This is a genomic window from Mitsuokella sp. oral taxon 131 str. W9106 (genome assembly GCF_000469545.1).
Lineage (GTDB): Bacteria > Bacillota > Negativicutes > Selenomonadales > Selenomonadaceae > AWVT01.
Genome location: NZ_KI273050.1, coordinates 1 through 115,343, shown reverse-complemented (window position 1 = coordinate 115,343; position 115,343 = coordinate 1). Strand labels below are relative to the sequence as shown.

The following is a 115,343-nucleotide window of genomic DNA, read 5'->3' as shown; positions in this document are numbered from 1 at the left end:
CATGCAGGACGGGAACTTGTCCGGCCACTCAATGATCACCAGGCCTTCCGAATCCTGCGCATTCTCCGTATACTCGTAAAACCCGATCTCGTCAAGCTCCTCCTCCCGTTTCAAACGGTAGAGATCAAAGTGATATATCGGGCAAATTCCGTCATATACATGCATCAGATTGAACGTCGGGCTCGTTACCGAACCTTCGACGCCAAGCGTACGGGCAAGGCTCTTCACAAAAAGCGTCTTGCCCGCGCCAAGATCACCGACGAGGCAGAGCACCGTCCCTTCTCGAATCCGTTTTCCGACAAGCTCGGCAAGCCCTTCTGTTTCCTCAGGGGAATGCGTCGTACAGGTAAACATATTGTTAGCTTTCTCTCCTATAAACGAAATGGCCACAAAGCAAAATCAGCCCTTTATTTTCATTTATTATAGCACGAACATAAATCACGGTAAACAAGCGACAAACAGTAATTATTATTTATAGATATTTTTTATAAAATAATGCGATAATACGAGATATATGGTGATTTATTGAGAGATATAAATATATTCTCCTTCAATCGCTATATTCCATCATTTTTATTTTTCTGTTCCTCACGTATAATAAAGCCATACCGAGCGAGCAGATGAGCAAGCCCGTGAGGCCAAATCGAATGAATCGGATATGTATTGTGTTTTAGGAGGTTTTATCATGAAGAAGTTTGTTTGCAGCGTTTGCGGTTATGTTTTTGAAGGCGAAGAAGCACCGAACGAGTGCCCGATCTGCAAGGCACCGAAGTCCAAGTTCGTCGAGCAGACGGGCGACCTTGTCTTCGCGGACGAACATCGCATCGGCGTCGCAAAGGACGTTGACCCGCGCATTCTCGAAGGCCTGCGCCAGAACTTCACAGGCGAATGCTCCGAAGTCGGCATGTACCTCGCAATGAGCCGTCAGGCAGACCGCGAAGGCTACCCCGAGATCGCAGAGGCGTTCAAACGCTATGCGTTCGAGGAAGCAGAGCACGCATCGAAGTTCGCAGAGCTTCTCGGTGAAGTCGTCACGAACAGCACGAAGAAGAACCTGCAGATGCGCATCGACGCAGAGCACGGCGCTTGCGCAGGCAAGAAAGAGCTCGCAACGCTCGCAAAGCAGCTCAACCTCGACGCCATCCACGACACCGTCCACGAGATGGCAAAGGACGAAGCGCGCCACGGCTGCGGCTTTAAAGGTCTCTTTGACCGCTACTTCGGCAAAGAATAAGGTCGTCTCTTCCCCCCGCCTCAAGGTCATTGCGCCTTGGGGCATTTTTTGTTTGCATCCTATCCAGCGGAATGCCAGCAGCAAATGACGCGATAAAAGGACTTGTCCGCTGAATCGTCCAACTGGCAGCCATATTCTATACGCCTATACGCCGCCGCTGCCCGAGATGCTTGCTTTCCATTGCTTCGCCCCCACTGTGACATGGGCATGCTTCATATTGCATATTTGACCTTTCAAACGTAATGCTGTAAACTAAATCCTATCCCGTAATCCATACGGGAAGCATTGTGGTACCATAAAATTAGGAGAGCTTGTTATGAGAAGTGATATTGTAAAGAAAGGCGCAACGCGCTGTGCGCATCGTTCCTTATTCCATGCGAACGGCTATGGCCCAGAAGATCTCAAGAAGCCGCTCATCGGCATCTGCAACTCGTTCAACGAGATCATCCCCGGCCATATCCATTTGCGCGAAATTGCCGATATGGCGAAGCTGGGCGTCGCAGCGGCCGGCGGGACGCCGATTGAGTTCCCTGCGATCGGTGTCTGCGACGGCATCGCGATGGGGCACACAGGCATGAAATACTCCCTCGCAAGCCGCGAGCTCATTGCAGACTCGATTGAAGCAGTCACGATGGCATCCGGCTTTGACGGACTCGTGCTCATCCCAAACTGTGACAAAGTTGTCCCCGGCATGCTCATGGCAGCGGCACGGCTCAATATTCCCTGCATCGTCGTATCGGGCGGTCCGATGCTCCCCGGCCGGCATCATGGTCATGACGTCAGCGTCAGCCAAGCATTTGAAGCAGCGGGCAAGTTTGCTGCCGGCGAGATGGACGCCGCAGAGATGGCACAGCTCGAAACGGAATGCTGTCCGGGCTGCGGCTCCTGTGCAGGTCTATTCACAGCAAATACGATGAATTCCCTGACAGAAGTCCTCGGCATGGGGCTTCCCGGAAACGGCACCATTCCTGCCGCCTATACGGGCGACCGTCGGCTCCTCGCGAAGCGTGCGGGCGAAGTCATCCTCGACCTCGTCAATCGCGATATCAAGCCGCGTGATATCATGACGCGCAAGGCATTCGAGAATGCGATTACGGTCGATATGGGCATTGGCGGCTCGTCCAATACGGTGCTCCACCTCACGGCGATTGCACACGAGGCAGGAATCACACTGCCCACGCCGCTCTTTGACGAGATTTCACGCCGCACGCCGTACATCACGAAGCTCAGCCCGGCAGGCAAGCATCACATGACGGATCTCAACGAGGCAGGCGGCATTTCCGCCGTCATGAATGAGCTCGCAAAGAAGGATCTCATCCATCTCGATGCGCTGACGGTCACGGGCACACTAGAGAGCCGCATCAAGAATGCGCGCGTACTCGACCGCACGGTCATTCACAGCGTCGAGGAACCGTACCGCAAGGAAGGCGGCATCGCAATCCTCTCGGGCAATCTCGCGCCCGACTATGCCGTCGTCAAGGCATCTGCTGTCGCAGAGGACATGCTCACGTACACGGGCAAGGCGAAGTGCTACAACTCCGAAACAGAGGCGTGCGACGCGATCATGGCAGGCAAGATCCACGACGGCGATGTCGTCGTCATTCGCTACGAAGGGCCGAAGGGCGGTCCTGGCATGCAGGAAATGCTAAACCCGACGGCAGTCATCACGGGACGCGGTCTCAAAGTCGGTCTGATCACAGATGGTCGTTTCAGTGGGGCAAGCCAAGGTGCTTGCGTCGGTCACGTCTCACCTGAGGCAATGGAAGGCGGCCCGATTGCCTTCCTGGAGGACGGCGATACGATCACGATCGACATCCCGAACCGCAAGCTCAAGCTTGCGGTCTCCGACGAGGAACTCGCAGCGCGCAAGGCAAACTGGAAGAAACCTGAGCCAAAGATCAAGACGGGCTATCTCGCCCGCTACGCAAAGCTTACGACGTCGGCTTCCACGGGTGCAATCCTGAAGTAACCGCATCGTATTTCGGGGCGTGTCGCAAGGTACGACACGCCCCCTTTTCATATCTTATCTTACTCGTCTTCTTTTAGCAGGTCGTAGAGTGCAACCATATCATGAATCCGTCGGCGCTCCTCCGCGCTCAATTCGTGGCAGCGCTCCTTTCCGCCTAGTTTGTAATAGCGAATGGATGCCGCAGCGGCATTTCCCACATTCCGTAATGCCTGCACGACTTCCGCATCCGCATTCAGAACGTAATGCTCGGATAAATACTCGACGTTCTGTGCCAATTTTTTATGCAGCTTTTTCGTATCGAGAAGCTCTGTCATTGTCACGCCATCGGCAGTGATATCGAGATGGTCGCCGAATATCCAGTCTGTCCGCGCGGGATCATCCAGTGTATAGTAGTAGTATATATCATGCTTGATCACGGCGTTTCCATAGCCGTCGACGGCGACGAATGGGCGCAGGTAGACGCCGGGCGTCGGCGCGTCGTCGTAGTCGTGCGTATAGTACGTCACGCCGTCGATGACCTTCTCATGCATGGTCGCCTTGAGCGCATCGATTTGTTTTTCGTGCTCCGCTTCTTTCCGCTCCGACTCATGCCGTGAAGAATCCTCCTGTGCTTTTGATGCCTTCTTCATTTCCTCCTGCTGTCCGGGCGGCGCTGCATACGACGGCATTGCCTCTCGTTCCGCCTCTTGATGCGTATGCAAAACGTAGCAAACCGTTCCACCAATGACAAGGAAAAAGAGATACACGGCGAAGGCAATCCCAACAATATGACTCCTTTTCATGGCGTTCGCCTGCCCCTATTCCCTTTTCTCCGATTTCTTGTCGATCCGATAGACATGCGCCATGATTTCCGCCACGGCACGATAAAGATCCGGCGGGATCTCACGGTCAATTTCAAGTGCGATGAGCATGTTGACCAATGTTTTGTTTTGATAAACGGGTACGCCGCTATTCTGTGCGAGCTCCAAGATGCGCTCGGCAACGTGTCCACGTCCTTTCGCCACGACTTTTGGCGCGACGTTCTCGGCACTGTCGTAGTGAAGCGCTACCGCTTTATGCTCTGTGCCTTGTGCGGCGTTCTGACCTTCGGATGGCTCGCGTTCGCTGTCTTGTATCATTTCCTCACCTGGCAAATCGGGTTATCTTTCTTCTGTCTCAAATAAAACGACGCTCTCCCGCTGAACCGATTCGGATGTCGCCGAGCTTTAGTTTGAGTCCACGCATCTTCTTTCGGATATCCTGCAAGGAGTCGCGGAAGTCATCCGCAGAATCGGTATCCGAGAAGAAGAGGCGCACATCGAGCTGGTTATCCTGATAGACGCGGCACGTGAGTTCGACCGCGCCGATGTTGTCCGTCAGCACGCAGATGCGAAGCCACGTCTCTTTTTTCATCTTTCCCGTCATCTTGTCGGGTGTTTTTTCGTAGTAGACGTGGATATAGGCAGGATAGCTCTTTTCGTTCTCGCCCATGTAGATCGGCATCATGAAGTTCAGGGCACGCTGTCCACGCACCTCGGAGAGATCGCCGCCCATCGACCCCTTCATGGACTGGACGAACGCCGCGAGATCCTTGCCCGCCTTCTTGTACTGCCGTTCCGTCATCTTCCGCGCATTCGTCATATCGCAAAGCTGCATAAACGCCCAAAGGCGCGGCAGATCCGGCATATTCTGCTGAACCGCCGCCTGCTGTACCGTTGCAGGAACGTTCTGCTGGCAAATGCGAATGAGAAGCTGAAGCTGGTTGGCTTCTTTTTGGCTCATGAGTGCCGTTTTTCCGTTGACGAAGCTCTGCAAAAGAAGCATATCCTTTTGCGTGAGCGTCGCATCCTTTAGGAGGAGCTGTGCCAAATCCTTCATGACCGTCGCCGTATGCGGCGTGTTCTCCATCTCTTGGCTCATGAGTTCTGATTTCGCCTGCTGCATAGCCGACTGAACTGGATTCTTCTCGTGTGCCGCCCCTGTCGTCTGCACCCCCTGCGAAGCGATTCTGCCCGCATCCTGCATTGGCTGCTGTGGATGGGGAGAAGCCGTCGTCCCTCGTGGCTGTCCAGCAGGTGCTTCCCCATGTCGTTGTGCGGATAGAGGCATTTGCTGGGCAGCCACACCTTGATTTTTCATATTCGTCTGCTGTGCCGCAGCAGGTATCGGATTGGACTCTTCTGGCATCGGTCGTGCCTGTCCTTGCAGAGAAGCGTTCTGTTGTCCTTGCTGCGTTGCGCTTGCGGTCTGCCCTTGTGCCGGTACATTCGATTGTGCCTGTCCAGCAGTCGTGCTTCCTGCCTGCTGCGCTGCGGCATTCGCACGTTGTCCCTGCGCCGGTCCATTTTCCGCCTGCTGCGTCGCGCTGCCCGCTTGCCCCTGCGTCGCTGCATTGGCACCCTGTTCCTGTGCAGGCGCACTGGCGGGTGTCTGGCCGACAGGCGTATTTCCTGCCTGCTGCGATGCGCCGTTCGCTTGTTGCCCCTGCACCAGCGCACCCGTGCGCTGTCCTTGTGCCGACACATTCGATCGTGCCTGCCCGGCAGGCACGCTTCCAGCCTGCTGCGGTACGCCACTTGCCTGTTCCTGCGGCGTCATGCCAGACAGACTTTGCGCCACGCCCTCCTGCCCTGCCGTCCCCGTCTGCACGGCAATTCCTGCCGCCGGCCGTGGCATGAGCAGCTCCACCATCTGCTTGAGGAAGCCAAGCGGACCCGATTCACCTGCGGGAAGCCCCGTCGTCGCCTGTCCCTCAGGCTGAAGTGCCTGCAAGAGTTTCTGCAGGTCTTGCGGCAGATCCGCCATTGTCTTTTCATCCAAGAGCTCGAATGCTGCCTTGCTCAAGAGGACCGGCTCCAATGTCTGCCCGCCTGCATCGACAAGGCTCGCTTTCAAATTCGTCAAGAGTGCCTGCATCGTCTCGCTCGCATCCGCTGAGACGTTCTTCTCCGCAAGTGTGCCGAGCTGAAACATCATGCGTGCAAGCGTGCCAAGCTGATCCATCGAAAAGCGTTGGCTTTCCATGGCGCTGCCAAGCCCCTTGGCAATCGTCTCATCAAAGGAAAATGCCTGCTTCATGACATTCTCAATGACCTTTTGAAGATCTTGTGGCATTTTGTCCACCGCGTCGACTTCCGTCTGCGATATCTTCGATAAAATGCCTGCCATATCATCGACGGCATTCTGAATGGAAACATCCGTCCGCTGGCTGAATGCCGCCGATGAACCTCCATCGCCCTTTCTGCTTACGCCTTCCGTCTGTCCCGTCTGCTGTGGGCTACTGACAGGTCTTATTCCGACTGGATTCGTTTCCAATGGCATCTTAGTCACGTTCCTTCGTGTAATGTAGATTCTCGCACCATTGAGCGCACAGGCTCAAATGATACGCGGTGAATGGGACAAGGCCCATACTTTTTCAGTGCTGCAATATGCTCTGCCGTTCCATATCCCTTATGCTTGGCAAAGCCGTATTCCGGATAAAGCTTATCGTATTCATCCATCAAGCGGTCACGCGTGACCTTCGCGATGATGGATGCCGCCGCAATCGAAGCGGATTTCGCATCCCCCTTTATGATCGACTGGGAATCCATTGGCAGATTTTCAAGCCTTACCGCATCGATCAGGACTTCCTGCGGCTCCTCGTCCAAGGAAAAAACCGCCTCGTACATGCCGTTTATCGTCGCTTGATATATATTGATACGATCGATCGTCTTCGCATCAACGAGGACAGACGAAACGGCAATCGCCTTTTCTTGAATCTCTGCAAAAAGCGCTTCACGCACCTTGGGCGAAAGCTTTTTGGAATCATTGAGCTTTGGCAGGAAAAGATCATGCGGCAGGATCACGGCCGCGACGGATACAGGGCCAGCGAGCGGGCCGCGGCCCGCTTCGTCCACGCCCGCCACGCATGCATGCCCGCGTTCCCATGCCGTATGCTCGTAAGCGTAGAGTGCAAGCACGCGCTTCTTTTCCACCTGCGCACGATCATGGCGACGCACGAGCCGTGCAACGGCTTTGCGCGAGTCCGCACGGCATTGAGCCAAAAGAGCAGGATCCACTGCATCCAATAAAAAAAGTTGTTCGAGTTCCGCTGCCGTATACTGTTTGCACATAATACACATAAAAACGTTCCGATGATAAATCCATTTTTGGAGAAATATTATATTGTATTATTATACTTCATATTCCTATTCCCTTCAATGCATTTTATTTCGAGATTTTTTGAGTAAATTTCCAAAGCAAATCCCACATAATAAACTCCTGATAGGATTTGCTCTGAGAATGATTTATGGCTACAGCTTACAGAAACGCACGATTTTTCTCATATGCATACATTCGTTCTGAATTTCTCGTAATCATCAATCGCCGCAAAAGCTGCCTCTTTGCCCAACGCGCGGAAGTGGGCTTTGCCGCAATGGATTTTCTCCTTTTCTACAGGCCGCAGATGCTCTGCATCCACATTGCCCTTCGTCTCCACAACGAAATACAGTTTCTTCTCACCGTCAATATCAAAGAGAATTGCCCAGTCGGGATTATAGGCGCCGAGCGGCGTCGAAATCTTGAACCATGCGGGGAGCTTCGCGAAGCATTTCACATCGCGATCGTCTTCAAAATGCTTGGCAAAATTCCGCTCATTCTTGCTGTCGTAGATGATGTAGTTGTAGGGCGATCTCGTGCTCTTCATCATATTGCTTTCCAAATAGCCCTGCAGCTCCTCCGAGGCGAAAAGCTCCTGTCGATAAAACTCTGTATCGCCGAGGCGCTCATAGCGGATGCCGGCAACGAGCAACCCCTTCATGACCTTGCGCACGATCTTCGCCGTCTTCTCCATGAAAAGCTGCGGATTGCGGCGGAAAGCTTCGAGGCGATCGCCGTACTTGTCGAAGGGCTTCCATGTGCCGTCCGCCATGCGCCGCCTGCCCGTCAGGAGTTCCACGATGGTACGGCGCGTGAGGTTTGTCTCGTTCTGCAGATAGGCGACGACATCGGGCAAGGCGCCCTCGTGCTCATGCGCATCCCTCGCCCTGCCCGCAAGGATCGTCCTCGTCTGCACGCCCGCCTCCTCGATCGTCACTTCCGCCCTCGTCTGAACGATTTTCGCAGCAGCAACCTTGAGCTCCGCCGCCATCTCCTTGCGGCATTCCTCCATCAGTTTATCCGTGGAGAAAACCACGCGGTATCGCGTCTTCCACTTGATTTTGTCCCAGAGTTCTTTGAAATCTTCCGACAGATACACTTCCTTATTCAGCTCGACCTTCTCGCGCTTCCGCGCGTCCTGAATCGGCAGCCTGCCGCAGGCGCGGCGGCAGAGGTCTTCGATCTCCTTGCGGCAAGGCTCCAATTCCTCGGGAAGATGCAGCTCCCCCTGCTTCAAATCGCGGCGCAGGTTGTCCTGTACCTTGCCCATGGCATCAATATATTCGCGCTCACGGAAAAAAGCGATGATCTTCTTCGCCTTTTCCAGCCCCAGCGCATTTTCCTCGCCCTTTTCATCGGGCACGACGAGTTCCGTAAAATCGGCAAGATCCAAAACGCCGAAAAGAATGCCCTCCTCCTGATACTCCCTCTGCAGGGCGGCGGCAAATTCATCATAGCTCTCGTTCGCGATGACCGTGAGGATGTTCACGCTCCGATCGTATTGGCGTTCTCCCTTCTGATTGACGCAAAGCCTTAGACCGCGCCCGATCTCCTGCCGCTTCTTTATCACGCTCGCCGTCTCATTCAATGTGCAGATCTGAAAGACATTGGGATTGTCCCAGCCTTCCTTGAGCGCCGAATGGGAAAAGATGAAGCGCACCTTGCAGTCGAAGGACAGGAGCTTTTCCTTCTCTTTCATGATGAGGTTGTAGGTACTTTCATCTCCCGTCGCATTTCCCTTAGTGTCCTTCCACTTCCCAGGCTTCTCCTTGCTGCCCTTGTCTGCGGAAAAATAGCCGTCATGCACCAGGTCGGCTTCCACCTCTGCGCCATGAAACGCCTTGCGCAATTCCTTATACTTCGGCTTTCCAATCAGATCGCGGTATATCTCTTCAAACCAAAGCGCATATTTCCCCTTATGCGCCACCTCGTCATCATACTCACGGTAATTCGCCACCTTGTCGATGAAGAACAGGCTCAGAACCTTGATTCCCTTCGGCTGCAGAAGCAATTCCTTCTCAAGATGCTCCTCGATAGTCGCACGCATCTGCTGGCGCTTGATCGCATCGGCATGAATCTCTCCGACAACTTCATGAAGATGCAGCACCTCGGGGCGCGAGGTGAAGTCGACGTACTCCTCGCCTGCACCGCAATAGATATCGTTGACGATATAGCCTGCATAGACGCCGCGCCCGCCCGATTTCTCGTAGATGTCGTCGCCTTGACGCACCATGACCGTCTTGCGCTGGACAGCGCCGCTCTTCATCTTCTTGTCGAGCTCGATCTTCGCCGTGATCGGCGCCTTTCGGTTGTCCACTGACTTCAGGCAGAAATAGGCGTCGTTATGCGCGTCCTGGACGGCGAAGCTGTCGACCTCGATGCCCTTGACGAGCTTCTTGTTGAAGCTGTCGACGGCGTCGAGCTTGTAGAGCTTGTTCTCCACGCGCACGGGCGTCGCTGAATAGCGCAGGGTGCAAAGCGGATTGAGGCTTCGCACGGCTTCCAACTGTTTGTCCGTGCTGATCGTCGACTGCGGCTCGTCGATGACGACGATGGGATTCGTCTCGCGCAGCAGCTCGATGGGACGCGCCCCGCCGAACTTCTTGTCGTTGTCGCGATTGATGAGGTTCATTTTCTTCTGAAAAGCGTCGATGATGATGACCATGATCTGGATGTCCGTGTTCACGGCGAAGTCGCGAATCTTCTCGATATGGTCGCTGTCATAGACGAAATAATCGTACGTCACATTGTTGTAAAGCTCACGAAAATGCTCCTTCGTGATGTCGAGCGTCTTCTTCACGCCCTCTTTGATGGCGTTGCTCGGCACGACGATGGCGAACTTCGTGAAGCCGTATCGCTTGTTCAGTTCCAACAAGGTGCGCAGATAGACGTACGTCTTGCCCGTGCCCGTCTCCATCTCGATATCGAAATGCAATTCCTGCCCGAGACGTTCCGACTGCGGCAGGCCGTGCCGCGCTTGAACGGCACGCACATTTTTCAGCAGATCTTCCTGGTCAAGACGCAGAAGATTCCCAACGCCCTGCTGCGTGCTGTAGAGGTTCTGTCCTGCGGCGAATTGCTCTTCCAGATTATCGGCTACCGTAAAAAGCGCCGGCTTCGCCGTCTGTCCCTCAAACACATCGCAGACGGCGGCAACGGCCTCCTGCTGATACGTGAGGGAAGGATCGAATTGCAGCTTCATCCTACGTCCCCCCCTAGATCGAAATGAAAGCGTCTTCATCAAGCCCCGCACTCTTGAGCGTTTCCTTGATGTTCGTCTTCTCCTGATCGGAGAGGAATCCCGTATCGCGGAAAACGACCTGCCACGTCTCAGGCTTGTACTCCTCATGAAGCTTGAGCAGAGCCTCTGCCGTCTCCGCGGAAATCTGCGAATCAAGACAAATCATCAGCGCGCCCGCACCGATGACGTAGATGGTCTGACCGTCTGCCTCGCGTTCCTCAACCTCGTATGAGAGGTCGAGTCCGAGCTTCAGCGCGATCTCATAGACGACATCCAGATTCGTGCGGTCGGGCAGGAAGTTGTCCATGCTCTCTTGCAAGGATGCGAGCAAATCCTCGGGCTGCGGCTGCCACTTCTGCAAATTCGAGCTGTCGAGCTTGAACACCTTGAAGCCAATATCGAGCGATGCCGCCCGCTCTGCATCCTCGCACTCCGCCTTGATCTTCTCCCCCGCACGACGAATGCGCTCCTTGCCGATTTCGCAGATATTTTCATAGCCTGCCTTACGAGCTTCAGAATCCACAGGTGTAGTTTCAGGAAGCTGAACAAGAATAAAGCGACGATTGCCGCCATCTTCGGCATTGAGGTTCATTACAGCATGAGCGGTGGTAGCAGAGCCGGAAAAAAAGTCGAGTACTATATCTTGATTATCCATTGCATGATACATAAGACGCTCTATGATCGCAACGGGTTTTACTGTATCAAATCCATTGTGAGAAACAAGCACATTTAATTCCTTTTTAGCGCTTTCTGCGGTTCCCATTTCTTTACTGAAAAATCCCCAAAAAGGTTCAGTGGTTTCAGTTCGTTCATATTCAGGTCGCATTTTAATAATAGCTTTTCCTCTTTTTATATATAAATCTCCTGCATCTTTATAAGTGGCAACTTGATCTTGACCAAGTTTCCACTGTTTGCCCGCAGGCGGGCAAACAGTGGAAACTCCATCGCTAATTTCAAAAATCATACTTTCTCGTCCACGAACTCCTGTCGCATTCATTACCTCAATGGGATAGCATCGGAAAGCTCCGCGTTCATCTCGTTCTGGGTATTCCTTTATAGAACGCTCCAATAGATGGAATCTTCGTTTCTCTTGCCTCGAATATACAAGTATCATTTCTTCTTTAGGTTGCAATTTATTATAAGATGTTTGTGTATTCTGAGACTTGGTTTTTGACTCCCAATAAATTTCTCCAATAAAATGGTTTTCACCAAAAACAGAATTAGCAACTAAACGCATATTAAAATTTTCATTGTAATCAATAGAAATAAACAATACGCCATCCTCGCAAAGCAAATTACGAGCTAAACGTAATCGAGGATAAATCATATTCAGCCAGTTTGTATGAAATTTTCCATCACTTTCCTTTTGTGTTCCTATAGGCTTTCCCTCGTCATCGACCTGCCCTGTAATCCGCTTATAGTTTGCAACATTATCGCGAAAATCGTCCTTGTAAACAAAATCTTTTCCCGTGTTGTAGGGTGGATCGATATATATCATTTTCACCTTGCCATGATAGCTTTTTTGCAGGAGCTTCAAGACTTCGAGGTTGTCGCCCTCGATATAGAGGTTCTCGGTCGTGTTCCAGTCCTTGCTCTCCTCCTTGCACGGACGCAAAGTGCCGGTCGAGGGTGTCTGCGAAAGGCGGAGCGCCTTGCCCTTGCCGTTCCAGCGGAAGCTGTAGCGTTCTTCCTCATCGTCCACATAGTCGCCCAGCAGTTGGCGCAGGACGTCAAAATCGATCTTGCCTTCCTCGAAGGCTTCGGGAAAAAGCTGCTGCATCGCCGCCAGATTTTCTTCCATGATATTTAGGGATTCTCCCGCTAATTTTTTCATGTCTCTCCGCTCCCTTGCTCCATGATATTTGCTTTTTCGCGCTTGAGTTTCTGCAGTTTCGTATTGATTTCCAGCTTGCGGTTGAATTGACTTTCCTTCTTCATCTGACCGCGAAGACTCGTTATTTCCTGCTCGATCTTTTGAAGTTGGTTCATCGTTTCCCGTGCCGCCTCGCCGGATATTCCTTGCGCAGAAATCCCAACTTCCGTCAAATGACGGCGGCTGACCGCATCGAACCACGCCTCATACAGGGCGCAAAAATTCGTCGAGGGCATTCTCTTAAGGGACAAGCCTTCCCAAAAACCATCGTCTTCCGCAAGCCATTCTGTCTGCTCCATCGCCGTCAAGGTCATACGGCTGCTGTCCGCTTGATTTTTTCGCAGCTTCCCCAGCCAAAGCTGTATCTTGTCGCCTAGGACGAAGAAAAGCAGCATGGGGTAAGGAATTGACCGAAAGATGATTTCAGCAAGCCGCTTCAGTTGCTTTTCCTCGCGAAGAACGACTTCCATCACTTCGATTTCGGGATAGTCCCGTTCCTCATCGGCAAATGGTTGAATAAAGGCGTTTTCCGTTTTGAGCGCATACCGCCAATACATTTTCTCCGCATGGTCAAAGATTTTCTTATCGGCAGAGGATAGTCCCCCGCTCTCATAAAACTGCTTTTTTGCCACGACCCGATCCATGCGGGCATGATCGCTCAAGTTCAATTTTTCATAAATCGTCATTTCAGCACCACAAAATCTACCAGCTCAAAATCCGCCATGCCGTCATCGAAACTTTGGGGCATCGCTGTGCCGCCCTTGCTGAAGAGACTGGCGACCCTCACTTCCTGCTTTTTGCCGATCAGATCCTCGATGGACTTGGTCAGCAGCGCGGAATATTTCTCCATGCGCCGCCCGTGCTTAGTCTCGGCATTGAACACATCTGCCAAATCCTTGGCAACCGTCTTTTGCCCCGAACAGAATTTCTTCAGATAGTCCAGCACCTGTTTCGCTTGCAGAAAATTCGCCTCCACCTTGCCATCCTCGGTGATATAGGCGAGATAATAGGGAAAGAGGGGATTTTGCTCTTTCGTCTGCCGTGCGCCCTTGATTTGACGCAGCACGAAAATCACACCGGGCTGCACCGTATCGCGGAGATTGTCGGAAATCCTCGCTATGGCGTAGAGTCCGCTCGGTGCATGGGATAGTTCTTCCTCGTGTTCTTTCATGTACTCCATGAGATCGATCTTGAAGTCATTGAAAGTCAAGTCCGTGATGGAAATGCCGCCGGAAATATCTTCCAAGTCAACCACTTCATTTTGGAGTTTTTGGAGTTGTTTCTTGCGATACGCAAGGTCATTCATTTCCTTGTTTTTTTGCTCGTCGATGATATTTTCTTCTCCCGTGGCAGAGACATCTAAAAGCACCATGCGTCCCTTTACCCGCTCGGCAAGATCGATATAGGCGTCCAAATCTTCCGTCGGCCAGAAGTTTACGAGCTGTATCACTTCATTTTTCGAGCCGATGCGGTCGATACGCCCGAAACGCTGAATGATGCGCACAGGATTCCAGTGGATGTCGTAGTTGATCAGATAGTCACAATCCTGCAGGTTCTGACCTTCCGAGATGCAGTCCGTCGCAATCAGGATGTCGATCTCTTCCTGCATATCGGGGAAGATGTTTTTTCCTTCCTTTGAAGCAGGAGAAAACAGCGTCAGCACCGTATTGAGGTCGGAAAGTCTGACGCTCCGCCGCAAAGCGGCAGGAATGGGAAGAGTGGATTTATTGCTCTCCGAGCCACCCGTTACCAAAGCGGCGTATATCCCGGAGCTTTCCATAGCGGGAGCAATGTTTTGGTACAGATACTCTGCCGTATCGGCAAAGGCGGTGAAAATGATGAGCTTGCCGTTGCCGGGGTTGATGGGATTCTCGACTTTACGGGCAATGCGGTTCTTGAGTGTCTGAAGCTTGTTGTCGCGCTGAGGTGTAATGACTTTGGCACTCTTGAGGATTTCGGCAAGTTCCTCCGCATCCTGCTCCAAGTCTTGACGCCATTTGATGAGATCCATATCTTGAAGCAGCACCTTGATCTTGCTGCCAAAAACGAGATCCTGCGTGTCCAATCCTTCCTCGTCAAAATCCAATTCCTCGATATTCAGCTCGGCATGGTATTCCCCCTCGTGGCATTCGATGACCGCCAGCGTGTCGGCAATGCGCCGCGCGATTTTCTCCACGGTCAACGCGAAGGAATGAATGGAGCTTTCCATGCGCTTTAGGAGATTCACGCGCATGAGCTGTACCAACTGGTTTTCGCGGTCAGACTGTCTGAATACGCTCTTCCCCCCCGCTACGCTCCTATCGTAGCGGTTTTCATAGGCGCGGCGCTTCTCCGGGCGTATATAGCGCAGCGGCGCATAAAGTCCCAGGGTCAGGCGGCGAATCATTTTGTTGACCACGCCAATGGGCGGGAATTCGCCCATTGTATCGATTTCCGCACATTCATTGATGGGCTTGAGGCGGGTGGGAAATCTGCCGATTTCTGCGATGTTGTAATACTTTTCGATGTGTTTGCGGGAGCGAGCGATGGTAAGGGTGTCCAGCAGTTTGAAATAGTCCAAATCCATCATTTCCACAAATCGCTTGGTCGTGCGTTCCTGCTCCGGCAGTTCCGACCATTTATTAAACACCAGCTGCGCCTTGCGCAAGGTAAATTCTATGCTGGGGATGCCTGCCTTCTTCAAGGCATCGTTTCTTCCCTCGGTGATGAAGGCAATCTGATTCTTGATGTCGTTCATTCGATTGTTCACGGGGGTAGCGGAGAGCATCAGCACCTTTGTCCGCACTCCTGCTTTGATAATATCCTCCATGAGTCTCTCATATCGAGTCTTGCGGTCGTTGTGCGGGATGTTGTTGCGGAAATTGTGACTCTCATCGATAACGATGAAATCATAATTTTCCCAGTTGAGCGTGGAAAGATTGATCGCCCCGGACATTCCCTTGTAGCGGCTAAGGTCGGTGTGATTCAATACATCGTAGTTAAAGCGATCGGCGACGAAGATATTGCGCTTGTCGTTTTGGGTATAAATCGTCCAGTTTTCCCGGAGCTTCTTTGGTGCAAGGACGAGTACCCGGTCATTCCTCAACTCATAGTATTTGATGATGGCGAGCGCCGTGAAGGTCTTGCCGAGGCCAACGCTGTCAGCGATAATGCAGCCGCCGTACTTTTCAATTTTGTCAATGGCGCCCATGACGCCATCCCGCTGGAACTTGTAGAGCTTGTTCCAGACAAGGGACTCCTTGATGCCCGTCCTGGTCTTGATGATCGTCTCCTCGGTCAGCTCTCCGAGATATGCCTCAAAGATGTGGTAAAGGGTAATGAAGTAGACGGCCTCCGGCGTATTTTCCTTGTAGAGAACCTCCATCTCCGAGAGAACCTTTTCCGTCACATCTTCAACAGCGGCAGGATTGTCCCAGATTCCGTCAAAAAGCTGCAGGAAGCCTTGTGTTGCGCTACGTCCGTACATACAGGTGTTGGCATCATTGCGCAGCGAAGGCGTCAGCCCCAGCCCGTCACTGGAAAAGTCCACCGTGCCCTGAATGGCGATATCCTGCTCGGGGTCTTCATTCTCCACATAGGCGAGGCGCATCTGAGCAGGGTTCGTTTCCCGGTAGGATTTGATGCGCACCTTCTTCCGAAGCCATTCAGCGCATTCCTTGGCAATGGCAGATTGGGTCAGCTTGTTGCGGAGCTTCAGCTCGAAATCGTTGCCGGAGAGACGATTTCCCATACTGCGGGAAGCGATGTAGAACTCTCGTTGAAAATCACTCTTCTGCTTGATGTAGGAAGGCGTAGTGAAGATGAACCGCATTTCCTTGATACCGGCAAGTTCTTTTTTGAGCGCTTCGTAGGCGTAAATCGTAAAGTAAGCAGAGATGACGGCGAGTTTCGCCCCCGGGCGCAGCCCTGGGCGAAGCTCGTCAATCACGCGCCCCTGTTGCTTATTGTCCAGTATCTTCGGCGGCTGCACTTTTATATTCCCCCTTGCTCAGCTGATGGCGGCAGATATACCATCGGTTTTCTGCCAAGTGGAATTTTAAGATTTTAGCAGGAATCAAGAGGTTTTTTAGCGAATGACTACAATACTATTGTGACCACTAGACACGGGTTCTGGCTTTGGCAGAAAACCGATGAATTGTCTGCCGCCTACGCTTCATCGCGGATGTGATGCTCTAAACACTAAAGCATCACATCCACCTACTCATGCGCCCACTTATGAAATGTCGGGCGTGATACGCCCAAGCGCCGCGCGGCCTCGCGCTCTGATATTTCGCCGTTCCTCCACTTCCGACGTATTTCCTCATAGCCTTCCGGCTTTTCGAGAGGCCGCCTGCCGAACCGTACTCCCCTTGCCCGTGCGGCCGCCAATCCCTCCATCGTGCGCTGATGGTTCATACTGCGCTCCATGTGCGCGACGTAGGAGAAAATCTGGATGACGAGATTCGAGATAAATTTCCCCGTGAGATCGTCGCCCTGCTTCCGGCGCGTATCGATGAGCGGCATATCCAAGATAATGATGGCGGCATCCTTCTCGCGAGTAATGATGTCGAGCTGGCGGTTCATCTCCTCGTAGTCGCGCCCAAGCCGATCCAAACTTTTCACCACCACCGTATCACCGCTTGTCAGACGAGCCATCATCGCGTTGTAGGCAGGACGGTCAAAGTCTTTGCCGCTCTGCTTGTCGGCGAAGAGGCAGTCCGCCGAGATTCCGAACTCTTCCATAGCCATGCGCTGCCGATCATCATGCTGAGGGGCAGTCGATACACGGATGTAGCCGTAGGCAATGCCTCCGCCCTCGACCTCGATGCCGGCTGTTTTTTTTGTGCCGTGAATATTGTTGACGTTCATCGAAATTCCTCCGATCCTATGACCACTGTGCTGTCCGATGAAATCGGAATGAAAAACCGCCTGCAACCGATTATGTCATGCGGTTGCTGGCGGTTTTGACCAAGCGGATAAGCCAACCTGTTTTATTCGTATCGCAGTGCCTCAATCGGGTCGAGCTTGGCGGCCTTTCGTGCGGGATAGATTCCGAAGAAGAGACCGATGCCGACGGCGAAGAGGAACGAAATGATGATGGGAAGCATCGTGATCGTCGTCTTCACCGTGCCGAAGCTCCCGATTGCGAACGATGCGGCGATACCGAAAGCGATGCCGATGAGACCGCCGGCGATGCCGATGACCATCGACTCGATCATGAACTGCATCATGATATTTTGAAACGTCGCGCCGAGAGCCTTGCGTATGCCGATCTCACGCGTGCGCTCGGTGACGGAGACCATCATGATATTCATGATTCCGATGCCGCCGACGAGTAGCGAGATGCTCGCAATCGCCCCTAGGAGCAAGGTCAGCATGGAGGTCGACTGGTTGACCGATTCGATGATGCTCGCCGTACTCTGAATGTTGAAGTCGTCTTCCTTCGTTCCCGTCAGGCGATGGCGTTGGCGCAGAAGCGTCGTGACCTCGTCCTCGACTTGGTCGATCTTATCCGTCGACGATACCTGTATGTTGATGGAGTGGACGAAATCAATGCCCATCATGCGTTCCTGCGCTGTCGTGATCGGAATGTAGATCATGTCGTCCTGATCCTGCCCAAATCCCGAACTCCCTTTTGAAGCGAGAAGCCCGATCACGCGGAACGGCTGATTATTGATTCGGATATTGTGCCCGACGGGATTGTCCGCACCGAATAGGTTCTCTGCGACTGTCGCGCCGATGACGGCGACGCGCGTGCGCTTTTTCATGTCGTCCTGCGTGATGAACGAGCCGTTCTCCACGGTGAGGGAACGGATGGAAAGGAGCTCAGGCGTAACGCCCGTGACGCTCGTGTTCCAATTCTGATGGCCGTTGACGACTTGGAATGCATGCGTGACGGTCGGAGATACATAATCGATGTTCTTGATCTTCTGCTCGATTGCTTTCGCATCATCATACTTGAGCGTCCGATTCGAGCCCTTTGCACCGCGCGGGCCGCCTCGATTCGCTGCGCCCGGCATGACGATGAGGGTATTGGCGCCTAGGCTTTCAAAGTTCTCCGTGATGCCGCTTCGCACGCCCATGCCGACGGAGACGAGCGCAATGACTGCGCCGACGCCGATGATGACGCCGAGCATCGTGAGAAGTGAGCGCAATTTGTTCGCCCAGAGCGCCGTGATCGCCATGGAAAAACATTCCTTAAACAACATCCATGACCACGCCCTTCCCTGCGTCCTTCGTTATCTTGCCATCGCGCACGAGGAGCTGTCGGCTCGCGCAGGTCGCAATCTCCGGCTCATGCGTGACGAGAATAATCGTGCGCCCTTTCGCGTGAAGCGTTTTGAAAATTTCCATGATTTCCTTTGTAGACTTCGTATCGAGATTGCCCGTCGGCTCATCCGCCATGATGATGTGTGGATCATTGATGAGCGCACGCGCTATCGCGACGCGCTGGCGCTGTCCGCCCGACAGCTCATTGGGTTGGTGGTCAGCGCGGTCGCCGAGACCGACCGCCTGCAAGACACGGCGTGCGCGCTCCGTGCGCTCCGTGCGTCCGATGCCCGCATAGACGAGCGGAAGCGCGACGTTTTCGAGTGCCGAAATGCGCGACAACAGATTGAAGTTCTGAAAGACGAAGCCGATCTTCTTGTTGCGCGTGACGGCAAGCTTGTCATCCGACAGACCGGCGACCTCCTCGCCATCAAGCTTGTACGAGCCTTCCGTCGGACGGTCGAGGCAACCGAGAATATTCATGAGCGTCGACTTTCCAGAGCCGGATGGTCCCATGAGCGCAGCGAACTCGCCTTGGTAGATGTTCGTCGTGATGCCGTCGAGCGCAGCGACCGTCTCGCCGCCTATCGTGTAGAGCTTTCGTATGCCCGTCAGCCGGATTGTCGCATGGCGGCGTTCCGCTTTTGTTTGCTGTTCCATCGCTTTGCCTTTTCTCGCCTTACATCGGCGGTCCGCCGCGTTGCTGCTGTTTATTCGACGCCGTATTCTTCTTCGTGTACGTGCTGACGATATCCTCGCCTTCTTCGAGTCCCGATAGGATCTCGACGTACTCGTCGCTGTAGATGCCTGTCTCGACGTAGCGGTTCTCCTGCGTGCCGTCCTCATTCTTTACGATGACATAGGAGCCATTGGGATCGGTTTTGAGCGTCGAGATCGGTACGGCGAGCGCACCTGGACGGTTCGCTGTATGGATTTCGACGCGCGCCGTCATGGCAGGCTTCAAAAGGCTTTCGGGATCGTCGACGTCGAGTGTCACGTAGTAGTAGATGACGCTTGCCGACGTGCTCGATGAGCTGCTCGTCTTCGTATCCCACGAGTTCGCTGTATCCGTCTGCGAAATCTTCGTCACGCGCGCCGTGAATGTACGGTCGCTGTAGGTGTCAACGGTGAACGTTGCCTCCTGTCCGATCTGTATATCGCCGATATCCGTCTCATCGACTTTCGCAAGAATCTGCTTCGAGGAAAGATTTGCAATGCGCATGATGACAGTCGGGTTGTCGCTGCCCGCAACGGCCATCGTGCCGACCGTCTTCGGCTCGCCGACTACGGTACCGTCGATCGGTGCGACGATGCTCGTCTCACCCGCGTCCGACTCCGCCTGCGTGAGCGTCGATACCGCCGTATCATAGTCGAGTTTTGCATCCTCAAGCTGCTGCTGCGTGTCCGCGCCGATTTCGTAGAGATAACGCACACGGTCGTACTTCGCCTTCGCGTTCTCGACTTTGTAGCTCGCTTGGTCACGCTTCGAGTTGTAGTCCTTCGCATCAAGCGTTGCGATCGTCTGTCCTGCCGTCACCGTATCATTCTCTTTGACGAGCACGCTCTTCAGGCGTGCCGTGATTTTGGAACTGACCTCGACGCTGTCGACGGGGCGGATCGTCCCCGTCGCGGAGACGGTGGATTTCAGATCCATGCGTACGACTTTTGTCGTCTCGACATCTGCCGCTTTCTTTGCTTCCTGTTTTCCCTGGACGTAATGCCATCCGCCAAAAGCGACGGCGACGAGGACGACGGCGGCAATCGCTGCCTTTGCCTTCCCATTTAGCCGAATTAGCCGAACTTTCACTTTGAACCGTCCTCCCCTGCGAGCTCGCGTGCGACCGTTTCAGAAGATGGGCTGCCTGCCTGTGCATCAAGCTGCTGTTGCGCCGCATCCTTCCCTTGCTCATGACGTGCTAGGTCTTTTCGATCCTTCGCCGCCTTCCCTGCTGCCGGCTCCAAAGGCTCCTGTCTCGCCCATCCTCCTATGCCTGCCGCAGCTTGCTCCTTCTGCCAGCGCATCTTGGCATGCGCAATCTTCTTTTCCTGCGCCTCACACGTCTCATGCGTCATGCGCACGGCAGCCTCGCGCTCGGATGGCGTCAGCTCCATGCCCATCGCATTTTCGAGCGCCGCCTTGTAGCGCGCATAGTCGTACTGTGCGCTGATCGCATTCATGCGCGCCCTCGCGAGCGATTCCTGCGCGTCGGTGATGTCGAGCATGAGCCCCTCGCCCGCACGATACTTCTCGCGCGCAATGTAGTAATTTTCCTCCGCCTGCTTCACCGCCTCCTCCGTCGAGTTGAATCGCTTTTCCGCCTCGCGCATATTGTAGTATGCCTCGCGGACGGCGTAATCGATGTTTTCGCGGTCGCGTTCGAGCGTGAGCTGCGCCACGTCGAGGTCGTTATCCGCCGATTGTACCTTTGCCCGCGTCACGCCGCTGTCAAAGATATTCCACTGCAGCGAAACACTCGCGCGGATGTCTTGGCTCGAATGCCCGCGCGGTTCAAATGAATTGCTCTGCCCCGCGCCGACTCCAAGGCTTACCGTCGGCGCATATCCCGCCTTCGCTTCTTTCAGCGCTTCGCTCTTCTGCTCGTATTTGTACCGATCGGCAATCAGATCGACGCGATGCCCATAGGCGTAGCTGACCGCACGGTCGAGCGACTGCGGAAATGCCGCATACGAAAAGTCCGTCGTCAGAACAATCGGCTCGCTGCGGTCAAGGTTGAGGTAATTGCGCAGCTTGGCAAGATCGACCTCGTAAGCGTTCTCGCTCTTGATGAGATCCTGCCTTGCATTGCTGAGCTGCACGCTCGTGTCGATGACATCGATGCGCGCCTTTGCCCCTGCCGCATAGAGCTGCTGCACGTTTTCCAAATGCTCTTGGTACTTGTCGACGGTTTCCTGCCGAACGCCAATGGTCTTTTTGGCTTCGAGCGCCGTGTAATAGGCTTGGATGACGCTGAGCTTCAGATTCTCGCGCTCGCGCTCCGTCGAAAGGCGCGCGGCATCGAGCCCGATCTCGCCGCTCCGTATTGCTGCCTCATTCGCACCGCCCGTGTAAAGCGGAAGCGATCCATCGATGCTGATGGAGTTGCCCGTACTGCGCTCGCTGTCGCTGTTTTTGCTCGTGCTCAGGCTGTCGGACGCTGAGACATTGACGCCATTTCTGCCACGCGCCTCGCGCAGCGATTCCTCCGCCGTGGCTTCCGCTTTTTGGGTAATCCTAAGCGCGGTATTCTGCGCAAGCGCCATGTCGATTGCCGCCTGCAGGCTGAGGTCGGCTGCGTATGCCGATGAACTGCCGAAGAACATCGCTCCCGCGAGCAGCACAACTTCTTTCCTTCCGTACTTCATGTTTCTCCCCCATGATAGTCCAAGGAAGTGCCGATAGATTCAGCACCTCTGTCTTGACGCATCTTTTTGCCCGCACCTCAGTGGAAAAGCCTCCACAGAGCACCAAACTCCTGCTTTATTATAAGGCAAGCTGTCGTCTGTATCAATCCATGAAAGTATGATAGAATAAACGTATTGCGTTCCCATTACGGACAAATTATTTTATGGTTAAATTCTTTTCCGAATGCAAAAAAGAGGTTCCGTCCATGTCCAATCCATATTTCGATCATGCCCTTTCCCTGCTCAATGAACATTTCGGCTACAAAGATTTTCGCCCTGCGCAAAAACCCGTTGTCAGGAGTCTTCTTGAAGGGCATGATACGGTTGCCATCATGCCGACAGGCGCTGGAAAATCAATCTGCTTTCAGATTCCGGCACTCGTCCTTCCTGGGCTCACCCTTGTCATCTCACCGCTCATCTCGCTCATGAAGGACCAAGTCGACGCACTCCTTTCACAGGGCATCGCCGCGACTTGCATCAACAGCAGCCTCGCGGCAAGCGAAGCCGACGCGCGGCTCGCGGCGATTGCATCCGGAAAAATCAAGCTCGTCTACGTCGCGCCCGAGCGTCTCGACACGAGCTATTTCCAGCACATATTGGAGCGTCAGCCCATCGCGATGGTCGCCGTCGATGAGGCGCACTGCCTTTCGCAGTGGGGCCATGACTTCCGTCCGAGCTATCGCCGAATTGCGCCTTTCATCGCGTCGCTTCCGCACCGTCCGCGCATCGCCGCCTTCACCGCGACGGCGACGCCTGAGGTCAAGGACGATATCATTCGCCTGCTGGACCTGAATACGCCTTCCGTACATATCACGGGATTTGACCGTCCCAATCTTTACTTCGAGGTGCGGCGCGGCGAGGACAAAAAGAAATTCGTGGCCGCCTACGTCCGCCATCATCCGAGCGAGCCGGGCATCATCTACGCCGCGACGCGCAAGGAAGTCGACTCCGTATACGCGCTGCTCAAGCGCCGCAAGCTTGCCGTCGCCCGCTATCACGCAGGACTCTCAGACACGGAGCGCGCCGCATCACAGGATGATTTTCTCTACGACAACGTACCGGTCATCGTCGCGACGAATGCCTTCGGCATGGGCATCGACAAGAGCAACGTGCGCTACGTCATTCACTACAATATGCCGAAAAACATCGAAGCGTACTATCAGGAGGCAGGCCGCGCCGGACGTGATGGCGAGCCGGGGACTTGCATCCTGCTCTACGCGCCGCAGGACACGATGACGCAAAAGTTCCTCATCAGCCAGTCGACGGAAGAGCCGGAACGCAAGGCGCAGAGCCTCGGCCGCCTGCAGAAGATGGTCGACTACTGCCATACACCCGAGTGCCTGCGCCACTTCATCATCCACTACTTCGGCGATACAAGCGCACCCGAACGCTGCGAAAATTGCGGCAACTGCCGGGCGGGCTTTGCACGCATCGACGTCACGGTCGACGCACAGAAAGTATTCTCGTGCATCTATCGCATGCACGAGCGCTTCGGCCTCACGCTCGTCGCGCAGGTCCTAAAAGGCTCATCCGACAAGCGCGTGCAAGCCCTTCATTTGGACAGGCTCTCGACGTATGGGCTTATGAAAGAGCGAAGCATTGCCGCTATCAAGCTTCTCATCCAACGTTTTGTCGCGACCGATTACCTCGCGCTGACGGAGAGCCAGTTCCCCGTCCTGCGGCTCAAGGAAAGCGCCTACGACGTCCTGCGCGGCAAGGAAAAAGTCTATCAGGCCGTTGCCAAGGAAATCCAAAAGGAAGCCGAGGAGTCCGAGCTATTTGACCAGCTCCGTGCGCTGCGCCGCACGATTGCGACGCACGAGCACATCCCGCCTTACGTCGTATTCTCCGACGCGACGCTGCGCGATATGTGCGCGGTCATGCCCAAAACACTCGACGCCATGCAGGCCGTCAAGGGCGTCGGCGAGAAGAAGCTTGAAAAATACGGTGAACGCTTCCTCGCCTGCATACGGAAATTTCGCTAAAAGTCCAGTCCCTGCAACCGATTTAGGGGGACTGGATTTTTACTTTGCTGCCCGAATGCCGCTTTTATTTTTTCAATCCGTTTCAGCCAACGCCATGGAGCGCATCCATCAGAGCGAGGAGCGCGCCGAGCACGAGGCAGGAGAATGCGTAGAGCGCAGCGACGAACAGGATGCTGCCTCGCAGCTGCCTGCGGTGATACGCAAGGGTCTGATCCCACTCGCTTTGGGAAAGCTCCCCCGTTCCAAACGCGAGGTTCTCTACGGCGCGTTCCTGCAGGATCAAGAGCCCGATGACCAGGCCGGCATACACGCTCACAGAGCTAAAGAGCAGCAAGGGGCCAGGGATCCATTCCAGATTGCAGAGAAGCACGATGGGAAAGAAGATGGGGGAAAAGACGAGCGCAAAGCGCAGCAGCATGACGGCAAGGCTCGGCTCCATCTGCAGCCTGCCAAAGCAGACACGGCGCCGGCAAAAGAGGCCGATACAGGCGAGAAACGCCAAGGGCAGGAAGATTCTCTCCGCGTTGTCCACGGCAGCTTGAAGCGGAAGCGTAGCATCCGACACCGAAAGAAGCACCTGCAAGGCATCGCATAGCCCGCTGAAAAAGAACATGCCGCCGACGAGGCGAATCAGCCCCTCGCTGATGCCGACCTTTTCCACGGCTCCCTGCAAGCTCTTTGCGGCGAGAAAGAGTCCCGCGCCAATCAGGACAGGGGCAAAGTCCGCGACCTCACCATGCCCTGCCGCCTCCATGGCAAGAGGCATGCCATAAGGCTCCAAAAGAAGCGGCAACTGGAACGGAAGGACAGCGCATAAGCCGCCGACGAACAGGAGTCCCATACCGATCTTCGTTCTGTCCAACTGCTATCCCCCTTTACTGCGCGAGCTTCTCTTCCATCACTTCTTCTGCTTTTTCAAGCTGTACATCCTGCGTATCGCCGGGCGAGAAGCCCACCTCGACATCGGGCGTGATGCCCGTGCCGTCGATGCTGCGCCCGTTCGGCGTGTAATACTTTGCAATCGTGAGCTTGATGCCGTCGTCGTGCAGGAGCGGCAGCACCATCTGCACCGACCCCTTTCCGTACGACGTCGTGCCGACGAGCGTCGCCGCCCCCGTATCCTGCAGGGCACCGGATAGGATCTCGGACGCGCTCGCACTGTTGCCGTCGATGAGAACGACAATCGGGTACTTCGGTGCTTCAAGCGAGGATGTGTACTCCTCTTTCGAGCCGTCACGCTCGACCACGGAGACGATCGTCCCCTTCGGCACGACTTCATTTGCCACCTTGACGCAGCTCGTGATAAGACCGCCCGGATTCTGCCGAAGGTCGAGGATGAGCCCTTTCATGTCCTGTGCTTCGAGCGCGGAAAGCTCCTGCTTGAACTCCTCGCCCGTGTGCTCGGCAAACGACGCGATGCGGAGATAGCCGATCTGCGTTCCGTCGATCATCTTTCCCTTGACGGAGTGAATCTTGATCGTCGTACGCGTAAGCGTGTAGTCGTGATCGTCCTCTCCCGCGCGGCGAATGGTCAGCACAACGTTCGTATCGATCTCGCCGCGGATGTGGAGTGCAACCTCTTCCGGCTGCCACTCGGTCACAGACGTGCCGTCAACGGCAATGATCTCATCGCCTGCCATGAGGCCTGCCGCCTCGCCCGGCGTTCCCTCCAGGACGGATATGATCGTGACTTTCGAATCCTTGAAGCCCATCGTCACGCCGATACCGCCGAACTCGCCTTCTGTCTGCTCGCGCAGTTCCTTGAACATAGAGGCCTTCATGTAAATCGAATGCGGGTCGTCGAGCGACTGCACCATGCCTGAAATCGCACCGTCGATGAGCGTCTCATCGTCCACCGGCGTGACGTAGCGCATCTCGATGAGCCGCATGACGCCAAAGAAGCGTGCCATATTGGCTGCCCGCGCTGCGTCGAGTCCCAACGCAGCGCATATCGCGCCTATCGTGAGACCTGCTGACATGATCGCCGTCAGCACCATGATCAAAACGATTTTTTTCTTTGTCATACCCTATCCTTATGGAAATGAGGATCATCCGATTTCCTTACAAGTAGTTGTAGGGATTCACGGGCTCCCCGTTCTGGCGCACTTCAAAGTGGCAGTGCGGTCCCGTCGAGTTGCCCGTCGAGCCGACGTATGCAATCGTCTCACCTTGGCTTACGCTCTGTCCGACGCTGACGGCAACGGACTGGCAATGCCCATAGAGCGAGGAGATGCCGCCTCCGTGGTTGATGATGACGGCGTTTCCGTAGCCCGAGATCCATCCTGCAAACTCAACCGTGCCGCTCTGCGCTGCGTGGATTTCCTGCCCGTAGTCGCCGCCGATGTCGACGCCGCTGTGGAACCTTTGTGTGCCCGTGATCGGATGGACGCGCCAACCGAACCCGCTCGTCACTGAGCCGTTGACCGGCCAGATCATCGCGCCGCTGCCCGAAATGGGTGCATTTGCAATGCGGCTCGCTTGGAGCATCTGCGTGATCTGCTTCGACGCCGCTACGAGCTCGTCGTATTGACGGTCAATCGTTGCCTTGTCCGTCTTGAGCTTGTCGATGATCGCCTGCCGCTTGCGCACCTTCGCTTCCATGTCCTCGCGTGCAAGGCGCGCCTTCTTTTCCTGCGCCGCCTGCTTGTCGCGGTCGTTCGCGAGTGCCTTCTGCTTGTCCTCGATCTCGTCCTTTTCCGCGATGACGACCTGCACGAGGTCGTAGTCCTGCTTGATGATGCGCTTCAGAAGATCCATGCGCGTCATGAGATCCTGAAAGTCCTTTGCCCCAAAGAGCACGTCGAGGTACGATATCTGGCCGTTGATGTAGATATCGCGTACGCGCTCGCCGAGCCTTGTGCTCTGCTTGTCGTAGTCCTTTTGCAGCGTCTTGATGCGCGCCTCATTCTCCTCCATGCGGCTCTGCGTCTCAAGGAGCTCCGCGCGCCGCGCCTTGTGCTCGGCGATCGCGGCGTCCGCTTCCTCGTCGATCTGACGCTTTTCTTCCGAGATGGAATCGAGCTTTCCCTGTATGGCATTGCTCTCCTTGAGCTTTTCCGCCGCCTGCTCCTCATAGCTTGCCCTATCGTCCTCCGGTGACGCGAGCGAGAACTGCGGTGCGAGGAGAAGCGCTGCAAGCACAAGCGCCGCACCCTTTTCTATCGTTCGATTCAACTTCATCGCCTCTCATACCTTTAGGAATCGCTTCAGCGAAATCGTCGAGCCGATGGCACCGACTGCCATGCCCGAAAAGATGATCGCTGCGCTGACGTAGTTCATGAACGGGTACTGCGGCATCAGCGGAAAGAACGCCAATGTGCTGTAGATCTTCGACGCCATCGCCGCATAGAAGCTGCGCAGCACGATCGCTGACAAAACGCCGCCGACAAACCCCATGACGATGCCTTCAAGCAGGAACGGCCAGCGGATAAACCAATCCGTTGCGCCGACGTACTTCATGATGGCGATTTCCTTGCGCCGCGCAAAGACCGTCAGGCGTATCGTATTCGAGATGATGAAAATCGTCGCGCCTGCGAGAAGCGCCATAAGCGCAACGCCAAAAAGACGCATGAGGCGCGTGATATCGAAGAGATGCGCGACGACGTCCTGCCCGTATTTTGCCGATTCGACGCCCGGCATTTGCTCGATCGCCGTCGCCGCCGTCTCAACGAGGTCGGGCTGCTTGACTGTGACCGCGAAGGCGTCTGGCAGCGGATTCTTGTCTCCGAGCGCATCGAGCAGGTATTTTTGATCGCCGAGGCGCTCTGCGAGGCGCTCTTTCGCTGTATCGCGATCGACAAAGACAACACGCTCGATGCCCTGCATGTGCTCGATATCCTTTTCCATGTCCTCACGGTCGCTCTTGTTGATTCCGTCCTGCAAGTAGACGCTGATCTGCACCTGGGATTCAAGTGTATTGGCCATGCGATTCATATTGAGGACGAGTATGAGGAATACGCCGAGCACGAAAAGCGATACGGCGACCGTACTGATCGAGGCGAACGTCATCCAGTTGTTGCGCCGCAGCGAGCGAAATACCTCCTGAATGAAGTATTCGCTTGTCCTAATCTTCATAGCCGTATGCCCCCCGTGCCTCGTCGCGGGCGATACGCCCATCCTCGATCGCAATGACGCGCTTCTTCATCGTGTCGACGATGCGCTTGTCGTGCGTCGCCATGACGATCGTCGTCCCCGCTGCATTGATGCGCTTGAAAATGTCCATGATATCCCAGCTCGTCTCGGGGTCAAGGTTTCCCGTCGGCTCGTCAGCGATGAGGATGTCGGGCGCGTTGACGAGTGCGCGTGCAATCGCGACACGCTGCTGCTCGCCGCCCGAAAGCTGCGAAGGGAAGCAGCGGTACTTCTCGCGAAGCCCGACGACGTCCAAGACCGAGTTGACGCTGCGCTGCATGATGCGGCGCGGCGCCTCGATGACCTGCATCGCGAATGCGACGTTCTCGAAGACCGTCTTGTCGGGCAGCAAGCGGTAGTCCTGAAAGATGACACCGAGCCCACGCCTGAGGAACGGCACGTCCGCGCGCGCCATGCGCACGACGTCGTGCCCGTTTACGAGGAGCTCCCCCTCGCTTGGAAGCTCCTCGCGGAACAGCATTTTGATGAAGGTGGACTTCCCCGCACCGGACGCGCCGACGATGAACACGAACTCGCCCTTTTCTATTGTTACGTTGATCTGATCGAGTGCCACGGCACCGTTCTCATAGACCTTTGATACATTTCGCATTTGGATCATGCAAGCGATTCCTCCGTCATGTAACATAACCTTTTTAATTGTATCATAGTTTTATGAAAAAAAGAAAAAGAACGGGAGAAAATCCCTCGTTCTCTTAATCGTAAATGAGTTCGAGCGCCATATGCGCGTTCTCTGCAGCGAGTTCGCGAAGCTTCATCGGCAGCGTATGTTCCCGCCCCCTCCGCTGATCCCACGCCGTATGCACCGCTTTCATGAGAGCCTCCACCGTGATCGTGCGAAGATTGCCGACGGGGCGCTCGCCGATCGAAGCGAGGAACCGATCAACTTTTGGGTCGTAGGATATGCCGATGCGCGGCACGTTCATGACGCCCGCAAAGATGAGTGCGTGAAGGCGAATGCCGAGCATGAGATCCATGTTGCCGACGAGCGAGAGAAATTCCGCCGTCGTATACTCGCCCGCGAGCACCGCACAGGACTCGTGCGTGCGCTCAGCGATGCTCTTCGCCGCCCGCACGTCCTCTGGAAACTGCATGGGCAGGAATACGACCTGCGCGCCTAGCTCGCGCACGATGCGATCCGATACCTCGGCAAAGACCTGTTTGAACGCCTGTTCGTGCTGCCAGTCGCGCACGGATATGCCGACGACAGGCAGGTCTTCCCGCACGTGATACGCATCAAATATCGTGCGCCCCGCTTCGCGCGTCACAGGGTGAATCGCGAGCACGGGATCGGCCGTGCATCGAGTCTTTGGCCTTTGGATACCAAGTCGCATAAGCTCTTCGAGCGAGCCTTTGTCACGCACCGTGATGCAGTCGACGCCGCGCAGCACGAAGCGCATAGCCGTCTCTGCGACATGACCGATAATCGGTCCGATCCCCTGCGCATAAAGCATGACACGCTTGCCGAGCATACGTGCAAGAAATATAATGGCGAGATAGTAGTAGAGGCTTCTCCTGCTCGTGACATTTTGCAGAAGGCTTCCGCCACCGCTCAGAAGGATATCAGCATGCGCGAGTGCATCGAAAATGGCGGGCAAGGATATCCATGAGACCGCCTCTACGCCATGGCGCTCTGCCGTATCCTTCGGGCTTGCCGAAATCACCGTAATATGAAGTTTTGGGTCGAGGTCACGGAGCACTTCGAGCATGGCCGCGAGCATGGCTTCATCGCCTGCGTTCTTTGCCCCGTAGTAGCCAGATACGACAATCCGTTTCTCCATCAGTTCGCCTGACTCTCCTTCTCTTTCGCCTTCGCCATGATTGCCTGCCAGATCTCGACACAGACCATCGCGGCCGCACCGACAGCGGCGCCGAGCACGAGGCCGCCGATGCCACGCATAAAGGACATGTAGATCGGCGTCCGCATGTGTGCAAACGTCTCGACCATCGAACCCTGTCCGATCGTCGCGATGAGCACAAACACGAAGAAGACCATCGTCGGCCACTTGCGGAGGAGCGCCATCGCCGCGAGCATGAAAGCGGGATGCCCGATGAGCAGTTCCTTTGTGCGCGGACGCGCGTAGAACGTCTGCTCCAAGAATGCACGAAACTGCAGCTCCCAATGGGAGACGGGCATGCCGGACGTATGACCGCTTCGCGCGACAAGCACGATGCCCGCTACGAGGACAAAGAAGAGACCGATAAGCGTGCCGACCTTGACGGGCGTATCGAGGATGTGCCTGACCTGCGCGATGACGCCTTTTGTCGCATCCATCCTGCCGTCGAAAATATCGAAGCGCTGCAAAAATGCAATCGCAACGAAGAGGAGCGGCAGGACAAACGTGAGCTTGATGCCGCGGAAGATGTTAAATTCAAGGAAATACTGGGTATCCGCGAGCGAACCCGAAAGGTATGCCGCACCGACATACGACATCGCCCCCGCCAAAAAGAGCGCGAGTGCCGCTGTCACGATGAGATGCAAAAGCGCGATGCGCGCTTTTGCACGAAAATGACGCACGCGGTCGAGCTGCCAAATGACGGCGAGCGCAGGGAAGAGGTTTGCGCTCGCGAGTGCCGCGATAACGCGAATCTTCGATCCGTTTCCCATCATGATGGGGATCGCCGCGAGTGCGCCAAAGATGCCAAATAGGATGTACTGGTGTTTCGGACTCGCATTGAGCCGGGGGATGACGAGCGAGAGGTAGAGCACGCCTGCTGCCGCGACGCCGAGTGCGATGAGTGCGCGAAGGCTGCGCAGCGGCTCGTACCTAGCAAACGTGCCGGCCGGGCCGATCGTGAATCCATTCGCAGTGATCTTGTCCCTTGTGTCGTGGAAATACTTCATATTCGTCTCAAAGAGACTCATGTTCGGCGACGGCTTGTCGTAGATGCGCAGGAGGTCGATGCGGATATTGCGCTCCTCGTCCGTATTCGCCCAACGCTCGACGGCATCCGCGATCTTCATCTTCGGCTGCTCGTCCTTCGGGATCGCGTAGAGGCGTGCGACCTTATCGTAGCCGAGCCCTTTTGCGATCTCTTCCATGCCGTCCTGTTTGTAGAACTGAAGCTGTGTCGTCGCCTCGATCAGCCCGAACGTGAGATCACGCGCCTTCATCGCGTCGATCGTCGCCTGCAGGGATTTCGGTGCGCCAAGCGTCTGCGCGCCTGAGAATACGATCTCCGATATGTCGATGCCATCCATGCGCGAAAAGACGGCCGAAACATCCTCTGCCGAGCAGTTTTCGTAGTTGCTCGGACGCGCGAGGACTTGGAACCCTGCTGCGTTGACGGCGCGCATTTCGTCCGTCGGCATGCCAAGATTCATCTTGAGCAGCGATTCGTAATGCGCTTTGACGGCGAGCACTTCCTCATCGCCGACGGAAAGCACCGTGACGCGGCTCCTTCCAAGACGGCGGAAAAGGTCTTCCTTCACCTCGCGATAAGTCTGCGCGTCGTTTCCGACGACATAGGCTTCCGTGCCGACGATCCTGCCTGCGGCGACGAGCGCACGCCAGCGTTCGTCGCTGAGCGCACCCGCATGGTAGCGTGCGAGGATGTCGCTTCCCGCGATTGCCGTCACTTTGCCGTTTGCATTGAGCTTCTTGAATGTCGTCTCGTAGACGGCGAGCGAGTGGATGCCCGCGTCCCTCGCCGCGCGAAGCACATCCGCTTCTTCCATGCCCTCGCGCTGCGCGAGTTCCTGAAGCCCCTCGTAGTCGATCGCGAGATCGACCTGCTGGCTCGCACGCTCGACGTGATGACGTTCGATGCCGATCAAAAGCGCCGCAATAAGCCCGAAGGCAATGACCAAAATGAGGAAGCGATTGTATCGAAAATCCTTCATGGTAATGAATCCACCTTAATTTATGTCAATCTTTGTCTTTCCTGCGCTCCGCTACGAGGACAATCCTGCCGTCCTTCTGCGTGACGCTTTGAAGTTTCAGCCCAAACGGCAATTTGTTCGCAGGCGCGAGTTCGAAGCTGCCGAACATATCCGAGAGTTTTGCCGTGCCAATAAGCGCATTCCTGACGTTTAGCCGGCTCATGCGGAAATAGAGTGCGCCGCCGTCTTCGACGACGTCTCCTTCAAGTTCGACATCCGCCTTCCGTCCGAAGAGTTTCACGCGCGCCGTCGCGAGCACGCCGTCCGGCGAAATCTTCACGGCGACGTCTTCGAGGCGGTCGATCTTCGCTGCGATGGCCTCGCGCAGATTGTCCTCCGAAATGATCCCACGGATCTGGAGCGCATCGGCGCGACGCACGCGGATCCCCTCGCCGTGCACGAGTGCCGGCACGTCAAGACGTACGCCCTTTCCGTCTAGCGTGAGTTCCTGTACGGTGACGTCGCCGACCTTTGCCTGATGTGCGACAATGTGCAGTGCCTGTGCCTCGCCGAGCGCGAGGAGTGCAGCGGGCGCAGAGTCCACTGTGACCGTCACATCCGACGTCGCGAGCCGCCCCTCCGCCTTCGTCCGGAGCGTCCCGCGCACGATTCCCGGCAGGACGAACTCCGCAATTACGACTAATATTATGAAGAACAAGCCTAGAATAGTCAAGGCTTTTCGCATTTTCTCCCCTCCCTGGCACCCGCCGCCATAAATCATAAATAGAATAAATAGAAAAGATGAGGTCTGGCCGGATTTTGAACAAACCTCATCTCATTCTGCCTGCTGCGTCAGATCTCGTGATTCGCCTTCGCCGCGAGGAACGCGCGGATGAACATGTCGAGATCGCCGTCCATGACAGCCTGTACGTTGCCCGTCTCGGCATTCGTGCGATGATCCTTGACCATCGTGTAAGGCTGGAATACATAGGAGCGAATCTGGCTGCCCCATTCGATCTTCTGCTGGTCTCCTTCGAGCTTCGCAAGCTCCGCCTCTTTCTTCTCCAATTCGAGCTCAAAAAGCTTTGCGCGGAGCATTTTGAGGCACTGTTCGCGATTTTGGAGCTGGGAGCGCTCGTTCTGGCACTGGACGACGATGCCCGTCGGTTCATGCGTCATGCGGACGGCGGACGACGTCTTGTTGATGTGCTGGCCGCCTGCGCCCGATGCGCGGTACGTATCGACGCGCACGTCCGACATATTGATGTCGACTTCGACGGCATCGTCGATCTCCGGCATGATGTCGCATGCCGAAAACGACGTATGGCGACGTGCATTGGCATCAAACGGCGAAATGCGCACGAGGCGGTGGATGCCCTTTTCCGACTTCAAGAAGCCGTAGGCATTGTGCCCTTTGATGAAGATCGTCGCGCTCTTGACCCCCGCCTCATCACCTGGCAGGAGATCCGCCGTCTCGACGGCAAAACCGTGGCGTTCCGCCCATCGGCCATACATACGCAGAAGCATCTGCGTCCAGTCCTGCGCCTCCGTTCCGCCCGCCCCCGCGTGGAGCGTCAGAATCGCGTTGTTCGCATCGTACGGCCCTGAGAGCAGCACTTCAAGCTGCAGGGACTCGAGCCCGCCAGCGACCGCATCGAGGTCGGCTTTTACATCCTCCTCCATGCTTTCGTCGCCTTCCTCCATGCCCATCTCCCAAAGCGTCTGCGCGTCCTCAAACTTCGCGCGAAGCCCTTTGTATTTATCGACGCTGATCTTGACGTCGTTTAGTTCCTGATTGATCTTCTGCGCCGCTTCCGCATCGTCCCAAAAGGTGGGTTCGCCCATCTTGTACTCAAGTTCGGCGATCTTCTCCTCCTTCGCGGGGACTTCGAGCGAGATCTCCATCTGACCGAGCTTTTCGTTTAGCTCGCTGAGGCGGGGCTTTAGTTCTTCTAGCATCTTATTCCTTTCCGTAGGGGGTGTGCATGCCGCATCTCATGCGTTTTTTCCACAGCAATTCTTGTACTTCTTGCCGCTGCCGCAGGGGCAAGGATCGTTCCGTCCGACTTTCTTGCTCACAGCCTGCTTCGGCTTCTTCGCCTCAGCCGCACTGACTGTATCGCCATGCGAAGCCTGTGCCGTCTTGAGGTGATCTTCGATCTGCGATTTCTGCTTGCGGATCGCTTCCTCGGCACGCGCGCGTTCCGCTGCCGCATTCTCTGCCGCCTGCTCCGGCGTCACGATGCTCACATGATAGATGAGCGACGCAATCTGATCCTGGATCGCCGCCTCCATCTCCTCGAACATATCGAGCGCCTCGATCTTGTACTCGACAAGCGGATTGCGCTGGCCATAGGCACGCAGGTTGATGCCGTCGCGCAGCATATCCATACGATCCAAATGTTCCATCCACTTGCTGTCGACGACGCGAAGCATGACGACCTTCTCCAGCTCGCGCATATTCTCTTCGCCGAAGAGCGCCTCGCGCTGCCGATAGCCCTCTTCCGCGATCCCTTCGAGTGTTTCCTTGAGGTCATCGCGGCTCATCGCGGCAAGCTCTTCCTTCTTGAGCTTGCCTTCAGGTGCGTATATCTTCTCCGCGTCCTCGATGAGTCCGTCGAGCTGCCATTCCTCTGGGTATAGATCGGCGCTCGCGTACTGGTTCATCTCCGTCTTGATGATGTGGTTGACCATGCCGATGATGTTCTCGCGCAGGTTGTCGCCGAGGAGGATCTTGCGCCGTTCGCCGTATATGACTTCGCGCTGCTGGTTCATGACATCATCGTATTCGAGGACGTGCTTGCGGATGTCGAAGTTCCGCGCCTCGACCTTCTTCTGCGCGTGCTCGATGGAGTTCGTGATGATCTTGTGCTCGATCGGCTCATCCTCTTCCATGCCGAGGTGATCCATGATTTTCGCGATGCGCTCCGAGGCGAAGAGACGCAGGAGGTCGTCTTCGAGCGAAAGGTAAAAGCGCGATTCGCCGGGATCGCCTTGGCGTCCCGAACGACCGCGGAGCTGATTATCGATACGCCGCGACTCGTGGCGCTCCGTACCGATGATGAAGAGCCCGCCGAGCTCCGCGACGCCTTCGCCGAGCTTGATATCCGTGCCGCGTCCTGCCATGTTTGTCGCGATCGTGACGGCCCCCATCTGACCGGCATTCGCAATGATCTCCGCTTCTTTCTCGTGGAACTTCGCGTTGAGCACACTATGCGGTATTCCGTGGCGCTTCAAAATCGCGCTGAGCTCTTCCGACTGCGTGATCGACGTCGTGCCGATGAGCACGGGCTGCCCTTTCGCATAAAGCTCTTCGACGGCAAAGCCGACAGCCTTGTACTTCGCGCGCTTCGTCTTAAAGATAAGATCAGGGTGATCGATGCGCTTCACAGGCTTGTTCGTCGGCACCACGATGACGGGCAGGTTATATATCTTGATGAACTCGTCCTCTTCCGTCTTTGCCGTGCCCGTCATGCCCGCGAGCTTGTCGTACATGCGGAAGTAGTTTTGGAACGTGATCGTCGCGAGCGTCTGCGATTCACGCTGAATCTTGACGCCCTCCTTCGCCTCAATCGCCTGATGTAGGCCGTCCGAGTACCGACGGCCTTCCATGAGACGCCCCGTGAACTCATCAACAATGACGATCTCATCGCCCCTGACGACATAGTCGCGGTCGCGCTTCATGAGTGCCTTTGCGCGGAGCGCTGCCGTGAAGCAATGCGAGAGTTCGATGTTCTCGGGTGCGTAGAGGTTCGTGATGCCGAGAAGTTTCTCGATCTTCGGCACGACCTCGTCGACCGGCGCGACCGTCTTCTGCTTCTCGTCGACCTTGTAGTCGATATTCTCCTTCAGCCCCGCGACGGCACGCGCCATGACGGCGTACATATCCGTTGACTTCGCGCCGGGTCCTGAGATGATGAGCGGCGTACGCGCCTCGTCGATGAGGATCGAATCGACCTCATCGACGATCGCATAGTGAAGGTGACGCTGCACCATCTGATCCGCGGAAATGACCATGTTGTCACGCAGGTAGTCAAAGCCGAACTCGTTATTCGTACCGAACGTGACATCGCGGCTGTATGCGAACTTGCGCTCAGGAAAGTCCATATCGTGCACGACAAGGCCGACCGTAAGCCCGAGGTACGTGTAGAGCTTCCCCATCTCCTCGCTGTCGCGCCTTGCGAGGTAGTCATTGACCGTGATGATGTGGACGCCCTTGCCCATCAGTGCATTGAGGTAGACGGGAAGCGTCGCGACGAGCGTCTTGCCTTCGCCTGTCCGCATTTCGGCGATCTTCCCCTCGTGCAGGCACATGCCGCCGATCAGCTGTACATCGAAATGGCGCATGCCGAGCACGCGGCGCGATCCCTCGCGCACGACGGCGAATGCCTCCGGCAGAATATCTTCAAGCGTCTCGCCGTTTTCCAAGCGTTCGCGAAAGAGCTGCGTCTGCCCCGTGAGCTTGTCGTCTGTCATGCCTTCGTACTTCGGCTCAAGCGCGTTGATCGTCTCGACGACTTTACGGTAGCGCGCAATTTCCTTATCGTTATTGTCACCCAAGAATCGCTTGATGAATCCCAGCAAACAAATCAACTCCTACTTTTATCTATAATATATGGATCCGTCCGTTTATTCATCGTTACCATATTAGCAGACCACCCTATGGAAGTCAATGCAGCGGCAAAGCGAGGGCACGTCACTTCGCCCCCGTCACTTTGATGTTCGCAATGCCGAAATACTTACAGAGGCCGTCCTTCGTCACGCCATTATCAAAATCGACGAAAAAAACATGGCGAAGCGCGCGGTTCTTGCGCCTGATCGGCTCCATGCAGGCGATAGGGTTCCCCGAAGCTGCCGCCCGCTCGACGATCGCGAGACGCGCGGCGTTTGCTTCGTCCATCTCGTGCGTGATGACGAGCGCTGCGGCCATCGTAAAGGTGCCGAGCGCGCCTCCCGCCGTGACGAGCAGCTTCCGTCCGCGTGCAGCGATCGGCGCCGCGACGACAGGGTCGCGCAGGACAGCGAGCACCGCGATGAGAATCATGACCGTCGAGCTGAATGTCGCGCGTGCGGGGAATGTCGGCGCAGCAATCATGACGAAATTGTTGAAAAGCGCGAGCGCAATGAGCCTGGAAGCGTATTTCGCCACAGGGAACCGCGCAAGCACGGCACACCTTGGCACAGGGGCAAGCGCACGGATGCGCGCCTTCTGGAGCCCGAGCCTTTCCTTCCCCCACGAATAGAAAAGGAAAATCGCGAGCCAGTAGATCGCCATCTCCTCAAAGCCATGCATTATATTATTGAAGTGATCGATCGTCTTCGGCTTGTCCAGTCCAAGTGGCACGAGAACATGCCCAACGAGAAAATCGCGGAGCGCCCACGCGACGAAGCCGCCGTTGAAGTACGAAACGACGAGAAACGCGACGAATGCCGCGAGAAGGAAGCGTCCGATCCCGTGCTTTCTTTCCGACGGTGTCCCCACTTCCTCCCCTGCCATACGCAGGCGATAAAGGCGCCACGCGAGAATGAGCAGCAAGATAGCGGGAAGTATATAGAGCACCATCTCGCCGTTTCCCGCAAACTGGTTGCCGATATGCGTCAGGATCCCCTTTCCGCTTCCCTGCGCATCGTAGCGCACGAAATTGCCAGGTGCGCCGATGAGGCCAATAAGGCCGAGGAGCGCGCCGAGCGCACCTGCCGGCATCCATGGCATCATCGCGCCCTTGCGGTACGCGTAAAAAGAAATGCCTGCCGAAACGACCACCGTCGTGACGGCAAGATTTTCGACCGACCAGCCCGCGACGATGCCGAGCAAGAATAGCGGAACGGCGAAAATCCGGCGATGCGATAAAGTGCCTTCCTTGCCTGTACCGATCACCCGCAGGTGGACATTGTATGGCAGGAGAAAGAGCAGCACGGGAACGGCAGACCAAAGATAGACCGTCGAGCCGCTCTTCCATACGGCGACCTCGCCGAAATGTGGCAGGCAAAGCCATGTGAGGAGACCTGCTGCCGCGAAAATGCCTGGCTCGCGCCAAAACGCAGCACCGCGCCGCGCATGCATTGCCATGAGTACGACGAGCGCGAGGAATACGAGCGCATTCGCAAAATCGAACACGCTCTTGCCGAGCAAGAGGAACGTATCGAGGAAGAACACCGTCACCGCGCGCCCGCCGTGGAGCAAATAGTGACGGCAGACCGATTCGAGGACATCGCCAAACGAGGTGATATGCCGTGCCGTCATCCAAACCATCGAGTAGTCGTAGTCATCACGGTGAAGCGGCATCATCCTATTGAGTGCATAGAGCAGGGCGAATATCGAAAGCGCCACGACTGCCGTCTGCAGGCCTTTATGCCTTGTCATCGTTTTGTTCCTCTCCATTTCCTGTATCCGTCTCACGCTGAACAGGGCTCGCGTAGGTCACGCGCCGCCCGTCAAATGAATCGATGAGATAGACAGGACGGTGCTTGCTCTCCGTAAAGACGCGGCCCAAATACTCGCCGATGATGCCGAGCGACAGCAGCTGCACGCCGCCCAAGAACAGCATGATCGTCATGAGTGTCGGGTAGCCTGCCACGGGATCGCCGTAGAGCATCGCGCGCCCTGCGACGAAAATCATGTAGAGGATCGCAAGCAGCGAGACGAACAGACCAAAGAACGTCGTAAGGCGAAGCGGTGCCGTCGTAAACGACGTGAGCCCTTCGATTGCGAGATTGTAGAGCGCAAAGTAATTCCATGTCGTATGTCCGCCTGCGCGCGGCTGCACCTTAAAAGGGATCTCCTTCTTCCTGAAGCCGATCCACGTAAACATGCCTTTCGTGAATCGCTGGTTCTCACGCATGAGGCGAAGCGCCGCCACGCAGCGGGCATCGAGCAGGCGGAAGTCGCCGACGTCGCGCTGCACCTCATAGCGGCTCACGAGCTGCAGCAAGCGATAGAAGAAATTTGCCATCGTCCGCTTGAACCACGCCTCATCCGCGCGATCCGTGCGCTTCGCCGAAACGTCGTCATATCCCTTATGCCACCACTCGATGAGATTTGGAACAAGCTCCGGCGGGTGCTGGAGGTCGGCGTCCATGAGGATCACGGCATCGCCCTCGGCGTAGTCGAGACCTGCCATCATCGCCGCCTCTTTGCCGAAGTTGCGCGTAAAGCTCATATAAGAGACATGGCTGTCCGCACGGGCCAGTTCCTTGATCGCCGCGAGCGTTCCGTCCCGGCTTCCGTCATCGACGAAAAGGTACGTAAACGAGATGCCGTCAACGGTACGAAACACGCGCGATGTCTCGCGATAAAATTTTTCGATGACCTCCTGCTCATTGTAGCAAGGCACGATTATCGTAATTTTTTCCATGGTCATATTCCCTTTGTCTCATGGCCTGAATCCGATAACGCGCGGAAATTCACGGCTTCTGCCCCGATCTCTGCCAGCCGCTCCTTGATCTTTGTACTGCACACAGCGCAAAGCTCCGCCTCAAAATCATGTTCCCATGCACATTCGCGCGAAAGGCGCTCCGTGTCCGTGCCGGGATGGATCATGACCTCCGTCGTGCCCGCCGCAAGATCCATAATGATACGATCCATTTCCGATTCGCTGACCGCCTCGCCCGCAACGATGCCCGCAAAGTGGTCGGGGCAAGCGATGCCACGATGTTTTGCCGCGCGTGCCGCGCGTGCGGCGAGAAGGCTCAGCCCCATGCGCCCGACGAGCTGCCCGATGCCGCCGAATTCGCCAGCAAAGAGCGATGCGCGCGGCACGCGCATCGCGGGAATCCCGCTCTCCTTCATGAGGTCAAGCACCGCATCGAGTACGCCCGGCAGGACGTGAAGGTGCTGATGGCTGTCCGCATGCGTCAAGGAAAGCCCCGTCATCTCGATCTTTTCGAGCTGCGCACCGAGCTCCGCGCGCACTTCTTCCATGCGCACCTTGCCCATGAGAAATCGCTTGACAAATGTGCCATAATCCGCATAGAATACGCCTTCGTCCGTCACGAGTGACGGAATCACATCGGCTGCGAGGACGGGGTTCCCGTTGACGAGCGTAAAGTGGATGCCGACGCCGAGCGCGTGCAAGCGATGTGCGCGCACGACGGCATCCGCAAATGCTGCGCCACCCGCCATGAGCGTCGCTGACCGCAGGATTCCGTCCGTCACGCCCTCTTCCACGGCGCGGTTAATGCACACATGGCGTCCAAAATCGTCCGCATTCACTAAGATACGCTTCCATGCCAATGGTCTGTCCTCCTTTTCCACTGCAATAAAATATCGTTCTTTATTATATCACATATCGCAAGCAAAAAGCCGACAGCAAAAGGTTTTCCCTTTGCCGCCGGCTTCCATACCCATTTCACCTGCGTTTCGATGCCCTACTCGTTCGGCTCGATGAGACCGTAGTTTCCATCGGTACGGCGATAGACGACATTGACCTCCTCCGTCTCTGCATCACGGAACACGAAGAAATTGTGATTGAGGAGATTCATCTGCATGATCGCTTCCTGCACATCCATGGGCTTCACATGGAAGCGTTTCGTCTTGACGACGGCGTACTCGTCGCTCTCATCACGCTGATCGGAAAGAGGTCCGGCAGCGAGCGCCTCAGCCTTGAATCCTCCTTGGCGGAAGCGACGCTCAAGCTTCGTTTTCTGCTTGCGAATCTGGCGTTCGAGTTTCTCGACGACGAGATCGATCGACGTGTACATATCCATCGTCGCTTCCTCGCCGCGCAAAAGAACGCCGCCCTGCACGGGAACCGTGACCTCCACGATGTGACGCCCCTTATGCACCGTCAGCAGCACCGAGATTTCGCCGACTTTCTCGAAGTATTTCGTGACCTTTCCTACCCGCTTTTCCACGTACTCACGAAGCGAAGGAGTGATCTCGATGTTTTTGCCTCTTACAGTGAATGTTGCCATGCGACACATCCCCTTTCTTGTATTTTGAATTCCTTCTGAATTCTTTGGCCATATATACTTATTCGGCAAATTGCGCGCAAACCCTTCTTTTATTACGCAAAAAATCTGAAATCTTTCATGCTCATGCTCGAAATAGGGACCATATGAAAAGGGTGCCCGGCACGACCATGCCGAACACCCTTCGATTGGAGTAAAAACAACTTCAGCTATGCTTGACGACATTCGAAGCCTGTGGGCCACGCGCTCCTTCGACGATGTCGAACGTTACGTCCTGCCCTTCATTCAGGTTTTTGAATCCGTCCCCCTGAATAGCGGAGAAATGCACAAACACATCATCGCCGCCCGTGCGGGCAATAAAGCCATAGCCTTTTTCCGCACTGAACCATTTTACTTTGCCAACCATACAGACTCCTCCTAAAAAAGCTGCCCCGGCGAGGCCGTGGACCTCGCCTCCGAAGAAATCGGAAGAAACGATGCCCTACCGCATGCAAAAGCTCCATGTGATGAAACACTTCTTCTTGTTTAGATTGTAACAGGTCTACCTCAGAATGTCAATTAATCGTCTGACAAAATATTGCCGTTCCTGTAGAACACACGAATAATCATAGGACTTTCGACAGGAAAATGCGCGTGCGCTCTTCCCGCGGATGCTCGAACACATCCGCAGGCGCGCCCTGCTCCAGAATACGTCCGTCGTCTACGAAGAGAATCCGATCACCGACCTCGCGCGCAAACCCCATCTCGTGTGTCACAATGACCATCGTCATGCCGTCTTCGGCAAGCCTGCGCATGACGTCGAGCACTTCGCCGACCATCTCAGGATCGAGCGCCGATGTCGGCTCATCGAACAGCATGACTTTCGGCTTCATCGCGAGCGCACGCGCGATCGCGACACGCTGCTGCTGCCCGCCCGAAAGCTGCGGTGGATAGGCGGTCGCCTTGCCCTCGAGACCAACGTGTGCGAGAAGCTCCTGCGCCGTCTTTTCCGCCTCTGCCTTTTCGATGTGCCGTACCTTCATCGGTGCGAGCATGATATTGGCGAGAACCGTCATGTGTGGAAAGAGATTGAACCGCTGGAAGACCATGCCGACCTCCTCGCGCACCTTGTTGATGTTCGCCTCGCCATCCAGGACGATGCCATCGACGGCGACCGTCCCTGCTGTCGGCTCTTCGAGGTAGTTCATGCAGCGCAGCAGCGTGCTCTTGCCGGAGCCGGACGGGCCGATGATGACGACGACTTCCTTTTCCTTGACGGAAAGGTCGATTCCCTTTAGGACTTCAACCTCGCCAAACGACTTTTTGAGTCCCTCAATGCTTATCATCAGCGCGGAACCTCCTCTCCAAATACGCGACAAAGCGCGAAATCGTCAGCGTCATCACAAGGTAGATGATCGCGACGGAAATCCAAATTTCGAGCGATCCGTATGTCTTCGCGATGATGAGCTGGCCGCGGCGCGTAAGCTCCTCGAAGCCGATGACCGACACGAGCGAGGAATCTTTGAGGAGCGCGATGAACTCGTTGCCGAGCGGCGGAATGACGCGCTTGAATGCCTGCGGCACGATGATGTAGCGCATCGTCTGCCCCCATGTCATGCCAAGCGAACGACCTGCCTCCATCTGTCCTTCGTCGATGGACTGGATGCCCGCGCGGAAAATCTCTGCGACATACGCGCCGGAGTTGATGCCGCATGCACCGATTGCGGCGACAAATGGATCAACGCGCTGCCCTGTCACGACGGGAAGCGCAAAGTAGACGAGAAAGATCTGCACGAGCAGCGGCGTCCCGCGAAAGAAATCGATATAGACGGCGCTCGCAGCGCGAAAAATTCGGATGTTCGAAATGCGGGCAATGCCCACAAAGAGACCAATCACCATACCGAGCGCCACCGAAAGCACCGTGATTTTGATGGTGATGCCCGCCCCTAAGAGCAAGAGCGGGAACGAGCTAATCATCAGGTCGAGATTGAAATTCATGCCATCCACCTTGTCATCCCATTCAAATAAGAAAATCCCTGTTTATTATAGATTTCCCGTGGAATCCTGTCAATGCAGCTTTCTCCCTCTCCATCCGTCCCATCCGTCCCGCCCGTCCCGCAAAAGGAAAAAGCCTTCCCTGCTTCGGAAAGGCTTTTTCCTATGAACGGCCACTATGATGAGGGAGCGTCGTCCTAGAGACTTCCCTTCATCACTGCATTCGTCATCTCGATAACCTGATGCGCCTTGTCGATGGAAAGGCCGAGCGTGCGCATCATCTTGCTTGGGTTATGGAAGCCCATGCTGCTCTCTGCTGCGACCCAATCCCAGTACCACTGCGCTTCACGGAGTGTGAGGCGCGCTGCTGCAAGCTGCTCGTCCGTCGCGCCGGCATCCATCGCCGCCTTGACCGTAAGATGCGCCTTTGCGACCGTCTGGCCTGCGATGCGCTGAAGCTTGAACGTGTTGTCGCCGATGGTCTGGACGCGGGCCTTGAGCGTTTCCGCGCTCTCGTCGTGGCACTTCATGCACGATTCCTGCGTCGTGTGAAGCGGGTTCGTCATCCAGTGCGAGGTGTACTTCTGTCCGTCCTTGCGCATGTACGGCATATGGCAGTCCACGCAGGTGACGCCGGCATCGGCATGGACGCTGTCCGACCAAGCCTCGAAATCCGGATGCTGCGCCTTCAGCATCGGGGTCTTGCTGTCCGCATGAATCCAGTCCTGCTTGAATGCGCCGGCCTGTCCCGACTGGTAGAACTGGAACTCGCTCTCCGCGTCCAGCCCGTTGTCCCATGGATGGTTGACGCGCTTGTCCTCTGCCATGAAGTAGTACTCGTTGTGGCACTGCGTACACACATAGGCGCGCATTTCGTTATGCGAAGCCTTCGAGACGTCTACGCCGCGGCGTGCCATCGAGTCGATGAAGCCCTGCTGATAGACGCGTAGCTCCATCGTGTCGGGGTCGTGGCAGGTCGAGCAGCCGAACCACTGGTCGTCCTCTATCGGTGCCATGACTTCCTCGACGGGCTTGGAGGCATACTCCCAACCGCTCTGCTTGTAGTAGACGTCGTACATGTACGAGCCCTTGCAGGTGATGCAGACCCCCTTCTGACCCGGCAGGCGCTTCGTCTCCTTGAAGTCCTCGCCCGCGTAGGTGTGCCCGCGGTCGTCGTCGTACTGCTTCGCGAAGGCATATCCCTTGAAGTTCTCAAGCATTTCGGGCTGCTCCTCCAAGTGCGAGTTGCCCTTCAGCGATCCGCCGTATCCCGTCGGGGACGGCAGCATCTCATTGTTTTTCATGAAGGAATTGTACTGCAGCGGGTACGCGTCCTTGTATGCTTCCTTTCCGATCTTCTTGTCATCCGGTATCTTCGCCAGCTTGACGGTCGAGTCGTTCGGAGCTGCGCCGATGCGAACCACGACGAAGCCGAAGAACAGGACGCAGACCGCTACGACAGCAGCGATGATTTTCTGTAGCTTACTCAACTTTGATCCCTCCCTCGAGATGGTTCGAACCATGCGCAATGCGGCTATGGCACTTCAAGCAGTCGCCACCCGTATCCATCGGCGTTCCGACGACCGCATGGACCTCGCCCATCGTCGCCTTGTGGCAGCGCAGGCAGTTGTCGTTTACGGTCTGGTGCCCATCCGCTGAAAGCTTGATGCGTGCCGGATAGTCGCGCAGCACCTCATGGTACGTGTCGAGCATGCCCGTCCGGCCTTTCTCGGCGATGTAGTGCACCATATTGTCATGCGGCAGGTGGCAGTCCGTACATTCGAGATTGCGATGGCTGGACGCTGCAAAAGTCCATGCCTCGTGCTTCATGGAATGGCAAGTGCCGCAGAACGCAGGCGAACCTGAAAAGGACATCAACCCAGCGCCGATGCCGCACGCCGCAACGCCGATGACAAAGCCCCCCGCCAGGCAGGCCAACGTGTGTTTCTGAAATAATGATTTCAGCTCCACCATGAGTCCCCTCCTCTCTTCCTTCGCTTTATTTACGCTTAGTATAGCATGGAAGAAACAAGAAAGGTGTTGCTCGCGCAACACCTTTATAAATATTTTATATATCGGCATAAACAAAAATAATGAACAATGTTCATATTTGGGTTCCATTCAAAAATCGCTTCAATTGCTTGCCTTTTCCTACTTGCGCTTGCCGCAGAGGTAGAGAATCGTCTCTTCGAGAAGTCTCATGCGCGGTTCGACAGACTTTGAGTCAAGCCACTCTCTTGCGCTGTGGCCACCTGCACCGACAGGTCCTGCACCATCGATCGTCGGGATCCCCATCGCAGCGGTGGTGTTGGCATCCGAGCCGCCACCCGCCCGAACCCACGAGACATCCTCCATGCCAAGCTCCTTCGCAAGTGCCGAGACGCGGTCACAGATTGCAAGCGATGCCGGCGTCGCTTCCATCGGCGGACGGTTGAGCCGATAGGCGTACGTCACCTTTGCGCCACCGCTTGTAAACTGCTGCTTTGCCAGTGCCTCGAAGCCTTGCTTCACGCGATCGTGTTCCGCCTGGCTCCTGAAGCGGACATCGACTTCTGCTTCCGCATGATCGGCAACGACATTGCGCCCCGTGCCGCCGCGGATGACACCGACGTTGACCGAAGTGCCGACGGCATAATTGCTGAGCTTGTGCAGCTCGATGATCCAATGGGCAAGCTCATGGATCGCCGAACTGCCTTCCTGCGGGTTATTGCCCGCATGTGCCGCCTTTCCCGTCGCCATGAGATCATAGTCAGCGATCCCACTGCGGGCCTTGACCATCGCGCCGTTTCCACGCGCCGCCTCGATGCAGATGCAGTGTTTTGCGTGACGCGCGATCCGTTCGACAAGCCTGCCCGAATACTTCGACCCGGTCTCCTCGTCGCTGTTGAAAAGAAAGCATATCTTCGTCCCTTCCAGCTTTCCCGCATTCGTGAGTTCAGCGAGCGCGTAGAATCCCAAAAGCAGGCACCCCTTCATATCGCTGACGCCGACGCCCGTCACGATGCCTTTTTCATCAATCGCATAGGGACGCTTCGCCGCTTCGCCGTCCCCGAATACCGTATCCATGTGTCCGAGCAGGACGACGTCGTAATCGTCTGTATCCGTATTCGTGGCCTTAAGGCAAGGACCGACCTTGCCGCCCTCGACGGGAATCAGCTCCGTTTTCCAAATCGTACCGGCGAACTTCTTCTCAAAGAACGTCGCCACCTTGCGCACGCCTGCGGCATTGTAGCTGCCGTTGTCGAAGTTCACAAGGTACTTCAGGTCGTTCAGGTAGGATTCCAAGCGAAATGGTTCCATGATAATCTCTCCTTTTATTTGCCAAACCGTAAGCTTGATGCGTCAGGCCAAAAATCGCATGACAAGCATCGCAAGCAGTGCATTGACGATGGAAATCAAGAGCAGCGGCGGGTAAAACTTGCTCGGAATATTTGCCGTACCGAGGCAGCGTCCCATGTACTGCGCCTGCGCACCCATCAAGAAGATCGCAGGAATGAGGATCGAGATGTGCCGCGCGTCAAGCGTTCCGTCCGCAAAAAGGCTTGCCGCTGCACCGACGCCGCCGCCCATCGAGAGCCATGCGGAAAAGAGCACCATGATGCCCTCGCCCGGCAATCCAAAGATTCCCATGAATGGTGCAAACACTTTGCTGAGGAGCGTCAATACCCCCGTGATCTTCAGGAACTGGATCAAGACGAATGCCATGACGAGATTCGGCAGCATGCTTGTCAGATTGATATGAAGACCTTTTTTCGCGCCTTCGACGAAGACATCAATGAGTGACTGATTCATCCTTTTAGGGCCTCCTCCGTGTAGCGCTTGAGGTAAATACGTATGAGATTTGCTCCAACGAACTTAAAGACAAAGATGACGATGAGCGGCATGAGGATCGGGACATTCATCATGACGAACAGCGCAGATCCCGTGCCGAGGTAGTTTGTGATCGTGCCGTCCGCACTGAACTGGAACGCCGCAAAGATCAAGCGCTCGCGATCCGTAAGCATATCCGTATCGCGCAGTTCACGCATCATGATCGCCCCCGCATCCGTGCTTTGCAGGCTCGAAATGAGTGCAAGCCCTGCTATTCCCGGTATGCCGAGAAGCGGGCGAAGAAGCGGCGTAAGCATTTTCTGTGCGGCGCGGAGCCCTTGCAGATGCGTGATGACTTCGACGATGCCGAGTGCAAGCATGACGCATGGAGCGAGGCTAAGGCCGAAGATGAAGCCTTGCCGTGCGCCCGTCCCCGACTGCCCGATAAATGTCGTCGCGGCGCCGCTCTCACTCGCAACTGTCCCATACTTCCCAAGCAGCGTCGTGTAGTCAAACGCCTGCAGCCAGCCCTGCATCGTCGCGAAGAGCCCGGAGAAGAACAGTATCGCGAACAAAAGCGACGCATAACCGTACCAAGGCACGGGCTTCTCCTGTGCAGGAGTCGCGAATGGTGTTTCGTTTCCCATTGAAAATCCCCCCTGTAGAAATAAACGCAACCTATGATAGGATAAATGCAAGTTTCGTGCCAACTTTTTCGCCTGGTTTTACGCCTTCTTTTATCTCTTTTCTTGTAAAATTGGTCGAATTGGCTTTATAATTGGTTTATTCCATTGGAATTGGAGGTTTTTGCTCTATGCGCAAATACCAAGTCGCTATTATCTTGCTGCGTGACCGCCTGCATTTCATCTATCAGCTGCAATCGCTCTTTTCCGCCTACATGGAGTTTTCAAGCTACTCGCTCGAAGCGGGCATCAAGCCGTACATCAACTGCGATCTCGCACTCGTCCCCTCGCAGGAAGTCGGTGAACGCATACGCAAGTACCTTCTGCCGCATACGCCTGTCATCATCGTGCGGCGCACGGTCTCACGCGAAGCGTGGGAGCGGATTGTCATGATCCCATCCCGCGCGGAGGTTCTCGTCGTCAACACGTATTGGCAAATGGCGATCCAAACGATCTCGGTCCTCTATGAGCTCGGCCTGCGCAACGTCAAGCTCATCCCGTTTGACAATACGAAATCGGATTCCTACGCGCATATCCGCTACGCAATCACCGTCAACGAGCGCGACTACGTGCCGAAGCATATCGCGAACATCATCGAGATCGGGCCACGCCTTGTCGACGTCTCAAGCCTGTTCGATATCCTGACGACACTCAACCTCGTATCAACCGAAACACTCGCCATCTTGCGCGGTCACGAGCGCGACATGATGCCGCTGAACCCCGGCTTCGTCGAAATGCTCAACCAGTTTCACGAAACGCATGCAAGCGTATCGGGAACGCTCGATATGCTCGACGACGCCGCACTCATCTTCGATGCCAACTACCACGTCCATATCTACAATAAGAAAATGGCGGAAATCTTTCCGCCCTCAGAGCATCAGCTCATCAATCTTCCGCTGGTGAATCTGTTTCCCGAAAGACTCCTGCCCATGCTCATGGACAGATCGCCCATCCGTGATGAACTTATTCACATCAAAGGAAAGGACTATCTCCTCAGCAAATCCCTTGTTTTTCATGACGAAAACCTGCAGGAAGGCATGCTCCTCCTGCGCGCACGCGAAAGCATCGAGAGCCAAAGCGATCGAATGGCATACGCCTTGCGCCATGCGGGCAGCCACACGAAGTACAGCTTTCGTGACATACAAGGGGGCAATGCCAATCTGCATCGTATCCTGCGCCTTGCTGAGCGCGCCGCAAAGAGCAGCAGCGATATCCTCATCGAAGGCGAAAGCGGAACGGGGAAAGAGCTCTTCGTCCAGTCGATCCACAACGCTTCGCCGCGCGCAGACGCCCCATTCATCGCCTTCAACTGTGCTGCACTTTCGGGTTCGCTCATGGAAAGCGAACTCTTCGGCTACGAAGAAGGTTCCTTCACCGGTGCAAGCCGAAAGGGAAAGCACGGTCTTTTCGAAGCGGCGAGCGGCGGCACGATCTTCCTCGACGAAATTTCTGAGATTCCCATGGATATGCAGGCAAAGCTTCTGCGCGTCCTGCAGGAACGCGAGATTATCCGCGTGGGCAGCGTCCATCCAATCCCAATCGACATCCGTATCATTGCCGCGACAAACATGGATCTCTACGAACTCGTACGGCAGAAAAAATTTCGACTCGACCTCTACTTCCGCCTGAACGTGTTCAACATCAAAATTCCCGCCCTTCGCGAGCGCGCCGACGACATCCCTGAACTCGTCGCGTTCTTTCTGAAGCAGCACGGCATCCATACGGATTTCCCGCAAGAGACCATGCACATCTTTCAGTGCTACGATTGGCCGGGCAATATCCGTGAACTCAAAAACTGCATGGAGTACATGGTCAACATCGGCGAGGGATTCCTGCCGCAAAACCTCCCTGAGCATATCCGTCTGCGGACGGATGCCCAAATAAAAGAGCCGAGGCCTGCTACGGCTTCGGCTGATTTTCGAAACGAACTGGATCCAATGGCGTTTCCCGCATGCGACGCCACGGACATGCTGTTGCTAAAGCTGCTGTACGAAGCATCCAATAACCATCAGCATATCGGGCGAAAGCGGCTTGCAGAAGCAGTGTCCGAGCGGCAGGGCTACCTGAGCGAGCAGAGCGCAAGGCACCGTCTCGAGCGGCTTTCCCGCCTCGGCTATGTCACTCTCGCGCGCGGGCGCGGCGGTACAACGCTGACTGTGCAGGGTCTCGCTTGCCTGCGCGAGGATATGCATTGAGTTTATCGCGCGATCTGCTCCAAGAGTGCTCCTGCGCGTCTACGCGATCCCTTGCGCGTTCATTCTGCGCTCCATCTGTCTTCTCGCTGACCGCCCAATTGGACCGCTCCCACTTTTTATGCTCCCAGTCTTTTGTTTTCTACGTCCGCGCTGAAATGTATCGGTTCATTCCTTCCAACAAATAGAGCCCTGCGACTGCGCCCTGATCGGGAATTCCTTTGGCTTTTGCTGAAAATACCACTGCCTTGCCGAACTTAGGAAGCATTGCCTTGGTCGCCTCCACGCCATCTCGAGCCCCTGCAATCGCCGCTTCCATAATCTCCGCTAGGCCCGTATCGGGATCTGCCGCACACGTTTCTTCTGCCCGCTCCGCCGCAACGCCAAGCGCATCGAGTATCGTTCGATCCCCGCGTTCGCATTTCCCACGTTCGGCTATGCCTTGGGCAAATACCGTGAGATAGGCACAGAGCTCCGCACTTCCTAGCTCCGCCTTTCCCTTCAGCGCTTTGCCCGCCGCCATGAGCCCTGATGCCATAAGCGTTCCCATCGTCGAAGGAACGACAAAGGCCATGTCCATCCCCGCCTTACGCAGCATCTTTCCGATATCCTCCGTTTCCAAATACTGCCGCAAGAGATTTGGCAAAGCACCATATCCACGACACATCGTAAGACCAAGGTCGCCATCTCCCATATTGGCATCCATTGCGCAGAGCTCCTCTTTCTTTTCCTCGAAAATTTCCGCAACCGCCTCAAAGAGCGCAGGAATTTCCTCTCGTCCCATCACATCCGCCATCCGTAACACCTCCTGTCATGACCTCGTCCTGCTTCTGGCAATAAAACGGCGTATGGCATGGATAATCGATCTGATGCCTCATGGCATCATTGACCATCTTGCAGATGGATATGGATGCCCCCATCATTTCCATGGAGGTCGCATATTCCCCGATGAAGCTTCGATAGACTTTGATCCCTTTCTCTTTTAGAATATTTGCAACCGAGCCGTACAGGATATAGAGTTCCTCTTGCGATGTCGCGCCGAGCCCATTGATGAGCACCGCAACCTCATCCCCTGCGGGTACCGGCATATCTGCCAGCAACTTCTCCATGCACTCTGCGGCAATCTCGTCCGCCGTCTTCAACGGACCATTCCATACGCCTGGCTCGCCGTGAATGCCCATGCCCATCGACATTTCATTATCGTCCAATGTGAAATTCGGATGTCCGACCTCGGGCAGGATGCACGGCGTGAGCGAAAAGCCAATCGTCCGGGTGGCATCCTTTGCTGCCTGTGCCGCCGCTAGAACCTCATCGAGCGTGCCGCCCGCTGCTGCTTTTGCACCAGCGCATTTGTACAGGAAGAAAATCCCTGCCACACCGCGCCGCTTGCCTGGATCGGTATTGGAGGCGACATCATCTGCTCCCACGATGGAATGTACGGGAATATCGTCGTCCTCGCACATCTCCGCCACCATGTCAAAATTCATGATATCGCCCGTATAGTTTCCGTAAAGATAGAGCACGCCCGCGCCAGCCTCTACTTCCTGCGTCGCGCTATATATCGTCTTGGCGGAAGGCGACTGGAACACATCGCCCACGGCGCAGGCATCAAGCAGCCCCTCGCCTACATAGCCAAGAAAGAGGGGCAAATGCCCTGAGCCACCTCCCGTAATGATCGCAACCTTTCCCTCATGTTTCCTCGCCGTGCAATATGCGCGCAGATCTCCATTTGCTGCCTTTACCTCCTTCCCATGCGCAACATAAATCCCCTTCAGCATATCGAGCGCATAATCTTCTGGTCGGTTGATTATCTTTTTCATGGCAACTACCTCATTTCCATCATTAAGCCTCTACAAGCCTCTACTTTTGATGTGAAAATTGGATTTCTTTTGGATATTCCCATTTCTGCAATTCTTCTGCAGAAAACACCGGCGGCTCGATCCCATTGCCTGCCGTCAGGGCATGGTGATACATCTCTGCCAGTTCCTCGATATAGGCTGCCTTCAGGTATGCCTCCTCAATCGAGCTTGCGTCAACGGCCATCGCCCCGTGTCCCTGCATGAGCAGGACATCTGCCTCCTGCAGCGGCTCCACGATGGAGTCTGCAAGTGCAGGGGTTCCCGGGCGTCCATACCGCGCGACAGGAATCCGCGCCTTTTTGCAATTCAGATGCGACAGCTCGTAAATGATGGCAGGAATCGGCTTTGCCAGTACGGCGAATGTGGTTGCATACATGGAATGCGTGTGCGCAACCGCACGCAATTCCGGACGAAGCGCGTAAGCTCTGATGTGGACAAGTGCCTCGCTTGTCGGACGAAGGCATGTTTTATTCTCCACAACCATCGCATCCATGTTCATGACGACCATGTCATCGACGGACAATCGCTCACGATCTGCGCCCGTCGGCGTGATGACAAGATAGCCTGTCTTTTCATCACGCATCGAAAAATTCCCAGACTTATGCTTGCACAGCCCCTCTCGTTGCGCTTTCTGTGCAACGAGCAAAACTCGATCTTTCAACTCCTCTAGCATGTTCCGCCTCCTTTCCACTGCCTATCCGATTCGGGCAAGATTCTCGCCACGGACTTTCGCCGTATCAGCTTCGCTCCTGTAAAAATCTTCATTGGCGCGCTGTCCCCTTCCGCTATCGACAGCACACGCTCAATCGCCAAGCGTCCCATCCGTGTTTTCTCCAAGCGAACCGTCGTCAGCTCTGGTCTCGTGATGGCACTGATGGTCAGATCATCAATTCCCATCACGGAAACATCCTCCGGCACCCGCTTTCCGAGCTTATCCAGCGCAAGGAGCGCATTGATTGCAATCGTGTCGTTATCTGCGACAAGCGCCGTGGGAAGGTCATTCGGATCAAGCTGCTCCAGCAGGGAATCGCAATAGGAATCAATGTCATCTGCTGTCGTATAGGCATAGCGCGATTCCCAAGTCAGTCCCAAGGACTGCATGACATCGCCAAATGCATGTGTCCGCGCCTCCATATTGCTGACCGGGCATTGCGTCGTGATATGCCCTATCCTGCGATGCCCCATCTCATAGAGATGCTTTACTGCCATATAAATCGCATAGGCATTGTCCATGACGACCACATTGTAGTTTTGCCACCTCATTTCATTGTCGAGTATGACAAGCGGTGCATGGAACTTGCTCAGCACCTCCGCTCGATTCGGAGGAAACTCCGTCGCAAGGAACACGATACCGAAATCCTCTTCCTCATTGATTTTCGGAATCATCTCCTCCAAATCATCCGCGCTCACATTCGTGATGGATAAGATCATGTCATTTCGATGCGCCATTTGTTCCATCCCATCCGTAATGCGGGAAATGAAGTCCCCATTCTGCTCCACCATAAAGCCTTGCTCTTTGTACTTGACAAATCGCACCGTGTTTCGCTGCCCTTGTCTTTTCCCTCGTGCCTTCCATTGATAGCCCGTTTCTTCCACAATGCGCAGAATCTCTTCCCTTTTTTCCGCGCCCACGCCATCTTTATCATTCAGCACAAGCGAGACGGTCGTCTTCGACACGCCCGCAAGCCGCGCAACATCTTCCAGCGTCATACGTTTTTTTCCGCTTCTTCTAGCCATATTCCCTTTCCTGCTCAGGACACTTCTGAAACCACTTGGCGGGACAATTCGTCGTGTGTCCCGTGCTTATTGTAGCGAAAGCTGTAGCAAGAATCAAGAAAATGGAAAATTCATCCTGATTTCCTATGCGCTTTCCCGCATCTTTTTGCGGATTTCTTTCAATGACGTTTCGTAGGGAGGGCGCGCGACCCCATATTCTGTTACAAATCCCGTGACCAGCGTATGATCCGTTACGTCAAATGCTGGATTGTACGTTTTGACCCCTTTCGGTGCCATACGTTCCTTATACCACATTTCCGTAATTTCCTCTGCCGCCCGCTCCTCGATGGGAATGTCCGCCCCCGTTGGCATATCAAAATCAATCGTGGAAGTCGGCGCGCAGACATAAAAGGGGATGCTGTAGTACTTGGCCAATATAGCCACCCCCGATGTACCGATCTTGTTTGCCGCATCGCCATTGCCTGCCACGCGGTCACACCCGACAAAGACGGCCTGCACCCAGCCATTTTTCATAACAGAGGATGCCATATTGTCACAGATCAGCGTCACGTCAATCCCCGCCGAGCAAAGCTCATAGGCCGTCAGGCGCGCCCCCTGCAAAAGAGGGCGCGTCTCATCGGCAAACACCTTGAACCTGTAGCCACGTTCATGCCCTAAGTACATCGGAGCAGTTGCCGTGCCATACTTTGCAGTCGCAAGCTGGCCTGCATTGCAGTGTGTAAGAAGTCCATCGCCTGGCTTCACCAGTTCCAGCCCGTAGGCACCGATCCTCTCACAGATGTGAATGTCCTCCGCCTTGATGCGAAGCGCCTCGCACCGCAGGAGTTCCACAACCTCTCGGACAGATGTGCCGCGCGCAAGTGCCTCGTGTGCCACGCCCTCCATGCGCCGCAGCGCCCATGAAAGGTTCACCGCCGTAGGGCGCGACGAGTCGAGATACGCCGTGGCCTCAAAGAACCTCTTTTGGAACTCTGTCCCGTCCTCCGTGTTGATTTCGAGCGCTGCAAGGTAGGCACCGATTGCCGCCGCATCGCCGATGGCGGGCGCGCCGCGCACCTGAAGCTCATGAATTGCTGTCCAAATCTCCTTTTGCGTCTTCAAATGCAAGATCTCTGTTTTTCCCGGCAGCTTCGTCTGATCAATGATGACGAGTGCCCTCTCACTCTCGGACAGCTCCAAGGTTTCATAGTCGAGAATGCTCTTCCCCATTTTTCTCCTCCTCTCAAGCTTCCTCCAGTTCTTTCTTCTGCACCTTTTCCTCCACGCGATGGATCGCCGCCTCATAGTCCGCGCCCTTTCGGAACGATTCACGATGCAGGATGCAGTCCTTCGCGAGAAGAATACACGTGCGTTCCGCCCGTGTCCGCTTCGCTTCGTCCGCAATGGCCGTCAAATCCTTCACATTTGCCATGCCGACAGTCCGACGGATAAGTTCCAGTCCCATGACACCGGCCGTGTCAGCAAGGACACGCCCCATATAATAGTCCAAAAATCCCTTCACTTTCGCCATCGGCTCACGCGCCCTTTCCTTCCAAAGCGCCTTGAATTTTGCCGTGAACTGATCCACAATGGAAACCATGGTCGACAGCGTCCAGTTGCAGAACACCTCCTTCTCCCCTTCCTTCTCAATCGTCGCAAATCCGTTGCATCGTGCAAAGAAAAGATTGGCAAGGATATTCCCCACATCATAGCCCATCGGCCCATAGAATGCGAACTCGGGATCGAACACGAAGGTGTGCTCTGGATTAATAAATACCGAACCGCTATGCAAATCTCCGTGAATGAGCGCCTGCGCATCGTTCATGAAAGAAAATTTTAATTTAGCGACCTCCAAATGAAGTGCTTCATCTTCATACAACTCCTTCCTGACAAATGCAGCATTTGGCGGATAGACGTTGTTTCGCTTTTTCTGGTCATTGTATGGCTCCGTGTAAACCAAATCTTCCGTAATCTCACAAAGATCTGGATTGATAAAGCTTCGGACCAGCTCTTTTTTTTTCTTGTGATCCAGCACGACATCTGTTGAAAGGAGCAGGGAACGCGCCATAAAAGTAGATATATCCTCCGCGAAACGAGGATAGGTCTCATGGCGCAGGAGTCCCGTACGCATCATGCTGTGTCCAACCATATCCTCCATCAAAATAGCGCACATGACCTCGTCGTAGGAATAGACTGTCGGAACGAGGCCTGGCGCAAGATCGGACTGAATCGACAGGATTTTTGCCTCAATCCTGCCCCGATCCGTCGACAGGCGCATTTCCTTTGAAATACGCGTCTCTTCTCCAGCCTGCTTGATGATGATGGATTTCCCTGACCCCTCATCCTTCACGCGAAAGACATAATTTAGATTGCCATCACCAATCTCCTTCGCGGAAAGAACTGCGCCTGCGGGGAAAAAATCCGGCAGCTTTTTCCTGACATACCCCGGCACATCCTCCGCCTTCATCAAAAAATATGTCTCATACTCCCTCATAACAAATCTCCCTTTCCTATTTTTTTGCGATGGAATAGGTCATCGCAAGGGCGAGGGCAAGAACCAAGCCCTTGATGATGTTCATCGCATAGTATGGCACCGCCATCATGATAAGCCCATTTTCGAGAATGCCAACGAGCACCGCGCCGATGAGCGTGCCAAACGCATTCGGCTTTCCCGCTCCGCCAACTGAAAACCCGATGAATGCCGCCGCAACCGCCGGCATCAAGAAGGCGTCGCCTGCGCTGACCTGCGCCGTTCCCACGCGCGCCGCAATACAAATGCCGCCAATGGCCGAAAACGCGGCCGACATTAGGTACGCCAATATCTTATAGCGGTTAACCGGAATGCCGGACAGCTTCGCCGCCTCTGGATTCCCGCCTATCGCGTACATATAACGCCCATACTTCGTATAGTTCAGAAAGAAAAACGCAAATGCCACGACGACAAGCATCAGAATGACGAGGTTTGGCTCAATGCCGAGCGTCTTGAACGCCGCCGGCACAAGCCCTTCCGCATGAATGCCGTCGGGACGAACCATGCGCTCCGTGATTGCGCCGCCGTTCGAGTAGGTAAGTGCCACACCTTGATACATAAACATGACCGCAAGCGTTGCGATCATATCCGGGATCTTCAACCTCACAATGAGAATCGAGTTCACCACTGCGACCGTCAGGCAGGCCAAGATCGTGAGCGCGATGGACGCACCAATGGACATGCTGTACCATACAAACATCGTCATAACGAACGTATCTGCCAGGTTCGCTGTCGCGCCGACCGCGAGATCCATGCCGTTTACCGCGAGCGAATAGGTAAGCCCTATCGCAATAATCGCCATGATGGAAATGGAGCGCAGGATCGTGATGACGTTGTCCGTCGTCAGAAACAGGCTTGAGTTCGTACTGTCATCCCAGTTTACGATCGAGAAGAACACAAATGTCACGACCGTGACGAGAAGTGTTCCCCACTTTTTGACAAAGCGCATGATTTTCCCCCTACGCTCGTCATTTCCCGCATCAGCCTGTCCTACGGTTTTCTTCGCCTCGTCCATTTGAATCTCCGCCTCCCGTCGAATAGTACAGCAGCGTCCGCTCGTCCGCCTCCGCCGCACTCAGTTCCTTGACCATACGCCCATCGTACATGATGTAAATCCGATCACAGATGCTCAAAAGCTCAGAAAACTCGCATGTCGCATAGATGGTGCCCTTTCCCTGTTCCGCAAGCCGCTCGATCAGCTCGTACATATCGCGTTTTGCGCCGACATCAATTCCCTTCGTCGGCTCATCGTAGAGATAGATTTCCGCATCGGAATTGAGCCACTTCGCGAGCACGACTTTCTGTTGGTTGCCACCAGAGAGCAATGCGACCGACTGCTCTTCAGAAGGTGTCTTGATCCCAAGCTCCTTGATCATGGAAAGCGAATCCACACGCTCCTTCCAACGCTTCACAACAGAAAGAAACCCACAGTACTTGGACAACGCCGCTATCGTGATGTTCTCGCGGACAGGCTCGGTGATTAGGATGCCCTCCTTGCGTCGCTCTTCTGGAACGAGTGCAAGTCCGCCTTGCACGGCATGAAGGGGGGAATCGAACCGCACTTCCTTGCCGCGAAGCCGCATACTGCCCGTTTCATGCGGGATCGCTCCAAACAGTGCCTTGCACAGCTCCGTCTTTCCTGCACCGACAAGTCCCGCGATTCCGACAATCTCCCCCGCACGCACGTAAAAATCGATGTCCTGCACGCTCTTATCCTTTGTCGTCAGACCGTTTACTTCCAAGATCTTGTCGCCAAGCGTTATCTCATGCTTGGCGTATGCCTCATCGAAGCTCCTGCCCAACATATACGCGACGATTTTATTCTGCGGCAGCTCCTTCGTCAATGGCATACGAACAACATTCCGTCCATCTCGCATAATCGTAATCGTATCGCAAATCTCATACAGCTCGTTTAACCGATGTGAAATGAATACCACAGCGACCCCGTCGGCTGAAAGCCCCCGCACGACGCGAAACAAGTCCTCCGTCTCCGCATTGGAGAGCGGCGCTGTGGGCTCGTCCAGTATAAGCATCCGGCATTCGCCCGCCATGCAGCGAGCAATGAGCACCATCTGCTTTTGGGCAAGCGTCAGATCTCCAACAATCGCATCCGGATCCAACTCGACACGAAGCTTTTTGAGCACCTCCTGCGACTCGAGCCGCATCTTGCGCCAATCAACGAGAAATCTCCCTTTCATGTCATTGACCATGCGGTTGAACATGACGTTTTCGGCTACGGACAGATAGGGGATAAGGGCTGTATCGACCTCCTGGTAGACAATCTCGATGCCAAGATGCTTCGCATCCTTTGGGGAACGGATTTCAACGTTCTTCCCATCGATGACAATCTGCCCCGCATAATGCGTATTATCTCCTGCAAGCACCTTCATGAGCGTTGATTTGCCGGCTCCATTTGCACCCACAAGGGCATGAACCTGTCCTCCCACGGTCTCAAAGTCCACGCCCTTTAATGCCTTGACGCCCGGAAACTCAATCTCGATCTTCTTCATTTCCAGCTTGATTCGTTCCATCCAATCACCTCCCAAAGAAAACGGGACGCGCAAAGCGTCCCGTTTCCTGCCTTGCACCTTGATTTACGGATTTACATAAAGTGCACGAACCTGATCCGTGTAAAAGGAAGTCTCCGGATCCTCTGCATTGCCCCAGTCCGGAATGATGCCAGACAAATCCGTCATCTTCGTACCCTCAGAAAGCTGCGTCGTCAGAATGCTGTTCGCCTTCAGGTTATAGTAGTCCGGCGTATCGATCCCGTTGAGCTTCATTGCCATGAGGCGCATATCCACAATGCCAATCAGCTTCGGATCAACTGCTGCAGTGGACTTCCATACGTCCCTGTTCGTGACCATGAGCTGAATATCATCGTTTGAAATATCGATCGTGTACATTGGAATATCCGTGCGGTGCGCGTCGTTGAGTGCTTGGAGGACGCCCTTTGCAAGCTCGTCGTAAGAGCCCCAAATCGCATCGACATCCCCCGCCGCAATGGTCGGCAGAATAGCGGCCGCCTTCGTCGTCTCATCGCCGCGCGCATTAGATGGATCCGACGGCGAAATCGTATAGACCGTCTTGATCCTGCCTTCCTGCTCCAGCTTCATATAGACCTGATTGCGGCGATCCAATGGCGGCACGCCAGGTCCCATGAATGTCTTTAGAACCTTGACCGGATAGACACCGCCCTTCGCCTCAAATTCCTTCATCATCTGACCGAGCGAAAGCTCCGCAAGCGCCTTGTCGTCCTGCGCCGTCGAAGTCACGCCTGGCAGAAGATCGCCATTCGGGTCGCCTCCCTTCATGGGAAGCGTGTCAAATGTGACAACCTTCATCCCCTTTTCGACGGCCGGCATGAGCATGTCGTAAGAATACGAGAGCTGCCCGTGCGAAACAATGATGCCATCATAGCCCTTCGATATGCACTGGGCGACCGTTTCTTGGCATTTTGAATCGATGCCGTCCGTCACAAACGTATCGACTTGATAGCCAAATTTCTTCCCTTCCGAAACACATCCATCTAAGAACTGCTGCGTGTGATCGCCCGACTGAAGATTGCGAACAACTGCAATCTTCTTTACGGCCTTGCCCCCTCCGCTATCTCCCGACTTCTGCCCGCCGCAGCCCGCCACCAAGGCAAGGACGGACACCATGCACAATAGAATCAAACCGATCCGCTTCACAAGAATCTCCTCCCATCATGATCTGAACGTTTCTTAACCAACTAGTCAAAAACTACTTTTCGAGCGTTCTTTCCATACCTAAGCTGATCTATCCTCCTTTCTCTGGATAAGAGGATGTACTTAACTTCATATGTATATATTAAGTTAAGTTACTAAACTTGTCAAGATATTTAGTCAACTATTCGAAAGTAATCGAACAAATTGGAAACAATATCCGACTTCAATTTACTCCCTTTTGCAGAATCACGCATCCATAGGGATGACGCTCCCCTGTCGAAACGATGGCGAATGCCTTTTTTGCCTGTTCATAAAAGGCAAATCGGTCAATGAATCCAATGCACGACTCTCCTTTTTTCACATGGTGCGACACAGCACGAGCAAAGTCGTCCCATACTGTCGGACGCGGCTGTCCCTGCCTGTTTGCCATATCCATAATCAACACGGGATGTTCCGCAAACTCTGTATCAAGCGGCATAATTCGCAGAATAGCATCGAGCATCTCCGCCGCGCCGATCCCATCTGCGTGGATCGTGACGCCACTTTGCGCCATGGATGTAGCAGGAAAAAAATCATCTGCCAGCACGATCTGATCGCCATGTCCCATTTCCGCCAGTGCTTTGAGCAAATCCGGATTGATGCATGCAGGTATTCCCTTTAGCATTAAATCGACCTCCTGTTGAGCTCCATTTTTTTAAGGACGCACGGATACTCCCCTAGACGTGTTCGGCAAGAAACGCTTCCACTTCTTCCTGCGTCGGATACGATGCCTGTGCGCCTCTTCGCATCACGCTCAGCGCCGCGAAATCGCACCCCGCCCGCATTGCGTCCAGAACATTTCCCCCTCTCACATAATGCGCCGCAAAGCATCCGATAAAAGCATCACCTGCACCAGTCGTATCCACCGCCTTGACCATATGCGCCTCGACGTACTTCGCGCCTTCCTGCGTCATCCAAAGAGCTCCTCTCGCTCCCATGGTCACAATGACATGAGACAAACCGCGCCGGATGAGCTCCATTGCCGCCGCTTCGATCTCCTGCCGCGTATCCGTTTTCCTTCCCGAAAGAAGGGAAAGCTCTGTTTCATTTGGCACGAAAAAGTCGCAAGCACATACTGTTTCCATATCGAGCTCCGCTTTCGCAGGAGCAGGGTTCAGCAAAACGGGAACGCCATTTCGGTGCCCGACCTCGACGGCGCGGCGTACGGTATCCAGTGGGATTTCGAGCTGCAAAAGGATCATGCTGCACGTCTTCAGTGCTTCTTCTGCCGCATCTACATCTTCCGGCAAGAGCGCATTGTTTGCTCCTTTATGAATTACGATACAATTCTGTCCATTCGTATCAACAACAATCGTTGCTGTCCCGCTCTGCAAGGCTTGGATCCGCTTCAAATGTGACACGTCTATGCCATTTGCCTTGAAATTTGCGATCGTCGCCTCGCCAAAGACATCGCCTCCCACACAGGAAAGCATCAGGATCTCCGCGCCACATCGTGCAGCGGCGATTGCCTGATTCGCCCCCTTTCCTCCACGACCAACCGTAAAGCCAGTCGATTCCAGTGTTTCTCCTGGCCTAGGCATCCGATTGACATAGGAGGTCAAATCCGTCATATTCGAGCCAATAACCGCAAGTTTCATATTTCCCCTTCTTTCCTTTTTTACATAAATATAAAAATTTATGCTATTATTTAGTCATTTTCAACTAAACAATAGCATAAAATCAATTCATTGTAAAGTTATTCAAGAAAGAACCAATGGTAAAAAGTACGCCTCCGTCCCCGCAATCGCTTCGGGTGAGAAGCGGCAGCCGACGGCGGACGGGGTGCCGAGAAGCATGAAGCACGATAGGGTCAGATAGCCTTCCTTCATGCCGCTGTCCACGGTATGCGTGAAGCGCTTCTGCTGGATGAAGTCCTGGTACATACGGTGCTTGCTCTCGCGGCATACGATGTCCTCATAGCCTTCGACGAGCTTTTCTTCCGTCATCTCCGCATGGTTGCCGCGCTTTTGCAGGACACAGACGTTTCGCCCCTCGCGGCCCCAAATTTCTTTTTGGATGTAGTCGCCGTCGTCCAGCGCATCAAAATCGCTCTCAAAGTACGACGGGGCGAGGTAGCGTGCGAGGATCTCACGCTCATGCGCGGAAAAACACTGTTTCGCAAAGTAGAGCGCCCAGACGAGCGACATGAACGATTTGTTTTGCAGGATGATCGCCTCAGGCGGGTTGAACAGAAAAAACTTGCCAGCCCGGTATAGATCGAGAAAGATTTCACCGAGCGGCTCGCCTTCTGGCGTCATCTCGTCGATGAGGATCTCGAGCGGATGCAGGCGGTAGAGCGCAGAGGCGTGTGCGCCGTCTTCAAGCACGATGCCGTCCTTGTCGAGTTCCATGTCGTAGAATGAGAGGAATCGGATATCCGCGTAGGGACATGCCTCCTGCATCACGTGCATGAGGAACTGCGTCGTCGCGCAGTCTTCGACATAGTCATGAAAACACGAAAAGACGAAGGGACGGCGCAGGAAATCCTGCGCGCTGAGATTCACGACGGGACGGCTCAGCGTACGGTGCATTTTTGCGAGGAACGTGCGAAGCTGATCCATCGCCCCCGCGTTTGGGTCGCCGCGATGGGTGAAATCCGCTGCGACGCTGTTTGCATAGTAACTCTCGATGACGAAGCACGGCGTATCGGCGTTGAGCTCGACCATGCGCAGATTGCCTGCCGCGTCGAGCACGAAGTCGAACCGCGAAAGCCAAGTCGGCGAGCAGAGCGGGTTCGGCGTATGAAGGTACGGAATGATATTTTCCGGCATATCCATCTCCCGCGCAAAATCCGCTGGCGCCTTTTGAAAGACCGTCGCCGCCTTGGCAAAAATCCGAAAGAGCTCACGCGAAGCAAAGCGCAGCTCCTCGTAAAACGAAGACGGAAATTCCTGTATGGAAAGCGTTGGGTAACGGTCTTCGTACCCTTCATAGTCAATGAAGGAAAAAACCGAAGGGTCGAGTGCGTCGATATACGATGTTTTTGGTTTCACTGCATAGCCCCCTTACGATCCGCCGGAACGCACGCCCGCACTGCCAAATCCCGACTTCCTTCCGACGAAATTCGCGCGGCTGCTCTTCTTGCCGTCGTAGCTTCGCGTGCTGCTTCCGCCTCTGCTGCCGTGAAAGTAAAAATTTCGTGCCCCCGTCCCCTTTGCCACGTAGGGCGGCACATAGGGCACGAGCGGCTCGCTTACGCGATAGGTCATCGAAGCGAGATCCATGCGAGCTGCCGGTGCGGAAAACCCGTGGAAGGCGTAGTACCCTGCGGCGATCGTCGGGATGAGGCTCGCAAGCCCTGCCTGCCATGCGAGGCTTCCGTCTTCCTCGCGGCGGAAGGTGACGGAACGGTCATCGTCGTAGAGCGCCGTTTCCGTCCCGTCCCCATGATTCAGCAGCGTGTACCGCGTGCCTTGGTCGTCCTTCAGCCGCGCCTCGCCCGCATTGTATTCGGGTGCAATCCAGTCGCAGACGGCAAAGGAAATGTCTTCCCAATAGGCATACGTCCCAATCGCCGCGACTGCAGCAAATCCTGCCGCGATGCAGCGTGTCCTTTTGCTCGGTCTATACATGGCGCATCCCCTTCAGTGTACCGCACCGGAGACAACGAGCGAGATGCCGACGAAGATGCCGAATACCAAGATGCCAGCCGCCGTGTTGCCCTTCATGATTTCTTCAGTGAGATTGTATTTCCGATGCCAAAAACGGATGAAATAATATCCCGCCACAAAGAAAATGATGCCGATGATCGCGTAGGCAAGGCTCGCAACGACGCCGTGGAAAAAAGACGTGTCCACCGCCTCTGTATTCGGCGAGAGAATGACGGCGCGCAGGATCTCGCCGATGCCGATAAACGAGCCTGCTGAGAGCCATGCGACGGCGCGGTTCCCTTTTTGGATCTCCTCGCCGAAGCCGCCGGGAATCAAAACATCTATGACGGTGTTTGCCGTAATCATCAAGACGATGCCGAAGCAAGCGTAAAATATGGTGAGCAAAAGGTTTGGCAAATTTTCCATGGCAATAACTCCTCCCAGTCTTTCCATTTCCTCTACAGCTTCAGATGCGCGCTTTCCCCTGCGCATCGTTTGGCAGCACGTATTCCCTGCCGTTCCGCTCCCCTTGCCGAATCATCTGGGCATAGCGATCCAGCACGTAGCTGCGCGCCGGCGCACTTTGCACGCGTTCCGCTTCGCCAATGAGCTCGCCGCTTTTCCCGACACGAACGCGCGTCTGGCCGCCTTCCTCGTAAATGAGGCAGGTTTCCCCTTTTTGCATGCAAATTGCGATACGCGCATCGGACGCTCCCGTATCCTGCACGGCATACCGCACATCGCCGCCCGCCGATTCGATGAAATCGATTGCGACGCTTGCCGGATCGCGCCATGTCGTGAACTGATGCATCTGATCCTGCGCGGCTTCTTTGTCCTCGATAAAGTACGGAGAATCCGACATCCGCTCTTCCATCGTATACGGAAAGCCCAATACATTACGCACGTCATGCCACGTCGTGCCTTCTGACCACGCGATGAATCCGATGCTGACGAAAAAGAACGCCCAATATATCTTAGCTATCCGCCAAACGTCCCTGCGCCGATCCGCATGCAGGCGAGCCGAAAGGATACGTGCATCCGCATCGCTGCACAGACGGATCTCCCGTATCCTTCTTCCAGAGGCGCAAAACACCTTGCCCGCTTGATTCGATTCAGACGTCATCGAACCTTCTCGCCAACGTTCGATGAAAAACAGGAATTTCCCATCGGCGCTTTCATACTCTTCGTAGTCGGCAAAATCGCCGCGCGCCGCATCGCTCGTCCCATTGACGCGGATTACCTTCTGCACGCCTTTTCCGCAAAGGCGAAATCCCTGCGGCGGCGTCTTTTGGTAGGTGATCTGTGAAAGCACGCACCGCGCGCCATCATCGGAAATGGTCAAATACCACTTCGCGCCGCTCTGTTCGGGCTTTAGCCCATACTCCTGCCAGCGCTCGTCCCCATCCTTCTCGCGGTATGAAATCTTTTCGGCAATGCCGTATTTTCTCCCTTCGATTTCGAGCACATCATAGCATTGGAATTCCATAGGCACCATCCTTCCCGTACGGTTAGCATTATACAAAGCATTTATGAGAAACAAATAATAAAAATTCAAAATGCGCGACATTTTCGTATTTATTCTCATAAAAAAAGCTGCCGCAGAATCTGCGGCAGTCTTTCCCTTATTTCTTTATGGCAACCAATGTGCCCACGGTCAAGGTGATCGTGCCAAGCCAAAGCACCCAGATGAACGGCTTTGTGCTCACCGAGGCGGTGACGGGCTGCATGCTTTCTTCTTCACGCGACGGGAGAAGCTCCAAGCGCGCCATGCGGCGGTCGCCCGACACGCCCGTCAGGCGGATGCGCTTCTTGCCGCCCATGATGTCAATCGGCGTGCTCGTCCCGCCGTCCGCCGTCGCAAAAATCTGCGGCTGCACGTGCTCGACGGTCTCGCCATCGGTCACGGCAATGTCCGCCGTCACGATCGTATTGCCGTTCTCCTGCGAGTCCAGCTCGACGCCCTCGTAGCGGTAGGCGAAGAAGTCGTCCATCTCGAACTTGCCCTCCTTGAGCGTGACTTCCATCTGCTTATCCTTCTTCGGCGGTATCGGCGCGATGTAGGTATCGCCGAAGAACGTCTTTGCAATGGCCGGCTCGCGCGCCGCATCTTCGCCGTTCTTGTGCAGCTTCGTGAGCGCCTTGGCCTCCGTGCCGTCCACCTCGTAGACGTAGTGCTTTTCCGTTCCGTCCTGCGCGAACTCCTGCCCTTTGTACGCAATCGTATGGCCGAATGCGTTTACGGGCTCATTGGGCGTGAGCTCCATCGATGCCGACTGGCTGCCCGTGCCTGCGAGCACCATCGCGACAAAGGAGACGCCGACAGCACCGTGCGAGAGCAGCGCGCCGAGCCCGAGGGTCTTGGCACGGTAGCCCACGACAGCCGCCCCGACGGCGAACATCGAGAAAGCGGAGAGCACGATGGGCATGACCTCGCGAATGCCGACGGCGAGCGGCGCAAAGACGCCGAAGCCGAGGAACACGGATGGCAGCACTGCGTGCGGCAGCTTCGCGTCCGCGCCATAGCGGCGCATGCTCGCAACCGCCATCGCGAGCATGAGCGCAATCGCAAGCGGCATCGTCGTGCGCACGTAGAACGCACTGTCAACGGAGGAAGGACTCCCGACGAGCTGCGAGAGCAGCGGCATGGACATGCCGATGAAGACGATTGCCGCGAGGAACACGAGGAGCATCGCACCTAGGAGCATGATGAACTCGCGGCTCGAATGAGCAGGATAGACTTCTCCTTTCGGCAGCGAGTCCGCCTTTGCCGCGAGCAGGATGAGCCCTGCAACGAGCACGAGCGCGTTGGCGACGGCAAGCGTCATGCCGATGCTCGTTCCCGAAAACGAATGGACGGAGAAATCGCCCAGGATGCCGCTGCGCGTGAGGAACGTCCCGTAGATAACGAGTGCATACGTGAAGAGGATCGCGAGATGGAGGACAGAAGCCGCTGCGTCGCGCACGCGCGCGACGCGCAGGATATGGAGGAATGCCGCTGCGAGGAGCCACGGCACGAGCGAGGAGTTCTCGACGGGATCCCAGCCCCAGTAGCCGCCCCATCCGAGTACCTTGTACGCCCAGTAGCCGCCCATGAAGATGCCTGCGCCCAAGAAGCTCCATGCAACAAGCCCCCAGCGGCGTGCCGGCTCAAGCCACGTTTTCAGCGGATCGCCTGCAAGCAGCGAGCCTGCCGCATACGAAAGCGGCACGGCAAAAAGCGCGTAGCCAATGAAGATGACCGGTGGGTGAAACGCCATCCACGGGTCTTGCAGAAGGGGATTCAGCCCCATGCCGTCCTGCACGACGGATTCCGCAGGCACGAAAGGGCTTTTCGCGAGAACGAGAATGACGAGCAGCGCCTGCAACGCCATGTAGACGGCCAGCCCATAGCGTCCCATGCGATCATGCGCGGCGAGCACGATGCCCGCGGCGGCGTGGATGAAAAGCCACAGGAGGAACGAGCCTTGCTGCCCTGCCCAAAACGCGGAAAACTTGTAAAATGCGGACAACTCACGCGAGGAATAGCTCGCGACATAGCCGATGTCGAAGCGATTCTGAAAAATCGCCGCCATGAGGAACACGCTTGCCGCAAGCGTCGTCAAAAAGGAGAGCGCGACGAACGTGCGCCCGTACCGCGCCCCGTACTCGCCGCGCATGCCGTAGGCGAGTACGGCGAGCAGCGCGAAAAAGAGTGCAGCCCCGAGGGATATCGTACCAAACATAAAAGATGCTCCTTATTTCTGCGATTCATACTTCGACGGGCATTTGATCAGCAATTTGTCCGCCTCAAAGACGCCGCCCTTTACCTTGCCAATCGCGACGATATGGTGTGCCTCGTCGAACTGGTCGGGTTTCATGCCGTGGTAGCGGACGGGAAGCGTCTCTCCCGTTTCCTCATCCTGGAGCGTGAATACAAAATCGTTCCCGTCCATCTTCGGCGCAGGCGCCTCCTTTGCAAGCAGCCCCTTGACCTGCACCGAGGACGCGCTTGCCTTTGCCTCCCGGATGCCGACGTACGGCGTCACCGAGTCCATAAAGCTCCAGCCAGCATACCCGACAAAGGCGAGCACGAGCGCGGCGAGGACCAACATGCGATTCATCAAAATCCCTCCCTATGCGCCCGTACGCTGCGGCGCAGCAGTGTGATGTAGATCAGCGTCGCGTCGATCAAAGCAGCAATCAGGGTATAAAGCATGACGGCGTCCATATCGACCGAGCCTCTCGCATTGACGACAGGCGTCGGATGCAGCGAAAAATAAAGGCGCGGAATGATAAAGACGAGAAATGGGACAGTCAGAACGGAAAACAGGGAATAAATGGCAGAAACCCTTGCGCGACGCGCTTCATCCTGTATGGCGGAGCGAAGCGTCAAATACGCACCGTAGATGAGCAGGAGGACGAAGATCGTCGTCTGCCGCGGATCCCAGTTCCAGTACGCGCCCCATGTGAGCTTGGAAAAAATCGAGCCGCTTGCCGTCGCAAGGACGGTGAATACGAGCCCCAAGCGCGCCGAACATGCGCTCAGCGCGTCCGCACGCGGCGACGGGCTGCGCAAGTAGCGCGCCCCGTAAAAGGCTGCGACGAAAAACGCGATGACCGCAACCCACGCGACGGGGATGTGGAAAAATGCGATGCGCACGAGCGGTCCGAGCCCCATGGCTTCCGGCACGATGAAGAACACCGCATAGATGACGCCTGCCGTGAGGAGCGCAGCCAGGCCCCATAAATATGAATCCCGCATAAACATTACCTCATACCAAAAACCAAAATCAATCCTCATACCAAAGGGAATCGAAGAGCACGGATGCGCCGACGGCGAGAATCGCATCGTAGAGCGCCATCGCGCCAAGATATGGACTGCCTGCGCCGTCTGCTCCGAAAGACGAAGCCGTCAGCGAAATGGCGGGCAGGAAGACGGGCAGGATGACGGGCAGCATGAGGACGGAGAACAGCCCGCTGTGCGTGCTCGCGTCCGTCGTGAGCGCCGCGATGAGCGTGCCGGCTGCTGCGATGCCGCCCGTGCCAAGAAGGACCGCGCCCAAAAGGACGAGCGGTTCCTTTACCGTCACGTCGAGAAAGACGAGGAAGAGCGGCACCGTGAACGCGGCGAGCACGAGCAGCAGGAAAAATGTGTAGCAAAGTTTTCCGAGCAGCACGGCCTGCGATGCGCCATAGACGCGAAGCGTCAGCAGCGTCCCCGCCGTCGATTCATCGGCAAAGACGCGATCCGCGCCTGCCATCGAGGCAAAGAACAAGATGATCCACAAGAGCGCCGCCTGCATGCGCGGTTCAAGGCTGCCGCCCTGAAGCGCCATGCTCGCGCAGGCGAGCGTCGTCAGAGCAAACATGAGCATCGCCGCCCATGCCGCGCGGAAGCGAAGACCTGCCGTTAGTTCCTTACGAAAGACGAGGCAAATGCCCTGCCAAGCGGATGGTTTCATCAGCTTCCGCCTCCTCTCCCGCATCATTCGTCGCCCAAAGGACGAGCGTGCCGCGCCCTGCCGCTGCGCGCGCTTCCGCGCGCACCATCTCCCGCCCCGCCTCGTCGAGATTGGCGCCCGGCTCGTCGAGCAGCCAAATGCGCGCATCCGTGCCGAATAAGGCTGCGAGCTTCAATCGCTGGCGCATGCCTGTCGAATACCCCTCGACGCGCATGCCCCCTGTCTTTTCCCTCGCAAGCCCGACGCGGCCGAGAAGCGCCTCATATCCTTCTTTCGTGAGCTTTTTCCCGCGTGCGCCGAGAACAAATGCGAGGTTTTCCCATGCGGTCAGGCGCGCGTAAAAGCGAAGCTCAGGGGTCACGAGCGCGATTTTCGCACGCAGGGCAGCCCGGCGCACTTCTTCGCCGTCTATCGCCACGTGCACCGCCCCTTCTTCCGGCATGATGAGATGCGCTGCGAGCTTTAGGAATGTCGACTTGCCGCTCCCATTTATGCCCGTGACCGCCGTGATGCATCCTCCCCGCACCGTTCGCGTCAGCCCATGGATTACCGTATGCGCGCCGAACCGCTTCGTCACGTTCGCAAAGACAATGGACGCGCCTGCATCCGTTTGCCGTTCTTCCATGCTCCCACGCCTCATTCCACGTCCTTTTTGAGGAGCCGCATCCAGCCCGCCCCACATTCGAGCAAGCCCTCCGCCTTCATCTGATTGACTTCCCGCGTCAATGCGCTTCGGTTGCACTCAAGCTCCTTTGCGAGCTGCACGCGCCCCGGCACCCGCACATGCGCCTCCCCTTGCCGCTTCCCGCGCTGCAGGAGGTACAGGATGAGCCGCTCGCGCAGTGTCTTCTGCGAGAGCAGCTCGATCTTCTGCATCATGTAGACGCCCTTGAGGCAGAACACCTCCAAGAGGTTCTTCATCACAATCCCATGGATCTTGCCGAGCTTCGGTCCTGAGACGAGAAGCGAGCGGTACGGCACCCAGAGCACGAGGACGTCCGTCAAGGCTTCCACGCTCGTATGATTCGTAAACCGCGGCAAGATAGCCGACGTGCCGCCAAAGATCGAGCCGCGCATGAGCTCGTGGCTCACGGACTCATTGCCGAATCGATCCTCTGCGAGCACGAGCGCCTCGCCCTCAGCGAGAATGCCGATCTGCGCGTTCGGCTCGTATGCCTTGAGCACGCGCGATCCCTTGCTGTAGCGCTTCACGACAGCGCCCGTGTTCTTGATGAATACCTCTACCTCAGCAGGCTGAAGATCTGCAAAAAAAGGCAGCTCCTGCAAGCCCAAATCAAAAAACTGCATGGACTTCTCCTTACGTTTATCCTTCCATATACGGACATTATAACATTCATAAACACCAATTGTCGTTGCAAATGCAACATACGGTTCATTCGTCTGTCACATATATTTTATACTGCAAGCACAAAGGCGCCTCATGGATCGCACACAGCGAGCAACGAAGCGCCCTTTATTTCAAATGGAAGCCAAAGCGATTAACAGATTTCAACGAGATCGATATCGAACATGACGGCAAGATCATGGATCTGTTCCTCCGTCAAGCGGAAAGAAAGCACGGTATGATGCCCCCCGCCTGCTTTGATCCAAGCAGTCGAGCCCTTTTTCAGCCCGACCTTCGGTGTCCAGAGCTGCTTGGCGACAGGCAAATACGGCGTCTCTGCCTCTGCCTTGCGGCATACGACAGGGTAACTGATGAGGCGGAACCCATTTCTGAAATCCGCTATCGTCACATTGACCCCTTCCCCATCCGAGCCAGTGAAGACAAGTCGCGCGGGATCGTCCTTGCCGCCGATATCGAGCGGATGGACCTCGACCCTTGGCCTGTCGCTCGCAATCGTCGGATCGACTTCCAGCATGTGCGCGCCTAAGATCGCTTCATGGCCCTTTCGAAGATCCAGCGTGTAGTCTTCCATAAACACCGTGCGGTCATTGTGCGCCATGATCTTGAGCAGCCGGGAAAGCGCCGCATGTTTCCAATCCCCCTCTGCGCCAAACCCATACCCATCGCGCATGAGAAGCTGCACAGCGAGGCCGGGAAGCTGCTTCAAGCCTTTCAAATCCTGGAAATTCGTGCAGAACGCTTCGTATCCCTTATCCGAAAGGAATGCCTTCAGTCCAAGGTAGAGACGAAGCTGATAGCGTACCGATTCTTCAAACGCCTGTGGCGCATTGTCCTGCGGCGCAAGCGAATAGTTCTCGCCCAATTGCTTGTACGCCGCATCGATATCCTTTTCATCGACCGCATCGACGACATCGGCAAGCTCGCCGACCGGCCAATAGTCGACCGTCCACCCTAGGCGAATCTGCGCCTCGACCTTGTCGCCCTCCGTGACCGCAACATCGCGCATCGTATCGCCAAAACGGCAGACGCGAATGCGGAAGCTCTCGTCATAGGTGACGGCGACATCCTGCCAATCCGCGATTTCCTTCTGCACATCCGCATCGCCCCACCAGCCATAGACCACCTTGTTATTAAGGCCGAGGCGCGCGTTCAGATAACCGTACTCACGGTCGCCATGTGCGCTCTGGTTCAGGTTCATGTAGTCGAAATCGATCGTCGCATACGGGATCTCATTTCGGTACTGCGTTGCGAGATGGAGAAGCGGCTTTTGCAGGAGCGTCGTCCCGCGAATCCAATTCTTTGCGGGGGAAAAGGTATGCATCCATGTGATGACGCCCGCCACCGCATCGTGATAATTCACATCCTTCATGAACTGCGTGATGCCGTCTGCCGTCGTCATGACGCCCTTGCAGACAATCTGGTAGGGCAGATTCCCATTCGCATTCAGCTTGTCAGCAATATCCTGTGCATCGCGCGCGACATTCGCAAGCTGCTCCTCGCCATAAAGGAACTGGCTGCCCGCAACGAACCAAAATTCATGATCCCTTACTTTCAGCATGATCGTTCTCCCCTTTTCCCGTCGTCTCAATGATGCTGCCCATAATACGCATTTATGCCATGCTTGCGCAAATAATGCTTGTCAAGAAGGTGCTGCGGCACGCGCAGGTCTTCATGCGCAAGCATCATGGCATGGTAATTCATCTCGGCAACGAGGTCGAGCACCTTGGCATTCTCCACTGCCTTTTGCGTTGTCGTGCCCCAAGTGAACGGGCCATGCTGCTTGACCAGCACCCCCGGCACCGCCATAGGGTCAATCCCGCGCTCGCGGAAGGTGCGTACGATGACCCTCCCCGTATTTTCTTCATAGGCGGTTTCGATCTCCTCTTTGGTCAGAGCCGGCGTGACGGGAACTGTTCCGTAGAAGTTATCTGCGTGCGTCGTTCCCATCGGTTCAATCTCCACGCCCGCCTGCGCAAAGGAAACAGCCCATGAGGAGTGCGTATGCACGACGGATCGAATCCCAGGAAACGCGCGATAAAGCACCATGTGCGTAAGCGTATCGCTCGATGGGTTCAGCTCGCCTTCCACCACGTTTCCATCCAGATCGACGACAACCATGTCTTCCGGATGCATGTTTTCATAGGGCACGCCGGAAGGCTTGATGACAAAGCGCCCCGTCTCGCAATCCAGTCCTGAGACATTTCCCCATGTGAACGCGACAATGCCGAGCCTCGGCAGCATCAGGTTCGCTTCATAGACTTCTTCCTTCAGGTTCTCCAGCATAAACGAGCCTCCTATTCCTCTGTTGCATCTGCCAGCATGCTCGCTTCCCGCTCCACTTGCAGCGCCGCCTTGTAGCGTGCCATAAACCGTTCACATCCCGCAACGCCCAGTGGCTCTGGGACGAGTGTCGTTCGTTCCACGTGGCGGAACACTTGCGCATCCATAAAATCGGCCAACGGCACATCCCCATCCATCCGCGCATAGGAAGCTAGGACTGCCATGCCCCACGCCCCGCCCTCGCTCGCCGTATCCATGACCGTGATCGGCATATTGAGCGAATTGGATAAGACCTGCTGCGCGATGACAGGCGTTCGGAACAGCCCGCCATGCGCGATCATCACATCGGTGCGGATTCCCTCCTCGCGCACCAAGATGTCCATGCCGATCTTCAGCGGAGCGAATGCGGCATACAATTGGGCGAGCATGAAATTGGGCAGGTTCATGCGGCTATGAGGCGTCCGCAAAAAGAGCGGCCGTCCTTTTTCCACATTGGTGATATTCTCGCCCGAAAGGCAGTTGTAGCTTACGAGCCCGCCTGCATCAGGATCGCCTTTTGCCGTATGGACAAGGAGCAATCGGTATAGTTGGTCCGGCTCAATCGGTTGCCCAAGATACAGCGCAAAATCCTCGAACAGCCCGATCCATGCATTTAAGTCAGAGGAGCAATTGTTTGCATGCACCATTGCAACCGGCGTGCCATCCGGTGTTGTCACCAGATCGATGTCCCGATGCACATGGCGCAGCGGCTTGTCGAGCACATGCATGGAAAACGCCGATGTGCCGACCGAAATGTTGCCCGTACATTTCCGCACGGCATTCGTGCTCACCATGCCGGTTCCCGCATCCCCTTCAGGCGGTGCCATCCATGTTCCTGCTAGAAGCCTGCCGCTTGGATCCAACAGGTGCGCTCCTTCCTTTGTGAGCGCGCCGGCATACTCTCCCGCACGCAAGACGTGCGGCAAGAGATCTTTTACGTTCCACGTGTATGCCATGACCTCCGGCAGGTGGGAAAATGCCGCAAGCATTCCCGCATCATACGTCCCCGTCCTCTCATCCACGGGAAACATGCCGGAAGCATCCCCGATGCCAATCACCTTTTCGCCGGACAGTTTCCAGTGCACGTACCCGGCAAGCGTCGTAAAAAATGCCAGATCCCTGACGTGGCCCTCCCCATTCAGCACGGCTTGATACAGGTGTGCGATGCTCCAACGCTGCGGAATGTTGAACTGCAGTTTATCCGTCAGTATCTCGGCTGCCGCCCCCGTCATATTGTTGCGCCATGTGCGAAATTCCGCCAGCTGCTTGCCCGCCTGATCAAACGGCAGGTAGCCGTGCATCATCGCGCTGATGCCGATGGCACCAAGCCTCGTAAGCGGAACATGGTATCGGTTGCGCACATCTGCCGCAAGCTGTGCATAGCAAGCCTGAGCGCCTACCCAAACGGATTCAAGTGCATACGTCCAAATGCCGTCCCTCAGATCATTCTCCCATGCATAGCTTCCCGAAGCGATGGTCTCATATTCGGCATTGATGAGCACGCTCTTGATTCGCGTCGACCCGAACTCAATTCCTAGAACAGCCGTGCCGTTCTCAATTGCGGTGACATTTTGTTTGAAGTCCATGAACGAAGCCCTCCCTTTCACGGTACGGCAGCGCAACGGCAGCGCCTCAGCCTCCTTCCGCGTGCACCCTTTTCTCTTTGGCATGCATCTCGTGACGAACAGGACACCGAGCAAACCGAATAGGCCGATGATGGAAAACGGGAAAATTCGTAGGCAAATATGTGCTCGAGCACATATCTTGTATAGATTATCATATTAAATCCAAATTGTCAATGTAACTTCATCGTTTTCCATCATGTGCTCGAACAGATAATAGGCTGTGGACAGCAATTGGAGGAACGTACAGGCCACCAAACAGGAAATTGCAACCGCATTCGAAAATCGGTATAATGAGACCGTATAGGAGGCTAGCATGATTACGATAAAACAGATCGCCGAACTTTGCGGTGTCTCGCGTGGCACAGTCGATCGCGTCATAAACGGCCGCGGCAAGGTCAAGGAGGAAAAACGAGCACGCATCCTAAAAACAATGGCCGAATTCGGCTATCGGCCGAACCCAGCCGCCCGTGCTCTCGTTTCGCAGAAGCAAGGGCCGATTGTCGGCATCATCATCTCTGCCAGCGAGATTCAATTCTTTTCTCCCGTCATCGATGCACTCCGAAAGACCGCCGCCTATTACGAACGCTTCGGCCTGCGGACAGAGTGGCGGCTTCTGACGGGGTACAGTGCGGCGGACCAATGCACGGCCATTGCCGACTTGCGCAAACTTGGGGCATCCGCCATCATCATCACCCCCATCAGCGAGCCGGACGTCATACGTACCATCGAAGACTGCATTCATAATGAAATTTTCGTGATTGCGCTCAACAACGACGTGGCGTCCAACCTTCCTCACGTCTACGTCGGCAGCGACTACGCAGAAGGCGGGCGGACAGCAGCGGCTCTTCTGCGCAAGCTTCATGCGGGACCCGTTCACGCAGTCGCCATCTACAGCGGTGTCCGTATACTCGGTCATATCCATCGGATCGAAGGGTTCCGTACACGCCTTTCCGTCGAGCCGGACTGCGTGCTAACGGATGTCACAACGCATTTTGACGATGACATACAGGCATACGAAAACACCTTGCAGTCACTGGACGCCCATCCCGAAATCAATGCTTTTTTCATCGCGACATCCGGCGGGACACACGGCGTCTGCAAGGCCCTTGCCAAAATGGGACGGACGGAGGACATCACCGTCGTCAGCTTCGACATCACCCCCGCTGTGCGCTCTGCCATGCAAAGCGGCATCATCGATGCCGCCATCTATCAGCATCCACGGAGGCAGGGACAGATCGCGATGCAAATTGCCTATGATCAGCTCATCAGCGGAATTTCCCCATCCCACAGCAAATACCTCATGAAAAACGAAATTCGAATTCTCGAAAATCTGTAAGAGATCCCGACCTTCATTTCACCAAAAAAGCTTCCCGACGTGCCAAAAGCAAGCATGGGGAAGCTTTTTGTATGAGCTGAACCTTATGGTTTTGCAGTGTGCAAACGAATCAGCCGATCATCGTCTTGATGTCATCCTCGACGGTAGAGATCGTGCCGATGCCGAAGTTTTCGACAAGTACCTTTGCGACATTCGGGGAGAGGAATGCGGGGAGCGTCGGCCCTAAGTGGATGTTCTTGACGCCGAGATGCAGGAGCGCAAGAAGGACGATGACCGCCTTCTGCTCATACCATGCGATATTGAATACGATCGGAAGTTTGTTGATGTCGTCGAGCCCGAAGACCTCCTTGAGTTTGAGCGCGATGACCGCAAGGCTGTAGCTGTCGTTGCACTGGCCCGCATCGAGGACACGTGGGATGCCGCCGATATCGCCGAGACCGAGCTTGATGTACTTGTACTTCGCGCATCCTGCCGTGAGGATGACCGTATCCTTCGGCAGTGCCTTGGCGAACTCCGCGTAGTATGCACGGCTCTTCATGCGGCCATCGCAGCCTGCCATGACGACAAACTTCTTGATTGCGCCGCTCTTGACCGCTGCAACGACCTTGTCCGCGAGTGCGAGAACCTGATTGTGCGCGAAGCCGCCGACGATCTTGCCCGTCTCTAGCTCCTGCGGAGGCTCACACTTCTTTGCCATCGCAATAACAGCGGAGAAGTCCTTCGTGCCGTCCTTTTTCGGCTCGATATGCGTGCAGCCTGAAAAGCCCGTCGCACCCGTCGTGAAGATGCGATCCTTGTAGCTGTCCTTCGGCGGGACAAGGCAGTTCGTCGTGAAGAGGATCGGCCCGTGGAACGCTTCGAACTCTTCCTTCTGCTTCCACCATGCGTTTCCGTAGTTGCCTGCAAAGTGCTTGTACTGCTTGAACTTCGGATAGTACTGCGCCGGAAGCATCTCGCCGTGCGTGTAGATGTCGACGCCTGTGCCCTCCGTCTGCTCAAGGAGCATTTCGAGGTCGTGGAGATCATGCCCCGTGATCAAGATGCCCGGATTCTTGCGGACGCCGAGCTCGACTTCCGTGATTTCGGGATCGCCGTAAGCCGTCGTGTTCGCATGGTCGAGAAGTGCCATGCCATCCACGCCGTACTTGCCCGTCTCAAGCACGAGAGCCGTAAGATCCTCCCCTGTCATCGTATTGTCAAGGAGCTTCGCGAGTGCCTGCTGGATAAAGGCGTCGATTGCCTCATCGTCCTCGCCGAGCGCATTTGCATGCTTGACGTAGGCTGCGAGTCCTTTGAGCCCATACGTCGTGAGCTCGCGCAGGCTGCGCACATCCTCATTCTCTGTCGAAAGCACGCCGACCGAAACCGCCTTTGCATCGTAGTTCTCCTTCACGTCGTTCCAAAGCGCCGCTGCCGGGAGGTCGGCACGGCTCGAAAGCGCCGCCATGAGCTCGCCCTTTGCGCGCAGCGTGATCGAAACGTGCTCCGCGATCGCATCATAGTCGAAGTTCGCATTCGTAATCGTCATGAAAAGATTTTCCGTCACAAGGTGGTTGATCCCCTTTTTGACGGACTTTCCCTCAGCGCGAAGGCGCGTCGTCACAGCGGAAAGCCCTTTCGTCACGTAGACCAAAAGATCCTGCATGGCAGCGACCTCTGGTTTCTTTCCGCAGACGCCTACCTGCGTGCAGCCCTTGCCGCCCGCCGTCTCCTGGCACTGAAAGCAAAACATCTTGTTTTCCATCCTTTGGTTCTCTCCTTTGATATATACCTACTGCATCGTACATCATATAGCCGGGCGGCTGCTCACGCCGCCGTCTTCCAAAGCATAACAAAATGCTGCTGTTTCTTCTGTAACAATCGTTACAGAAGAAAATTCATTGCCCGACAAAAAAGTCCCAATGCATTGCTGCATTGGGATGCCTGCCTCGCTCACGCGGCAAAATCAACATTGCTGCCAACCGGGGTCTTCATCTGCTGTGCCGTCTGATACGCCTCTTTTGCGATGCGCTTGATCGGTTCAGCGGCTTCCTGCATCGCGTGCGCCGTAGCGCGTTCGCCAAGCTGGTTGCTCTCCCGGTTCGACTGCTGGAACTTGCTCGTGCCGATCTTCGTCTCATCGCCGAAATTCGACGTCGAATAGACCTGCTTTGCCTGATCCATGAGCTTTGCTGTCGTATGTTCGCCGATGCTCACGATCGTCTTGTTGTTCTGCTGGAATGGTCCCTTGCCGAGCTTCGTCTCAGTCCCGAAGTTCGACACCTTCGAGTACGATGCCGCCTTCTGCGTGATCTGTGCGGCAACCTGCCGCCCCTGCGCGTTGACATCCCTGTTCAGCGGGACGATGGCCTGATGCCCAATCGCGCTAATCCCTGAAACTCCCATGCGTTTTCCCTCGCTTTCCCGAAAAAGCCATTGCGCTTTTCCACTATCCTTGTAAAGGAATCTGAACCCTACGCTTATATTATACGAAGAATCATGTTCTTTGGCAAGGGATTAAAATCTCATTTCAAGAGTTCCAGGATCTGTTTCCCAATGAGAACCGCTGTCATGATGATGAAGAGCGGCCGCACGTATCCGACCCCTTTCGCAAGCGCCACGCGCGCCCCGCACCATGCGCCGACAATCATGGAAATCCCCATGGGAATCGCGTAGGAAAAATTCACCTCGCCAAGATAGGAAAAGAGAATCGCTGCCGCGATGTTGCTCGCGAAGTTCAGCGCACGCGCATTCGCAGCAGCACCGATAAAATCAAAGCCAATCACCAAAAAGGCGAACAACAGGAAGGAGCCAGTCCCCGGGCCGAAGAATCCATCGTAAAAGCCGAATCCGAACGCCGTGAGAACGGAAAGTACGAGGAGACGCCTGCTCATTCCCGCATACGTTGCATCCCTGCCCCACTCCTTCTTGACGATGCTGTAGATGAGTACGAAAAGGAGCATGACGACGACAAGCGGACGCAGGATCTCAGGCGGCACGAGGCGCACGGCAAGGACGCCGATGGCAGAGCCAACGAGCGAACATGGAAAGAGGCGCCGTATGAGCCAGCCATCGACCTTGCCCGAACGCAGGAATGTCACGAAGCTCGTCAGGGCGCCCATGACAGCAGCCACCTTATTCGTGCCGAGCACCGTGACGGGAGGAAGCCCCGTCCACATGAGCGCCGGGACGGAAATGAGGCCGCCGCCGCCGACGACCGAATCGACGAAGGCGGCCATAAAACCGAAGAAAATCAAGAATGCCAGCGTATGTATGTCGAGCAGTTCCATAATACCCTCCTGCTGCGTATTCCAAATTCACACATTTTACTCAGTAAAAAACCAGTATGTGCCCGACCACCTTGCGTCTTTGCTCCATACTGGCCATCCCGTTTTATTTCGCGTCCTTCGTCTCCGCTGCGGCAACATGCGTTTCCTCCGTCGGCTTTTCCGCTGCCCCCGACTTAAATGCTTTGATGCTCTCGCCGAGCGACTTGCCGACCTGCGGCAGCTTGCCGGGTCCAAAGATCAGAAGGCCAATCGCGAGAATCAAGAGCAGCTTCGGGACGGTAAGGCCCATCAACATATACACGCACTCCTTTCAGCAAACGATAATATACGAGTCTATTATAGCATAAATCCGCTTTGCTACAAGCCTTTATGGATTGTGTTCCGTATCAAATATACGGCCGATGCAGCCAATGCCATCACCGTAATTGATATCCATGAAATGAGGCTCTCCCATCCTCATGCCGACTGTCGTCTTCACCCACGCGTCGTTCAGAAGGACCTCCACCGTATCGCCGACATGGATCGGGATGAGATGCTCATCTCCATCCGCAAAATACTGAAGCATATATTGGTTCTTGCGCCAAACGATTTCGCCTTCCATCAACAGTCTCCCCCTCGTTATCCATTTCCGTGCTGCGAATCATGGGGCATCGTCTCCGTCCGAATCGTTCCTTCCGCAAGGCCAATGCGCCGGTCCGCACCTTTGATATGCGCCGTTAGCCACTTTGTAAGAAAATCAAGAACCTCGAGAATGTAAGCGTCCTGGCTATTATCGATCGCGCCCATATCGACCTCTTCAAGCTTCTTGACGAAAAGGCGATGCGCACGGCGCTCGCTCCATATATGTGGAAAGCCAATGCGTTCCATATACGCTTCCTCGTTAGCGAAATGCGTCTTCGTATACGCGCGCAGTTCGTCGATCATCTCGACGATTCGATCATACTTGTCCGTAACGAGTTCGTCCTCAAGAAGATCGTACACCTCATTTGCGATCTCGAACAGGCGGGCATGCTCTTCATCAATTGAGGGAATCCCTGTCAAATACGCATCCGTGAACTCGTACTTTTTCCCTGTCATAAGACCTTTTTCCTACCTTTCTGCCCCATTCAGGCACGAAGCCATAGTCCTAACTACTTCGCTCTATTCGCTCTAAAGTTACAGAATCCTTTTTTTCGTAATAAAATTATTTCTCGAATATTTTCCAAAAGGTTCACTCTATTTCTTGCCAATCCCAAATGGAAATGCTAAAATGAGAGCGTTCCCGAAAAGGAGTGTTGCACGAATGAATCGAAAAGCGGAGATCCATGCTGCCTACGAGCACCTCGGCACACATGCCGCACACTACGATGGCATGATGACGGGAACGAGTGTGTTTGGCTGCCTTGCACTTCGCTTCCTATGGCAGTTCTCAAAAGAAGAGTACGCCAGCTACATGGCGCATCTTCTTGCAGGTGTTCCACATGATTTCGCGGGATCGCTTCTCGAAGTCCCCGTCGGAACGGGCTCGCTCACGATGCCCCTCTACCAAACGCTGCCCCGTGCCAAAATCACCTGCCTCGACTACTCCGGCAAGATGCTTGACGTCGCACGCAAGCTCGCAGGCGAGATGAACCTGTCGAATGTCGTCTTGCAGCAGGGCGATGTCGGGGCGCTCCCATTCGGGGACGGCACATTCGACCACGTTCTCACCGTCAACGGCCTTCACGCCTTCCCCCACAAAGATGCCGCACTTGATGAAATGTGCCGCGTTCTCGCGCCCGGCGGCATCTTTTCCGGCTCCTGCTACGTGCGCGGCGAGCGCAGCGTAACAGACATTTTCGTGCGGACGTTCTGCACGTGGCGTGGGTTCTTCACACCGCCGTACGATACGGCATACAGCCTGCGCTCTCGTCTTGCTGCACGCTATGAGAGCGTCCATCTCCATACGATCGGCTCGTTTGCCGAATTTATATGCAAAAAAAAATGAGGAATCTTTCGATTCCTCCGCGCTCAGCTTCCACCCCAAGCGCAACTGCAAACCATACCGAAGAAAAGTATGAGCAACTTCCCTTGCCGACCGGCAAGGGAAAACCTTTTGACGATGGGTCAAAACAAAAACGCCGCAGCAGGAAATCACAATCGGCAACCCCCTCGCTGCAGCGTTTTGAATGCGTGGTATAAAAAAGCCTCGGCTGCTGCCGAGACTTGGTACATACGTTAGGACACGCATCCAAATCCCCTTCCCATCGCTCGCAGGTCAAACGGTGATTGTCGATCAGGCAGTTCTCCTGGCTCCAGCTCATCGCTCCTTTGCGCCTTCCCAGGCAAAGCCCAGTGACATATTGCAAAGTCGCTCGCTGATACAGTGGCGGGACCGCTCCGGCTTATCCGGATTCTCTATGAAGTCTTGCGACACCTAATCCAAATCGCTATACAGTTGTCTGATACAAATAGGATAGCACAAATGCTATTTTATGTCAAATGCGGATTTCTGCGGTGCGGCATCTTCTTTCGGATATCCGACAGCCGCGTCAATGCGTCGTTCAAGGTCGCCTCGTTCTTCGCGAAATGCAGGCGCATGTAATGCGTGATCGGCTCATGGAAAAAGGCCGAGCCTGGCACGGCGCCGACTCCGACAAATTCCGCGAGCGCCTCGCAGAATTCCGTGTCGCTCGCATAACCGAATGCCGAAATATCGACCATGATGTAGTAAGCGCCCTGCGGCTCGGTATGCGAAAGACCGATCCTCCGCAGCCCGTCGACGAGCAAATTGCGGCGCTTCGTATAATGTGCCTTGAGCCATGCGTAGTAGCTGTCGTCAAATTCAAGTGCTGTGACGGCCGCTTCCTGCAAAGGCGCCGCCGCGCCGACGGTCAGGAAGTCGTGCACCTTGCGTGCGACCTCGATGACATGCGGCGGCGCGATGACGTAGCCGAGCCGCCATCCCGTGATCGAGTACGTCTTCGAGAGCGAGCCGCACGTGATCGTGCGCTCGCGCATCTTCGGCAGCGTCGAAAAGTAGACCATCTCGAAAGGATCGTATAGGATATGTTCGTAGACCTCATCGGTGATGACCCACACATCGTATCGTTCGGCAAGATCCGCAATCATTTGCAGTTCCTTGCGCGTGAACACCTTGCCCGAAGGATTCGACGGATTGCAGAGGATCATCGCCTTCGGGCGCTGACGGAACGCCGCTTCGAGCGCGTCGGGGTCGAAGCCGTACGCCGGCGGTACGAGCGGCACGTAAATCGGCTCTGCGCCGCAGAGGATCGCGTCTGCGCCGTAGTTCTCATAAAACGGTGAGAAAATCACAACTTTATCGCCGGGATCGGCGACGCTCATGACCGCAACCATCATCGCCTCCGTTCCGCCGCACGTCGTGACGATTTCCTGTTCGGGATCCACTGAAAGCCCGGTAAAATGCTTCTGTTTCTTGGCGAGTGCCTGACGGAAATTCGCCGCGCCCCAAGTCACCGCATACTGATGCGGGCCGGAGTGTGCGACTTTTGCAAGCCTGTCCGTGACGGCCTTCGGCGGCTCCCAGTCCGGAAATCCTTGGCTCAGATTGACAGCATTGTACTTCAGGCAGACGCGCGTCATGCGGCGAATCACGGAGTCCGTGAACGTCTTCGTTCGGCTCGATAGGCTTGACATGATTTGCACTCCTTACTCTGCCGGCACGATCGTGCCCTTGTAGTGATCAGCGATATATCTCTTGACCGCCTCCGAATGGAATATTTTTGCGATCTTTTGATATGCCTCGTTATCCTTGTCCTTTTCGCGTACAGCGAGAACCATGACCGCCAGCGGCTCCGTCTTGTCTTCAAGGAAAATTCCCTGCTTCCCGACATCCAATCCACCGCTCATGACGTAGTTCATCGTGATGACGGCAATGTCGACGTCGGAAAGGCTTCGCGGAAGCTGCGCTGCCTCAAGCTCGACGAACTGCAGATGCTTCGGATTCGACTGGATATCCTGCACCGTGACCTTAAAATTATTCTCGGGAATCGTGATGAGCCCTGCCTTCGCGAGCAGCATGAGCGCGCGTCCGCCGTTCGTCGGATCGTTCGGGATCGCGACCTTCGCACCGTCCGGTACATCCTGCACATCGTGCACCTTATCGCTGTAAATCCCCATGCGCATGAGGATCGTCGTGCCGATCGACGTCAGATGCGCGCCGCTTTTCGCATTGAAATTTTCCAAAAACGGCTCATGCTGATAACTGTTGAGATCAATATCGCCATCGGCAAGCGCCTGATCCGGCGTCACGTAATCCGAAAACTCGACGACCTTCACCTTCAGCCCCTGGTTCGCCGCTTCTTTCGCAACGGCTTCCGCTACCTCTGCATGCGGGCCGGACGTCGCACCGAGCTGGATCTCCTTCTGCCCTTCCTGCCCGCCGCAGCCGCTGGCGAGGACTGACGCTGCGGTGAGCACGCCGAGCGCGAATACTGCCGTACGTTTCCACTTCATAAACAATCCCTCCTTACTCATACGCTCTATGATATATCGTCCGTTTGCCCTTGTCAATGTTTTACATATATATAAAATAGGCTTTCCACCTCACGCATTGCGTCGCTCCACCATACGAAGGCGAATGGCGAGGAAAATCGCGCCGACGAATACGCCGCCGATAAGCCCGACCCAGTAGCCGTATGCGCCGAAATCCGTGAAATGCGCTGCCGTCCAGCCGAGCGGCAGGCCGATGATCCAGTACGAGAGGACGGAAAGGAGAAACGTCACATGTACGTCCTTGTAGCCACGCAGCGCGCCCTGAAGCGGCGCGTTGATGCTGTCGGCAAACTGCATGAACACGGCAAAGACGAGAAACGCCGGCAATATCGCAAGCACGGAATCACTCCCGCTGTAGAGCGAGGCGACTGCATCCCGATGCTGCACGAGCAGGAGCGCGATCATGCCTTCAAAAAGAAACGTCAAAATACGGCCAAGGCGGATGTAGTCGCGCGCATCGGCATGCCGCCCAGCTCCGACCTCGAATCCGACGAGGATCGTCAGCGCCATGCTCGCCGAAAGCGGGATCATGTAGACCACTGTCGTGAAGTTCATCGCTGCCTGATGCGCTGCGACGACGACCGTGCCGTAAGCCGTCATCAAAAGACCGACTGCGCCGAAGATGCTCTGCTCGCAGAACATCGTGCCGCCGATCAGAAAGCCGATGCCGAGCTGCTTCTTCCATGCGGCAACATGTGGGCGTGGAAGATGGTGAAAGATGCCGTACTCGCGAAACGGTGCGAGATGCGTCACGGCAGCAGCGTAAAGGAAAAAACTCAGCGTGAACGTAATGGCAGAGCCGACGCCCGCGCCCGCACCGCCAAAAGCGGGCACGCCGAAAAGCCCGTACATGAGCACGTAATTACATGCGATATTGACGGGCACGGTCACGAGCGTGATCGCCATCGACAGGCGCGTATAGCCGTGCGCTTCGACGAAGTTGCGCAGGACAGCAGCGAGAAACACGGGAAGGATGCCAGCGGACACGGCCATCAAATAGTCGCGCGTGATTGCCGCAACGCGCGGTTCGAGGGCGAGCTGCGGCAGGATAAGCGGCACGGCGGCATAGCCAAGAAGAACGAAGGACGCCGCGAGTGCCGCCGCCCAGTAAAACCCCTGCTTGACGACAAACGCAGCCTGATCCGTCCGCCCTGCGCCGTAGAGCTGTGCGATGACAGGCGTCAGCCCCGATATGATGCCGAGAGCCGCACCGAAAAAGGGCATGAAAAGATTGACGCCGACCGCGACGCCAGCAAGGTCCTGCTCGCTGATCTGCCCTGCCATGATGGTATTGAAAAATCCTGTCGCCATCAGCGAAAGCTGCGTGATGAGTATGGGCAGCAGTACGATAAAGAACTGCTGCCCCTTCTCCATATAGCCGTATGCCTGCTTCATGCTGCGCCTCGTTTCAGGCACTTTTTCACCTTAGCCCTCGTCCTTCTTCATGCATAGTTCTTGTATTTCCTCCTCCTGCTGCACGGGCAGGGATCATAGCGTCCTGCCTTGTGCCTTTTGGCGGGATCTCGCCCCGTGCCGAAATGGCTACGTCCTTTCTCCATATAGCATCAGCGCATCAGCCGAAATAATCGGCGATTCCGTCCGCAATGCCCTGTGCTGCTTTCTTGATCCCCTCCTCGCTGTCGAGAAGCTTTTCTTCTTCCGGGTTCGAGACGAATGCGACTTCAATGAGCGTCGCCGGCATATCCGTATGCTTGATGACATAGAATCCTGCGCCCTTCGTACCGCGGCTTGGCGTGTGAATCTGATCGACGACGCCTTGCCGTATGCAGTCCGCGAGCTTCTGTGACGCAGCAGATCCATTCGTGTAGTAGTATCCTGTCGTTCCCTTCACATCCCTGCCTGGAAAGGAATCCATGTGAATCGAGACGAAGATATCCGAATTGTGTTTATTTGCGACATCACAGCGCGCCTGCAGCTCCTCAATATCCGTCGCAGCAGCGCCCTTCGGCGAGACTTCCGTATCCGCCGTGCGTGTCATATAGACCGTCGCACCTTCCTGTACGAGCAGGCGATGCAGCTCGTTCGCAATGCGAAGCGCGATGCTCTTTTCCATGATGCCCGTCGGTCCGATCGCTCCGCTGTCACTTCCGCCATGGCCGGGATCGATCGTGATCTTTCGCCCCTTGAGCCCCGTGATTTCCGCGATGCCGGGATCCGGGTCTTTCCCCGTATCATCCGGTGTGTTCGCCGCCGGGTGCTGCGGGCGGGACGTCTGCGGATCCGCCTTGGGATTTTTCGCCTCAGGTCTTGCTTGCGGATGCGGCTGCGGCTTTGGCTTTGGTGTCCCAGCGGGCCTGCCCCCCACGTCCGGGATCGCAATCGAACGGCCCGCGCTTCCCTCGCTCAAATTGCCGAAATCGAGTACGACGCGGCCTGGCACGGGGCCTCCCTTCAGCGTGAAAACCTTATAATTGTTCCTTCCGACCTTCGTCTCGACGACGATGCGAACCGTATTTTTATTGAACTGCGCAATGCGAAGCGATCCCGTGAATCTGCCGCCCGTATCGACGACGCGCTTCACCTTCGGCGACAGCCACGCATTTCCGATGTCGACGGCAACGCGCTCCGGTGAGGAGAGCGCCATCTGCTTGATCGTGACCGGCTTCGATGCATCGACGACGATGCGCACCTTGTCTGCGCCGCTCGCGACACGCACGCCCGTAACTTCCGCCATGCCGTCCGTGCGCTCGCCAAACGCGATCTCCGCTGCGGATGCCATCCGAAACGGCAAGAGCAAGGTCAGCAATGCCAAGAAAAGAAAGAACACTCGCTTCATCGAAATTCTCCCATCAAGTCAAACGAAATAAAGCTAATGTATATTATCGCCGTTTATCGGGAAAAATGCAAGCACTGCATCCCCTTCCCGAATCAAAAATACCCCGCCGGACATAGGTCTTGCGGAGCATTTTTGCCGGGTATGCGCGAATCGCCATGTTCTCCTTACGCCCGATCTTTCGGCAGAATCTCAATCCAGTACCCATCGGGATCGTGGATGAAATAGATGCCCATCGCAGGGTTTTCATAGCAGATGCAGCCCATCTTCTTATGGCGCTCGTGCGCCGCGTCGAAGTCGTCGACGACGAGCGCGAGGTGAAATTCATTGTCGCCGAGGTTGTACGGCTCCTTGCGGTCTTCCAGCCACGTGAGTTCCAAAAGATGCGGCGTGCTTCCGCCGCTCTTCAGGTAGACGAGCTTGAATCCTTCGCCGTCGAGCGTATGATCGACTTTGAGATCGAGTGCGTCCGCGTAAAATTTCAAGCTGCGCGCAAGGTCGAGTACGTTGAGGTTGTTATGGTCGAACTGGAATTCCATTTCTTTCGCTTTCTCCTTTATGCTCATGCTTCTTTTCACATCGAGCGGCTTACTGCCAGCCCTTCATCGTCCAATAGTCTTCGACTGCCTTTACGACAGGCGCAAATGCTTCTCCGACGTTCGTCACACGCTTCACCATATAATGCCCATCTTCCTGTGCTTCGAGGCGGATCTTCACCGTGAGTTTGGGAAGGAGCGTGCCGTAATCGCTCGCATCGCCCATTACGGTCAGTGTTGCATCCGCCGCATCGCCCTCTTGGCGGACGGAATCGATGCGCACATTGTAGTGTTTTTCGAAGACTTCCGCTTCATCTGCCACCCACCGTGCATTGCCGTCCATGCGGCTGATCGGCACAATGTCCGTATCGAGGTAGAGTTCTTCCGCACGGCGAATGAAGACGAGGTCATCGCCGCGGCGCCTTGCGATATAGTCCTTCATAAACGCCGTATCATGGCGGAAGAACCAGTCATCCGGATATGCCGCATGCAACGACTCGATGTCGCGTGCGAGTATCGCAGTGCTTTCATCGTAAAGCGATGCCGTCAGTCCCGCGACGTCTGCATAGCGCGCAACCTTCTGCGCGTCGTGATTCCGTACGCCGTCCATGAACTCGGCGAGCGCATACGTCGGTGTCCGTTCGCTCTGGTAACTGTAGCCGCTCAGGCCGAGTGCGGCGATCAGAAAGGCCAGCATGGCAATGAATCCCCTTTTGAATTTCATGCAGCATCCCCCTACTCCGCAGCCTCGCTCCTATTCCATCGCTATTATTCTATCCGGATTCCCACACGTATGCAATGGGGCTTTTTTCTTATAGGAATATTTTTATTTTTCTGCCGCAGGTTTACGATTTCTTCTGCCGCTCTTCTGCGATCCACGGGAAGTGCTGCATGAGGTACGCGCCGATTCGCTCGCCGATGTACTTCTTGCCGAAGTAGTCGGGGTGCAGCCCGTCCGTCGTGTAGTCCTCCCGCAGCAGTCCCTGTCCGTCTGCAAGCGCAGACGCGACATCGATCGCATGCGGCTGGCTCATGATCCAGCGGTTGACGTATGCCTGATGCATCTGCCAGTCTGAAGGAGGCGTCTCAATCTGCGCGCGTGAGGCCATCAAATGCGGATTGATCGGCGTCGGCGTCACGAAGACGGGAACGATGCCGTAAGCATTGCACTTGTCGCGGATAGCCGCGAGATTTGCAACCGTCGTCGAGCCGAACGTCCCGGCTCGGTAATCGTTGACGCCGCCCATGATGACAAGGACGCGCGGCGAAAACGGCAGGACATCGCGCTCAAACCGATCAAGCATTTCCGCTGTCGTATTGCCGCTGAACCCGATATTCTTGACGGGTACGGGGGAGTACGTTTCCCAATCGTATATCGTCATGCCGGGCGGGATGCTCATGACGCCCCCACCATGCGTAATGCTGTCGCCAAGCGCCGCAATCGGTGTCGGCGCCGTGACAGTGAAGCGGCTCGGCTCCGACCAATCCGTGACGGGCGCGCCGACAGCCGTCACGGCACGCACGCGCCAACTGTAGTCGCCAGGCGTCGTGAATCCCGCCGTCTCGTAGACGTCGTACTCGTCTGCCGCAAGGCGATGCAGGACGACAGGTCCCGCTGCCGTTTCGCGGCGCACCTCGACCTCATGATGTTTCGCGCCCGGTGTCGGCACCCATGAGTAAACGGGATAGACGGGCATGTAGTCCATCTTTTCGTACTCGGTCGTCGGCGTCGGCGTCTCGGGATTTTCGATGCCCGTCTCTGCAATGGCCTCAGGTGCGGAAAACGGACGCAGCGGATGCCCGTCGTAGTCCAAAGGGCAAACCTTCCAGTAAAAGTTTCTCGCCTCGTCACCGAAGCTGAGCAGCGAGATATCCACGCCGTTCGTAAAAATCCAGTCGCGCGTCAGTGCGATATTATCCTTCGTATCGGCTGCCGAGCGAAGCAAGACGACTTGGTAGCGCACGGCGCCAGGCACGACGGGCCAGCGGAGCTGTACGCTCATCCAATTTCCTTCCGCCTTCTGTTCCGGCCTATCCTCTGCCATCGCAACGCCCGGCAGGGTTTTTCCCGCTACCGTATAGCGCGGCTCGACCACGCTTCGCGTCGCCGCTTCTCCAGCTCCCGCAAACGCACTCGCCCAAAATCCCGTTCCAATCAGCAGGCAGGATAAAAGGCCTGCCGACTTCCATCGCTTCATTCGTCTATGCGCTCCTTCCCATTCGCTCCCATTCGCTGCAAAAATCGTTCGCACGTCCCAATTTCATGCTTATCATATTCTTATCATATTATCTATAGCAAGCTTAGAAGTCAAGAATGTATGAACGAGAATCTTTATCCATCCGTGCTCTGCTCCTCCGCGCTTCCCTCCTCCTTCAAACGCTACGCGCAAGGATCTCCGTCATGACGAGCTCGATCCAGCACGGGAACGACGACGTCATGCACAAGTTCGCCACGATGATGGACAAGGGACGGCTCGCCGGCGATCAAGGCTATAAGACGCGGATGCGGCAATGCAAGAATCGCCCCTTTCCCAACGGAAAGAGGCGATTCTTTTGCCAAAAACAGTCATGCTTTCGTATTCGTGATGATGCGTCCGAGACGCGTGCCGGAGAAAAGATTCCACGTCCACTTCAGTGCGACCGTGAAGTTCGCATGCGCGCCTGCAAGGCGGAGAAGGTGGACGAACATCCATGCACACCAAGCGATGAAGCCCGTAAGCTGCGGGTTCATGCTCGTCTTGTCGACGACCGCCTCGCCGCGTCCGATCGTCGCCATCGATCCGAGGTCTTTGTAATGGAAGTCCTTGAGCTCACGCTCACCGCGAATGAGCCGCATGATGTTCTCGTAGGCGACCTGTGCCTGCTGCGTCGCGACGGGCGCGACGGTCGGCAGCGGTCGCTCTGTCCCATGCTGGAAGTTCGCACAGTCGCCGATCGCAAAGATCGAATCGCTATCGCCAATCTGCAGTTTTTCGTTGACGATGACACGTCCGGCACGATCCGCCTCCCCGCACGTTGCGATAAAGGGAACGGCTTTGACGCCGGCTGCCCAAATGACCGTATTCGTGGGGATCGTCGTCCCGTCCTTGAGCTTCAGATCGTTTCCGTCGTAGTCGACGACCTGCGTATTGAGCATGACGTCGACGCCTTTTCTCTGGAGCACCTTTACCGTATATTCGCGCAGGTTCGGCGCAACCATCGGCAGGACACAGTCCATCGCCTCGATCAGTTTTACATGGATCCCATTGAAATCGAGATCGTGGAACTCCTTCTTCATGACATCGATGAGCTCGCTGATGGCACCGGACTCTTCGACGCCCGTCGGGCCGCCGCCGACGACGACGAACGTCATCATGCGCTTTTGCGCCTCCGCATCATGGGGGCACATATTCGCCCGTTCGAACATGTGCAAAACGTGGTTTCGGATCTGAATGGCCTCCTGCAAGGTCTTCATTCCGAAGGAATGTGCTTCGACGTTTTTCATGCCGAAGAAATTCGTCGTCGCACCTGCTGCAAGAACGAGGTAATCGTACGGTATCTCGCCCTGATCCGTCAAAAGCACCTTGCGGTTCTTATCGACACCCTCTGCCCTAGCCATGCAAAGATCGACGTTTTTCCGATCGCGAAAGAACGAGCGTATTGGATAGGCGATTTCGTCCGTCGCGAGAACTGCTGTCGAGACTTGATAGAGAAGTGGCTGAAATAAATGAAAATTATTCCGATCGACAATCGTAACTTGGACGTTCTCCTTTGCAAACAGCTTCGCAAGCTTGACACCGCCAAAACCCGCTCCGACAATAACGATGCGTTTCCGTTCTGCCATAACCTTCTCCTCCAATTCACGGCAAGTGAAAAAAGTCATGATAACTGGTTTCTATCATATCACGTTTTTTTCGTTTTGCAAGCAATCTCGTACTTCTTTTCCTGAATAACTGCAAAAATCCATTCTTGTTTATGAGGCACGTTTTAGCAAGGCGATCCCATCCTTTGCATGACAAAAGCCGCATAAAACTTATGCGGCTCCCGTTGCTTGAACGTATTGCGCGCGTTTCCACGGCGGCGATACGCCTTAATTGATATGAATCTCGTGCCCTGCAGGCTTTGCCTGCTCACACTTTGGCAGCTTGACCGTCAGCACGCCGTCCTTGAATGCGGCATCGGCGCGTTGCTCGTCAATATCGCTGATGTAGAAGGACCTGCTCATGCTGCCGTAACTGCGTTCGCGGCGCAGATAGCCACCCTTGTCGTCCTTCTCATCGTTTTCCGCTTTCTTTTCTGCGGCAATCGTCAAGTAGCCGTTTTCATAAGAAAGATGGACATCCTCCTTCGTCATGCCCGGCAGGTCGGCCGTCAGTTCGTAATGATCCCCGCCGTCCTTGACGTCGACTTTGAAGCTTCCGCCACTAAAGCCCGCAAAAAACGGCTCATTGAACATATCGAAGAGGCGATCGAACGAATCCTCGCGCCTTGCAAGACCTTTGTTGCTGCCAAATGGAACTAAACCAAACATAATCTCGATCCCCTTTCTGCTTCTTGGGTTTTCATATTCTCGCTTGGGGTCTCTCTCTTTTCCCCTTGCAAGTATTATAATACCACAAAAAATCAAAAAGTCAATAGATCAAAAGAACAAAAAGTAAATTATTTTATTTCGCTCTTTGCAAGGAGCGAGCGCCGCGTCCAAACGTATGCGATCGCAAGCGGGACACAGGAACCGATCCACGCCATCGGACTCGCCATGCAGGCACCCACGTAGCCGAGCCAGTCGCATAGGACGATGGCAGCAGCGGCGCGCATGACGAGCTCCATGATGCCCGCGATCGTCGGCACAACGCTCTGCCCAAGCCCTTGAAGTGTATAGCGGAAGACGAAAAGCAACGATAAAATCCAGTAGCAGACGCCGTTGATGACGAGATACTCCTGCCCGTAGGCAAGGATTTCTGCCTCGCCTGCACCGACAAAGAGCGCCATGAGCGAAGTCCCGAATGTGATGAGGACGAATGCGACCGCGACGCTGAACAGGACGGACATCATCGCGCATTTTCTCACGCCGTCCGCGATACGATGGAATTTCCCTGCACCGTAATTCTGCGCCGTGTATGCAGCCATGGCAATGCCGAACGACATCATCGGCATCATCGCAATCGACTCGATTTTCTGCGAGGCGGAAAAAGCCGCGATTGCCGCCGGACCGAACCCGTTCAACGCGACTTGCAGGATGACGGCGCCGACTGCGATGACGGCAGACTGGAAGCCCATCGGGAGCGCAATGCGCAGGTGCTCCCAGCAAATGCGGCGCGAAAAGATCCAGTCCCTTCGTCTCGTGTGCAGGTCGGGAACCCGTTTCCAAATATAGGCAAGCCCGATGAGGTTCGCGACGAACTGCGAGGCGATGGTCGCAGCCGCAGCGCCCGGGATCCCCCATCCCATGAGGGGAATCGCGATGAGCTCAAAGACGATGTTGATGGTAACGCCCGCTCCCATGAGCAAGGTTGGTGTTCGGCTGTTGCCGAGCGCGCGCATGAGATTCATCTGCGTCTGGAAGAACACGAACATCGAAATTCCTCCGTAAACGATGCGGATGAAGTCATACGCGCCCTCCAAAATCTCCGGCGGCGTCTGCATGAGAACGAGCAACGCGCGGCACGAGATGAGGCCGAGCGCCGTAAGCACGATGGAAACGAGAAGCGAGAGCATGGCGCACGCCGCCGCACTGCGGCGAACGCCCGCGCGGTCTCCTGCGCCGAACCGCTGCCCCGTATGGATCGTAAGCCCCGTCGTAAAGCCGATGATGAAGCCGAGCACGAGAAACATCAGCGCGCCCGTGCAGCCGACAGAAGCGAGTGCCTCGACACCGAGGAAGCGCCCGACAAGGAGCGTATCGATGAGTGCGTAGAGTTGCTGAAATATATTGCCGGCGAGCAGCGGGATCGTGAAAAAGAAAATAAGCTTTGCCGGCTCGCCTTCCGCCAAGTTCTTTGTCATTCCAAATACCTCGTCACAACCGTCCGCAGCCGTTCCTGCAAAACCGTCACATTATCGAGAAGCGCCTCCGTCTGCGGGCGCAGCTTGGTATAGTGGAAGACGGGGTGGTGGGAGACGAGATAGTCCGCAGGGTACGGCTGCACTTCCATTCCCTGTTTCTCAAAGTTCAGGACAGAACGGTTCATGTGGAATGCACTCGTCACGAGAATCGGATGCGCGAGCCCGTGCTCGCGCAATATTTCAGCCGAGAACTTCGCGTTTTGGCTCGTGTTGATGCTATGGGTCTCCGTCAGGATCTTCTCCTCCGGCACGCCAAGACTCATAAGGATGCGCTTTGCGATCTTCGCCTCCGCGCCCGTGTCCTCGTAGGCCTGACCGCCTGAGAGAAGGATCGGCACATCGAGCCTTCTCTGCAGCCGGACAGCCGTCAAAAGACGATTGGCGGGGCTCGCGCAGAGCGCCCCTTTCCCGTCCACGTCTGGAGAATCCGCCATAGCGCCGCCGCCGAGCATGATGATGACATCGCCTTCCGGCTTTTCAGGCGGCGCGTAGCACGACTCAAGCGCGCCCATCGTCCATTCGGCGACCAATCCCGTACAGAGCAGATAGAAGACGAATGTGAGGGCAGCGAGAATCGAAGCCGCCCGCTTTTCCTTGCGACGCCAAAGCCAAACGGAAAGGGCGAAAAACGCCAGGATAAAAATGCCGGGAGGCAGGATCCAGCTCGCGCCGAACTTCAAGAAGTAAACCATTGCAGCTCCAAAAAGAAAAAGCGCAAATTCCTTTGAAAAAAAGGAATCCCCGCATGAACAACGAAATGAATGATATGCTTATTTTAGCAAAGCCGACCACGATTTTCAACTGAAGCGAAAGCACAAAAGGAGAGATTTTTTATGGCATGCATCGAAGCAGCGCCCGTCCAGGCAACGAACAAGGCAGGCGGAAACGGGACGATCACGATCGTCAAGCTCTTGACGCCCGCTGAGCTGGACGGCAAGTGCGATATGTTCGCAAAGGTCATCCTGCCCCCAGAGACTTCTATCGGCGTCCACGAGCACAAAGGCAATACGGAAACGTATCACATCCTGAGCGGCACGGCGCTCTATAACGATAACGGCAAAGAAGCATCCATCGGCGCAGGCGCGACGACGTTCTGCCCCGACGGCGAGAAGCATGGCATTGCAAACCCATCCAAGACGGAAGACCTCGTCTTCATGGCGCTGATCATCAAGAAGTGAGATGCGCACCTACGCCACCCCACTTTTCACGGCGGTTCAAAACAGCGTCATTTCAAAGAAGGAAATATCGACCTGCTGCTCTTTCATGTAGGCATAAAGGGCATGGATAAATGCGGTAGAATGATTCGTATGGATCGAGATCCACCTTGCCGCATCGAGGATCGCCTGCTGCACGGGCGCAATCCCGCTCCCATCCGCTGCTTGCGCGGGTTCTTCCATGAGCCGGTCATCGGCGAGCACGAGGAACTCCGTGAGCTTTGCGAGCACGACGAAAACCTGATAGTTGAGGATGAGGCTCGTGCCGCCCATGAGCGGATAACGCTCCAAATAGAACGCATTGACAAAGTAATTTTCGAGCATGTACGCGTACGGTGCAAGGACGTGCTCCCGATACTTTGCCAAGCGATCCGAAAACGCTTCGGCCGCATGTCCATGGCCAAATGCCGCAGTGAGATGCGCGATTGCCTCGCGCGTCTCTGGAAGCGTGTCCTCGCAGGCTGCTGTGACGTACGGAATGAGCTGCCGGAAGAACTGCAGGGCCTGTGCCGCGTCAAACGGCGCATCTTCCAAAAGCGCGGGAACGGCTCGCAGCGCTGCTGCAGCAAATGCTGCGCCATCCGCTTCAAGGCTCGCCGTCCCTCCCTTCCGGGCACGCGTTTCGACTTCGCTGAGCAGGATTCCGAGCGCTGCGAGACGATGATTGAGCGAGGCGCTTCGTTCCTGCAGAAGGGCAATCGCAATGCGTCGGACGGCAAAAAATGTCGTTTCGCCGAGCGGCGAAGCATCGCCCTTTTCGTAATACTTCGGACGCGAAAGCTCCGCCTGCACCTCCTCAAAGCGCATGGGTTCCTTAGGAAGGAGCGCCGTCTCCGCCGCAACGGGACACGTCATGCAAAGCCCTCGGAAGACTTGCGTCTCAAAGACATGTGTCTTGCGCGGGTACTCAGCGCAGACGTCGGACAGCGCAACGGAGCCGAAGCGGCGATGCAGGGAGCACAGCCCGTCCGCACGCAGGAAGGTGCAGACGCCTTTTTGATGGCGCATTGCCCAAATCCCAGTCCCGCCCACGCGCACGACGCCGCGACGCAGTTCCTCGCCGAGTTTTCGGCCCGCATTTTGATAGCGTGCAAGCGTGTCATCGTCGACGACGACGTGCCAGTTCTCACGGCAGCAAAGCGAGCCGCAGCGCGAGCTGTCACAGGCAAACGCACGGTAATACAACGGCTGGATCACGCGCTGAACGTCTTCTTTTTCCTGACCAAACTGAAACATGCTGCTCCCCTATTCACAACAAAATCATGCCACCAGTATAGCACAAAGTCAGGAAAAATGCGATTCCACCTCTGCAAAGTGGTCGAGCAGCCAAACGACGAGATCGTCTTCCACGCGGCAGCCAATAAAATCCGCCTCTTTTTGCAGCGCCTCATGCGCATTTTTCGAAGCGATGCCCACGTCAGCGCGTGCGAGCATCTCCCGATCATTCATGTAATCGCCGAGCGCGATGATCTTACGCCCCGCACACCTCGGATGACGGCGGATCCCATCGAGCATCGCTCCCTTTGAAACGCCTGTTGCAACGAATTCGTGATAGTTTGCTTCCGAATCGAAATGATTGCTGAGCGCGGCCACGCCAAAGGATTTCGCAAGCCGCTCCAAACGGTGAAGCGCAGGCGGCGCATCGCAGACGAAGAACTTGAGCCACCGTGTTTTTTCCATGTCCGAAATGGAAGCGAGCGGAACATGCCGGACGTGGTAGAATTCTTTTGCGAGGCGCGGGTCATCATTTTCCTCAGGGCTCACGATAAAACACGCCTCTTCCGTGTATACTTCAATACATGCCTTCGGAAACATCTCCAAACATTCCTTCGCGAACCGCACCCAAATATCCGGCGCATCTTCGGTTCCATGGAGCGGACGTGTCGCGATCACCTTTCGCGCCTGCCAGTCATAGAGCATCGCGCCGTTGAAAAAGACGCTCGGTGCCGTGACCGCAAGCCCCTCGACGTATCCCGATGCCGCCTCCGGCGTGCGCCCCGTTGCGACTGCGAAGAGCCCTCCATCCGCGACGAATGACGCGATTGCCGCCCGATTCGCCTTTGAAATGAGCTTTCCGCGTGGCACAATCGTGCCGTCGAGATCGCTGATGAGCAAGCAGCCATCGTATCGCTTCATAAATGTAAATCCTTTCCTTCCATAAACGCCTTTGGCGTCGTATGCATGATCCTTTTGAAGACCTGTGCGAAGTTCTTGTAGTCGCCGAACCCTGCCCGCTCCGCGATTTCGTAAACGCGCAGCCGCCCTTCCGACAACAATTCGATGCTCTTTTGAAGCCGATATGCCGTCAAAAGCTCGCCGAATGTCTTTCCCGTCACTTCTTTTATCTTGCGCGAAAGGTAGCTCGAGGAAATGCCCTCATCCGCTGCGATCGTCTCGATGCTGGGACGTGACGCATAGCGTGCCTCAATCGTGCCGAGGGCGATGCGGACGTAAGGATTCCGTTTCGCGCAGTCCCGATACGCCGTCCAAGCATCGAGTTTTCCCGGCAAAGCCATCCGATCCCCGCCTGCGGCCGCACGTATCTGCAGGCGCGCGAAGACCGGCACGAGCGCCTCTTCCTCAACGGGCTTCAGCAAATAATCTGCCGCGCCGAGCCGCACGGCCTGCTGCGCATAATCAAAGTCCGCATAGCTCGTCAAAAAGACGACGTGCACCGTGCGATGCTCCCCTTGCAGGCGCTTTGCGAGATCGATTCCCGAAAGGCGCGGCATCCGAATATCGGTCAAAACGACGTCCGGCCTCTTTTCATGGATGAGTTTCAGTGCCTCTACGCCGTCTTCCGCATCTCCGACGACGACCACGCCGAGTTTTTCCCAGTCAAACGTACAAACCAGGCCACGCCGTATGATTTCCTCATCCTCTGCTATGACCAGCTTCAGCACGCTGTCCCCTCCTCTCTGCAGGCAAATGAAGTGTGACTGCCGTTCCGCCATCGGGCGGACACCATACCGTCAGCCCAAAGCCCATGCCATACATGAGCTCCAGCCTACGATGCACATTATAGATGCCCGTATGGGTGCAGATCCCCTCCGCCTTTCCCTTTCCTGCTTGCAGCAAGCCCCGCACATGTGCAAGTTTTTCTTTTTCCATTCCCATACCGTAGTCGCGGACTATGACTTCAACCGTGTCATGCCCTGCCATTCCCGCCCGCAAGGCGATCCGTATCGTGCCATCCTCCGAAGCGCCGTAGCGCACGGCGTTTTCAAGGAGCGGCTGCAAGAACAGGCGCGGAACCATGCAGTCAAGCACGTCAGGGGCAAGCTCCTCCTCATAGCGAAGGCGCTTGCCAAAGCGATACTGCTGAATCTCCATATAGCTATGCGTATACGTCATGTCTTCCGAAAGGGGCACGCAGCGCGCTTCCCCTTTGATGCTGTAGCGCAGCAAGCTCGCGAGCTCCATGAGCATGTGCTGCGCGGCAGCGGGATCGAGCTTGACCATGAAACGGACGTTTTCCAACGTATTGAAGAGAAAGTGCGGGTTGAACTGGCTTTCCAGGCGGCGCATCTCCGAAACGGCGGTCACGCGTGCTTCCTCCTGCTCCACCATGCGGATGCGTGCGCGCGTCTCACGCCGTACGCTGAGCAGCAGAAGAGGAACGAGAACGGCGAGCACGCACAGCAGGATGACAAGCCCTAAGAGATAGTGGCTAAAGAGATTGGAAACAGGCATGACCGACCAAAGCCGCCATCCGCCCGGCACGGCGAGCGGCTCGCTCGTCACGAAATACTGCTCGCCGCGCGCTGCTGCAATGCCGCGCACCGCCGAGGAAAATGCGGGGAGGATCTTTCCCTGCCGACCATCCTCCCACTCGCCTCCCGTCATGATGCAGGCGTTCCCAAAGGCATCCGTCAGCGCAAAGCCTAGATGGGGCGACGTGATGCTGCGCACGAGATACTCACTCGGTATGACGAAAAAGAGGTATCCTTCCGTCTCCTCTCCGACCGACTGCCCGATGATGAGATCCTGCCGCCCATCCGTACGCACGACAAATTCCGCGCATACCGTGTCCGGCCTCTCCCTCATGCGGCAAAGAACCCCCCACGATGGCTGCAGCGGGATCCGCATCTCCGGAAGCCCATTTTTGCTGCCTAAGATGAGCGCGCCATTGGAATCGAGCAGGAAAAACTGCGTGCCGTCGTGCGCAATGTTGACCTCGTGGTAGAGGTAAGCGTAAAGCGATGCCCGCTCCGAGCCGTTTCGCCGAAGTACAGGAACCGTAGCAGCCCCGACACGCCCTGCTGCCTCGCGCGCGCGCATGGCGTAGTCCGAGAAAATGCCGTCGAGCACCTCACGCGCAACAATACGGCTCACGTCACTCTGCTGCACGACATGATACTCCCAGCTCCCCACGACGAGCCCGACAGCGAGCAGGACGAGAAGGAGCACGGGGATGAGCGCAAACTTCATGAGCGTACGCCGCACGCTCTCCCGATAACTGTTCATCGCCGCGCCTCCTTCCCTATTTTTTTATTATAGCAGAAAATTTGCTGCTATGGGCAGGATCCGAAAAACCCTCTCGTTCCCCCTTCCATCCGAATGTCTCATGCAGCCAAGTACATTGGCAATCGGACGGTATGGGAAAAGCGAGAGGGCTTTTCGCGATTACTGCACGCTCGTGAACACATCCTTGAACTTGTCGAGCCATGCCTTCTTGTTCTTGTTGATGACCTGTTCGTCGCCCTCGATAAGATGGATCTCGGACTTCTCAAGCAGGCCTACAGGGGCGGAGACATCGTCACGCACGCTGCGGCGATGGAGTTTCTGCGTGATAAGCGTCTGTGCTTCTTTGCTCGTGATGAAGTCGATGAACTTCTTCGCATTCTCCATGTGCTTCGCGTTCTTCACGATATAGATGCCGTCTGGGTTCGAGATGACGCCTTCCTTCATGTAGACGAGCTTCACTGGCGCACCATCTGCAACGTACTTCGCGCCGCCTTCCTCGAACGTGCAGCCGACCGCATACTCGCCGTCCGCGACGCCCTTATAGACAGCAGACGACCCGGAGAGGAGCTTGCCGTCGAGGTTCCTGCAGAACTTTTCGACGTAATCCCAGCCGTTGTCGGGATTGCCGTTTCCCATTGCGTAGAGCATATTGATGAGATGCTCATACGACGACGAGGACTTCGACGGATCTGCCATCGCGATCCTGCCCTTGAGGGCAGGATTCAGAAGATCTTCATAGCCCTCAACTTTGATATCGCCGATCAGATTCGTATTGACCATGATAACACTTGGAATATCCGTGAAGCGCGTGATCGATCCTTCCGTATTCTTGAACGCTGCCTGCACGTGATCCTCATTCACCGACTGATACGGCTCGAAGAGATTGGCTTTCGGCTTCATGGTCGAGAGCGAGCCGCCCCAAAAAATATCGGCGAGCGGGTTCGCCTTCTCCGACTCGACGCGCTTCAATAGCTCGCCCGTGCCGGCGGCTACGACTTCCACCTTGATGCCGCTCTGCTTCTCGAACTCCTCGACGAGCGGATTGATAAAGGAGAGTGGATGCGGACAGTAGATGACGAGCTTTTCGCCGCTATCCCCGCTGGAGGATGACGCCGCCTGCTTGTTTCCGCCTCCGCCGCAGCCCGCCAGCCCCGTCGCCAGCACGGCGGCGCCGAGGAGCGCCGCTACGAGTTTTCTGAGTTTCATGATGCTTCCCCCTTTGATAAAGAATAAAACAGCTTGCCTTTATAGTGTTACATCGCGTCGGCCGGATACCTTGAAGAAGATGACCATTGCCGCGATCGTCGTAACCGTCAAGATCGTCGAGAGTGCGGCGGCTGTGCCATAGCTCGCACGAATGACCTCTGTGTAGATGGCGACCGACATCGTCTTCGTGTCGCCTGTGAAAAGGATGACGGAACTCGAAAGCTCATTGATCGCCGTGATCCACGAAAGGATCGCCCCGCTCATGACGCCCGGCAGCATCATGACCGCCGTGATTTTGAAAAACGTCTTGAGCGGCGAAGCACCGAGGCTGATCGACGCTTCCTCCATGCTTGGGCTGAGTTGATAGAGAATCGCCGAGCTCGAACGAAGCGTGTAGGGCAGGCGCCGTATCACGAGTGAAATGATAATGATGATCGCCGTGCCAGAAAGCAGCATCGGCTCTTCATTGAATGCCAAGAGGAGCGTGATGCCGAGGACCGATCCGGGAATAATGTACGGAAACATCGAAAGGGTATCGATAACATCCGTGAGCCAGCTCTTTTTGCGCGTCGTCAGATAGGCGACCGTCATGCCGAGGAAGATGATCATCGCCATGGCGATCGTACTGAATAGGTACGTGTTGGAAACAGCATTCCATAGATTCGAGAAAATCGTCCGATAACTTTCGAGCGAATAGCCATCGATGAAGACCGAGCCATTCGTATTCTGGAACGACGTGTAAATGACGACGAGCTGCGGAACCATGGAAAGCGCGACGAGCAGGTAGATTCCTGCATGGACAACGACGCACTTCACCCCGTGAAGCGCATGGACCTGCATGGGGCGGAGCGAGCTCATCGTGAACGATTTCCGATTGACGATGTACTTCTGCACCATGAAGATCGACGACGTGATGAGCACCATGATCGCCGCCATCGCCGCAGCAAAGTTTGCCTGATCACCGACCTCATTGATAAACTCTGAGTAAATCATGACAGGCATGACATTAAAGCCTTCACCGATGAGCATTGGCGTACCGAAGTCTGCCATCGCATTCATGAAAACCATCAATGCACCTGCGAGAATCGTCGGCGTGATGAGCGGAATAATGATCGTGACGACCTTGCGGAACCCGCTGCAGCCGAGGCTCTCCGCTGCCTCGATGAGCGCCGAGTCGATGTTCTTCATCGCGCCTGCCACATAGAGGTAGATGAACGGATAGAGCTTGAGTGTCAAGACGAGCAGGATGCCAGCAAATCCGTAAATCGACGGGAAGCTGATGCCGTAGTCCGCGAGAAACCGCGTGAGCATGCCGCTCCGTCCGCCGATGAGGATCCACGAGTACGCGCCGATGAACGGCGGAGACAGCAGCGAGATGACGATGCACACCTCGACGAGCGGCTTGAACTTGATGCGGTACAACGTCATGAAGTACGCGACTGCCGTGCCGATGATGCATGCGAGCAGCGTCACGCACGCCGTGACCGAGAAACTGTTGATCATCGATTGGTAATAATACTTGCGTTCAAAGAAATGCGCGAAATGAGAGAGCGTCCACTCCCCCGTATTGGGATCTTGAAACGCGCTCACGAAGAGCGAAAATAGCGGGTAGATGAGAAAAAGACCAAATACGATGATCGAGAGCGCCGTGATCCCTGCCCAAAAATCCCAATGAAATGTTCTATTCATGGCGCACCACACCTTCCATGAGGCTATGACTGCCATCGGCGGAAAAGACGTTGGCTTTTGCGGCATTCGGACGAAGCGTCACGGTCTCGTCAACATCGAGAATACGCTCCGCATGGCCGAGATCCTGACTGTACTCGATGGAAGGCTGCCCCGGCACGAGCATGGACGCTTCGAATGCCAGCCCGTAATTGATGTACTTGCCTAGGAATACCTTCGTATGGATCTTGCAGGCGAGCCCGTCTCCCGCAGCACGAATCGAGAACTCTTCGGGGCGAACCGATACGATGGCTTCCATTCCTTCCTGCGCCTCTGCCGAGAGATTCTCCATCGCCATCGTGTAGCCGTCCGCAAAGACGACGGCAAGCCCACCTCCCTTTCGCGCAATGCGGGCACGAAAGAGATTGGAATGCCCGATGAAGGTCGAGACGAACACGTTGTACGGGCGCGTGTAAACCGTATGCGGGCGCGCTGTCTGCTGGATCTCGCCCTTTTTCATGACAGCGATGCGGTCGGAAATCGAAAGTGCTTCTTCCTGGTCGTGCGTGACGTAGACCGTCGTGATGCCGACCTGCTTCTGCACCTCGCGAATCGCCGCGCGCATCTCGACGCGAAGCTTCGCATCGAGATTGGAAAGCGGCTCGTCCATGAGGAGGACGCTCGGATGAATGACGATCGCACGCGCCAGTGCGACGCGCTGCTGCTGCCCGCCTGAAAGTCGCTCTGGCAGCCTGTCCTGATACTCCGTGATCTGCACGACATCCAAGATCGCATCGACGCGCTTCTTCATTTCATCCTTCGGAACATGGCGGAGCTTCAGTCCATATTCCACGTTCTGCCGCACCGTGAGATGCGGGAATATCGCGTAGCTTTGGAACACCATGCCAATGTTGCGCTGATGGGCGGGAATGTCGTTGATGACCTTGTCATTGAAGCGGATCGTTCCGCCCTCGATGGAGTTGAAGCCCGCGATCATGCGGAGAAGTGTCGTCTTTCCACACCCCGACGGTCCAAGGAGGGTAAAGAACTCTCCATTTTTGATTTGTTCCGTGAGATGCGGGATAATCGTAAGATCTCCGTATCGTTTGATGACCTCATCGACTTGAATCGCAACGCTCATGCTCTTCCCTCCTACATGCTTCCATGCTTCGTATCGTACCGAATCTGACTGGTCTGATTCGTTTTTATTATAAAAAAAGAAGCAGGATTGAACAATCCACAATCCTGCAAAAATATCATGAAAAATGAACAAACAATTCGCCTTAGAAGAAATATTCGATTCGGCCAAAGAGCTTGTTCTGCGACGTCTTGCCCTCAGGCTCTGCCGAATAGATCTGATCGCCCGTAAAGTAAATGAGCGTGCCGACGACATGCTTCGCAAACGTGTACGTGCCGCCAAGCTCCCAGCCTTTCGTATTCCACATCGCACCATCGAAAGTCGGCGCAATCACGCAGCCGCCGCCCAAGTAGCGATAGGCCAAATGAAGGCCAAAGGTGTGCGGGTCTTCCGGCTTTGCCCCCTTGTAGGCGAGCTCAATATGATACGCCTTGAGGTGCTCGGCTTTGATCTCTTGGGACTCTGCGCTGCTATTCTTCCAATAGCCGCCCGACAGCGCAATGGCACGATCCGGGCGCCATGCCGCACCGAGCCCCCAGAAATGGCATACCTTATCCATGCCAGCGACGTTATGGACGAACGATTCGTTCTGCATGCGCACGTAGTCCGCTCCGATGTGGAATTTTTCCGATGGATTCCAGTTGAGATTTACGAGCTGCAAATTCGCCGCTCCATCGGCATCCATGCCGGCTTCCTGTGCCTCCTGCAGCTCACCGCCCCATGCGGAATGCCCAAGAGCATAACGTCCTGCGGCAACCGTGCCGAAGAATTTCTTTTCGGCGCCGAGCGTCACGGCGACGCCGGACATATCGTCATCGATCAGGACGCCTTGCTCCGTGTATACGGGCAGCTTGCCGATGTCCACAACGGCAGACCCATAGGCTCCCTCTGCGTAAAGGCGCTTGAGCGAGACCTTATCGCCATTCTCGCCTTTCGCATCATCACGGGTCGGATCAAATGCCGCATCGAGACGCGATTTGACCGTCCAATGCGCGCTGACTGCGGCCTCCGGCTCCAGACGCAGCAACAGCTCATGATCTTTCTGCGCGCCTCCCTCATACTTGTTGACGAAGTCGCCCGTCGTCTTCGCATACGTGGCACGCAGCTCTCCCGTCCATTTCACACGGTCTGCATTCCGTTCCAAATGGGCAACGCGCACGCCGAGATTGTTAAGCTCATCACGGAACTCAGCGGCGAGCCGATCGACCATGGCTTTCTGCTGGGCACTCATCCGATCTTCCTTCGCCATCGCCTTGGCCACGAGCTGCGCCATCTCATAGCGCGTGATCGCTTGCTGCCCGCGATACGTGCTGTCGCCATAGCCCTCGATGATGCCATCGTCGGCAAGCTGCGCCACCGCATCGTACGCCCAATGCCCTTCCGGCACATCGCTGAATGGATTCGCCGCTGCAAACGTCGTGGAAGCGGCAGCGATAACGAGCGCCGTCGTGAGAGCCGCCGCAAGAGACTTTTTCATAAAAATTTCTCCTTCCAATCGTTCCCTTATTGATCCATAAATATTGCTTTGGATATATCCAATCCAAATAATAATATTCAATACTATAAAAGTCAATAAAAATTATAATCATTATCATTAATTTTGTATGGGAACCCGATTATTGCAAACAAATAGCTCCTCCTATTGCAGCATTCATTCCGCAACAGGAGGAACTGGATCCATCTCGTTTGATTCAGCCTTTCGCGATTGGCATTAAACGGCAGGCCGCTTGCTCAGGCCTTGACCCGCTCTCTTAGCGCCTCGCGCGCGAACGCCACTGGATGAACATGTGCCGGAGCGTCATAAACGGATGGTGCAGGATCATGCGCGGGCCGGCATAGCGCATCACTTCCTTGATCTTCGCGCGCGGTTCTTTTGCGTAGCAGTGAACGGGGCATACGGCGCAGAAGGTCTTTACTGCCATGCGCGGGCATTTCCCGATGCGATGGAGCGCATAGCCGAGCAGGGCATCACAGTCGGCACAGAGATCTTTTCCTGCTGCCGGCGTATGATGATGTGCCTTGCAATACAGCGTGAGGATCTCTCGCATCGTGTCCATTTCTTCCCGCCGCTTCTCTTCCGTATCCATATCGCACGCCCCCTTCCAGATTCCGATGAAAAGCATACCATAGAAAAAACGGCGGCGCATTGACAAATGCTACCGCCGCAAAATTTCTCTTACTTGAACTCCACGAAGTCGTCTATCCGCGCCCCGCCTTTTATCATGGGTTCGACGAAACTGCGCCAAACGTTCAGCACGATGACGCGCGGGTGGCTTTTATCCGCAAGCGCACGTTCGAATGCCTCCGCAAATTCATCCTGCGTCGACACGGCCTCTGCCGCAATGCCAAAACTTTTTGCGTACATCACGTAGTCCATCGGATAGTCGAGCTCACAGGCAATGTAGCGTGACTTGTACATGACCTTCTGAAGCTGTCGGATCATGCCGAGGCTCTTATTGTTCACGATGAGCGAGATAATCGGAAGCCCCAGCCGTGCAATCGTGTAGAACTCACTGCCCGTCATCTTGATGCCGCCGTCGCCCGCGATGTGGATGACGCGCCGCGTTTTGCCATAGGAAAGCTGTGCGCCCATCGCAGCGGGAAGTCCATAGCCCATCGTGCCGAGGCCGCCCGAGGTCAGCCACGTGCGCGGCTCCTCTATCACGAGGTGGAGCGCCGCCCACATCTGGTGCTGCCCGACGTCGGTCGCATAGGCGTACGATTTGCCCTTCGTGCTGCACGCAACGCGATGGAGCGCCCACGGCACGGTCAGGCGGTCCTGCTGATAGTCGTAGCCGTACTGCGCACGCCACGCCTCGATCTTCTTCCACCACTCCGCGCGCGGTCTAGCTGCCTCGTAGCGCATGAGAAAGGCGAGTATCTCCTTCATCGGCCCAGCAAGCCCGAGTGCGTTTTCGACATTCTTGTCGATTTCAGCAGGATCGATATCGATGTGGATGAATTTCCTGCCGTGCATGTAGTTCTTGACATTGCCCGTAAGCCGATCACCGAATCGGCTGCCGATCGCGATGACGAGATCCGATGCGCCGATGGCGTGATTCGCCGCCTTCTCACCGTGCATGCCCGTAAAGCCAAGCGACTGCGGATGGGAACTCGGAATCGCGCCGAGTCCCATAAGCGTATGGACGACGGGCAAATGATTCTTCTCGATAAAAGCGATGACCTCGCGCGAAGCACCTGCCGATATGACGCCGCCGCCCACGATGACGATGGGACGCTTGGCGCGCGCAATCTCCTCTGCCGCCTCCGCGACACAGATCATAAAGTCGGCATCGGGCTTTGTGTGCGGCTTTCTTTTGGGTGGTTCCGCTTCATAGCTGACGTCGGCATTGAAGAGGTCGCGCGGCACGTCGACGAGCACGGGGCCCGGTCTCCCTTTTTTCGCAATTTCAAACGCTTGTCGGACGCTTGGGACAAGCTGCTCTGCGCCCTTGACCTTGAAATTATGCTTCGTGACCGCCATCGTGACATCAAGGATATCCGTCTCCTGGAACGCATCGCGCCCCAAAAGGCTCGTATCGACCTGCCCCGTAATGGCGACGACGGGAATCGAGTCCATGAACGCCGTTGCAAGTCCTGTGACGAGATTCGTTGCGCCCGGCCCGGACGTCGCGATGCAGACGCCGACCTTTCCGGAGGCACGCGCGTAGCCGTCCGCCGCGTGTGCGGCATTCTGCTCGTGCGTCACAAGGATTTCATGTATCTTGGCATCGCCATAGAACGCGTCGTAGAGCGGCAAAATCATGCCGCCCGGATAGCCAAAGACCGTGTCGACGCCCTGCTCCTTTAGGCAGCGCGCGACGGCTTGCGCTCCTTTCATGGGCTGCTCCTTTCCGTCTTTTCGCATACTGCTCAGATGCGTTTTCAGATACGCTCGCAGATGGCCTTCGTCATCTCGTCCGTATTTGCCTTTTGGAACCCTTCCCGCCAAAGATCCGGCGTACGGAAGCCCACTTCAAGCGCCTTGTCGACCGCCGTCTCAATGGCGCGCGCCGCCTCTTCCTCGTGAAGCGAGTAGCGCAGGAGCATCGCCGCCGATAAGATCGTGCCGATCGGGTTTGCGATCCCCTTGCCCGCGATGTCGGGCGCACTGCCGTGAATCGGCTCATAGAGGCTCGTGCTCGTGCCGATGGACGCTGACGGCATCATGCCGATCGAACCGCCGACGACCGCCGCTTCGTCGGATAGGATATCACCGAAGAGATTGCCCGTCACGATGACGTCGAACTGCGTCGGTCGGACGGCAAGCTGCATCGCGCAGTTATCGACGTAAAGGTGTCCTAGCTCGATGCCCTTATAGGATTCTGCGAGCTTTGTCACCGTGCGGCGCCAAAGACGCGATGTCGCGAGGACATTCGCCTTGTCGACAGATGTCACCTTGCCGCGGCGGAGCTTCGCCGTCTCAAAGGCGAGCCTTGCGATGCGCTCGACCTCAGGGACGGAATAGTTCTCGAGATCCCATGCGCGCTCCACGCCGTCATGCTGCTCGCTCTCACACTTGTCACCAAAGTAGATGCCGCCGATGAGCTCGCGCACGATGACGAGATCGACGCCGCGCACGAGGTCTGGCTTTAACGGCGAATACCCGGTGAGCGAATCCGCGACCTTGACGGGACGGAGATTCGCGTAGAGACCAAGTCCCTTTCGAAGCCCCAAAATCGCGCGTTCGGGGCGAAGGGCAGGCTCTACGGAGTCCCACTTTCCGCCGCCGACCGCACCGAAGAGGACGCCGTCCGACGCCTTGCAGGACTCCAGCGTATCTGTGGGAAGCGGCGTGCCGAACTTATCGTACGCCGTGCCGCCCGCATCCTTAAACGCATAGGAAAGCCTAAGGCCAAACTTCCCGTCCACCTTCTTGAGCACCGCGACGGCGCTGTCTACGATTTCCTTGCCGATTCCGTCGCCCGGAATGATCGTGATATGATATGCCATAGTGCTGCCTCTTTACTTCTTCTGTTTGATGTAGTGGATGAGCCCGCCTGCTGCGGCGATGTCCTGCACGAAGCCCGGAAGCGGCTGTGCGTGGAACGTCTCGCCCGTCGTCACGTCTTCGATGACGCCCGTCGCCGTATCGACACGGAGCTTGTCACCTGCATGGATCTTCAAGGCGTCGGCGCCGATCTCCAGGAGCGGCAGCCCGATATTGATGCCGTTTCGGTAGAAGATGCGCGCGAAGCTCGCAGCGATGACGACGGGCACGCCCGATGCCTTGATGGCGACAGGAGCGTGCTCACGCGACGAGCCGCAGCCGAAGTTCCTGCCGCCGACTATGATGTCGCCTTCCCTGACGTTCGGCGCGAACGTCGCGTCGATGTCGGCCATGCAGTGGCTCGCAAGTTCTTTCGGGTCGAACGTATTGAGGTAGCGTGCGGGAATGATTACATCGGTATCGATATTGTCGCCGTAGCGCCAGACCTTGCCTTCATGCTTCATTTACTTTACCTCCTCTGGCGTCGCGATGCGTCCTAGGATCGCACTTGCCGCTGCGACGTGCGGGCCTGCTAGATAGACTTCGCTGTCGACGTGCCCCATGCGGCCGCGGAAATTGCGGTTCGTCGTCGAGACGCACTTCTCGCCTGCCGTCATGATGCCCATGTAGCCGCCGAGACAAGGGCCGCACGTCGGCGTCGAAACGGCACAGCCTGCATCGATGAACGCATCGACGTAGCCGCGCTTCATTGCCTCCTTGTAAACGGCGGGGCTGCCCGGAATGACGATGCAGCGCACGCGGTCTGCGACCTTGTGCCCCTTCAGTATATTTGCGGCGATCTCCATATCCTCAAGGCGTCCGTTCGTACAGGAGCCGATGATGACCTGATCGATTGCAATGGGCGCGCCGATGTCCGCAACGCGCTTCGTGTTGCCCGGCAGATGCGGGAACGCGACGACGGGCTTCAGTGCCGATAGGTCAATCCTGACCTCCTGCACATAGCTTGCATCCGCGTCTGCCTCGACTGGCTCATACGCCTTCGTCACACGACCATCGACGTACGCCTTCGTGATGGCATCGAACGGGAAAATGCCCGCTTTCGCGCCCGCCTCGATCGCCATGTTGGAAATCGTGAGACGATCCGTCATCGTGAGCGCTGCGACGCCTTCGCCCGCGAACTCAAGCGACTTATAAAGCGCGCCGTCGACGCCGATCCTGCCGATCAGCGTCAAGATGACATCCTTTCCACTGATGTCCTTCGCCTTCCTGCCCGTCAGCGTGACCTTGATGGCCTCGGGGACTTTGAACCAAGCCTCGCCCGTCGCCATGGCCGCGCCGAGGTCCGTCGAGCCAACCCCCGTCGAGAACCCGTTCACCGCACCGTACGTGCAGGTGTGCGAGTCGGCACCGATCGTCAGCATGCCCGGTGCGACGATACCCTTCTCCGGCAGGATGACGTGCTCGATGCCGACGCGCCCCTGCTCATAGTAATGCACGATTCCATGTTCGTGCGCAAAATCGCGGACGATCTTTGCGAGCTCGGCGCTCTTGATATCCTTCGATGGCTGGAAGTGATCCGGCACGAGCGCGATCTTTGCATTGTCGAATACGGGGCGCCCGATTCCCTCAAAAATCTTGATGGCAGGCGGCGCCGTGATGTCGTTCGCAAGCACCATGTCGAGCCTGCACGTCACGAGCTGCCCCGCATGGACGGAAGAGATCCCGGCGTGCTTCGCCAGGATTTTCTCGCTCATATTCATCCCCATAGATTGCCCTCCTAAAGTCTTTGCCAATGGCTTTCATTGATCCACTTGCCGCGATTCATCCATTCTATAATAGATTCCTCGATTTTTCAAACGCGCGGGATTCTAAGCTCTTTCTCCTTTCAAAAAAGAAGTCTCCCCGATTGGAAAGACTTCTTCGTTTTGTATTGTGCCAAACGCGCCCGGATCAGAACGAAAGCTCCTTCTTGTCGCGGAGCCAAGGCATCATGTTCCGGAGCTCTGCGCCGACCTTCTCGATCTGGTGCTCCTGATGGAGACGGCGCTGTGCGAGGAAGTTTGCACGGCCTGCTGCGCGGTTCTCAAGCAGCCAGTTGCGTGCGAACGTGCCATCCTGAATCTCCTTGAGGACTTTCTTCATTTCCTTCTTCGTCTCTTCCGTGACGATGCGCGGCCCTACCATGTAGTCGCCGTACTCTGCCGTATCGGAGCAGGACTGGCGCATCTTCGTCATGCCGCCCTCGTAGCAGAGGTCGACGATGAGCTTCATCTCATGGAAGCACTCGAAGTATGCCATCTCGGGCGGATAGCCTGCCTCGACGAGAACCTCGAAGCCCGTCTGCATGAGCTGGCAGACGCCGCCCATGAGCACGCACTGCTCGCCAAAGAGATCTTCTTCCGTCTCGTCGCGGAACGTCGTCTGCAGGCAGCCGGAGCGCGTGGCGCCAAGGCCGCGCGCATAGGCGAGCGCGATGTCGAAGCACTTGCCCGTCTCGTCCTTTTCCACAGCGAAGACAGCCGGGACGCCCGAGCCTTCCTCAAACGTGCGGCGAACGAGATGGCCGGGGCCTTTCGGTGCGACCATGAAGACGTCGACGCCTGCCGGCGGAATGATCTGCTTGAAGTGGATGTTGAATCCATGTGCGAAGGCGAGGGCACTGCCTGGCTTGAGATTCGGGCCGATTTCCGTCTTGTAGACGTCCGCCTGCTTCTCATCCGGGATCAGGACCATCGTGATGTCTGCCTTCTTGACTGCCTCGGCAACAGGCAGGACCAAAAGGCCATGTGCCTCCGCCTTTGCCTTCGACTTTGAGCCCTCGTAAAGGCCGACGACGACATCGACGCCGCTGTCCTTGAGGTTCAGCGCATGGGCGTGCCCCTGGCTGCCGTAGCCGATGACAGCGACCGTCTTTCCATGTATGGCTTCCCAATTCGCGTCCTGATCATAATAAGTTTTTGCCATAGTACTCCCTCTCCTTGCCGTGTTCATAAATGGTATGTTCACCGCGCTCCAGCGCGATAAGCCCCGTCCTTATGACTTCGGTGATGCCGTAAGGCTTTACGAGCCGCAGAAAAGCCGTCACCTTGTCGTCATTTCCCGTAATCTCAAACATGAGCGTCGCGGAATCGACATCGACGACGTGCGCACGGAAGAGTTCCGCGATCTTGAGCACGTCGAGCCGGTTGGTGTCGTCGGCATTGACCTTGATGAGCGTCATGCCGCGAAAAACGGCGTGCTTCTCATCGAGACGCTGCACAGCGCAAACGACGGGCATCTTTTCAAGCTGCTTGATCATTTGCTCGACAAGATTCTCGTCCCCGTGGACAACGACCGTAATGCGGGAAATGTTTGGGGTTTCCGTGACGCCGACCGACAAGCTGTCAATATTGAACTCACGCCTCGAAAACATGCTTGCAACGCGAACTAAGACACCCGTCTGATTCTCCACAATGACGGACAAGACGTGCTTCATTTCTTCATCTCCTGTTCGCACAAAACGGTCTTTCATCTGCCAATTTTATGTGTAACGCTGTAAACATGTGTACATTATTACGCGATATGCTCCTTTTGTCAACCGTTCTTCCAAAGTTTTACGGAATTATTTGCACAAGCCTATCCGCTGCGGCACGCTTGTGGTAGAATAAGAATGATTTTGAAAAGGACACATGACCATGAAAAAAACACCTCCCATCACGCTCGAACACACGGAAATGCTCGCAGCGATCCCTTCTCCGCTCCTGCGCTGGTATCGCGCACAAAAAGACAATCGTTCCCTTCCGTGGCGCAACGCACCCGCGCCATATCACGTTTGGCTCTCGGAAATCATGCTCCAGCAGACGCGCGCCTCCGCCGTCATCCCCTACTACGAGCGATTCCTTGCCGCACTCCCAACGATTGCCGCGCTCGCCGCGTGCGAGGACGATGCGCTCATGAAGCTATGGCAGGGACTCGGCTACTACAGCCGCGCGCGCAATCTGAAAAAAGCGGCCCAAACCATCGTGGCCGAATACGGCGGCGAACTGCCGCGCGATTTTGAGTGCCTGCTAAAGCTCCCCGGCATCGGCCGCTACACAGGCAGTGCGATTGGCTCGATCGCTTTTGGCTTTCCGCTCCCCGCCGTCGACGGCAACGTCCTGCGCGTCGTAAGCCGCGTTCTCGCAAGCACGCTTGACATCGCGCTCCCCGCTGTCAAACGTGCCATCGAGCAGGCACTCGCGCCGCACTACCCCGAAGGACAGGCGGCAGGCGAACTCAACCAGGCTTTCATGGATCTCGGCGCGACGGTCTGCCTGCCGCACGGTGCGCCGCACTGCACGCGCTGCCCGCTCGCGCGGCTCTGCCTCGCGCATGACGCAGGGCGCGAGCAGGAGCTTCCCGCAAAGAGCGCTTCAAAGAAGCGCCGCATTGAGAAGCTGACCGTGCTTCGGATGGAGCAGGATGGCACTCTCGCGCTCCGAAAGCGTCCCGAAAAAGGGCTTCTCGCAGGCCTTTGGGAACTGCCGCACGTCGATGGCCACCCGACGAAAAAAGCCCTGCTCGCGTATTTAGGCGAACAAGGCTTTGCCGTGGAGCGCATCGAGAAACTGCCGCATGCACGCCACATCTTTTCCCATATCGAATGGCAGATGCACGGATATCGCATCACGCTCGCCGACAATTCCCTCGGCGTTGCCGAAGGGATGCCTGCGCCTCTCGCCTCCAGCACGATGTCCGTGCCTCTCAAGCGAAGCGATCTTCGAAACGATCTCGTATGGGCATCGCGCGAGGCGCTTGCCGACCGATACAGCATTCCCTCTGCTTTTTCCTACTTCTTATAGACGTCCGAGCTATAGACGTCCGAACAGATGCAGGACCACAAAGAGCACGAGGCCGATGCTCGCGCCGACGATCGATCCATTCATACGGATCCATAGGAGATCCGGCTTCACCTTGTCGTAGACGAGGCGGTTGAGCTGCTCATCGGTCAGCCGAGAGAGCACGTTCTCGACGACGACGCCGACAAGACTCTGCGCGTGCAGCGCGGAACGCGCGATGAGATTGTAGAGGAAGTGCCCGACCGTCCGACGGAGTCCCTCGTCCTCTTGGAGCAGGTGAAGACCGCGCGTATACTCCTCCTCGATGATCTCGGCCAGACGGCTGCGCAGGACGGGCATATGTTCTTCGACTGCATCGACTTTCCGTGCCGCATCTGCCGCGAAGTGCTCCTGCATCTTCTTCCATGCGCGTCCAATCGTTTCTTCCAGCGGAAGCTCCGCAACGAGATTGTCGCGCATCTCATGGACGAATCCATGAAACTCCGGATCGCCATTCAAAACGACGGCTTTTTCGTAGAAGAGTGCAAGCATCTCCTGCTGGAGCGGCGAATCCCTTTCGCCTAGCGCGGCGAGGACGGCGAGGAGCTGCTTCTGCATGAGCGCTGCCGCTTCCGCATAGTTCACAAGATCCATGGCAGAGGCAAGCCCTGCAAGGAATGAGGCGATCGCGCCCTTCGTCTTTTCCTTCCCGTACGACTCAAGCATCGCCTCAAAGGCCTTTGCCGTCTCCGGACGAGCGGCGCGCCGTCCGAGATACGCGGCAAGATGTGCGAGGAACGCCTTGTCGCGCCCGCTCTCTCTAAGCCACTGTCCGCACTGTGCAAAGAAATCTTCCGGCTCGATCGACGAGAGATTGCTGCGTATTTTCCCAGCGACAACCCGTACTTTTTCCTCGCTGTCTTTGCGCAGGAGAAAACTCTTCGCATAGTGGTATAAATTCTGTGAGATGCGTGCGCGCGTCATCCCTTCGCTGAGCCAGTCGATGAGCAGCGGCATGAGATGGAACTGCTCCAAATGGCGAAATATCTTGCGCCGCGAGAAAAATTCCTTTTGCACCATCGTGACCGATGCACGAATGAACGAATCGCGGCGGCGCGGCAGGATTGCGGTATGGTAAGGGAAGCCGAGCGGCCGCCGAAAGAGCGCCGTCACAGCGAACCAGTCCGCAATGCCGCCGACAAGCGCCGCCTCCGCACAGAAGAGAAAGGCACCCGCAACGATTTCCTGCGGCATCATCAGATGGATGCGCAGCGCAATCAGGAATACAAAAAATGCGGCAAGCAGCACGGTGTCGGCACAATTCCACTGTTTCACTGCCCCCACACCCTTTCCATGACCCAAACGAGGAGATAAAGCCCCATGCCAACGAGTGCGCCGACGAGTGCGCCATTGATGCGGATCATTTGCAGATCATCCTGCACCTTGTTCTCGACAAAGTGGACGAGCGCATCGTCATCAAACTCTTTGAGACGCTCGCGTATGAGTCCCGCGATCATATCATGGTGACCTTCAAGCAGGCTCTCAGCAAATTTTTTGATCGCGTGATCGACACGGCGCTGCCAGCGCTTCGACGCACAAAATCGATCGATCGTCACCGCGACAAAGCGGTGGAGATGCGGCAGCCAAAAAGGATCATCGCCCTTTAGCCCATGCTCGATCCAATAGGCAAGCATGCCTTCGACGTCCGCTCGATCCAGGCACTTCTCCTTCCATTCGCGAAGGACGGAAAGAAGCTCCTCATCGTGCGCAAATGTGCGCAGCATCGTCTCCAGTCCCGCTTTGACGCCCGCGTACGCTTCCGTCTTGCCGCCGAGCATGTCGTGAAGCGCCGCGCGCGCCTTCACATTGAAAATCGATAGGATCTCCGTGTCGTCAAGACCGAGCGCCGACAGCACGAATGCCCTGCCTGCCGACTCGCCCTCGTACTCCTTGCGCAGGATCTCGATATGCGAGAGCAGTACCTGCTGCATGGCAGGGCTCATGAGCACCTGTTCGCCGATCATCAGCACGCTGTGCAGAATGCGTTTCGCATGCTGTTCCTCCGAGAGCATCAAAAGGAGCTCGGCCAGCACGCGTTCAAGTGCGAGCGAGCGAATCCCCTCGCGGACGGCCGGCGCGAGATCCGCCGCGACTCGCGCACTGTCAAGATCGTCGACGACCTTGCAGACGACCGCCTCGACGACACCTATGAGTTCCTGTCGCCCGCCGCGATGCGCAAGGTAGTCGACGAGAAGACCTGCCGTATCCTGAGACGCGACGACAGCCATGACATTTTTTACACTGAGCAGATCGTCGCTCGCAAACGCAATAATCGACTCCTCGATGCGCGCACGGTTGCGCCTGAGGATGTCCGTTCGGTACGAAATGCCGAGCGGGTGGCGAAAGAGCGCCGTCACGGCAAACCAATCCGCGAGCCCACCGATCGTCGCGGCGAGAAAACCATGATGGATAAGCCCTTCGCCAAAGCTCGTGCCGCCTGCTGCGAGCGTCGCCAAAAAACCTGCTCCGCTCACGCCGAGCGCCAAATTTGCCTTATTTTTCTTCTGCAACGCGCACACCTCAGATTCGCGTGACAAGCCCTTTCAGATAGTCGCGGAACGCTCCGCCAAGATCATCGCGCCGCAGCGCAAACTCGACCGTCGCGCGCAGGAAGCCGAGCTTGTCTCCGACATCGTAGCGCTCACCTTCAAAGTCATACGCATAGACGGGCTCACGCCCAGCGAGCACCTTAAGCGCATCCGTGAGCTGGATCTCACCGCCCTTGCCTGGCTTCGTCGTTGCCAAAATAGAAAAGATTTCGGGGCGAATGATGTAGCGTCCGAGTACAGCAAGACGGCTCGGCGCATCTTCGCGCGCCGGTTTCTCGACCATGTCCAAAACGCGCATGAGGCGTGCATTGTCCGTCTTTTCGCCCGCCACGATCCCGTAAGAGGAAACCTTTTCCTCCGACACATTCTGACAACCGAGCACACTGCCGCCCGTCCAATCGTAAATGTCGATGAGCTGGCGAAGCGCGGGCTTTTGTGGATTGTATACGACATCGTCGCCGAGAAGCACGGCGAACGGCTCATCACCGATAAAGGACTTCGCGCAAAGAATCGCATCGCCGAGCCCGCGCATGTAGCGCTGGCGGATATAGTGGATGTTGATGTCCGCCGTCTCCTGCACTTCATGAAGCAACTCAAGCTTTCCCTTTTTTTCCAGCTCTGCTTCGAGCGCAGGAGCCGAATCGAAGTGATCTTCGATCGCGCGCTTGCCATGCCCGCTGACGACGAGGATCTCCTCAATCCCGCTCGCAAGCGCTTCCTCAACGATGTACTGAATCGTCGGCTTGTCAACGATGGGGAGCATTTCCTTCGGCGTCGCTTTCGTCGCAGGAAGGAAGCGTGTACCATAGCCTGCGGCTGGGATAACGGCCTTTCGTATCTTCTGCATGGTTCTCTCTCCTCACATATCGCCACATATCGCCCGAAAAAAAATGTTATCCTTTACTTATTATACAAAAACGTTTGTTTTTCCTGTTTGTCGCTCGGGAATTTCAGAGAAACGACCGTATTTCTTTTTCACCAACAAAAATGTTGTAAAGACGTGAACCAAAAAAAGCCTCGCTTATGCGAGGCTTGAATCAGC

103 protein-coding genes and 1 riboswitch (1 of these 104 running past the window's edge) are annotated in these 115,343 nt (G+C 55.9%); of the genes, 8 read left to right on the top strand and 95 right to left on the bottom strand.

Annotation, left to right across the window (positions count from 1 at the left end):
- Positions 1 to 354, bottom strand: partial view of a tRNA (adenosine(37)-N6)-threonylcarbamoyltransferase complex ATPase subunit type 1 TsaE gene (gene tsaE, locus HMPREF1985_RS00515; protein WP_040636573.1) — the 5' portion only. Its footprint begins 132 nt before the window's first position; 354 of the gene's 486 nt are visible here — the first part of the coding sequence; its start codon is at positions 352 to 354; its stop codon lies beyond the left edge, outside the window.
- Between the two features lie 331 nt (positions 355 to 685).
- On the opposite strand from tsaE, the gene HMPREF1985_RS00510 reads away from it, so the two are divergent.
- Together HMPREF1985_RS00510 and ilvD are read left to right on the top strand one after the other, a co-directional pair.
- Entirely contained in the window at positions 686 to 1,234 is a 549-nt protein-coding gene (locus tag HMPREF1985_RS00510; protein ID WP_021770447.1) for an NADH peroxidase, read from the top strand.
- A gap of 316 nt (positions 1,235 to 1,550) precedes the next feature.
- Positions 1,551 to 3,203 (top strand): dihydroxy-acid dehydratase, encoded by a 1,653-nt coding sequence (gene ilvD, locus HMPREF1985_RS00505; protein ID WP_021770446.1) that lies wholly within the window; start codon positions 1,551 to 1,553, stop codon positions 3,201 to 3,203.
- A 59-nt stretch (positions 3,204 to 3,262) separates the two neighbouring features.
- Here ilvD and HMPREF1985_RS00500 read toward each other — a convergent pair whose 3' ends face one another.
- The 13 genes from HMPREF1985_RS00500 to HMPREF1985_RS00440 all read right to left on the bottom strand — a co-directional run bounded on the left by HMPREF1985_RS00500 (position 3,263) and on the right by HMPREF1985_RS00440 (position 22,045).
- A complete protein-coding gene (locus tag HMPREF1985_RS00500; protein ID WP_021770445.1) occupies positions 3,263 to 3,985 on the bottom strand; it encodes a hypothetical protein in 723 nt (240 codons plus the stop codon).
- A 15-nt stretch (positions 3,986 to 4,000) separates the two neighbouring features.
- Positions 4,001 to 4,321 (bottom strand): EscU/YscU/HrcU family type III secretion system export apparatus switch protein, encoded by a 321-nt coding sequence (locus HMPREF1985_RS00495; RefSeq protein WP_021770444.1) that lies wholly within the window; start codon positions 4,319 to 4,321, stop codon positions 4,001 to 4,003.
- Positions 4,322 to 4,358: 37 nt separating this feature from the next.
- Entirely contained in the window at positions 4,359 to 6,503 is a 2,145-nt protein-coding gene (locus HMPREF1985_RS00490) for a hypothetical protein (RefSeq protein WP_040636571.1), read from the bottom strand.
- A 5-nt stretch (positions 6,504 to 6,508) separates the two neighbouring features.
- Positions 6,509 to 7,294 (bottom strand): ribonuclease HII, encoded by a 786-nt coding sequence (locus HMPREF1985_RS00485; RefSeq protein ID WP_021770442.1) that lies wholly within the window; start codon positions 7,292 to 7,294, stop codon positions 6,509 to 6,511.
- Positions 7,295 to 7,503: 209 nt separating this feature from the next.
- The gene (locus HMPREF1985_RS00480; protein WP_021770440.1) at positions 7,504 to 10,521 is read right to left on the bottom strand and encodes a type III restriction-modification system endonuclease; all 3,018 of its coding nucleotides are present in this window, start codon (positions 10,519 to 10,521) and stop codon (positions 7,504 to 7,506) included.
- A gap of 13 nt (positions 10,522 to 10,534) precedes the next feature.
- A complete protein-coding gene (locus tag HMPREF1985_RS00475) occupies positions 10,535 to 12,394 on the bottom strand; it encodes a site-specific DNA-methyltransferase (RefSeq protein ID WP_021770439.1) in 1,860 nt (619 codons plus the stop codon).
- Positions 12,391 to 13,095 carry a DUF4391 domain-containing protein gene (locus HMPREF1985_RS00470; RefSeq protein ID WP_196805289.1) on the bottom strand — a complete coding sequence of 235 codons (705 nt, stop codon included), beginning with the start codon at positions 13,093 to 13,095 and terminating at the stop codon, positions 12,391 to 12,393. Before HMPREF1985_RS00470 ends, HMPREF1985_RS00475 begins: the two co-directional genes overlap by 4 nt.
- 20 nt (positions 13,096 to 13,115) lie before the next feature.
- On the bottom strand, positions 13,116 to 16,403 hold the full coding sequence (locus tag HMPREF1985_RS00465) for a helicase-related protein (RefSeq protein ID WP_021770437.1): 3,288 nt from the start codon (positions 16,401 to 16,403) through the stop codon (positions 13,116 to 13,118).
- A gap of 227 nt (positions 16,404 to 16,630) precedes the next feature.
- The gene (locus HMPREF1985_RS00460; RefSeq protein WP_021770436.1) at positions 16,631 to 17,281 is read right to left on the bottom strand and encodes a recombinase family protein; all 651 of its coding nucleotides are present in this window, start codon (positions 17,279 to 17,281) and stop codon (positions 16,631 to 16,633) included.
- Between the two features lie 122 nt (positions 17,282 to 17,403).
- Complete coding sequence (locus tag HMPREF1985_RS00455) at positions 17,404 to 18,621, bottom strand: ABC transporter permease (protein WP_021770435.1); 1,218 nt, start codon at positions 18,619 to 18,621, stop codon at positions 17,404 to 17,406.
- On the bottom strand, positions 18,611 to 19,342 hold the full coding sequence (locus tag HMPREF1985_RS00450) for an ABC transporter ATP-binding protein (RefSeq protein WP_021770434.1): 732 nt from the start codon (positions 19,340 to 19,342) through the stop codon (positions 18,611 to 18,613). Before HMPREF1985_RS00450 ends, HMPREF1985_RS00455 begins: the two co-directional genes overlap by 11 nt.
- A gap of 19 nt (positions 19,343 to 19,361) precedes the next feature.
- The gene (locus HMPREF1985_RS00445; RefSeq protein ID WP_051349021.1) at positions 19,362 to 20,474 is read right to left on the bottom strand and encodes an efflux RND transporter periplasmic adaptor subunit; all 1,113 of its coding nucleotides are present in this window, start codon (positions 20,472 to 20,474) and stop codon (positions 19,362 to 19,364) included.
- Positions 20,475 to 20,485: 11 nt separating this feature from the next.
- The gene (locus HMPREF1985_RS00440) at positions 20,486 to 22,045 is read right to left on the bottom strand and encodes a TolC family protein (protein ID WP_021770432.1); all 1,560 of its coding nucleotides are present in this window, start codon (positions 22,043 to 22,045) and stop codon (positions 20,486 to 20,488) included.
- A 245-nt stretch (positions 22,046 to 22,290) separates the two neighbouring features.
- Here HMPREF1985_RS00440 and recQ point away from each other — a divergent pair, with 245 nt between their 5' ends.
- Positions 22,291 to 24,069 carry a DNA helicase RecQ gene (recQ, locus tag HMPREF1985_RS00435; RefSeq protein WP_040636569.1) on the top strand — a complete coding sequence of 593 codons (1,779 nt, stop codon included), beginning with the start codon at positions 22,291 to 22,293 and terminating at the stop codon, positions 24,067 to 24,069.
- A gap of 82 nt (positions 24,070 to 24,151) precedes the next feature.
- Here recQ and HMPREF1985_RS00430 read toward each other — a convergent pair whose 3' ends face one another.
- The 22 genes from HMPREF1985_RS00430 to HMPREF1985_RS00325 all read right to left on the bottom strand — a co-directional run bounded on the left by HMPREF1985_RS00430 (position 24,152) and on the right by HMPREF1985_RS00325 (position 47,382).
- Positions 24,152 to 24,931, bottom strand: coding sequence for a hypothetical protein (locus HMPREF1985_RS00430; protein ID WP_040636567.1), 780 nt, complete (start codon positions 24,929 to 24,931; stop codon positions 24,152 to 24,154).
- 13 nt (positions 24,932 to 24,944) lie between these two features.
- A complete protein-coding gene (locus HMPREF1985_RS00425; RefSeq protein ID WP_021770428.1) occupies positions 24,945 to 26,093 on the bottom strand; it encodes a S41 family peptidase in 1,149 nt (382 codons plus the stop codon).
- A gap of 37 nt (positions 26,094 to 26,130) precedes the next feature.
- Positions 26,131 to 27,243, bottom strand: a complete 1,113-nt coding sequence (locus tag HMPREF1985_RS00420) for a murein hydrolase activator EnvC family protein (protein ID WP_231385151.1) — start codon at positions 27,241 to 27,243, stop codon at positions 26,131 to 26,133.
- A 12-nt stretch (positions 27,244 to 27,255) separates the two neighbouring features.
- The gene (ftsX, locus tag HMPREF1985_RS00415; RefSeq protein WP_021770426.1) at positions 27,256 to 28,143 is read right to left on the bottom strand and encodes a permease-like cell division protein FtsX; all 888 of its coding nucleotides are present in this window, start codon (positions 28,141 to 28,143) and stop codon (positions 27,256 to 27,258) included.
- Positions 28,133 to 28,819: a cell division ATP-binding protein FtsE gene (ftsE, locus tag HMPREF1985_RS00410; RefSeq protein ID WP_040636565.1), complete on the bottom strand. Its 687-nt coding sequence runs from the start codon at positions 28,817 to 28,819 to the stop codon at positions 28,133 to 28,135. The genes ftsX and ftsE overlap by 11 nt, the downstream gene beginning before the upstream one ends.
- Positions 28,820 to 28,913: 94 nt before the next feature.
- Complete coding sequence (gene csaB, locus HMPREF1985_RS00405) at positions 28,914 to 29,999, bottom strand: polysaccharide pyruvyl transferase CsaB (protein WP_021770424.1); 1,086 nt, start codon at positions 29,997 to 29,999, stop codon at positions 28,914 to 28,916.
- Positions 29,999 to 32,062 (bottom strand): DUF5693 family protein, encoded by a 2,064-nt coding sequence (locus HMPREF1985_RS00400; RefSeq protein ID WP_021770423.1) that lies wholly within the window; start codon positions 32,060 to 32,062, stop codon positions 29,999 to 30,001. The genes csaB and HMPREF1985_RS00400 overlap by 1 nt, the downstream gene beginning before the upstream one ends.
- 25 nt (positions 32,063 to 32,087) lie before the next feature.
- Positions 32,088 to 32,786, bottom strand: coding sequence for an LmeA family phospholipid-binding protein (locus HMPREF1985_RS00395; protein ID WP_040636563.1), 699 nt, complete (start codon positions 32,784 to 32,786; stop codon positions 32,088 to 32,090).
- Between the two features lie 107 nt (positions 32,787 to 32,893).
- The gene (gene prfB / locus HMPREF1985_RS00390) at positions 32,894 to 34,000 is read right to left on the bottom strand and encodes a peptide chain release factor 2 (protein WP_021770421.1); all 1,107 of its coding nucleotides are present in this window, start codon (positions 33,998 to 34,000) and stop codon (positions 32,894 to 32,896) included.
- A gap of 36 nt (positions 34,001 to 34,036) precedes the next feature.
- Positions 34,037 to 36,625 (bottom strand): preprotein translocase subunit SecA, encoded by a 2,589-nt coding sequence (gene secA / locus HMPREF1985_RS00385; protein WP_021770420.1) that lies wholly within the window; start codon positions 36,623 to 36,625, stop codon positions 34,037 to 34,039.
- A 112-nt stretch (positions 36,626 to 36,737) separates the two neighbouring features.
- The gene (locus HMPREF1985_RS00380; RefSeq protein ID WP_021770419.1) at positions 36,738 to 38,405 is read right to left on the bottom strand and encodes a DUF3329 domain-containing protein; all 1,668 of its coding nucleotides are present in this window, start codon (positions 38,403 to 38,405) and stop codon (positions 36,738 to 36,740) included.
- Positions 38,392 to 39,396: a glycosyltransferase family 2 protein gene (locus tag HMPREF1985_RS00375; protein WP_040636559.1), complete on the bottom strand. Its 1,005-nt coding sequence runs from the start codon at positions 39,394 to 39,396 to the stop codon at positions 38,392 to 38,394. The genes HMPREF1985_RS00380 and HMPREF1985_RS00375 overlap by 14 nt, the downstream gene beginning before the upstream one ends.
- Before the next feature lie 2 nt (positions 39,397 to 39,398).
- On the bottom strand, positions 39,399 to 40,274 hold the full coding sequence (locus tag HMPREF1985_RS00370) for a ChbG/HpnK family deacetylase (protein WP_051349016.1): 876 nt from the start codon (positions 40,272 to 40,274) through the stop codon (positions 39,399 to 39,401).
- A gap of 134 nt (positions 40,275 to 40,408) precedes the next feature.
- The gene (gene hpf / locus HMPREF1985_RS00365; protein ID WP_021770416.1) at positions 40,409 to 40,954 is read right to left on the bottom strand and encodes a ribosome hibernation-promoting factor, HPF/YfiA family; all 546 of its coding nucleotides are present in this window, start codon (positions 40,952 to 40,954) and stop codon (positions 40,409 to 40,411) included.
- A gap of 202 nt (positions 40,955 to 41,156) precedes the next feature.
- Complete coding sequence (locus HMPREF1985_RS00360; protein ID WP_021770415.1) at positions 41,157 to 41,357, bottom strand: cold shock domain-containing protein; 201 nt, start codon at positions 41,355 to 41,357, stop codon at positions 41,157 to 41,159.
- A 199-nt stretch (positions 41,358 to 41,556) separates the two neighbouring features.
- Entirely contained in the window at positions 41,557 to 42,276 is a 720-nt protein-coding gene (locus HMPREF1985_RS00355; RefSeq protein ID WP_021770414.1) for an amino acid ABC transporter ATP-binding protein, read from the bottom strand.
- Positions 42,263 to 42,928 carry an amino acid ABC transporter permease gene (locus tag HMPREF1985_RS00350; protein WP_021770413.1) on the bottom strand — a complete coding sequence of 222 codons (666 nt, stop codon included), beginning with the start codon at positions 42,926 to 42,928 and terminating at the stop codon, positions 42,263 to 42,265. Before HMPREF1985_RS00350 ends, HMPREF1985_RS00355 begins: the two co-directional genes overlap by 14 nt.
- Before the next feature lie 194 nt (positions 42,929 to 43,122).
- Positions 43,123 to 44,415, bottom strand: coding sequence for an ammonia-forming cytochrome c nitrite reductase subunit c552 (locus HMPREF1985_RS00345; RefSeq protein WP_021770411.1), 1,293 nt, complete (start codon positions 44,413 to 44,415; stop codon positions 43,123 to 43,125).
- Positions 44,408 to 44,896, bottom strand: coding sequence for a cytochrome c3 family protein (locus HMPREF1985_RS00340; protein ID WP_040636598.1), 489 nt, complete (start codon positions 44,894 to 44,896; stop codon positions 44,408 to 44,410). Before HMPREF1985_RS00340 ends, HMPREF1985_RS00345 begins: the two co-directional genes overlap by 8 nt.
- A gap of 180 nt (positions 44,897 to 45,076) precedes the next feature.
- Positions 45,077 to 46,225, bottom strand: coding sequence for a M20 family metallopeptidase (locus HMPREF1985_RS00335; protein WP_021770409.1), 1,149 nt, complete (start codon positions 46,223 to 46,225; stop codon positions 45,077 to 45,079).
- A gap of 42 nt (positions 46,226 to 46,267) precedes the next feature.
- Positions 46,268 to 46,717, bottom strand: coding sequence for a YjiG family protein (locus HMPREF1985_RS00330; RefSeq protein ID WP_021770408.1), 450 nt, complete (start codon positions 46,715 to 46,717; stop codon positions 46,268 to 46,270).
- The gene (locus HMPREF1985_RS00325) at positions 46,714 to 47,382 is read right to left on the bottom strand and encodes a hypothetical protein (RefSeq protein WP_021770407.1); all 669 of its coding nucleotides are present in this window, start codon (positions 47,380 to 47,382) and stop codon (positions 46,714 to 46,716) included. Before HMPREF1985_RS00325 ends, HMPREF1985_RS00330 begins: the two co-directional genes overlap by 4 nt.
- A gap of 167 nt (positions 47,383 to 47,549) precedes the next feature.
- On the opposite strand from HMPREF1985_RS00325, the gene HMPREF1985_RS00320 reads away from it, so the two are divergent.
- Positions 47,550 to 49,613 carry a sigma-54 interaction domain-containing protein gene (locus HMPREF1985_RS00320; protein WP_021770406.1) on the top strand — a complete coding sequence of 688 codons (2,064 nt, stop codon included), beginning with the start codon at positions 47,550 to 47,552 and terminating at the stop codon, positions 49,611 to 49,613.
- A gap of 139 nt (positions 49,614 to 49,752) precedes the next feature.
- Here the strand turns inward: HMPREF1985_RS00320 and HMPREF1985_RS00315 are convergent, their stop codons facing one another.
- The 24 genes from HMPREF1985_RS00315 to HMPREF1985_RS00200 all read right to left on the bottom strand — a co-directional run bounded on the left by HMPREF1985_RS00315 (position 49,753) and on the right by HMPREF1985_RS00200 (position 73,745).
- Positions 49,753 to 50,406 (bottom strand): dihydroxyacetone kinase family protein, encoded by a 654-nt coding sequence (locus HMPREF1985_RS00315; protein ID WP_040636556.1) that lies wholly within the window; start codon positions 50,404 to 50,406, stop codon positions 49,753 to 49,755.
- Positions 50,363 to 51,430 carry a dihydroxyacetone kinase subunit DhaK gene (locus HMPREF1985_RS00310; RefSeq protein ID WP_021770404.1) on the bottom strand — a complete coding sequence of 356 codons (1,068 nt, stop codon included), beginning with the start codon at positions 51,428 to 51,430 and terminating at the stop codon, positions 50,363 to 50,365. The genes HMPREF1985_RS00315 and HMPREF1985_RS00310 overlap by 44 nt, the downstream gene beginning before the upstream one ends.
- A gap of 40 nt (positions 51,431 to 51,470) precedes the next feature.
- On the bottom strand, positions 51,471 to 52,142 hold the full coding sequence (locus HMPREF1985_RS00305) for a class II aldolase/adducin family protein (RefSeq protein ID WP_021770403.1): 672 nt from the start codon (positions 52,140 to 52,142) through the stop codon (positions 51,471 to 51,473).
- Entirely contained in the window at positions 52,136 to 53,179 is a 1,044-nt protein-coding gene (locus HMPREF1985_RS00300) for a LacI family DNA-binding transcriptional regulator (RefSeq protein ID WP_021770402.1), read from the bottom strand. The genes HMPREF1985_RS00305 and HMPREF1985_RS00300 overlap by 7 nt, the downstream gene beginning before the upstream one ends.
- A 150-nt stretch (positions 53,180 to 53,329) precedes the next feature.
- Positions 53,330 to 54,415, bottom strand: coding sequence for an S-methyl-5-thioribose-1-phosphate isomerase (gene mtnA / locus HMPREF1985_RS00295; protein ID WP_021770401.1), 1,086 nt, complete (start codon positions 54,413 to 54,415; stop codon positions 53,330 to 53,332).
- A gap of 13 nt (positions 54,416 to 54,428) precedes the next feature.
- Positions 54,429 to 55,679, bottom strand: a complete 1,251-nt coding sequence (gene mtnK / locus HMPREF1985_RS00290; protein ID WP_021770400.1) for an S-methyl-5-thioribose kinase — start codon at positions 55,677 to 55,679, stop codon at positions 54,429 to 54,431.
- 16 nt (positions 55,680 to 55,695) lie between these two features.
- Positions 55,696 to 56,664, bottom strand: coding sequence for an ABC transporter permease (locus tag HMPREF1985_RS00285; RefSeq protein WP_051349020.1), 969 nt, complete (start codon positions 56,662 to 56,664; stop codon positions 55,696 to 55,698).
- A gap of 31 nt (positions 56,665 to 56,695) precedes the next feature.
- Complete coding sequence (locus HMPREF1985_RS00280) at positions 56,696 to 58,246, bottom strand: sugar ABC transporter ATP-binding protein (RefSeq protein ID WP_021770398.1); 1,551 nt, start codon at positions 58,244 to 58,246, stop codon at positions 56,696 to 56,698.
- A gap of 63 nt (positions 58,247 to 58,309) precedes the next feature.
- A complete protein-coding gene (locus HMPREF1985_RS00275; RefSeq protein ID WP_040636554.1) occupies positions 58,310 to 59,407 on the bottom strand; it encodes a sugar ABC transporter substrate-binding protein in 1,098 nt (365 codons plus the stop codon).
- 220 nt (positions 59,408 to 59,627) lie between these two features.
- Positions 59,628 to 60,068 carry an RbsD/FucU family protein gene (locus HMPREF1985_RS00270; RefSeq protein ID WP_021770396.1) on the bottom strand — a complete coding sequence of 147 codons (441 nt, stop codon included), beginning with the start codon at positions 60,066 to 60,068 and terminating at the stop codon, positions 59,628 to 59,630.
- A 52-nt stretch (positions 60,069 to 60,120) separates the two neighbouring features.
- Positions 60,121 to 61,041 carry a ribokinase gene (rbsK, locus tag HMPREF1985_RS00265; protein ID WP_021770395.1) on the bottom strand — a complete coding sequence of 307 codons (921 nt, stop codon included), beginning with the start codon at positions 61,039 to 61,041 and terminating at the stop codon, positions 60,121 to 60,123.
- 102 nt (positions 61,042 to 61,143) lie between these two features.
- Positions 61,144 to 62,436 (bottom strand): glutathionylspermidine synthase family protein, encoded by a 1,293-nt coding sequence (locus HMPREF1985_RS00260; RefSeq protein WP_021770394.1) that lies wholly within the window; start codon positions 62,434 to 62,436, stop codon positions 61,144 to 61,146.
- Positions 62,437 to 62,448: 12 nt separating this feature from the next.
- Positions 62,449 to 63,015, bottom strand: coding sequence for a hypothetical protein (locus tag HMPREF1985_RS00255; protein ID WP_021770393.1), 567 nt, complete (start codon positions 63,013 to 63,015; stop codon positions 62,449 to 62,451).
- A gap of 12 nt (positions 63,016 to 63,027) precedes the next feature.
- Positions 63,028 to 63,459, bottom strand: a complete 432-nt coding sequence (locus tag HMPREF1985_RS00250; RefSeq protein ID WP_040636552.1) for a DUF350 domain-containing protein — start codon at positions 63,457 to 63,459, stop codon at positions 63,028 to 63,030.
- Positions 63,460 to 63,499: 40 nt separating this feature from the next.
- A complete protein-coding gene (locus HMPREF1985_RS00245; protein ID WP_040636550.1) occupies positions 63,500 to 64,519 on the bottom strand; it encodes a DUF4178 domain-containing protein in 1,020 nt (339 codons plus the stop codon).
- A gap of 136 nt (positions 64,520 to 64,655) precedes the next feature.
- A complete protein-coding gene (gene ccsA / locus HMPREF1985_RS00240) occupies positions 64,656 to 66,755 on the bottom strand; it encodes a cytochrome c biogenesis protein CcsA (RefSeq protein ID WP_021770390.1) in 2,100 nt (699 codons plus the stop codon).
- 12 nt (positions 66,756 to 66,767) lie between these two features.
- Positions 66,768 to 67,133: a cytochrome c maturation protein CcmE domain-containing protein gene (locus HMPREF1985_RS00235; protein ID WP_021770389.1), complete on the bottom strand. Its 366-nt coding sequence runs from the start codon at positions 67,131 to 67,133 to the stop codon at positions 66,768 to 66,770.
- Entirely contained in the window at positions 67,133 to 67,774 is a 642-nt protein-coding gene (locus HMPREF1985_RS00230; protein ID WP_040636548.1) for a cytochrome c biogenesis protein, read from the bottom strand. The genes HMPREF1985_RS00235 and HMPREF1985_RS00230 overlap by 1 nt, the downstream gene beginning before the upstream one ends.
- A 28-nt stretch (positions 67,775 to 67,802) precedes the next feature.
- A complete protein-coding gene (locus HMPREF1985_RS00225) occupies positions 67,803 to 68,474 on the bottom strand; it encodes a heme exporter protein CcmB (RefSeq protein WP_040636546.1) in 672 nt (223 codons plus the stop codon).
- Complete coding sequence (locus HMPREF1985_RS00220; protein WP_040636544.1) at positions 68,431 to 69,099, bottom strand: ABC transporter ATP-binding protein; 669 nt, start codon at positions 69,097 to 69,099, stop codon at positions 68,431 to 68,433. Before HMPREF1985_RS00220 ends, HMPREF1985_RS00225 begins: the two co-directional genes overlap by 44 nt.
- 11 nt (positions 69,100 to 69,110) lie before the next feature.
- Positions 69,111 to 69,782 carry a Crp/Fnr family transcriptional regulator gene (locus tag HMPREF1985_RS00215; RefSeq protein ID WP_021770385.1) on the bottom strand — a complete coding sequence of 224 codons (672 nt, stop codon included), beginning with the start codon at positions 69,780 to 69,782 and terminating at the stop codon, positions 69,111 to 69,113.
- A 191-nt stretch (positions 69,783 to 69,973) separates the two neighbouring features.
- Positions 69,974 to 71,398, bottom strand: coding sequence for an L-arabinose isomerase (araA, locus tag HMPREF1985_RS00210; RefSeq protein WP_021770384.1), 1,425 nt, complete (start codon positions 71,396 to 71,398; stop codon positions 69,974 to 69,976).
- Positions 71,399 to 71,424: 26 nt separating this feature from the next.
- Complete coding sequence (locus HMPREF1985_RS00205; protein WP_021770383.1) at positions 71,425 to 72,123, bottom strand: L-ribulose-5-phosphate 4-epimerase; 699 nt, start codon at positions 72,121 to 72,123, stop codon at positions 71,425 to 71,427.
- 11 nt (positions 72,124 to 72,134) lie between these two features.
- On the bottom strand, positions 72,135 to 73,745 hold the full coding sequence (locus HMPREF1985_RS00200; protein ID WP_040636543.1) for a xylulokinase: 1,611 nt from the start codon (positions 73,743 to 73,745) through the stop codon (positions 72,135 to 72,137).
- A 352-nt stretch (positions 73,746 to 74,097) separates the two neighbouring features.
- Here HMPREF1985_RS00200 and HMPREF1985_RS00195 point away from each other — a divergent pair, with 352 nt between their 5' ends.
- Complete coding sequence (locus tag HMPREF1985_RS00195) at positions 74,098 to 75,120, top strand: LacI family DNA-binding transcriptional regulator (protein WP_021770381.1); 1,023 nt, start codon at positions 74,098 to 74,100, stop codon at positions 75,118 to 75,120.
- Positions 75,121 to 75,229: 109 nt separating this feature from the next.
- Here the strand turns inward: HMPREF1985_RS00195 and hcp are convergent, their stop codons facing one another.
- The 6 genes from hcp to HMPREF1985_RS00165 all read right to left on the bottom strand — a co-directional run bounded on the left by hcp (position 75,230) and on the right by HMPREF1985_RS00165 (position 79,466).
- Positions 75,230 to 76,864 (bottom strand): hydroxylamine reductase, encoded by a 1,635-nt coding sequence (hcp, locus tag HMPREF1985_RS00190; RefSeq protein ID WP_021770380.1) that lies wholly within the window; start codon positions 76,862 to 76,864, stop codon positions 75,230 to 75,232.
- Between the two features lie 188 nt (positions 76,865 to 77,052).
- Positions 77,053 to 77,505: a hypothetical protein gene (locus tag HMPREF1985_RS00185; RefSeq protein WP_021770378.1), complete on the bottom strand. Its 453-nt coding sequence runs from the start codon at positions 77,503 to 77,505 to the stop codon at positions 77,053 to 77,055.
- Between the two features lie 119 nt (positions 77,506 to 77,624).
- On the bottom strand, positions 77,625 to 78,389 hold the full coding sequence (locus HMPREF1985_RS00180) for a sulfite exporter TauE/SafE family protein (protein ID WP_021770377.1): 765 nt from the start codon (positions 78,387 to 78,389) through the stop codon (positions 77,625 to 77,627).
- Positions 78,390 to 78,492: 103 nt separating this feature from the next.
- A complete protein-coding gene (gene tatA, locus HMPREF1985_RS00175) occupies positions 78,493 to 78,684 on the bottom strand; it encodes a twin-arginine translocase TatA/TatE family subunit (protein ID WP_021770376.1) in 192 nt (63 codons plus the stop codon).
- Positions 78,685 to 78,756: 72 nt separating this feature from the next.
- A complete protein-coding gene (locus HMPREF1985_RS00170) occupies positions 78,757 to 78,990 on the bottom strand; it encodes a DUF5348 domain-containing protein (RefSeq protein WP_021770375.1) in 234 nt (77 codons plus the stop codon).
- 17 nt (positions 78,991 to 79,007) lie between these two features.
- Positions 79,008 to 79,466 carry a bacteriohemerythrin gene (locus HMPREF1985_RS00165; protein ID WP_021770374.1) on the bottom strand — a complete coding sequence of 153 codons (459 nt, stop codon included), beginning with the start codon at positions 79,464 to 79,466 and terminating at the stop codon, positions 79,008 to 79,010.
- Between the two features lie 205 nt (positions 79,467 to 79,671).
- Here HMPREF1985_RS00165 and HMPREF1985_RS00160 point away from each other — a divergent pair, with 205 nt between their 5' ends.
- Positions 79,672 to 80,355 (top strand): class I SAM-dependent methyltransferase, encoded by a 684-nt coding sequence (locus tag HMPREF1985_RS00160; protein WP_021770373.1) that lies wholly within the window; start codon positions 79,672 to 79,674, stop codon positions 80,353 to 80,355.
- Positions 80,356 to 80,628: 273 nt separating this feature from the next.
- Positions 80,629 to 80,803, bottom strand: a riboswitch (cobalamin riboswitch).
- 37 nt (positions 80,804 to 80,840) lie between these two features.
- Here HMPREF1985_RS00160 and HMPREF1985_RS00155 read toward each other — a convergent pair.
- From HMPREF1985_RS00155 to HMPREF1985_RS00105, 11 genes are all read right to left on the bottom strand, one after another.
- The gene (locus tag HMPREF1985_RS00155) at positions 80,841 to 82,025 is read right to left on the bottom strand and encodes a pyridoxal phosphate-dependent aminotransferase (protein ID WP_040636541.1); all 1,185 of its coding nucleotides are present in this window, start codon (positions 82,023 to 82,025) and stop codon (positions 80,841 to 80,843) included.
- 12 nt (positions 82,026 to 82,037) lie between these two features.
- Entirely contained in the window at positions 82,038 to 82,844 is an 807-nt protein-coding gene (locus tag HMPREF1985_RS00150; protein ID WP_040636540.1) for a MetQ/NlpA family ABC transporter substrate-binding protein, read from the bottom strand.
- Positions 82,845 to 82,934: 90 nt separating this feature from the next.
- Entirely contained in the window at positions 82,935 to 84,278 is a 1,344-nt protein-coding gene (locus HMPREF1985_RS00145; protein WP_021770370.1) for an MATE family efflux transporter, read from the bottom strand.
- A gap of 178 nt (positions 84,279 to 84,456) precedes the next feature.
- Positions 84,457 to 85,680, bottom strand: coding sequence for an N-acetylmuramoyl-L-alanine amidase (locus HMPREF1985_RS00140; protein WP_021770368.1), 1,224 nt, complete (start codon positions 85,678 to 85,680; stop codon positions 84,457 to 84,459).
- A gap of 164 nt (positions 85,681 to 85,844) precedes the next feature.
- Positions 85,845 to 86,216, bottom strand: coding sequence for a VOC family protein (locus tag HMPREF1985_RS00135; protein WP_040636586.1), 372 nt, complete (start codon positions 86,214 to 86,216; stop codon positions 85,845 to 85,847).
- A 49-nt stretch (positions 86,217 to 86,265) separates the two neighbouring features.
- Complete coding sequence (locus HMPREF1985_RS00130; RefSeq protein WP_021770366.1) at positions 86,266 to 86,937, bottom strand: hypothetical protein; 672 nt, start codon at positions 86,935 to 86,937, stop codon at positions 86,266 to 86,268.
- 121 nt (positions 86,938 to 87,058) lie between these two features.
- Entirely contained in the window at positions 87,059 to 88,411 is a 1,353-nt protein-coding gene (locus tag HMPREF1985_RS00125) for an SGNH/GDSL hydrolase family protein (protein ID WP_021770365.1), read from the bottom strand.
- A 368-nt stretch (positions 88,412 to 88,779) separates the two neighbouring features.
- Entirely contained in the window at positions 88,780 to 90,036 is a 1,257-nt protein-coding gene (locus tag HMPREF1985_RS00120) for an NAD(P)/FAD-dependent oxidoreductase (protein ID WP_040636539.1), read from the bottom strand.
- 246 nt (positions 90,037 to 90,282) lie between these two features.
- Positions 90,283 to 90,723 carry an Hsp20/alpha crystallin family protein gene (locus tag HMPREF1985_RS00115; protein ID WP_021770361.1) on the bottom strand — a complete coding sequence of 147 codons (441 nt, stop codon included), beginning with the start codon at positions 90,721 to 90,723 and terminating at the stop codon, positions 90,283 to 90,285.
- A 128-nt stretch (positions 90,724 to 90,851) separates the two neighbouring features.
- Entirely contained in the window at positions 90,852 to 92,195 is a 1,344-nt protein-coding gene (locus HMPREF1985_RS00110; RefSeq protein ID WP_021770360.1) for an MATE family efflux transporter, read from the bottom strand.
- Positions 92,192 to 92,947, bottom strand: coding sequence for a YdcF family protein (locus HMPREF1985_RS00105; protein WP_021770359.1), 756 nt, complete (start codon positions 92,945 to 92,947; stop codon positions 92,192 to 92,194). Before HMPREF1985_RS00105 ends, HMPREF1985_RS00110 begins: the two co-directional genes overlap by 4 nt.
- Before the next feature lie 141 nt (positions 92,948 to 93,088).
- Between HMPREF1985_RS00105 and HMPREF1985_RS00100 the strand changes: the two genes are divergently transcribed.
- Positions 93,089 to 93,433 (top strand): cupin domain-containing protein, encoded by a 345-nt coding sequence (locus HMPREF1985_RS00100; protein WP_021770358.1) that lies wholly within the window; start codon positions 93,089 to 93,091, stop codon positions 93,431 to 93,433.
- Positions 93,434 to 93,469: 36 nt separating this feature from the next.
- On the opposite strand, the gene fliB is transcribed toward HMPREF1985_RS00100, so the two are convergent.
- The 15 genes from fliB to ilvN all read right to left on the bottom strand — a co-directional run bounded on the left by fliB (position 93,470) and on the right by ilvN (position 110,371).
- Entirely contained in the window at positions 93,470 to 94,705 is a 1,236-nt protein-coding gene (gene fliB, locus HMPREF1985_RS00095) for a flagellin lysine-N-methylase (protein WP_021770357.1), read from the bottom strand.
- 48 nt (positions 94,706 to 94,753) lie between these two features.
- Positions 94,754 to 95,605: an HAD-IIB family hydrolase gene (locus tag HMPREF1985_RS00090; RefSeq protein WP_021770356.1), complete on the bottom strand. Its 852-nt coding sequence runs from the start codon at positions 95,603 to 95,605 to the stop codon at positions 94,754 to 94,756.
- Positions 95,602 to 96,372 carry a response regulator transcription factor gene (locus HMPREF1985_RS00085; RefSeq protein ID WP_040636538.1) on the bottom strand — a complete coding sequence of 257 codons (771 nt, stop codon included), beginning with the start codon at positions 96,370 to 96,372 and terminating at the stop codon, positions 95,602 to 95,604. The genes HMPREF1985_RS00090 and HMPREF1985_RS00085 overlap by 4 nt, the downstream gene beginning before the upstream one ends.
- Entirely contained in the window at positions 96,344 to 97,936 is a 1,593-nt protein-coding gene (locus HMPREF1985_RS00080) for a sensor histidine kinase (protein WP_021770354.1), read from the bottom strand. The genes HMPREF1985_RS00085 and HMPREF1985_RS00080 overlap by 29 nt, the downstream gene beginning before the upstream one ends.
- A 159-nt stretch (positions 97,937 to 98,095) precedes the next feature.
- Complete coding sequence (locus HMPREF1985_RS00075) at positions 98,096 to 99,142, bottom strand: ABC transporter substrate-binding protein (protein WP_021770353.1); 1,047 nt, start codon at positions 99,140 to 99,142, stop codon at positions 98,096 to 98,098.
- A 39-nt stretch (positions 99,143 to 99,181) separates the two neighbouring features.
- Positions 99,182 to 100,831, bottom strand: coding sequence for an ABC transporter permease (locus HMPREF1985_RS00070; protein ID WP_021770352.1), 1,650 nt, complete (start codon positions 100,829 to 100,831; stop codon positions 99,182 to 99,184).
- A complete protein-coding gene (locus tag HMPREF1985_RS00065; protein WP_021770351.1) occupies positions 100,824 to 101,948 on the bottom strand; it encodes an ABC transporter ATP-binding protein in 1,125 nt (374 codons plus the stop codon). The genes HMPREF1985_RS00070 and HMPREF1985_RS00065 overlap by 8 nt, the downstream gene beginning before the upstream one ends.
- A 142-nt stretch (positions 101,949 to 102,090) precedes the next feature.
- The gene (locus HMPREF1985_RS00060; protein ID WP_021770350.1) at positions 102,091 to 103,422 is read right to left on the bottom strand and encodes an S-layer homology domain-containing protein; all 1,332 of its coding nucleotides are present in this window, start codon (positions 103,420 to 103,422) and stop codon (positions 102,091 to 102,093) included.
- A gap of 274 nt (positions 103,423 to 103,696) precedes the next feature.
- Positions 103,697 to 104,032 carry a nitrous oxide-stimulated promoter family protein gene (locus HMPREF1985_RS00055; RefSeq protein ID WP_040636581.1) on the bottom strand — a complete coding sequence of 112 codons (336 nt, stop codon included), beginning with the start codon at positions 104,030 to 104,032 and terminating at the stop codon, positions 103,697 to 103,699.
- Between the two features lie 89 nt (positions 104,033 to 104,121).
- Positions 104,122 to 105,786, bottom strand: coding sequence for a biosynthetic-type acetolactate synthase large subunit (gene ilvB / locus HMPREF1985_RS00050; RefSeq protein ID WP_040636537.1), 1,665 nt, complete (start codon positions 105,784 to 105,786; stop codon positions 104,122 to 104,124).
- A 44-nt stretch (positions 105,787 to 105,830) separates the two neighbouring features.
- Positions 105,831 to 106,898 (bottom strand): 3-isopropylmalate dehydrogenase, encoded by a 1,068-nt coding sequence (gene leuB / locus HMPREF1985_RS00045; protein WP_021770347.1) that lies wholly within the window; start codon positions 106,896 to 106,898, stop codon positions 105,831 to 105,833.
- A gap of 12 nt (positions 106,899 to 106,910) precedes the next feature.
- A complete protein-coding gene (locus HMPREF1985_RS00040; RefSeq protein WP_021770346.1) occupies positions 106,911 to 107,399 on the bottom strand; it encodes a 3-isopropylmalate dehydratase small subunit in 489 nt (162 codons plus the stop codon).
- Positions 107,400 to 108,662: a 3-isopropylmalate dehydratase large subunit gene (gene leuC, locus HMPREF1985_RS00035; protein WP_021770345.1), complete on the bottom strand. Its 1,263-nt coding sequence runs from the start codon at positions 108,660 to 108,662 to the stop codon at positions 107,400 to 107,402.
- A 184-nt stretch (positions 108,663 to 108,846) separates the two neighbouring features.
- Positions 108,847 to 109,860, bottom strand: a complete 1,014-nt coding sequence (gene ilvC / locus HMPREF1985_RS00030; RefSeq protein WP_021770344.1) for a ketol-acid reductoisomerase — start codon at positions 109,858 to 109,860, stop codon at positions 108,847 to 108,849.
- Positions 109,841 to 110,371: an acetolactate synthase small subunit gene (ilvN, locus tag HMPREF1985_RS00025; protein WP_040636535.1), complete on the bottom strand. Its 531-nt coding sequence runs from the start codon at positions 110,369 to 110,371 to the stop codon at positions 109,841 to 109,843. The genes ilvC and ilvN overlap by 20 nt, the downstream gene beginning before the upstream one ends.
- 199 nt (positions 110,372 to 110,570) lie before the next feature.
- Here ilvN and mutY point away from each other — a divergent pair, with 199 nt between their 5' ends.
- Complete coding sequence (gene mutY / locus HMPREF1985_RS00020; protein WP_081695772.1) at positions 110,571 to 111,716, top strand: A/G-specific adenine glycosylase; 1,146 nt, start codon at positions 110,571 to 110,573, stop codon at positions 111,714 to 111,716.
- A 9-nt stretch (positions 111,717 to 111,725) separates the two neighbouring features.
- On the opposite strand, the gene HMPREF1985_RS00015 is transcribed toward mutY, so the two are convergent.
- From HMPREF1985_RS00015 to galU, 3 genes are read right to left on the bottom strand one after another with little or no spacing between them, the layout of a single operon-like run.
- Positions 111,726 to 113,027: a DUF445 domain-containing protein gene (locus HMPREF1985_RS00015; protein WP_040636533.1), complete on the bottom strand. Its 1,302-nt coding sequence runs from the start codon at positions 113,025 to 113,027 to the stop codon at positions 111,726 to 111,728.
- Positions 113,024 to 114,262 (bottom strand): DUF445 domain-containing protein, encoded by a 1,239-nt coding sequence (locus tag HMPREF1985_RS00010; RefSeq protein ID WP_040636531.1) that lies wholly within the window; start codon positions 114,260 to 114,262, stop codon positions 113,024 to 113,026. Before HMPREF1985_RS00010 ends, HMPREF1985_RS00015 begins: the two co-directional genes overlap by 4 nt.
- 10 nt (positions 114,263 to 114,272) lie before the next feature.
- Positions 114,273 to 115,148, bottom strand: coding sequence for a UTP--glucose-1-phosphate uridylyltransferase GalU (gene galU, locus HMPREF1985_RS00005; protein WP_021770339.1), 876 nt, complete (start codon positions 115,146 to 115,148; stop codon positions 114,273 to 114,275).
- Positions 115,149 to 115,343 lie beyond the last annotated feature (195 nt).

Bases quoted from the DNA above. Each gene is read 5' to 3' on its own strand.
- HMPREF1985_RS00115 (WP_021770361.1), bottom strand. From the start codon at position 90,723: ATGTTTGGTTTAGTTCCATTTGGCAGCAACAAAGGTCTTGCAAGGCGC.
- HMPREF1985_RS00400 (WP_021770423.1), bottom strand. From the start codon at position 32,062: ATGAAGGATTTTCGATACAATCGCTTCCTCATTTTGGTCATTGCCTTC.
- HMPREF1985_RS00440 (WP_021770432.1), bottom strand. From the start codon at position 22,045: ATGAAGTACGGAAGGAAAGAAGTTGTGCTGCTCGCGGGAGCGATGTTC.
- leuB (WP_021770347.1), bottom strand. From the start codon at position 106,898: ATGGCATATCATATCACGATCATTCCGGGCGACGGAATCGGCAAGGAA.
- ftsX (WP_021770426.1), bottom strand. From the start codon at position 28,143: ATGAAGATTAGGACAAGCGAATACTTCATTCAGGAGGTATTTCGCTCG.
- ilvD (WP_021770446.1), top strand. From the start codon at position 1,551: ATGAGAAGTGATATTGTAAAGAAAGGCGCAACGCGCTGTGCGCATCGT.
- csaB (WP_021770424.1), bottom strand. From the start codon at position 29,999: ATGGAGAAACGGATTGTCGTATCTGGCTACTACGGGGCAAAGAACGCA.
- HMPREF1985_RS00195 (WP_021770381.1), top strand. From the start codon at position 74,098: ATGATTACGATAAAACAGATCGCCGAACTTTGCGGTGTCTCGCGTGGC.
- HMPREF1985_RS00130 (WP_021770366.1), bottom strand. From the start codon at position 86,937: ATGAAATTCAAAAGGGGATTCATTGCCATGCTGGCCTTTCTGATCGCC.
- HMPREF1985_RS00225 (WP_040636546.1), bottom strand. From the start codon at position 68,474: ATGAAACCATCCGCTTGGCAGGGCATTTGCCTCGTCTTTCGTAAGGAA.
- HMPREF1985_RS00320 (WP_021770406.1), top strand. From the start codon at position 47,550: ATGCGCAAATACCAAGTCGCTATTATCTTGCTGCGTGACCGCCTGCAT.
- HMPREF1985_RS00100 (WP_021770358.1), top strand. From the start codon at position 93,089: ATGGCATGCATCGAAGCAGCGCCCGTCCAGGCAACGAACAAGGCAGGC.
- HMPREF1985_RS00215 (WP_021770385.1), bottom strand. From the start codon at position 69,782: ATGCAGTTTTTTGATTTGGGCTTGCAGGAGCTGCCTTTTTTTGCAGAT.
- mtnA (WP_021770401.1), bottom strand. From the start codon at position 54,415: ATGGGGAAGAGCATTCTCGACTATGAAACCTTGGAGCTGTCCGAGAGT.
- HMPREF1985_RS00075 (WP_021770353.1), bottom strand. From the start codon at position 99,142: ATGAAACTCAGAAAACTCGTAGCGGCGCTCCTCGGCGCCGCCGTGCTG.
- HMPREF1985_RS00510 (WP_021770447.1), top strand. From the start codon at position 686: ATGAAGAAGTTTGTTTGCAGCGTTTGCGGTTATGTTTTTGAAGGCGAA.
- HMPREF1985_RS00120 (WP_040636539.1), bottom strand. From the start codon at position 90,036: ATGGCAGAACGGAAACGCATCGTTATTGTCGGAGCGGGTTTTGGCGGT.
- ilvN (WP_040636535.1), bottom strand. From the start codon at position 110,371: ATGAAGCACGTCTTGTCCGTCATTGTGGAGAATCAGACGGGTGTCTTA.
- HMPREF1985_RS00220 (WP_040636544.1), bottom strand. From the start codon at position 69,099: ATGGAAGAACGGCAAACGGATGCAGGCGCGTCCATTGTCTTTGCGAAC.
- ilvC (WP_021770344.1), bottom strand. From the start codon at position 109,860: ATGGCAAAAACTTATTATGATCAGGACGCGAATTGGGAAGCCATACAT.
- HMPREF1985_RS00230 (WP_040636548.1), bottom strand. From the start codon at position 67,774: ATGCGGGATTCATATTTATGGGGCCTGGCTGCGCTCCTCACGGCAGGC.
- HMPREF1985_RS00305 (WP_021770403.1), bottom strand. From the start codon at position 52,142: ATGCTAGAGGAGTTGAAAGATCGAGTTTTGCTCGTTGCACAGAAAGCG.
- prfB (WP_021770421.1), bottom strand. From the start codon at position 34,000: ATGCTAGAAGAACTAAAGCCCCGCCTCAGCGAGCTAAACGAAAAGCTC.
- HMPREF1985_RS00145 (WP_021770370.1), bottom strand. From the start codon at position 84,278: ATGAAGCAGGCATACGGCTATATGGAGAAGGGGCAGCAGTTCTTTATC.
- recQ (WP_040636569.1), top strand. From the start codon at position 22,291: ATGTCCAATCCATATTTCGATCATGCCCTTTCCCTGCTCAATGAACAT.
- HMPREF1985_RS00310 (WP_021770404.1), bottom strand. From the start codon at position 51,430: ATGAAAAAGATAATCAACCGACCAGAAGATTATGCGCTCGATATGCTG.
- HMPREF1985_RS00160 (WP_021770373.1), top strand. From the start codon at position 79,672: ATGAATCGAAAAGCGGAGATCCATGCTGCCTACGAGCACCTCGGCACA.
- HMPREF1985_RS00330 (WP_021770408.1), bottom strand. From the start codon at position 46,717: ATGAATCAGTCACTCATTGATGTCTTCGTCGAAGGCGCGAAAAAAGGT.
- HMPREF1985_RS00080 (WP_021770354.1), bottom strand. From the start codon at position 97,936: ATGAACAGTTATCGGGAGAGCGTGCGGCGTACGCTCATGAAGTTTGCG.
- HMPREF1985_RS00235 (WP_021770389.1), bottom strand. From the start codon at position 67,133: ATGAATCGCATGTTGGTCCTCGCCGCGCTCGTGCTCGCCTTTGTCGGG.
- HMPREF1985_RS00180 (WP_021770377.1), bottom strand. From the start codon at position 78,389: ATGGAACTGCTCGACATACATACGCTGGCATTCTTGATTTTCTTCGGT.
- leuC (WP_021770345.1), bottom strand. From the start codon at position 108,662: ATGGGGATGAATATGAGCGAGAAAATCCTGGCGAAGCACGCCGGGATC.
- HMPREF1985_RS00185 (WP_021770378.1), bottom strand. From the start codon at position 77,505: ATGGGAGTTTCAGGGATTAGCGCGATTGGGCATCAGGCCATCGTCCCG.
- HMPREF1985_RS00360 (WP_021770415.1), bottom strand. From the start codon at position 41,357: ATGGTTGGCAAAGTAAAATGGTTCAGTGCGGAAAAAGGCTATGGCTTT.
- HMPREF1985_RS00060 (WP_021770350.1), bottom strand. From the start codon at position 103,422: ATGAAAAAGTCTCTTGCGGCGGCTCTCACGACGGCGCTCGTTATCGCT.
- HMPREF1985_RS00480 (WP_021770440.1), bottom strand. From the start codon at position 10,521: ATGAAGCTGCAATTCGATCCTTCCCTCACGTATCAGCAGGAGGCCGTT.
- HMPREF1985_RS00375 (WP_040636559.1), bottom strand. From the start codon at position 39,396: ATGGAAAAAATTACGATAATCGTGCCTTGCTACAATGAGCAGGAGGTC.
- HMPREF1985_RS00140 (WP_021770368.1), bottom strand. From the start codon at position 85,680: ATGAAGCGAGTGTTCTTTCTTTTCTTGGCATTGCTGACCTTGCTCTTG.
- HMPREF1985_RS00395 (WP_040636563.1), bottom strand. From the start codon at position 32,786: ATGCGAAAAGCCTTGACTATTCTAGGCTTGTTCTTCATAATATTAGTC.
- HMPREF1985_RS00380 (WP_021770419.1), bottom strand. From the start codon at position 38,405: ATGACAAGGCATAAAGGCCTGCAGACGGCAGTCGTGGCGCTTTCGATA.
- tatA (WP_021770376.1), bottom strand. From the start codon at position 78,684: ATGTTGATGGGCCTTACCGTCCCGAAGCTGCTCTTGATTCTCGCGATT.
- rbsK (WP_021770395.1), bottom strand. From the start codon at position 61,041: ATGAAACTTGCGGTTATTGGCTCGAATATGACGGATTTGACCTCCTAT.
- HMPREF1985_RS00040 (WP_021770346.1), bottom strand. From the start codon at position 107,399: ATGAAGCATGAAGGCAAGGTCTGGCGCTACGGCGACAATATCGATACC.
- HMPREF1985_RS00300 (WP_021770402.1), bottom strand. From the start codon at position 53,179: ATGACGCTGGAAGATGTTGCGCGGCTTGCGGGCGTGTCGAAGACGACC.
- ccsA (WP_021770390.1), bottom strand. From the start codon at position 66,755: ATGTTTGGTACGATATCCCTCGGGGCTGCACTCTTTTTCGCGCTGCTC.
- HMPREF1985_RS00245 (WP_040636550.1), bottom strand. From the start codon at position 64,519: ATGGAATTCCAATGCTATGATGTGCTCGAAATCGAAGGGAGAAAATAC.
- HMPREF1985_RS00270 (WP_021770396.1), bottom strand. From the start codon at position 60,068: ATGCTAAAGGGAATACCTGCATGCATCAATCCGGATTTGCTCAAAGCA.
- HMPREF1985_RS00105 (WP_021770359.1), bottom strand. From the start codon at position 92,947: ATGGTTTACTTCTTGAAGTTCGGCGCGAGCTGGATCCTGCCTCCCGGC.
- galU (WP_021770339.1), bottom strand. From the start codon at position 115,148: ATGCAGAAGATACGAAAGGCCGTTATCCCAGCCGCAGGCTATGGTACA.
- HMPREF1985_RS00280 (WP_021770398.1), bottom strand. From the start codon at position 58,246: ATGGAACGAATCAAGCTGGAAATGAAGAAGATCGAGATTGAGTTTCCG.
- araA (WP_021770384.1), bottom strand. From the start codon at position 71,398: ATGCTGAAAGTAAGGGATCATGAATTTTGGTTCGTTGCGGGCAGCCAG.
- HMPREF1985_RS00335 (WP_021770409.1), bottom strand. From the start codon at position 46,225: ATGGAACCATTTCGCTTGGAATCCTACCTGAACGACCTGAAGTACCTT.
- HMPREF1985_RS00350 (WP_021770413.1), bottom strand. From the start codon at position 42,928: ATGAATTTCAATCTCGACCTGATGATTAGCTCGTTCCCGCTCTTGCTC.
- HMPREF1985_RS00090 (WP_021770356.1), bottom strand. From the start codon at position 95,605: ATGAAGCGATACGATGGCTGCTTGCTCATCAGCGATCTCGACGGCACG.
- HMPREF1985_RS00495 (WP_021770444.1), bottom strand. From the start codon at position 4,321: ATGATACAAGACAGCGAACGCGAGCCATCCGAAGGTCAGAACGCCGCA.
- hcp (WP_021770380.1), bottom strand. From the start codon at position 76,864: ATGGAAAACAAGATGTTTTGCTTTCAGTGCCAGGAGACGGCGGGCGGC.
- mtnK (WP_021770400.1), bottom strand. From the start codon at position 55,679: ATGAGGGAGTATGAGACATATTTTTTGATGAAGGCGGAGGATGTGCCG.
- HMPREF1985_RS00500 (WP_021770445.1), bottom strand. From the start codon at position 3,985: ATGAAAAGGAGTCATATTGTTGGGATTGCCTTCGCCGTGTATCTCTTT.
- HMPREF1985_RS00455 (WP_021770435.1), bottom strand. From the start codon at position 18,621: ATGTTGTTTAAGGAATGTTTTTCCATGGCGATCACGGCGCTCTGGGCG.
- ilvB (WP_040636537.1), bottom strand. From the start codon at position 105,786: ATGAAAGGAGCGCAAGCCGTCGCGCGCTGCCTAAAGGAGCAGGGCGTC.
- HMPREF1985_RS00155 (WP_040636541.1), bottom strand. From the start codon at position 82,025: ATGTCAAGCCTATCGAGCCGAACGAAGACGTTCACGGACTCCGTGATT.
- HMPREF1985_RS00315 (WP_040636556.1), bottom strand. From the start codon at position 50,406: ATGGCGGATGTGATGGGACGAGAGGAAATTCCTGCGCTCTTTGAGGCG.
- HMPREF1985_RS00125 (WP_021770365.1), bottom strand. From the start codon at position 88,411: ATGAAGCGATGGAAGTCGGCAGGCCTTTTATCCTGCCTGCTGATTGGA.
- HMPREF1985_RS00475 (WP_021770439.1), bottom strand. From the start codon at position 12,394: ATGAAAAAATTAGCGGGAGAATCCCTAAATATCATGGAAGAAAATCTG.
- HMPREF1985_RS00200 (WP_040636543.1), bottom strand. From the start codon at position 73,745: ATGGACTTCAAACAAAATGTCACCGCAATTGAGAACGGCACGGCTGTT.
- HMPREF1985_RS00355 (WP_021770414.1), bottom strand. From the start codon at position 42,276: ATGATAAGCATTGAGGGACTCAAAAAGTCGTTTGGCGAGGTTGAAGTC.
- mutY (WP_081695772.1), top strand. From the start codon at position 110,571: ATGAAAAAAACACCTCCCATCACGCTCGAACACACGGAAATGCTCGCA.
- HMPREF1985_RS00460 (WP_021770436.1), bottom strand. From the start codon at position 17,281: ATGAACGTCAACAATATTCACGGCACAAAAAAAACAGCCGGCATCGAG.
- HMPREF1985_RS00250 (WP_040636552.1), bottom strand. From the start codon at position 63,459: ATGGAAAATTTGCCAAACCTTTTGCTCACCATATTTTACGCTTGCTTC.
- HMPREF1985_RS00055 (WP_040636581.1), bottom strand. From the start codon at position 104,032: ATGGATACGGAAGAGAAGCGGCGGGAAGAAATGGACACGATGCGAGAG.
- HMPREF1985_RS00205 (WP_021770383.1), bottom strand. From the start codon at position 72,123: ATGCTGGAGAACCTGAAGGAAGAAGTCTATGAAGCGAACCTGATGCTG.
- HMPREF1985_RS00165 (WP_021770374.1), bottom strand. From the start codon at position 79,466: ATGACAGGGAAAAAGTACGAGTTCACGGATGCGTATTTGACAGGGATT.
- HMPREF1985_RS00110 (WP_021770360.1), bottom strand. From the start codon at position 92,195: ATGACAAAGAACTTGGCGGAAGGCGAGCCGGCAAAGCTTATTTTCTTT.
- HMPREF1985_RS00325 (WP_021770407.1), bottom strand. From the start codon at position 47,382: ATGGGAAACGAAACACCATTCGCGACTCCTGCACAGGAGAAGCCCGTG.
- HMPREF1985_RS00255 (WP_021770393.1), bottom strand. From the start codon at position 63,015: ATGTATAGACCGAGCAAAAGGACACGCTGCATCGCGGCAGGATTTGCT.
- HMPREF1985_RS00135 (WP_040636586.1), bottom strand. From the start codon at position 86,216: ATGGAATTCCAGTTCGACCATAACAACCTCAACGTACTCGACCTTGCG.
- HMPREF1985_RS00450 (WP_021770434.1), bottom strand. From the start codon at position 19,342: ATGGAACAGCAAACAAAAGCGGAACGCCGCCATGCGACAATCCGGCTG.
- HMPREF1985_RS00065 (WP_021770351.1), bottom strand. From the start codon at position 101,948: ATGAGCGTTGCGATTCAAGTCGATGAGGTCATCAAACGATACGGAGAT.
- HMPREF1985_RS00070 (WP_021770352.1), bottom strand. From the start codon at position 100,831: ATGAATAGAACATTTCATTGGGATTTTTGGGCAGGGATCACGGCGCTC.
- HMPREF1985_RS00485 (WP_021770442.1), bottom strand. From the start codon at position 7,294: ATGTGCAAACAGTATACGGCAGCGGAACTCGAACAACTTTTTTTATTG.
- HMPREF1985_RS00425 (WP_021770428.1), bottom strand. From the start codon at position 26,093: ATGACAAAGAAAAAAATCGTTTTGATCATGGTGCTGACGGCGATCATG.
- HMPREF1985_RS00490 (WP_040636571.1), bottom strand. From the start codon at position 6,503: ATGCCATTGGAAACGAATCCAGTCGGAATAAGACCTGTCAGTAGCCCA.
- HMPREF1985_RS00150 (WP_040636540.1), bottom strand. From the start codon at position 82,844: ATGAAGTGGAAACGTACGGCAGTATTCGCGCTCGGCGTGCTCACCGCA.
- ftsE (WP_040636565.1), bottom strand. From the start codon at position 28,819: ATGATCCAAATGCGAAATGTATCAAAGGTCTATGAGAACGGTGCCGTG.
- HMPREF1985_RS00170 (WP_021770375.1), bottom strand. From the start codon at position 78,990: ATGGAAGGCGAAATCGTTTGGCGCAAGAACCAATATATGCTTCAGTAT.
- hpf (WP_021770416.1), bottom strand. From the start codon at position 40,954: ATGGCAACATTCACTGTAAGAGGCAAAAACATCGAGATCACTCCTTCG.
- HMPREF1985_RS00285 (WP_051349020.1), bottom strand. From the start codon at position 56,664: ATGCGCTTTGTCAAAAAGTGGGGAACACTTCTCGTCACGGTCGTGACA.
- fliB (WP_021770357.1), bottom strand. From the start codon at position 94,705: ATGTTTCAGTTTGGTCAGGAAAAAGAAGACGTTCAGCGCGTGATCCAG.